The sequence below is a fragment of the Paenibacillus sp. CAU 1782 genome (assembly GCF_054551715.1).
This window is the reverse complement of sequence record NZ_JBTOLL010000001.1, coordinates 1685502-1800844: the sequence shown is the minus strand read 5'-3', so window position 1 is coordinate 1800844 and position 115343 is coordinate 1685502. Positions and strand designations below refer to the sequence as shown.

General features: G+C 50.7%; 89 protein-coding genes and 1 riboswitch (2 of these 90 cut by a window edge). Of the genes, 59 read left to right on the top strand and 30 right to left on the bottom strand.

Going from position 1 to position 115343, the window contains the following annotated elements; all coding sequences use genetic code 11:
• The 9 genes from ACX93W_RS08505 to ACX93W_RS08465 form a co-directional block, all read left to right on the top strand.
• Positions 1-1304 carry the 3' portion of an ABC transporter substrate-binding protein gene (locus ACX93W_RS08505; protein ID WP_459391861.1) on the top strand. It extends 37 nt beyond the left edge of the window, so the window shows 1304 of its 1341 coding nt (coding positions 38-1341); its start codon lies off the left edge, out of view; the stop codon is at positions 1302-1304.
• Positions 1305-1552: 248 nt separating this feature from the next.
• Positions 1553-2950, top strand: a complete 1398-nt coding sequence (locus ACX93W_RS08500; RefSeq protein WP_459391860.1) for a cytochrome ubiquinol oxidase subunit I — start codon at positions 1553-1555, stop codon at positions 2948-2950.
• A 133-nt stretch (positions 2951-3083) separates the two neighbouring features.
• Complete coding sequence (gene cydB, locus ACX93W_RS08495; RefSeq protein ID WP_459391859.1) at positions 3084-4094, top strand: cytochrome d ubiquinol oxidase subunit II; 1011 nt, start codon at positions 3084-3086, stop codon at positions 4092-4094.
• 46 nt (positions 4095-4140) lie between these two features.
• Entirely contained in the window at positions 4141-8121 is a 3981-nt protein-coding gene (cydD, locus tag ACX93W_RS08490; protein WP_459391858.1) for a thiol reductant ABC exporter subunit CydD, read from the top strand.
• A 116-nt stretch (positions 8122-8237) separates the two neighbouring features.
• The gene (locus tag ACX93W_RS08485; RefSeq protein WP_459391857.1) at positions 8238-8369 is read left to right on the top strand and encodes a hypothetical protein; all 132 of its coding nucleotides are present in this window, start codon (positions 8238-8240) and stop codon (positions 8367-8369) included.
• A 509-nt stretch (positions 8370-8878) separates the two neighbouring features.
• Positions 8879-10573, top strand: coding sequence for an ABC-F family ATP-binding cassette domain-containing protein (locus tag ACX93W_RS08480; protein ID WP_459391856.1), 1695 nt, complete (start codon positions 8879-8881; stop codon positions 10571-10573).
• 260 nt (positions 10574-10833) lie between these two features.
• Positions 10834-11745 (top strand): DUF6612 family protein, encoded by a 912-nt coding sequence (locus tag ACX93W_RS08475; RefSeq protein ID WP_459391855.1) that lies wholly within the window; start codon positions 10834-10836, stop codon positions 11743-11745.
• Positions 11746-12131: 386 nt separating this feature from the next.
• A complete protein-coding gene (locus ACX93W_RS08470) occupies positions 12132-13259 on the top strand; it encodes a glycoside hydrolase family 88 protein (protein ID WP_459391854.1) in 1128 nt (375 codons plus the stop codon).
• A 12-nt stretch (positions 13260-13271) separates the two neighbouring features.
• On the top strand, positions 13272-15167 hold the full coding sequence (locus ACX93W_RS08465; RefSeq protein ID WP_459391853.1) for a DUF2264 domain-containing protein: 1896 nt from the start codon (positions 13272-13274) through the stop codon (positions 15165-15167).
• 1433 nt (positions 15168-16600) lie between these two features.
• On the opposite strand, the gene ACX93W_RS08460 is transcribed toward ACX93W_RS08465, so the two are convergent.
• The 4 genes from ACX93W_RS08460 to ACX93W_RS08445 all read right to left on the bottom strand — a co-directional run bounded on the left by ACX93W_RS08460 (position 16601) and on the right by ACX93W_RS08445 (position 21060).
• Positions 16601-17674 (bottom strand): efflux RND transporter periplasmic adaptor subunit, encoded by a 1074-nt coding sequence (locus ACX93W_RS08460; RefSeq protein ID WP_459391852.1) that lies wholly within the window; start codon positions 17672-17674, stop codon positions 16601-16603.
• A 42-nt stretch (positions 17675-17716) separates the two neighbouring features.
• Entirely contained in the window at positions 17717-19081 is a 1365-nt protein-coding gene (locus ACX93W_RS08455; RefSeq protein WP_459391851.1) for an ABC transporter permease, read from the bottom strand.
• A 43-nt stretch (positions 19082-19124) separates the two neighbouring features.
• Complete coding sequence (locus ACX93W_RS08450; protein WP_459391850.1) at positions 19125-19787, bottom strand: ABC transporter ATP-binding protein; 663 nt, start codon at positions 19785-19787, stop codon at positions 19125-19127.
• Between the two features lie 265 nt (positions 19788-20052).
• On the bottom strand, positions 20053-21060 hold the full coding sequence (locus ACX93W_RS08445; RefSeq protein WP_459391849.1) for a LacI family DNA-binding transcriptional regulator: 1008 nt from the start codon (positions 21058-21060) through the stop codon (positions 20053-20055).
• A gap of 382 nt (positions 21061-21442) precedes the next feature.
• Between ACX93W_RS08445 and ACX93W_RS08440 the strand changes: the two genes are divergently transcribed.
• The 8 genes from ACX93W_RS08440 to ACX93W_RS08405 all read left to right on the top strand — a co-directional run bounded on the left by ACX93W_RS08440 (position 21443) and on the right by ACX93W_RS08405 (position 36812).
• Entirely contained in the window at positions 21443-22792 is a 1350-nt protein-coding gene (locus ACX93W_RS08440) for an ABC transporter substrate-binding protein (RefSeq protein WP_459391848.1), read from the top strand.
• A gap of 116 nt (positions 22793-22908) precedes the next feature.
• A complete protein-coding gene (locus ACX93W_RS08435) occupies positions 22909-23787 on the top strand; it encodes a carbohydrate ABC transporter permease (protein WP_459391847.1) in 879 nt (292 codons plus the stop codon).
• 3 nt (positions 23788-23790) lie between these two features.
• Positions 23791-24624 carry a carbohydrate ABC transporter permease gene (locus ACX93W_RS08430; RefSeq protein ID WP_459391846.1) on the top strand — a complete coding sequence of 278 codons (834 nt, stop codon included), beginning with the start codon at positions 23791-23793 and terminating at the stop codon, positions 24622-24624.
• Positions 24625-24653: 29 nt separating this feature from the next.
• Positions 24654-25676: a glycoside hydrolase family 130 protein gene (locus ACX93W_RS08425; protein WP_459391845.1), complete on the top strand. Its 1023-nt coding sequence runs from the start codon at positions 24654-24656 to the stop codon at positions 25674-25676.
• Positions 25677-25756: 80 nt separating this feature from the next.
• On the top strand, positions 25757-26716 hold the full coding sequence (locus ACX93W_RS08420) for an acetylxylan esterase (RefSeq protein ID WP_459391844.1): 960 nt from the start codon (positions 25757-25759) through the stop codon (positions 26714-26716).
• Positions 26717-26755: 39 nt separating this feature from the next.
• A complete protein-coding gene (locus ACX93W_RS08415; protein WP_459391843.1) occupies positions 26756-34015 on the top strand; it encodes a CBM35 domain-containing protein in 7260 nt (2419 codons plus the stop codon).
• Positions 34016-34207: 192 nt separating this feature from the next.
• Entirely contained in the window at positions 34208-35923 is a 1716-nt protein-coding gene (locus ACX93W_RS08410; protein ID WP_459392038.1) for a methyl-accepting chemotaxis protein, read from the top strand.
• 187 nt (positions 35924-36110) lie between these two features.
• Positions 36111-36812 (top strand): hypothetical protein, encoded by a 702-nt coding sequence (locus tag ACX93W_RS08405; protein WP_459391842.1) that lies wholly within the window; start codon positions 36111-36113, stop codon positions 36810-36812.
• 102 nt (positions 36813-36914) lie between these two features.
• Here the strand turns inward: ACX93W_RS08405 and ACX93W_RS08400 are convergent, their stop codons facing one another.
• From ACX93W_RS08400 to ACX93W_RS08390, 3 genes are read right to left on the bottom strand one after another with little or no spacing between them, the layout of a single operon-like run.
• Positions 36915-38087: a hypothetical protein gene (locus ACX93W_RS08400; protein WP_459391841.1), complete on the bottom strand. Its 1173-nt coding sequence runs from the start codon at positions 38085-38087 to the stop codon at positions 36915-36917.
• Positions 38084-39544 carry a sensor histidine kinase gene (locus tag ACX93W_RS08395; protein ID WP_459391840.1) on the bottom strand — a complete coding sequence of 487 codons (1461 nt, stop codon included), beginning with the start codon at positions 39542-39544 and terminating at the stop codon, positions 38084-38086. Before ACX93W_RS08395 ends, ACX93W_RS08400 begins: the two co-directional genes overlap by 4 nt.
• A complete protein-coding gene (locus ACX93W_RS08390) occupies positions 39541-40251 on the bottom strand; it encodes a response regulator transcription factor (protein WP_459392037.1) in 711 nt (236 codons plus the stop codon). The genes ACX93W_RS08395 and ACX93W_RS08390 overlap by 4 nt, the downstream gene beginning before the upstream one ends.
• 156 nt (positions 40252-40407) lie before the next feature.
• Here ACX93W_RS08390 and ACX93W_RS08385 point away from each other — a divergent pair, with 156 nt between their 5' ends.
• Entirely contained in the window at positions 40408-40890 is a 483-nt protein-coding gene (locus tag ACX93W_RS08385) for an RNA polymerase sigma factor (RefSeq protein WP_459391839.1), read from the top strand.
• A 17-nt stretch (positions 40891-40907) separates the two neighbouring features.
• Here ACX93W_RS08385 and ACX93W_RS08380 read toward each other — a convergent pair whose 3' ends face one another.
• Together ACX93W_RS08380 and ACX93W_RS08375 are read right to left on the bottom strand one after the other, a co-directional pair.
• Entirely contained in the window at positions 40908-41591 is a 684-nt protein-coding gene (locus ACX93W_RS08380) for an LrgB family protein (RefSeq protein WP_459391838.1), read from the bottom strand.
• Positions 41588-41959 (bottom strand): CidA/LrgA family holin-like protein, encoded by a 372-nt coding sequence (locus ACX93W_RS08375; RefSeq protein ID WP_459391837.1) that lies wholly within the window; start codon positions 41957-41959, stop codon positions 41588-41590. Before ACX93W_RS08375 ends, ACX93W_RS08380 begins: the two co-directional genes overlap by 4 nt.
• A gap of 115 nt (positions 41960-42074) precedes the next feature.
• Between ACX93W_RS08375 and ACX93W_RS08370 the strand changes: the two genes are divergently transcribed.
• On the top strand, positions 42075-42968 hold the full coding sequence (locus ACX93W_RS08370; protein WP_459392036.1) for a LysR family transcriptional regulator: 894 nt from the start codon (positions 42075-42077) through the stop codon (positions 42966-42968).
• 185 nt (positions 42969-43153) lie between these two features.
• Positions 43154-43302, top strand: a riboswitch (FMN riboswitch).
• A 125-nt stretch (positions 43303-43427) separates the two neighbouring features.
• Positions 43428-44420, top strand: coding sequence for a DMT family transporter (locus ACX93W_RS08365; RefSeq protein ID WP_459391836.1), 993 nt, complete (start codon positions 43428-43430; stop codon positions 44418-44420).
• A 119-nt stretch (positions 44421-44539) separates the two neighbouring features.
• Here ACX93W_RS08365 and ACX93W_RS08360 read toward each other — a convergent pair whose 3' ends face one another.
• From ACX93W_RS08360 to ACX93W_RS08345, 4 genes are all read right to left on the bottom strand, one after another.
• Positions 44540-45364, bottom strand: coding sequence for an ion transporter (locus ACX93W_RS08360; RefSeq protein WP_459391835.1), 825 nt, complete (start codon positions 45362-45364; stop codon positions 44540-44542).
• A gap of 253 nt (positions 45365-45617) precedes the next feature.
• Positions 45618-45941, bottom strand: a complete 324-nt coding sequence (locus ACX93W_RS08355; RefSeq protein WP_459391834.1) for a hypothetical protein — start codon at positions 45939-45941, stop codon at positions 45618-45620.
• A 200-nt stretch (positions 45942-46141) separates the two neighbouring features.
• Entirely contained in the window at positions 46142-46375 is a 234-nt protein-coding gene (locus tag ACX93W_RS08350; protein WP_459391833.1) for a DUF2249 domain-containing protein, read from the bottom strand.
• 101 nt (positions 46376-46476) lie between these two features.
• Positions 46477-47172 carry a Crp/Fnr family transcriptional regulator gene (locus tag ACX93W_RS08345; RefSeq protein WP_459391832.1) on the bottom strand — a complete coding sequence of 232 codons (696 nt, stop codon included), beginning with the start codon at positions 47170-47172 and terminating at the stop codon, positions 46477-46479.
• 242 nt (positions 47173-47414) lie between these two features.
• On the opposite strand from ACX93W_RS08345, the gene ACX93W_RS08340 reads away from it, so the two are divergent.
• The gene (locus ACX93W_RS08340) at positions 47415-48023 is read left to right on the top strand and encodes a DNA-3-methyladenine glycosylase family protein (RefSeq protein WP_459391831.1); all 609 of its coding nucleotides are present in this window, start codon (positions 47415-47417) and stop codon (positions 48021-48023) included.
• Between the two features lie 57 nt (positions 48024-48080).
• Here ACX93W_RS08340 and ACX93W_RS08335 read toward each other — a convergent pair whose 3' ends face one another.
• The 3 genes from ACX93W_RS08335 to ACX93W_RS08325 all read right to left on the bottom strand — a co-directional run bounded on the left by ACX93W_RS08335 (position 48081) and on the right by ACX93W_RS08325 (position 49980).
• Positions 48081-48611 carry a methylated-DNA--[protein]-cysteine S-methyltransferase gene (locus tag ACX93W_RS08335; protein ID WP_459391830.1) on the bottom strand — a complete coding sequence of 177 codons (531 nt, stop codon included), beginning with the start codon at positions 48609-48611 and terminating at the stop codon, positions 48081-48083.
• The gene (locus ACX93W_RS08330) at positions 48601-49203 is read right to left on the bottom strand and encodes a bifunctional transcriptional activator/DNA repair enzyme AdaA (RefSeq protein WP_459391829.1); all 603 of its coding nucleotides are present in this window, start codon (positions 49201-49203) and stop codon (positions 48601-48603) included. The genes ACX93W_RS08335 and ACX93W_RS08330 overlap by 11 nt, the downstream gene beginning before the upstream one ends.
• An 84-nt stretch (positions 49204-49287) precedes the next feature.
• Positions 49288-49980: an aminotransferase-like domain-containing protein gene (locus ACX93W_RS08325; RefSeq protein ID WP_459391828.1), complete on the bottom strand. Its 693-nt coding sequence runs from the start codon at positions 49978-49980 to the stop codon at positions 49288-49290.
• Positions 49981-50093: 113 nt separating this feature from the next.
• On the opposite strand from ACX93W_RS08325, the gene ACX93W_RS08320 reads away from it, so the two are divergent.
• The 9 genes from ACX93W_RS08320 to ACX93W_RS08280 all read left to right on the top strand — a co-directional run bounded on the left by ACX93W_RS08320 (position 50094) and on the right by ACX93W_RS08280 (position 59839).
• The gene (locus ACX93W_RS08320) at positions 50094-50660 is read left to right on the top strand and encodes a GNAT family N-acetyltransferase (RefSeq protein WP_459391827.1); all 567 of its coding nucleotides are present in this window, start codon (positions 50094-50096) and stop codon (positions 50658-50660) included.
• A 287-nt stretch (positions 50661-50947) separates the two neighbouring features.
• Positions 50948-51793, top strand: coding sequence for an STM4015 family protein (locus ACX93W_RS08315; protein ID WP_459391826.1), 846 nt, complete (start codon positions 50948-50950; stop codon positions 51791-51793).
• A 13-nt stretch (positions 51794-51806) separates the two neighbouring features.
• A complete protein-coding gene (locus ACX93W_RS08310) occupies positions 51807-53054 on the top strand; it encodes an STM4014 family protein (protein ID WP_459391825.1) in 1248 nt (415 codons plus the stop codon).
• A 176-nt stretch (positions 53055-53230) separates the two neighbouring features.
• Positions 53231-54016: an STM4013/SEN3800 family hydrolase gene (locus tag ACX93W_RS08305; protein WP_459391824.1), complete on the top strand. Its 786-nt coding sequence runs from the start codon at positions 53231-53233 to the stop codon at positions 54014-54016.
• A 14-nt stretch (positions 54017-54030) separates the two neighbouring features.
• Positions 54031-55368, top strand: a complete 1338-nt coding sequence (locus tag ACX93W_RS08300) for an STM4012 family radical SAM protein (RefSeq protein WP_459391823.1) — start codon at positions 54031-54033, stop codon at positions 55366-55368.
• The gene (locus ACX93W_RS08295) at positions 55365-56240 is read left to right on the top strand and encodes an STM4011 family radical SAM protein (RefSeq protein WP_459391822.1); all 876 of its coding nucleotides are present in this window, start codon (positions 55365-55367) and stop codon (positions 56238-56240) included. Before ACX93W_RS08300 ends, ACX93W_RS08295 begins: the two co-directional genes overlap by 4 nt.
• 99 nt (positions 56241-56339) lie before the next feature.
• Complete coding sequence (cysC, locus tag ACX93W_RS08290) at positions 56340-56933, top strand: adenylyl-sulfate kinase (RefSeq protein ID WP_459391821.1); 594 nt, start codon at positions 56340-56342, stop codon at positions 56931-56933.
• Between the two features lie 46 nt (positions 56934-56979).
• Positions 56980-59061, top strand: coding sequence for a class I SAM-dependent methyltransferase (locus tag ACX93W_RS08285; protein WP_459391820.1), 2082 nt, complete (start codon positions 56980-56982; stop codon positions 59059-59061).
• Between the two features lie 322 nt (positions 59062-59383).
• Complete coding sequence (locus ACX93W_RS08280) at positions 59384-59839, top strand: hypothetical protein (protein WP_459391819.1); 456 nt, start codon at positions 59384-59386, stop codon at positions 59837-59839.
• A gap of 289 nt (positions 59840-60128) precedes the next feature.
• Here the strand turns inward: ACX93W_RS08280 and ACX93W_RS08275 are convergent, their stop codons facing one another.
• Positions 60129-60623, bottom strand: coding sequence for a hypothetical protein (locus ACX93W_RS08275; protein WP_459391818.1), 495 nt, complete (start codon positions 60621-60623; stop codon positions 60129-60131).
• Positions 60624-60894: 271 nt separating this feature from the next.
• On the opposite strand from ACX93W_RS08275, the gene ACX93W_RS08270 reads away from it, so the two are divergent.
• From ACX93W_RS08270 to ACX93W_RS08260, 3 genes are all read left to right on the top strand, one after another.
• A complete protein-coding gene (locus ACX93W_RS08270; RefSeq protein WP_459391817.1) occupies positions 60895-61479 on the top strand; it encodes a TetR/AcrR family transcriptional regulator in 585 nt (194 codons plus the stop codon).
• A gap of 114 nt (positions 61480-61593) precedes the next feature.
• Complete coding sequence (locus tag ACX93W_RS08265; protein ID WP_459391816.1) at positions 61594-62385, top strand: CPBP family intramembrane glutamic endopeptidase; 792 nt, start codon at positions 61594-61596, stop codon at positions 62383-62385.
• Between the two features lie 65 nt (positions 62386-62450).
• Positions 62451-63200, top strand: coding sequence for a sugar phosphate isomerase/epimerase family protein (locus tag ACX93W_RS08260; RefSeq protein ID WP_459392035.1), 750 nt, complete (start codon positions 62451-62453; stop codon positions 63198-63200).
• 207 nt (positions 63201-63407) lie between these two features.
• On the opposite strand, the gene ACX93W_RS08255 is transcribed toward ACX93W_RS08260, so the two are convergent.
• Complete coding sequence (locus ACX93W_RS08255; protein ID WP_459391815.1) at positions 63408-65024, bottom strand: response regulator; 1617 nt, start codon at positions 65022-65024, stop codon at positions 63408-63410.
• A gap of 3 nt (positions 65025-65027) precedes the next feature.
• Positions 65028-66806, bottom strand: coding sequence for a sensor histidine kinase (locus ACX93W_RS08250; protein WP_459391814.1), 1779 nt, complete (start codon positions 66804-66806; stop codon positions 65028-65030).
• Between the two features lie 306 nt (positions 66807-67112).
• Between ACX93W_RS08250 and ACX93W_RS08245 the strand changes: the two genes are divergently transcribed.
• From ACX93W_RS08245 to ACX93W_RS08225, 5 genes are all read left to right on the top strand, one after another.
• A complete protein-coding gene (locus ACX93W_RS08245; RefSeq protein WP_459391813.1) occupies positions 67113-68447 on the top strand; it encodes an ABC transporter substrate-binding protein in 1335 nt (444 codons plus the stop codon).
• Positions 68448-68596: 149 nt separating this feature from the next.
• Positions 68597-69535, top strand: a complete 939-nt coding sequence (locus ACX93W_RS08240; protein ID WP_459391812.1) for a carbohydrate ABC transporter permease — start codon at positions 68597-68599, stop codon at positions 69533-69535.
• A gap of 13 nt (positions 69536-69548) precedes the next feature.
• Positions 69549-70388: a carbohydrate ABC transporter permease gene (locus ACX93W_RS08235; protein ID WP_459391811.1), complete on the top strand. Its 840-nt coding sequence runs from the start codon at positions 69549-69551 to the stop codon at positions 70386-70388.
• A gap of 159 nt (positions 70389-70547) precedes the next feature.
• Positions 70548-77081, top strand: a complete 6534-nt coding sequence (locus tag ACX93W_RS08230) for an S-layer homology domain-containing protein (protein WP_459391810.1) — start codon at positions 70548-70550, stop codon at positions 77079-77081.
• A 448-nt stretch (positions 77082-77529) separates the two neighbouring features.
• On the top strand, positions 77530-78084 hold the full coding sequence (locus tag ACX93W_RS08225; RefSeq protein ID WP_459391809.1) for a DoxX family membrane protein: 555 nt from the start codon (positions 77530-77532) through the stop codon (positions 78082-78084).
• 105 nt (positions 78085-78189) lie between these two features.
• Here the strand turns inward: ACX93W_RS08225 and ACX93W_RS08220 are convergent, their stop codons facing one another.
• Together ACX93W_RS08220 and ACX93W_RS08215 are read right to left on the bottom strand one after the other, a co-directional pair.
• Complete coding sequence (locus ACX93W_RS08220) at positions 78190-79125, bottom strand: DMT family transporter (protein ID WP_459391808.1); 936 nt, start codon at positions 79123-79125, stop codon at positions 78190-78192.
• A 29-nt stretch (positions 79126-79154) separates the two neighbouring features.
• Positions 79155-79976, bottom strand: a complete 822-nt coding sequence (locus tag ACX93W_RS08215) for an AraC family ligand binding domain-containing protein (RefSeq protein ID WP_459392034.1) — start codon at positions 79974-79976, stop codon at positions 79155-79157.
• Positions 79977-80275: 299 nt separating this feature from the next.
• On the opposite strand from ACX93W_RS08215, the gene ACX93W_RS08210 reads away from it, so the two are divergent.
• Positions 80276-81622 (top strand): amidase family protein, encoded by a 1347-nt coding sequence (locus tag ACX93W_RS08210; protein WP_459392033.1) that lies wholly within the window; start codon positions 80276-80278, stop codon positions 81620-81622.
• A 389-nt stretch (positions 81623-82011) separates the two neighbouring features.
• On the opposite strand, the gene ACX93W_RS08205 is transcribed toward ACX93W_RS08210, so the two are convergent.
• The gene (locus ACX93W_RS08205; RefSeq protein ID WP_459391807.1) at positions 82012-84297 is read right to left on the bottom strand and encodes a helix-turn-helix domain-containing protein; all 2286 of its coding nucleotides are present in this window, start codon (positions 84295-84297) and stop codon (positions 82012-82014) included.
• Between the two features lie 165 nt (positions 84298-84462).
• On the opposite strand from ACX93W_RS08205, the gene ACX93W_RS08200 reads away from it, so the two are divergent.
• The gene (locus ACX93W_RS08200) at positions 84463-85983 is read left to right on the top strand and encodes an extracellular solute-binding protein (protein WP_459391806.1); all 1521 of its coding nucleotides are present in this window, start codon (positions 84463-84465) and stop codon (positions 85981-85983) included.
• 240 nt (positions 85984-86223) lie between these two features.
• On the opposite strand, the gene ACX93W_RS08195 is transcribed toward ACX93W_RS08200, so the two are convergent.
• On the bottom strand, positions 86224-86709 hold the full coding sequence (locus ACX93W_RS08195) for a hypothetical protein (protein WP_459391805.1): 486 nt from the start codon (positions 86707-86709) through the stop codon (positions 86224-86226).
• 1047 nt (positions 86710-87756) lie between these two features.
• Between ACX93W_RS08195 and ACX93W_RS08190 the strand changes: the two genes are divergently transcribed.
• The 6 genes from ACX93W_RS08190 (at position 87757) to ACX93W_RS08165 (ending at position 95132) form a co-directional block, all read left to right on the top strand.
• Positions 87757-89319, top strand: a complete 1563-nt coding sequence (locus ACX93W_RS08190; protein ID WP_459391804.1) for an extracellular solute-binding protein — start codon at positions 87757-87759, stop codon at positions 89317-89319.
• A gap of 135 nt (positions 89320-89454) precedes the next feature.
• On the top strand, positions 89455-90405 hold the full coding sequence (locus ACX93W_RS08185; RefSeq protein WP_459391803.1) for an ABC transporter permease: 951 nt from the start codon (positions 89455-89457) through the stop codon (positions 90403-90405).
• Between the two features lie 25 nt (positions 90406-90430).
• Complete coding sequence (locus tag ACX93W_RS08180) at positions 90431-91306, top strand: carbohydrate ABC transporter permease (RefSeq protein WP_459391802.1); 876 nt, start codon at positions 90431-90433, stop codon at positions 91304-91306.
• Between the two features lie 24 nt (positions 91307-91330).
• Positions 91331-92425, top strand: coding sequence for a glycoside hydrolase family 88/105 protein (locus ACX93W_RS08175; RefSeq protein WP_459391801.1), 1095 nt, complete (start codon positions 91331-91333; stop codon positions 92423-92425).
• Positions 92426-92746: 321 nt separating this feature from the next.
• A complete protein-coding gene (locus ACX93W_RS08170; RefSeq protein ID WP_459391800.1) occupies positions 92747-93169 on the top strand; it encodes a cupin domain-containing protein in 423 nt (140 codons plus the stop codon).
• Positions 93147-95132: an AraC family transcriptional regulator gene (locus ACX93W_RS08165; RefSeq protein WP_459391799.1), complete on the top strand. Its 1986-nt coding sequence runs from the start codon at positions 93147-93149 to the stop codon at positions 95130-95132. The genes ACX93W_RS08170 and ACX93W_RS08165 overlap by 23 nt, the downstream gene beginning before the upstream one ends.
• Before the next feature lie 124 nt (positions 95133-95256).
• On the opposite strand, the gene ACX93W_RS08160 is transcribed toward ACX93W_RS08165, so the two are convergent.
• The 3 genes from ACX93W_RS08160 to ACX93W_RS08150 form a co-directional block, all read right to left on the bottom strand.
• The gene (locus tag ACX93W_RS08160; protein ID WP_459391798.1) at positions 95257-95862 is read right to left on the bottom strand and encodes a SurA N-terminal domain-containing protein; all 606 of its coding nucleotides are present in this window, start codon (positions 95860-95862) and stop codon (positions 95257-95259) included.
• A gap of 251 nt (positions 95863-96113) precedes the next feature.
• The gene (locus ACX93W_RS08155) at positions 96114-96644 is read right to left on the bottom strand and encodes a hypothetical protein (RefSeq protein ID WP_459391797.1); all 531 of its coding nucleotides are present in this window, start codon (positions 96642-96644) and stop codon (positions 96114-96116) included.
• 286 nt (positions 96645-96930) lie between these two features.
• Entirely contained in the window at positions 96931-99081 is a 2151-nt protein-coding gene (locus tag ACX93W_RS08150; RefSeq protein ID WP_459391796.1) for a glycoside hydrolase family 52 protein, read from the bottom strand.
• Positions 99082-99240: 159 nt separating this feature from the next.
• Here ACX93W_RS08150 and ACX93W_RS08145 point away from each other — a divergent pair, with 159 nt between their 5' ends.
• Complete coding sequence (locus tag ACX93W_RS08145) at positions 99241-100188, top strand: AraC family transcriptional regulator (RefSeq protein WP_459391795.1); 948 nt, start codon at positions 99241-99243, stop codon at positions 100186-100188.
• Positions 100189-100330: 142 nt separating this feature from the next.
• Here ACX93W_RS08145 and ACX93W_RS08140 read toward each other — a convergent pair whose 3' ends face one another.
• Positions 100331-100735: a helix-turn-helix domain-containing protein gene (locus tag ACX93W_RS08140; RefSeq protein WP_459391794.1), complete on the bottom strand. Its 405-nt coding sequence runs from the start codon at positions 100733-100735 to the stop codon at positions 100331-100333.
• Between the two features lie 153 nt (positions 100736-100888).
• On the opposite strand from ACX93W_RS08140, the gene ACX93W_RS08135 reads away from it, so the two are divergent.
• Together ACX93W_RS08135 and sda are read left to right on the top strand one after the other, a co-directional pair.
• A complete protein-coding gene (locus ACX93W_RS08135) occupies positions 100889-101125 on the top strand; it encodes an XRE family transcriptional regulator (RefSeq protein ID WP_459391793.1) in 237 nt (78 codons plus the stop codon).
• Entirely contained in the window at positions 101122-101304 is a 183-nt protein-coding gene (gene sda / locus ACX93W_RS08130) for a sporulation histidine kinase inhibitor Sda (RefSeq protein ID WP_459391792.1), read from the top strand. Before ACX93W_RS08135 ends, sda begins: the two co-directional genes overlap by 4 nt.
• Before the next feature lie 127 nt (positions 101305-101431).
• On the opposite strand, the gene ACX93W_RS08125 is transcribed toward sda, so the two are convergent.
• Entirely contained in the window at positions 101432-101569 is a 138-nt protein-coding gene (locus ACX93W_RS08125) for a hypothetical protein (RefSeq protein ID WP_459391791.1), read from the bottom strand.
• 151 nt (positions 101570-101720) lie between these two features.
• Between ACX93W_RS08125 and ACX93W_RS08120 the strand changes: the two genes are divergently transcribed.
• Both ACX93W_RS08120 and ACX93W_RS08115 read left to right on the top strand, forming a co-directional pair.
• Entirely contained in the window at positions 101721-102593 is an 873-nt protein-coding gene (locus ACX93W_RS08120; protein WP_459391790.1) for an SDR family NAD(P)-dependent oxidoreductase, read from the top strand.
• Complete coding sequence (locus ACX93W_RS08115) at positions 102580-104178, top strand: AMP-binding protein (protein WP_459391789.1); 1599 nt, start codon at positions 102580-102582, stop codon at positions 104176-104178. The genes ACX93W_RS08120 and ACX93W_RS08115 overlap by 14 nt, the downstream gene beginning before the upstream one ends.
• A 28-nt stretch (positions 104179-104206) precedes the next feature.
• Here ACX93W_RS08115 and ACX93W_RS08110 read toward each other — a convergent pair whose 3' ends face one another.
• Together ACX93W_RS08110 and ACX93W_RS08105 are read right to left on the bottom strand one after the other, a co-directional pair.
• A complete protein-coding gene (locus tag ACX93W_RS08110) occupies positions 104207-105526 on the bottom strand; it encodes an MFS transporter (RefSeq protein WP_459391788.1) in 1320 nt (439 codons plus the stop codon).
• Positions 105527-105594: 68 nt separating this feature from the next.
• Entirely contained in the window at positions 105595-106749 is a 1155-nt protein-coding gene (locus tag ACX93W_RS08105; protein ID WP_459391787.1) for a winged helix-turn-helix domain-containing protein, read from the bottom strand.
• A 185-nt stretch (positions 106750-106934) separates the two neighbouring features.
• On the opposite strand from ACX93W_RS08105, the gene ACX93W_RS08100 reads away from it, so the two are divergent.
• The 8 genes from ACX93W_RS08100 to tgt form a co-directional block, all read left to right on the top strand.
• Positions 106935-107621 carry a thioredoxin domain-containing protein gene (locus ACX93W_RS08100; RefSeq protein ID WP_459391786.1) on the top strand — a complete coding sequence of 229 codons (687 nt, stop codon included), beginning with the start codon at positions 106935-106937 and terminating at the stop codon, positions 107619-107621.
• Between the two features lie 70 nt (positions 107622-107691).
• Positions 107692-108483: a BofC C-terminal domain-containing protein gene (locus tag ACX93W_RS08095; RefSeq protein WP_459391785.1), complete on the top strand. Its 792-nt coding sequence runs from the start codon at positions 107692-107694 to the stop codon at positions 108481-108483.
• 366 nt (positions 108484-108849) lie between these two features.
• Positions 108850-109353 carry a crossover junction endodeoxyribonuclease RuvC gene (gene ruvC / locus ACX93W_RS08090; protein ID WP_459391784.1) on the top strand — a complete coding sequence of 168 codons (504 nt, stop codon included), beginning with the start codon at positions 108850-108852 and terminating at the stop codon, positions 109351-109353.
• On the top strand, positions 109350-109982 hold the full coding sequence (gene ruvA, locus ACX93W_RS08085; protein ID WP_459391783.1) for a Holliday junction branch migration protein RuvA: 633 nt from the start codon (positions 109350-109352) through the stop codon (positions 109980-109982). The genes ruvC and ruvA overlap by 4 nt, the downstream gene beginning before the upstream one ends.
• A 24-nt stretch (positions 109983-110006) precedes the next feature.
• Entirely contained in the window at positions 110007-111011 is a 1005-nt protein-coding gene (gene ruvB, locus ACX93W_RS08080; protein WP_459391782.1) for a Holliday junction branch migration DNA helicase RuvB, read from the top strand.
• A 32-nt stretch (positions 111012-111043) separates the two neighbouring features.
• Positions 111044-113161: a SpoIID/LytB domain-containing protein gene (locus ACX93W_RS08075; protein WP_459391781.1), complete on the top strand. Its 2118-nt coding sequence runs from the start codon at positions 111044-111046 to the stop codon at positions 113159-113161.
• 16 nt (positions 113162-113177) lie between these two features.
• Complete coding sequence (queA, locus tag ACX93W_RS08070; RefSeq protein ID WP_459391780.1) at positions 113178-114224, top strand: tRNA preQ1(34) S-adenosylmethionine ribosyltransferase-isomerase QueA; 1047 nt, start codon at positions 113178-113180, stop codon at positions 114222-114224.
• A 219-nt stretch (positions 114225-114443) separates the two neighbouring features.
• A protein-coding gene (gene tgt / locus ACX93W_RS08065) for a tRNA guanosine(34) transglycosylase Tgt (RefSeq protein ID WP_459391779.1) crosses the window boundary here: on the top strand, positions 114444-115343 show its 5' portion. It continues 234 nt past the right edge of the window; the window shows 900 of its 1134 coding nt (coding positions 1-900); it begins with the start codon at positions 114444-114446; the stop codon falls past the right edge of the window.

The following is a 115343-nucleotide window of genomic DNA, read 5'->3' as shown; positions in this document are numbered from 1 at the left end:
TTGCGCTAATCGTTTTTGCAAGCGGTTGCGGAAACAGCGGCGGCGGCGCGGAGAGCAGCAATGGCAACGGGGGAGCGGCTACGTCCACTGCGGAAGGAAGCGGCGGAGCTTCCGGCAAGACGATTACGCTGAAGTTTTGGGGCGGCGTGCCGGAAGAAGCGGGCCCGCTGGATATGGTCAAGGCATGGAATGACGCCAACGAAGATGTCAAAGTAGAGTATGTCCGTTTCGTCAATGACGACAGCGGCAATCTGAAGCTGGATACGGCGCTTGTCGCCGGCGAAAATATCGATTTGTATATCAGCTACGCCAAATTTATGGTAGAGAAGCGGGTTCAGGCGGGAAGCGCGTTAAACCTGAGCGAACTGGAAGGTTATGATATCGAAGGCAAATTGGGCGAGGCCGTCAAAGCCTGGAAATTCGAAGACGGCTATTACGGCTTGCCGACTGTATCCTCGCAGAGCTTTATTTGGCTGAACAAGGATGCGTTGGACGCGGCGGGCTTGCCGCTGCCGGCGCTGGACTGGACGCAAAGCGATTTGGCGGAATACGCCAAGCGGCTTAGCCAGGATACAACATACGGCTATGTTCAGGGCACCAATATGTTTTCCTTCAATATGGACGGCGAGCTGCAAAATGATTTTGTGAAGGACGGCGTGTCCAATCTGGATACCCCGGTAACGCGGGCTTCGCTGGAGACATGGCATCGGATGATGCATGAGGACAAAAGCATGCCAACTTACGGCGAGCAGGTTGCGACCAAAATGCCGGTTGACGCCTCCTTCCTGAAAGGCGAAGCGGCGATGTTTGGCGCAGGCAACTGGATTTTCCGCAACGCCAACAATTTGACCGATTATCCGCGCGAGTTCAAAATCGCGTTTGCAGCCGTTCCTCGTCCGGACGGCGCGCGCAGCGATTTCCGTATGGAAGGCGGTCTCAGCGACGTTGTTTCCATCAATCCCAAATCCGCTTATAAGGAGGAAGCGTGGAAGTTTCTGCAATGGTATGCCGACGAAGGCGTCACGTACCTCAGCAAGGGCGGAAGAATTCCGGCATCCGGCCAAGTCGACGACAGCGTAACGATGGCAAAGCTGGTGGAAGGAAATGAACAGCTGTATGATCTGGATTCGCTCAAAAACGTCCTGTTCGGAAACCAGGAAACCTATATCAACACGGTTCCGGTTCAATTAAACGATCTGCGCGCCGAGGAAATGGAAAACTATTTCCTTAACTCCCGCAGCCTGGATCAAACGATGGAAAACATCGTGAAGCGCCATAACGACCTGATCAAGCGTAACGGATAGGCGCTGAACGCAGGGAACTAAGTTCTTTTCATCTCGTTTGCAAGCCATGAGCCCAATTAATCATTAAGCCGCAAGCGCATCCGTCGCTTGCGGCTTTTTTTTGCGTTGGGAGCTTGATGCGGCAGTGACGATTGCCCGGGCCCAAAATGGCGTTAATAATTTACATAAATTGCATTATTGTGTGCAGAATGTCACTTAAAATGGCGCGTTTGCTTCCTATAATGAAAGCATTGAAAGGAGATGTTGGGATGGAAGCAGTTGAACTAGCCAGGCTGCAGTTCGGCGTAACGACCATTTATCACTTTTTGTTCGTGCCGCTCTCGATCGGACTGGCGTATTTGATCGCGTTTATGCAGACGATGTATGTCATCCGGGACGACGAGAAGTACAAGCAAATGGCGAAATTTTGGGGCAAAATCTTTTTGCTCAACTTTGCCGTAGGGGTTGTAACCGGCATTATGCAGGAATTCCAGTTCGGGATGAACTGGGCGGATTATTCCCGTTTTGTCGGCGCTGTGTTTGGAGGACCGCTTGCGGTAGAAGCGCTCGTTTCCTTTTTTCTGGAGTCGACCTTCCTCGGCATCTGGATTTTTGGCTGGGACCGCTTGTCCAAGAAGGTCCATTTGGCGTGTATTTGGCTTGTCGCCATAGCGGCCACGCTGTCAGCGCTTTGGATTCTAAGCGCCAACTCCTTTATGCAGGAGCCGGTCGGCTATCAGATTGTCAACGGCCGGGCGGAGATGACGGATTTCTTCGCGCTGCTGGGCAACAAGCAGCTATGGGTGGAGTTCCCGCATGTTATATTTGGCGCATTTGCGACGGGGGCTTTTTTTGTGACGGGAATCAGCGCGTACAAAATAGCGCGCAAGCAGCAGCTGGACATTTTTCGCCCTTCATTCAATATCGCGATTGTCGTGGCGCTGGTATCAAGCTTGCTGACGGCGTTTGCGGGACATGATCAGGCACAGCATCTGATGACGTCGCAGCCGATGAAAATGGCGGCTTCGGAGGGCTTGTGGCATACAAGCGGGGAAAGCGCTCCATGGACGGTTTTTGCCGCTATCGACCCCGTGAAGCAGGAAAATGCCTTTCAGGTTGAAATTCCCTACCTGCTCAGCGTATTGTCCTACAACAAGCTGACCGGAAGCGTGCCGGGCATGCTGGAGCTGCAAGATCAATACGTGCAGCAATACGGAGGAGGAAATTACATTCCGCCCGTGCGTACAACCTTCTGGAGCTTCCGCATTATGGTGGGAGCCGGCATGCTGATGATCCTGCTTGGCCTGCTGGGCACTTACAAGGCAATCCGTGGACGTGTGGAAGGCTCGGCCCGTTATTTGAAGTGGATGCTTCCGGCTATCGCTCTGCCCTTTATTGCCAATACATCGGGCTGGATTATGACCGAGGTTGGCAGACAGCCATGGATCGTGTTTGGACTGCAGCGAACAAACGAAGGCGTTTCGCCGCTTGTATCCAGCGGCATGGTCGCCACGACGCTGATTGGTTTTACCGTTGTTTACGGCTTGGTCGCCGCCGCCTTCATCTATCTGGTTGTACATACGGTTCGCCAAGGCGCCGACGTTGAAGCCAAGCATCATGCCGGACACGATGTGACAAACCGTACGCCTCCATCCGCGATGTTGTAGCGGCTGCTATATCTGTTGAACAACCGCTAACCTCTATCATTCAGGGGGATTTGGTTGTTCGGCTTTTATAGCTTGGCTTGAACGGAGCGGCGCTTAAGGCTGCTCATTAATAATGAAAGCGGGGCGATAAGGGATGCTGGAAACCGTTTGGTTTATTTTGATAACCGTATTGTTTATCGGATTTTTTTTCCTGGAGGGCTTTGACTTCGGGGTTGGCATGTTGACGCCTGTTCTGGGCAAAAGCGATACCGAACGCCGGGTGCTGATCAATACGATCGGCCCTTTCTGGGATGGCAATGAGGTATGGCTGATCACGGCGGGCGGCGCCATGTTTGCGGCGTTTCCGAACTGGTACGCTACCTTGTTCAGCGGCTTTTACATGGCGCTGTTTCTAATGCTGCTTGCGCTGATCGGGCGGGGAGTCGCCTTTGAATTCCGCAGCAAGCTGGAAAATCCGAGATGGCGCTCCATGTGGGACTGGATTATTTGCATCGGAAGCTTTCTCCCGGCGCTGCTGTGGGGCGTAGCGCTGGCCAATCTGATGCGGGGCGTGCCTATTGATGAAAACATGAATTATGTAGGCTCATTCTGGGATTTGTTATCTCCTTACTCCATTGTGGGCGGAGCCAGCATGGTTATGCTGTTCCTTCTGCACGGGGCCTTGTTTCTTTCGCTCAAAACAGAGGGGGAAATACGTCTGAAAGCGCGCGGATTCGCGCAAAAAATCGGCGCATGGACAAGCGCTGTTTTGCTGTTGTTTGTGATATTGAGCTATTTTGAGACGGATATGTTTGCATCCAGGGGCATTAGTCCCGGCATGGTTCCGGTATTGGCGGGGATGGCTCTGCTGTCCGTTCATTTCTTTATTAAGGCGAATCGCGACGGCTGGGCGTTCATTATGACGGGAGCTACTATCGTTCTGTCGACGATTACCGTATTTTCGCTGCTGTTCCCGAATGTGATGATCTCCACGCTGAACCCGGAATGGTCGCTGACAATCTACAACGCGGCTTCCAACGCGTATACGCTGAAGGTGATGACCATCGTGGCCGTTTCGACGATTCCGCTGGTGCTGGCCTACCAGATTTGGACGTATTGGGTGTTCCGCAAAAGGGTAAGCGCAAACGACCACCTGGATTACTAATTCCCGGCGCTGATTTTTGACAACGCATAATTAAGGGGTAGTTCATATGTTCAAGGGATTGTTCAAGCGGATACAAGGGACGCGGGAGCTGTTTGCGGCTAGCGTGCTGCTTGGCGCGGCGGGCGGCCTGCTGCTGATCGCGCAAGCGGTCTTCATGTCCCGGGCGGTCGACGGAGCTTTTCTTGGCGGGCTTGATCTTGCGGCGCTGCTGCCGGTGCTGTATGTGCTGCTTGGCGTCATTGCGCTTCGCTCGCTCCTGCATTCCGCGGCAGACTACACATCCGCCCGGATGGCTCAACGGATTAAGGGCGAGCTCAGGCTGCGCTTGATTGCCAAGCTTGCGGAGCTTGGCCCGGAATACGCCAAAGGCGAACGAAGCGGCGAATTGATCGGCACCGCCTATGAAGGCGTGGAACATCTGGAGAACTATTTGGCCAAATATTTGCCTCAAGTGGCGATTTCCGCTTTTATTCCCGTCGCCGTGCTGGTTGTGACGGCGGGCACGGACTTGTTGTCTGCGGCAGTGTTCGGAGTGACGATGCCGCTGCTCGTATTGTTCATGATTCTGATCGGCAAAGCGGCCAAGGCCAAAACAGACAAGCAATTCCAATTGCTCGGCCGGCTCGGCGGCCATTTTCACGAGGTATTGCGCGGCTTGCCGACGCTGGCCATATTTAACCGAAGCAAGGCGCAGATCGGCATTATCGCGCGAATCGGGGAGGAGCACCGCCGTTCAACAATGGCGACGCTGCGGCTGGCCTTTTTGTCGGCGTTTGTGATGGAGCTGTTCGCTTCGCTCAGCACGGCCGTTGTCGCTGTTTTCCTGGGCTTGCGGCTGGTTGAAGGCGACATCGGCTTTCAGCATGCCTTTTTGGTGCTGCTGCTGGCGCCTGAGTTTTATACGCCAATTCGGACCCTTGGCTCCCAGTTTCATTCCGGTCAAAACGGGATGAGCGCCATCTCCCGTATTTTTGATATTTTGGAGGCCGATCCGCCCGGGTGGATAGAGCGGGAGGGAGCGGTGAAACCCGCGGCTTCCGTCAACGGCTTCCACATCGTTTTTGACAACGTGACGGTGCAAAGGCAAGGGGAGGAACATCCCGCGCTTGACGGCGTATCGTTTGAACTGGAGCCCGGCAAGCGGCTGGCGTTGGCGGGGCCAAGCGGAGCGGGCAAAAGTACGATTATTGGATTGCTTCAGGGATTTATCAAACCTGGCTCAGGCCGGATTTTGATCGATGGGACCGATATGGCGGAGCTGTCCATGGAGAGCTGGCGGAGCCGGCTTTCGGTGCTGCCTCAAAGGCCGCATCTGTTTCATGGCACGGTGAGAGACAATATTCGGCTCGGCAAACCCGGCGCTAGCGACAAGGAAGTCCGGGCGGCGGCAATGGCGGCGGAAGCGGATGGCTTTATTGGGGCTTTGCCATGGGGTTACGATACCGTACTGGATGAAAGCGCCCGTCTGTCGGGCGGGCAAATTCAGCGAATCGCGCTTGCCCGCGCGCTACTGCGGGATGCGCCGCTTGTGCTGCTCGACGAGCCGACTGCTGCGATTGATGCCGGCAACGAAGCGGCATTGATGCAGAGCTTGAAGGAAAAGCTCCGGGGACGCACCTCAGTCACAGCAGCCCATCGGCTTCACACCATCCATGACGCGGATCGAATTTTGGTCATTGCGGGAGGAAGGGTGGTAGAGGACGGCACGCCGGAAGCCTTGCTGGAGGCGGGAGGGCTATATGCCAGCATGTGCAGGGCTTCCGGCGGCATAAGCGAAACCTCGGAGCTGGAGGAAAGCCGTTATTCCGATGCGACGCATGACGGTAGTGTGCAGACCGAGGCAAACAATGGCGCTTGGATGGACCAAAGCGTCTCTCTAAAGCAAGGTGTCTCCGTAAAGCAGAGCGCAGCTGCCGAACATAGCGCACCTGCTGAACATAGCGCACCTGCCGAACAGCGGGTTCCTGTTGGGCAGAGCGTCTCCCCCGAAGGGAGTATCTCTGTCGATCAAGACGTACCTGCCGAGCAGACCGCATTCGTCGAGCAAAGCGGCCCAAATGAGCCAGGCCCGGTGGAGAATACTGTCCATTCGCTGCCTCAAGCAGCTGTGCGACAAGATCGCTCTGGCAATCATTTTGCCGTATTGTGCAGGCTGCTCCGATTTGTCGCTCCTTACAAATGGAGAATGCTGGTTGCCGTGTTGATCGGATTTGCTACGGTGGCGGCTAATGCCGGCTTAATGGGCGTTTCGGGATATTTGATTGCCAAGGCGGCCCTGCGGCCGGAAAATATATTGCTGCTTTACGTGCCAATCGTGGGCGTCCGCTTTTTCGGCATTGCCCGCGGCATTTTTCGCTATTTGGAGCGGCTTGTGGCTCATGACCTCACCTTTCGGATACTTAAGCAATTGCGAACCTGGCTCTACGAAAAGCTGGAGCCGCAAGGCGTAAGGCTTCTGGAACGCAAACGCAGCGGCGATTTGCTGAGTTCGGTCATCAGCGACGTGGAGCACATGCAAAATCTGTATTTGCGCATCATTGCGCCTCCGTTCGTGGCGCTGCTTGCCGCTGTGCTGGGCGGCTTCATTATGGCGCGCGAGCATGCTTCGTTGGCTTTGGCGCTGGTGGGCATGCTGGTTCTGTCGGGGTTTGCTGTACCGTGGCTCGGCCATATTTTTGGCAAAAGAGGGGCGAGTTGCTTCGTGCAAGACCGCTCCGCATTGTATGACGAAACCTCCGATTTGCTGGGCGGGCTGGAGGCGTTGTCCTTATATGGCAGAACGGGGGAGCGGCAGAAGCGCATCAGAGAGCTTCAAGGGAAGCTTGACCGCTATCAAAAGGTGCAAAACGTGATAACGGCGTTAACAGGCGGCATGATGTCCGGACTCGCCAACCTGACGATGTGGCTGCTGCTCCTGATTCTGATTCCATTGACGGGCTCCGGCCAAATACAAGGCTACATGATACCCGCGCTGATGCTGGCGGGATTTGCATGCTTCGAATCGCTACTGCCCCTGCCGCAAGCGTTCCAGCATTATTCGCAAACGATGGCTGCGGGGAGCAGACTGCTGAGGCTGGCTGATGAGTCAGACCAATGGCAGCAGGATAAGGAGGCAATGAGGCAGAAGGAGACGAAGGCCTCGCAGCGATCGGACCATGAGCTTGGCAACCCGGTTCAACCAATCGCTGAAAGCTGCGTTCCCCGGTTCGCGGTACAGCATTGCGAAGCTGCGGCGACTTCTGAAGCGGAAGCGGCGGCTCATAAAGCGGAGCAGGGCTGGGGAATGGAAATCAGTCATCTATCCTTCCGGTACTCGTCCGCCCGGCCTTATGCTCTGGACAATCTATCTCTGGTGCTGGAAAAAGGGAAAAAGGTGGCGATTGTCGGAGAAAGCGGAGCGGGGAAAAGCACACTGCTGCAGCTTCTGCTCAAGCTGAGGCCCTTCGAGCAGGGAACCATACAAATCAATGAGACATCGCTGCGGGAAATGACGGCAGCGGAAGCCCGCTCGCAATTTGCGGTTGTATCGCAAAACGTGCAATTGTTTAATGCTTCGGTCGCCGACAACCTGCGGCTGGGCCGCGCCGAAGCCACGGATGCGGAGCTGATGGAAGCGGCACGCAGCGCGCTGATTGACGGAATGATCGACAAGCTGCCGCAAGGCTACAATACGGCAATTGGCGAGTGGGGAGCCAAGTTGTCCGGCGGCGAACGTCAGCGGCTTGCCTTGGCCCGCGCATTGGTCTGCAATGCGCCGGCATTGCTGTTCGACGAACCCGGGACGGGGCTGGACGCTTTAACGGAGCAGGCGTTTGGCAACCAGATGAAGGAGCTTTTAGCCGATAAGGCTCTTTTATGGATCACGCATAAGCTGGCGGGATTAGAGGAAATGGACGAAATTTTGGTGCTGCATGAAGGCAGGGTTTGCGAGCGGGGAACCCATGAGCGGCTGCTAAGCCGGAGAGGCTGGTATTGGCGCATGTGGAACCTGCAGCAGCAGGAGACTTGGGAGCGTCATTTGGCGTAATCCAAGCGCATTCGACTACGAAGCCTTCATATTTCGATGATAACCCGAAAACACAGAAATGGCATGATGTTCAGTGTCAAATTTAATCGGCGTATCATGCTGGAAGGGGTTATGATGTGTCTCGAAAGATATATGTTAGTGCTGCTCTGGCGGTATCCATTCTTTGCAGTCCATTAAGCGGGGTGCTGAACTCCAAACTTGATGGCGAGCGGGCTTTTGCTGCTGGCCCGAACGAGCAAGGCAGCTAAATGTTTTTGTTCAACTTATATAGAGCCGACATTTGTTGCAAAAACAGGGCAAGGAAGCTAAAATAATAGAGCGCGACTGTAAATAAGAATTGATGAAAGGTGGTATCCCAATCGACATGGAGCATTTGCTTGCAATCTAATCCCTATATGAATAGGAATATGGAATGCAGACGCTGCCTCATAAGCAGCGGCAACGGGAGGAGTCTGTCCGTCCCGGTTGTGAAGCAAGCTCATGTTGGAAGATCGTCGGGATACCGCCATTTTTATAAAAGCAAGCAACGGGTTGAGAATATAATAACCAATTTGTTATGTCATTAGATGACAGGTCTGGTTGCCGCAATGCGGCATTTCTCACAGCAATTCATCCCCGTTTGCCTGTCATGGCCTATATCCGATTTTTCGCTGCGAGTGCGTCTGCATTCGCAGCTTTTTTGCGCATTACGAAAGTTGGAATTGCCTCATATAGGGATGCCGCAACCGACGTTCAGTTCAACGAAGGAGGTAACCTAATGACCATGATATCATTTCAGCAAATTATAAAAATTTATGGCGATCATATCGTTTTAAATCAGGCGTCCTTTGAGCTGCCGAAAGGCAAAAAAGCAGCTTTGGCAGGCGCAAACGGATCGGGGAAATCGACGATCTTAAAGCTTGTAATGGGTTTGGAGGAAGCGGATCACGGTGATATCGCGCTTGCAAGCGATATAACGATCGGTTATTTGCCGCAAACCTTATCCGTGGAGAGGCCTGTCACGATTGCCCAATACATTGCCGACTCTCAGCATGAACTGGTAGAGCTGCAGCGGAATCTGGAAGAGCTTTCGGCCAGGCTTGCGACAGCGGAGGGCAGGGAGCTGGATGCAGCCATGGCTGCATACGGCACAGCGGAGAGCCGATTTCAGCAGTGCGGCGGGTATGATTTGGACTATCGAACGAGGCTTGTTATGGAAGGGCTTGGCCTCGGCCAGTTGGATGAGGAGCGTCGTCTAGCCACATTATCCGGCGGCCAGCAAACCCGGGTCGGCCTCGCGGCGCTACTGATCGAAACGCCGGATCTGCTGCTTCTGGATGAACCCACCAATCATTTGGACGAAGGAGCATTGTCCTGGCTGGAGTCTTATTTGTCCGCCTATCCCGGCACTGTGCTGATGTCTTCCCATGACCGGCATTTTATGAATCGCTGCGCCAATGTCATTATCGAAGTAGACGACTATACGTCAACCTGCAGAACGTATCCCGGAGATTATGACCATTACAAACAGTGCAAGGCGAAGGAGCTTATCCGGTGGGAGGAGAGCTATCGGCAGCAGGAGGAGGAGATGGAACGGCTACAGGAGCGAATGAGCAAGTCGGGACGTCAAGTTGGCCATAACCGTCCTGCCAGGGACAAGGACAAATTTATTCCCCATTATTTTAAGGGACGCGTGCAAAATGCCATTTCCAGAAATGTGCGGAATGCCGAGGTCAAGCTGGAGCAGCTACTTGCCCGTAAAATCGAGAAACCGCCGCAGCCGTTGTCGTTCCAGCTTGATTTTCGGCCGGAAGAGCAGGAGGTTGGGGTTGCCTTGTCGGTCATTGGCGCCTGCAAGGGTTATCCGGGACAGCGGGAACTTCTTCAGGAAGTCGAATTGACGGTAAAAGCGGGGACAAGAATCCTCATCACAGGTCCAAACGGATCGGGCAAAACGACTTTGCTTGATCTTTTGGGAGGTGCGGCAAAACCGGATAGCGGCTCAGTGTTCATTGGAGAAGGCATCAATATCGGTTATTTGGAGCAAGGAGCGGAGGCTGCCTTTTTACAAGGAACAAATGAGATAGATGCCCGGAGCCTGTCTCTGATGGATGCCTACCGTTTGGACCGGATCGGCTATGAGGAGGATTTTCGTTCGGAACTGTTGGCGACAAGACTGTTCCACCCCCGCGAGCTGGAGAAAAAGCTGACGCAGCTTAGCCCGGGTCAGCTTCGCAAGCTTCAACTTGCCAGGTTGATTGTTTCCCGCGCCAATCTTCTGCTGCTCGATGAGCCGACTAATCATCTTAGTCCCGACTTGATGGAGCAATTGGAAGAGGCGTTATCCGCATTTCCCGGAACCGTTATCGCCGTATCGCATGACCGAAAATTCAGGTCGGCGTTACGTGGCGAGGTTTACCAATTGAAGCATGGAAAGCTGGAACGGGCCAAAAACTTTTGTGACAATCGATAACCTAAAATGAGACTTTTTTCCTAAAATAACTCCTTTTCATGAATTTCGGAAAAATTGTTGAAGCATCGCTGTAATAGAGCGGTCTCAGGAAGTTTTGGGAGTAATCACAAAAGTAATTATTTATAATGCTTTATTCCTATGTTACGAGGGAATATATGGGATATTATTGAATTGATTAGGACATACGGTGCTGGAACATTACGGAAATATATGATATATTCTTCTCTGTTGTTTTGAAACAAAAGAGGAGTGTGGATATTTTGATCAGCAAGAAGCTTCAGCAATCAGGGGTATTTACAATGATGATGTTGCTTGCCTTGGCCATTGTATTGGCGGCATGCGGCGGAGGTACAAAAGAGCAGACGCCTAGCGCAGCTCCAGCTACAGAGGTTACCGGGGGCGAAGCAAGCCCCGAGAGTGAACCGGCAGAAACGGAAGAACCGAAAGAGGAAGCAGAAGGCAATGTTTCGGAAGCCGACAAGGAATTGTTCAAAAAGGTATTGGGTAGCGCCTCCAGCCTGGACAGCTTTGCCGCAACGATTGTTGCCGATCAGAAAATGGATATGGGCGGACAAGCTGTTAATACGGTAACCTCTATGACGATGGATGTTGTCATGAAGCCGGAAATTGCTTTTTATCAGCTGACGGAAGTTGCAATGGATGGCCAGAAACAAAGCTTTGAGTCTTATATGACGCCCGAGGGCTACTTCATGCAAGACCCGACAAGCGGCAGCTGGTTTAAATTCCCGCTGGAATTGGCAGGCGAATTGATGCAAGGCATGAGCAGCGAATCTATGGATCCTTCCCATCAATTGGAGCAGCTTGCGGACTATCTCGACAAGTTGGTCATTGATGAAAAGGACGACAAATATGTCATTCAATTCAAAGCAAGCGGCGATGGTCTTAACGATTTGATCACGGATAATCTGGACGCGGCGGGAATGTCCGGTGCCGATATTCAAATCAATGATATGGAATATTATTTTGAAATCGATAAGGCTAACTACTACCCGACCGTTGTTAAGGTTTATACCGATATGGTGATCGGAGCCGGCGACCAAAAAACGGCATTGATTCAGGATATGACTACTACCTATTCCAAGCATAATGAAATCAGCAAAATCGAAGTGCCGGAAGAGGCGCTTAATGCGCCTTCCATGGACGGTCTGTAATACGCAATGCCGGCATTACGGCAAGGGGCTGTCAAAGCAGCCCCGAACTAAAATTCAGCTAATGTTGCTAACCCCAAGCAGCTGGATTATGGCAACGAATAGTTGGAGCGAAACGTTACTGTTTCCGCTCCATTTTTTTCGTTTTTTGCACCCTTTTTTGTACCTGCGCATTCCTTTTTGGCGTATTGCCGGGAGCGCTTAATATGACAGCTTTTTCGTAGAATAGTACAGGTTTCGGGCAAGGCTCCTTCTAAAAAGTAATAGAATGTATAAAAAGAAGAGAGAAAAAGCATTCCGTTCTTCCCCGGGATGACGTATCATATTAGCAAAGGCCCATAGACATAATTGTAATCGGTTTCATTGAAATCAATCTGATGGATGAAGGGATGACAGAGATGACGGAATGGAAACAGGAGGCATGGGACGCCATTGTGCGCAAAGTGTCTCGTACGAGCAAAGAAATTGGAAACCGCTTTCCTCACGCCAGCGTAAACGGCCAATACGTGCTTGAAGCGCCCCACTGGTGGACGGCGGGATTCTGGCCGGGATTGTTATGGCTGGTTTACCGGGATACAAGCGACGAATCCTTGAAAAATATAGCAGAAAGCTGCGAAAGCCAGCTGGATCAGGTATTGGCTGAATTTGACCGCCTGGACCATGATTTGGGCTTTATGTGGCAATTGACCAGCGTTGCGCGATACAAGCTGACCGGCGATACGGCATCGCGTAGACGCGCTTTGCTTGCCGCAAGCGTATTGGCGGGCCGTTTTAACGTCCAGGGGCGCTACATACGGGCCTGGAACCCGTGGAGACCGGGCGAAACCAATGCAGGATGGGCGATCATCGATTGCATGATGAATCTTCCATTGTTGTATTGGGCGTCCCGTGAAACGGGCGACCCTAGATTCCGCCATTTAGCGGCGCAGCATGCGGACACGGTGCTTCAGCACTTTATTGATCCCGACGGCTCGGTTCGCCATATCGTCATTTTTGATCCCGAAAGCGGCGAAAAGATTGGAGTCAACGGCGGACAAGGCTATTCGGAGCATTCGGCTTGGTCCAGGGGCGCGTCCTGGGCGATTTACGGGATGGCGCTAAGTTACCGCTATACCGGCGACATACGTTTCCTGCACGCGGCGCAACAGACCGCTAATTATTTTATTGCCAATCTGCCTGCGGATAAACTGCCGGTTTGGGATTTCCGCTTGCCAACCGGCGTTCCGCGCCATCTCGACACTTCTGCAGGCGCTTGCGCTGCTTGCGGACTGTTATTGCTGTCGGAGCTGGTATCGGAAGAGCAAAGCGCGCTATACCGCGAAGCCGGCGAAGGGATATTGCATAGCCTGTACACCATCTGCGGCGCGTGGGATGACGAAAACGAGCAGGGCTTGATTCTGCACGGGACAAGCCACTTCCCCGAGGGCAGAAACATCGATGTGCCGCTTATTTACGGCGATTACTTTTTTGCGGAGGGCATTTCGCGGCTGCAGGGCCATGGCGAATTGTTCTGGTAAGGAGTGGGTTTTATGGAGACAGCTTTTAAACAACACCCTATTAGCTATAACCCGCTTAAAACAAAGCAGGACTTGCGGCTTGCTCTGGAACAGCTGTGCCAGCCGCTTGTCGGATTTTACAGCGAAGGCAAAGCAAGGCTTCAGCTTGGCGTGACCGGAACGGGATATTCCAGCGCCAAAGCTGGCGTAGAAGGTTTCTCCCGCGTGCTTTGGGGGTTGATCCCCCTGACGGCAGGCGGCGGAGACAGCTCCCATTGGGAGATTGTGCGGGAAGGCGTCATTAACGGGACAAATCCCGATCATCCCGAATATTGGGGCGAAGTCGGCAACTATGATCAGCTGCTGGTGGAAATGGCGGCGTTTGGCCTGGGGCTTGCCCTGGTGCCGGAGAAGCTATGGGAGCCATTAAACGAGACTCAACAGGACAGACTGTATAATTGGCTGAACCAAATCGGCAGCCGCGAGCTTCACGATTGCAATTGGCTGTTTTTCCATGTGCTTGTATGCCTGGGCTTCCGCAATATCGGCAGGCCTTACGACAAGGAACGGATGGAGAAGCAGTTGATTCGGATCGAGGAGTTTTATTTGGGCAACGGCTGGTATGCGGACGGCATTCAGGCTCATTGCGATTATTACGGACCTTTTGCGATTCACTACTACGGCCTGTTGTATGCAAAGCTCATGGAGAATGAGGACCCCCGGCGTGCCGCGTTGTTCAGGGAGCGAGCTTCGTTATTCGCCAAATCCTTTATTTATTGGTTTGCCGAAGAGGGAGATGCCTTGCCGTATGGACGAAGCCTCGCTTACCGGTTTTCGCAGGCGGCGTTCTGGGGCGCTTTGGTTTATTCCGGCGTAGAGACGTTTGCGCCAGGCGTCATTAAAGGCATTATGCTCCGCCATTTGCGGTGGTGGTTCAAGCAGCCGATCTTTTTGTCCGACGGTACGCTGAGCATCGGTTACGGCTATCCCAATCTGATCATGAGCGAAAACTACAATTCGCCAGGTTCGCCGTATTGGGCGTTGAAATCGTTTCTGCCGCTTGCTTTTGGCGACGACCATCCTTTCTGGACAGCGGAAGAATTGCCGCTGCCGGCGCTGGGGCGCAGCCATGTTCAGGCTGAGCCAAGAATGATCATAACGCGGCAGCCGGAACGGACTCATCTATTGGCGTTTAACGCCGGATGCACAACAACGAATTTTCATACGCATACATCGGCCAAATATGAAAAGTTTGTTTATTCCAACCGCTTTGGCTTTAGCGTGCCGCGCGCCGAATGGGGGCTGGCGCAATCCGCCCCGGACTCCATGCTGGCGCTGAGCGAAGGGGACAATCTGTACCGCGTTAAACGAACAATCGAGGAATACAGCATTAACGGAAATATCATAGTTATGAAATGGAAGCCGTGGCATGATGTTGAGGTTTCCACCTGGCTGATTGCGGGCGCTCCTTGGCATGTCCGTATCCATCGCATCGAGACGGCTCGCCGGCTGGACGCTGCGGATGGCGGATTTGCGCTTGGCATCGGCGATGCGCCGGTACAGGAACATCGTGGAGATAAGGAAACGGTGGTAAGCTCGGCATATGGAACGGTTGGCGCAAAAGCATTGCACGGGTGGGCGGCAAGCGAAGCGAATTTTGCCAATGCCAATACAAACGTCCTGCATCCGCGCACGGTTATTCCAACCTTGACGGAGAGCATTCAGCCTGGCGTTACCTGGCTGGCCGCAGCCTTTTACGGCCAACCGGCGGCAGCAAGCGATGAGGGCGCCGATTCTCTTTCCGGGAAGCTACTGGAGGTATGGGACGGAGTACCTGTTGCTTCAGTAGACGGCGACGGTAATTCAATGACAATCTTTATGCCTGGCAGTCCCGATAAAACGGGCCTGGAGATCAGGCTGCGCGATTAGCATACGCCGGAGCGTAAAGCCGGTAGCCCGCCAGGGGCAGAGAGCTTGTTGGCCCAAGGCAGTTGCCGTGCTGACTGAACAGGCGAGAAGAGTATTGGCGGAAGGTCAGAACAGCTGAAAGCTGAGCCGGCCGAGTACCGTAATTCGGGAAGGTCGTAACGCCTGACAGCTGAGCTGGCCAAGTACCGTAATGGCGGATGGTCATAACAGCTGAAAGCTGAGCCGGCCGAGTACCTAATTCCGGAAGGACATAACAGCTGAAAGCTTAGCTTGCTGAGTACCGTAATTCTGGAAGGTCATAACAGCTGAAGCTGAGCTGGCCGAGTACCGTAATTCGGGAAGCTCATAACAGCTGAAGCTGAGCTGGCCGAGTACCGTAATTCGGGAAGGTCATAAAAGCTGAAGCTGAGCTGGCCGAGTACCGAAATGGCGGATGGTCATAAAAGCTGAAGCTGAGCTGGCCGAGTATTGTAATGGCGGATGGTCATAAAAGCTGAAGCTGAGCCGGCCGAGTATTGTAATGGCGGATGGTCATAAAAGCTGAAGCTGAGCCGGCCGAGTACCGAAATGGCGGATGGTCATAACAGCTGAAAGCTTTACTGCTAGAGTGAGTATATGTGTGATTCGATTTGTCTCAATATCCCACTGTCTACACGCCCAACTGCCAGAAGGTCATACTGACCAAAGTGCTTACTGGCAGAGATACCGACTCTTAGAGGTACCGACTCGTGGAGAGATGGAACTGGCAGAAATACCGTACTGGGAGAGATGTCGAACTGGCAGAAATACCGAATTCGAAGCGAGGTCGTACACAAAGTTGGTTCGTTTGTAGTAGCATTTTTGAACGATCAAACACGCTAACGGTCAAATATGACCATTAGAAGCCATTTTTACGATTATTCCTGTTGTAACGGTCAAATATGTCCGTTACAGCAAAAAAACAACGAATATTTCGCATTTTTGGGTTCTAATGGACAAAAATGACCGTTAGAAATGAAAAAAATGCAATTTATGCGTTTAATGGACATCTATGTCCATTAAAGATTAACGACTAAGCGGATATCTTCTGTTGGAACAAACGTATGCTGCGTGAAAAGATGGACCGTACAGAAACAGACACAAACATAAAAAAAGTTGGTAGGGAAACGAGATTCGTTCGTTTCCCCACCAACTTTTTTAGTTCGCAGATTACTTATTTGACGGCTTCATCTTATACAGATCAGAATAGTGTCTGATGTCTGATGTCTGATGTCTGATGTCTGATGTCTGATGTCTGATGTCTGATGTCTGATGTCTGATGTCTGATGTCTGATGTCTGATGTCTGATGTCTGATGTCTGATGTCTGATGTCTGATGTTGATGTCTGATGTCTAATTCCGTCTCTCTTACTCGATACTGCCACTACTTTTCAACCTGTTACTCTCAGAATCCTGCTATTCCAGAACAACCATATCCCCGGGTTTTAGCCCTTCCAAAACTTCCGTTTTGTCGTCTACTTCCATTCCTGTTTTTAAATCCTGGCGTGCAGTTTCGCCGTTGCCTTTATCCAGGGTTACATAAGCGGTATCGCCTTCGCGCATAATGGCGAGCGTTGGAACAACGGTTGCGTTTTCTTTGCGCTGCGTTTCGATCTGGCCTTCCAGCGTTAATCCGCCGATCAGCAGCTGGTCGGCCTGCAGGCTGACAACAATGTCGAATTGGGAAGGCTGTGAGGCATCGCCGCCGGAATTAGCGCTAGGGAAGCGCGAGACGCCTTTGATTTCGCCTGTAAATTTCTGCTCCTTATTGCTTTGCAGTTGAACCTGGACGGGCATGCCGGGCTTGACCTGGTTAATATATTGCTCGGAAATGGTGCTTTTGAATTGAATCAGCTCGGTGTTGATGATTTTGCCTACCAGCTGTCCTTCCGACAGCATTTGGGTTTTGGATTCCGGATCCGCGTATACAAACACGCCGGAAGCCGGTGCTGCAACTGTAGCAGATGCCAGGGCTGTTTTTTTCTGGGCTAATTCCGACTCCTTAATAGACAAGGATTCCTGGCTTAGCTCATACGCCAAACGTTTGTTTTCCCTGTCCAACGCCGCTGTTTTTCGTGCATCCTCTGTATCACCGACCGTTTCGCCATTTGACTGCGATTGTGCCAATTCCTGCTGCTTGATTTCCAGCCTGGATTTGCGGATATCGGCTTCCATGTTTTTAATTTCGGATTGAAGGGACTTTGTTTCCAGGGATAGCAGCAAATCTCCCTTTTTGACTAAATCGCCGCTTTTTTTGTTCCAGCTGGATACTTTGCCGCCTACCGGCGCATAAATTTCTGTTTCTTCGGCATAGGCCGATTTGCCTTTCACCTGAATGCTTTGGCTTATCGTCTCCTGCGTCACCTCGAAGGTGATGGGAGGTTGAGCCTCTAACACCGGAGCAGGCTCGGGCTTGAATTGGGTGTATGCCCAGTAGCCGCCGCCTGCCAGCAGCAGAAGTGCAATTATGATTTTGATCCATTTTGCCATATGTAGTTGCCCCTTTGTTTGTCTATCTGTAAAAAACGCGCCTTAGCCGTTTTTAATAACCTCAAGCGCATTTGTCCGTGAAGCGCTGATTGCGGGATAGATGCCTGACACAATCCCTGTAATCAAGGCGAAAATAACTCCGGCCAGCAGCGCCAGCGGCGGTATTTCAATACTTTGCGGCCCAATATTCAGCAGGCCTTTTGCTATCGCGTTGTTGGCTCCCCACAGTATGAGAGTGGAGACAAGAAGCCCCGTTGCGCCGCCCATCAAGCCAAGCACGGCTGCCTCCGTCATGAACAACTGTCTGATCTGCCACAGATTGGCCCCCAATATTTTCATCACGCCGATTTGTCTGCGTCGTTGGTGGGTGGACATCGTCATGGCGACAAAAATGGAGAGGGATGCCAGCATCAGAATAAAGGTGCCGATGCCAAGCGCGATTTTTCTGTATTGAGCAAACTTTTGTTGAATCATTTCCTCTTGATACAAATTGCTTTGCGTTGTTAAAAACAGCTTTTTTACTTGCTCCTCCACTTGCGGCGTGTATTTTTTATCTTCGACGCGCACCGTGACGGAATCATATTTGACAAGAGATTCGGATTGGCCAAGCCCAAGCTGGCTGCGCAGCATGCTCGCCGTTTCCATCGAAACGTAGATTGTTTTTTCATAGATCGAATATTCCTGACTGGCGCCGTCTTTTACCTGCAGTTGGCCGCTGATGCGCAGCGGCGTGCTAACCTTGTAAGTCGAGGAATTTGCCCCCGTAGCGACATTTCCTGTACGGAAGTTAACTTGTCTTTGAAACAATTCGGCAGGCTCCCTGCTCAGCTCATCGAATTGCAGGTAGATTTCGTCGTTATAGGGATCTTGATTCAGTTTTTCATATAGATCCTTCATGACCTGAGCGTCAACCATGCCAAATGAAGCCCCGTAGTTGGCGATGCCTGTTCCTAGCAGAGCGGATGCGCCGCCTTGGGCGTATTTAAAACCAAACTCCGACAAGGCGGAGAGGTCGGTGCCGATTACCTCTACATTGGACACTTTTCCGTCCGTGCCGATCATCTCCACATTGCCAAGACGCATCGTTGGAAATACGGCTTTTACGTGGGCAAGCCGTTTAATGACATCCAGCTTTTGCAGCGTAAGCGCGCCCCGGTCAAAGCTTTTGCCGGTTTGCGATGGATTTTGGCCGCCGCCTCCAATTGAATTGGGCTGAACCGTGATTTCATCCATTTTGTATTCGCTGTTTAACTGCTGTTGGCTGAAATTCTGCGCCGAAGTCGAGATGCTGATTGCCATGATAATGGCGGCGCAGCCAACCGACAAACCGATCATGCACAGCAGCGTTACAATTTTTCTCCTGATGATTTGGCCCCAGGACATTTTTAACAAATCAAAAATTCTCAAGCTGAAGCCTCCCCGTTTTTACTGGCCGACTTTGATTTCCCTATCAAACCAAAACCCCGTCTCTCAGCGTAATGATTCTTCCCATCTGCTCCGCAACCTCAGCCTCATGCGTCACAATAACAAAGGTTGTATCCAGCTCGGCGTTCAGACGCTGGAGGATGGACAAAATTTCCTCTTCCGTCCGGGTATCCAGATTGCCGGTGGGTTCGTCCGCAAAAATGACGTAAGGCTCCGAAATAAGCGAACGCGCGATACTGACCCGCTGCTGTTGTCCGCCGGAGAGCTGGGACGGGAACAAATCGGTTTTGTCGGAAAGACCGACCTGATCCAGCAGGCTTAGCGCCTTTTTCTTGCGTTGCGAAGGAGAAATCGTATGAAAGACGAGCGGAAGTTCTACATTCTCCCGCACCGTCAAGCTTGGAATAAGCTCGTAGGATTGAAAAATAAAGCCGATATGTTTGCGGCGATATTCCGCAAGACGATTTTCGTTAAGCAGGACGATGTCCTTGTCTCCAATAAAAATACGCCCCGAGCTTGGTTTCATGAAACCGGCCATTAAGTTAAGCAGCGTTGATTTGCCCGAGCCCGAGCTGCCAAGCAGCGCCACCATCTCGCCTTTTTCGATGGATAAGTTAATGTCATGCAGCACCTTGACGCTTTCGTTGGCGCTGTGAAACGAATGGGATAATTCCTCGACCCGAAGCATAAGATACGGTTCCCCTTTCCTGAATTGATCAACTATTGCCATTGTACGGAATACTTGTATACACACTAACCACACTTGTATCCAATTTGTAACAAGTTGAAAAAGAGGAAGGGGTTATCGAGGTGGAAGGAAGCAAAACCGGCCCCAGTCCAAGAAAGCAGGACGGAGGCCGGTTTTGGTCGATTGAAGCTATTGAGTCGATGAAAGGTATTGAACCCAAGAGGATACCTTTCAATAATCATTTGCGCGGAATTCCGGTAAATGATTAATTAATGGTTCGCACGGAATCCCGGTATACGATTTTTCCCTGAACGAGAACACGTCCGTTCCGGTGATTCGGATTTTTTACTTTATCCAGGATTGACTTTACTGCGCTGCGGGCCATTTCCCCGATATCAACCTCAACGGTCGTTAACCCGGGATTAGAGAGCGTTGCATAAATGTCGTTGTCAAAACCTACGATCGAATAGTCTTGCGGGATATTGTGTCCCAGATCGGTTAGTTTCTCGCAAAAATTGTAGGCGACTTGATCGCAGTTGCATACAAATGCGGTTGGCATTTTATCCGGCAGCTGAAAATCGATATAGGTACCCTGTTCATCGCGGTCGTTCAGCAGGAAACGCTCATCGTATGTAAGTCCGTGCTCAAGCAAAGATTTGTAGTAGCCGAGAAAGCGGTCCTGTATGCTGCTGGTGGAGTGTATATTGCCAACAAATCCAATCTCGCGATGGCCGCATTTTATTAAGTAATTCGTAATTTCATAAGCCCCGTAAAAATTGTCCGTAACGATAGAATCAATTTCGGCATGTTCGTCATAAAAATCCAGGAATAACTTCGGAAGCTCCATGCTTTGAACCGTTTGGATGTACTTTTTGCTGACTTGACCAAGCACGATAATGCCATCCACTTTATTTTCGCTGTAAACACGAGGGAAGTTAAGCTGTTCCTCGTCCTCACAGCTCAAAATATTCAAAATGCCAAAATATCCGTAATGATCCAGATGAATGGCTATTTCCTGATAGACGCGAAGATAAAAGGATTCATTGATGCCCGTAAACCGATGGGGGATCATGACGCCGATGTTATAAGAAAGTCCTTCCTTAATCGATTTTGCGGCAGAATTGACGCGATAGCCCATTTCGCTGGCCATATTTTTTATCTTTATTTTTAGGTTATCGCTAACCCCCTCTTTATCATTAAGCGCTTTAGATACCGTCACGCTGCTTACGCCTAGCTTTTTGGCGATATCTTTCATTCGAATGTTATTCGACATTAACTCTATTCACCATCCTAATTTACAATGTGATGCAGTCTATTTAAAGGAATCCCATGTTCTAAGTATAGCGGTTTACTCCCCAAATAAAAAGAAAAACTGACATTAAATTTAACCTTTGATGCATAAAAAAGGTAAATAATTATCCCTGAATCCTATCAAAGCGGAAATAGGAATAAAGGTACTAGTTTTGTTGATCCGGATTTTTCTTCGAAAACAAAGTTATCTTAGTTTATTTTTGTTTTGCGAAAAAGTAAATAGATTGATTAAAATTAACTAATTTATAGAGTTTATATAAAAGTTTTATTGACTTGAAAACGCACTCAATGTAGAATTTAAATGTAGCTAATCGATTACTTAATTTTTTGAGAGGGGTTAACAAATGAAAAGAAACAAAGCTTTTATGGGGGTTATGGCGTTAATCGTCGTTGCTATGGTATCGGGCTGTTCTTCAAGCGGTAATGCAGGTACCAATACAGGGACCAATACGGGGACTGGCAATGAAGGGCAAACAACGGAGCAAGGCGAAGGCAAGCTCTCCGGCGAAATTACGGTCCTTACGCAAAGAACGGATATTGTAGACACGGTATTTAAAGAATATGCCGCTGAATTCAATAAAGTTTATCCGGATGTAAAGGTGAAATTCCAAGCGTTGTCCGACTATGAAGGACAAATTACCGTTCGCATGAACTCCAATGATTATGGCGATGTGCTGCTTTTCCCATCCAGCATTCCTCAGAAGGATGCAGCCGACTTTTTCGAGCCGCTGGGTGATTACTCCGAGATGAGCAAAGAATATATGGCTCTTGAGGAAAAAACAGTGGACGGCAAAGTATATGGCATTCCAACAGCTGTTAACTTCTCCGGTATTCTGTACAACAAAAAAGTATTTGAGGATGCAGGAATTGCTAGCGCTCCCAAAACGCCGGATGAGTTCTTGAATGCGTTGAAAGCGATTAAAGCGAAGGACGACAGCATTGTTCCGTTGTACACCAATTATGCCGACTCCTGGCCTTTGACCCAATGGGAGGCAGCGCTTACGACGGTTGCCGGCAATGTGGATTATGTAAATGTCGAGCAGCCGAATTCGGATGAAAACTTTGTAGCGGGCAAACCGCATTATGATCTTTACAAAGTGATGTATGACGTAGCAAAAGAAGGACTGATTGAAGCAGATCCAACAACAACAAACTGGGAAGCTTCCAAGTCCGACCTGGCTAACGGAAAAATCGGCGCGATGGTGCTTGGCTCTTGGGCAATTGTCCAATTCCAGCAGTTGGCTCCTAATGCCGATGACATTGCCTACATGCCATTCCCTACAAATACATCCGAAGTGATTATGCCGCTGGGCGGCGACTACAATCTGTCGATCAGCAAACACAGCAAAAACAAAGAAGCGGCAAGAGCATGGATCGATTGGTTTATTAAAGAATCCGGTTACCCGACTGTACAAGCCGGCGGCATGAGCCCGGTTATCGGCGCAGAGCTTCCAGCGGCTCTGAAGCAATTTGAAGGCACTGACATTAAGTTTTCCTTGCCGACTGCTGCCAAGGAAGGACAAGAAGGCCTTGTAGACAAGATTGACAAAGAAGGCGAAATCGGTCTTAACCAGCCTGAGTTCAAAAAGCGCATTATTGAAGCGGCCATCGGCAATACCAAGGAATCCTATGATGATATTATGAAGGATTTGAATGATGCTTGGGTTAAAGCTCGTGCAAAAGTAGTTCAATAATGCTAGACAATCGATAAATGGAAAGGGGCTGTCCGAAAAGTCACGTCTTTTCGGACAACCCTTGCCATGATTCAGAGGTTCCCGAGACAGATGTTTAACCGGTTCAATTGGAGGTAGTGGAGTTGAAAAATATAAGTTACAAGACACAGCGGAAATTGATTATTTTAGCCTTTTCCTTGATTCCGGTCGTTTTATTGTTTACGTTTGCTTATCTGCCTGTTTTTAATATGTTCAAGTACAGCTTTACGAATTGGAACGGCTACAGCAAAAGCTTTGATTATGTCGGCTTTGACAACTATACGACCATATTTACAGATTCCAAATACTTTTCCGTGTTTAAAGTCAGCTTATACTATTTCGCGGCAACATTTGTGCAAATGGCAATCGCCCTTTATTTTGCAAGCATACTCAGCTTCAATACGCGGTTTAAAAACTTCTTTAAAGGCGTTTTGTTTTTCCCCTACCTGTTAAACGGTGTGGCGATCGGCTTTATCTTCCTGTTTTTTTTCAGACCGGACGGCACGCTTGACACGATCTTGCAGGCAATTGGATTAAGCGAATTTGTCCAAGGCTGGCTGCTGAATCCCAAAATCATTAACATATCCCTGGCGGGCGCAGCAGTATGGAGATATATGGGCTTTAACTTCATTATCTTTCTTGGCGCCATCTCCTCTATCGGCAAGGATATTTATGAAGCGGCGGAAATCGATGGGGCCAATCGCTGGCATCAGTTCTGGCACATTATACTGCCAAGCATCAAACAAATTGTTCAATTAAACCTGATTCTTGCCATAAGCGGCGCAATTAGCGCGTTTGATATTCCATATATTATGACAGGCGGTTCTAACGGCAGTAATACGTTTGTTATCCAGACGGTAACAACGGCATTCAAATATAACAAACTAGGCTTGGCTTCCGCGATGGCGGTTGTGCTCCTCTTTATCGTTATTGTCGTCACCCTGGTACAACGGATGTTGATCAAGGAGGATAAATAAGTTATGCACAAACTAAAATATGCATCCGGCGGCGTTGTTAAATATGTATCCCTTTTGATTGGGGCGTTTGCGGCCCTTGTGCCAATCGTGGTTGTCTTTTTTGCTTCCTTTAAAACAAATGCGGAATATGGCAGCACAAGCCCGTTGACTCCGCCTGAAAATTGGACCAACTTCGCTAACTATACAAAAGCATTCGTCAATGGCAAAATGCTGCTGGGATTCGGAAATACGATAATTATCGTCGTTATTTCCATTGTGGGCGCTACGCTTCTTGGTTCAATGGTTGCTTATGTGCTGAACCGTTTTAAATTTCGCGGCAGCAAGCTTTTGATGGGAGCTTTTATGCTTGCGACGCTTATTCCAAGCGTAACTACGCAAGTAGCTACGTTCCGCATCATTAATTTCTTTGATTTGGTCGATACCCGATTTGCGCCCATTTTGCTTTACCTGGGCACGGATATCATCGCTGTTTATATTTTTCTTCAGTTTCTAGACTCCATTTCGGAGTCGCTGGATGAATCGGCCATGCTTGATGGAGCGTCATACTTCACCATTTTCTGGAGAATCATTCTTCCTTTGCTGGCCCCGGCGATTGTAACGGTCATTATCATCAAAGGCGTTAACGTCTACAACGACTTCTATACGCCATTCCTGTATATGCCGAGTGAGGAATTGCATGTTATTTCCACGGCATTGTTCAAGTTTAAAGGTCCTTACGGCTCGCAATGGGAAGTGATTTGCGCCGGCATTATGATTACCATCGTTCCGATTTTAATCGCATTCCTTTCGCTGCAAAAATACATTTATAACGGATTTGCACAAGGCTCAGTCAAATAAAATCAACTTATTCGGGAGGCGAATTATTTATGGCTTCAATCAAAATCATTGGTGAAAATTTGAGCAACATCCCTTGGCAGGACAAACCGGAAGGCGCTGTCGGACCCGTATGGAGACATAGCGAAAACCCCGTCGTCAAACGAAATCCGGCAAAAGGGATTGCACGGATATTCAACAGTGCGGTAGCCGCTTACGAAGACGCATATATTGGCGTTTTTCGTGCCGAAACGATCAATGGCCGTCCCCATTTGCACCTGGGAAAAAGCGAAGACGGATACAACTGGGTAATTGAAGAGGAGCGTATCCCGTTTATTGATGAAGAAGGCAAGCCATTCCAGCCCAAATATGCGTATGATCCAAGGCTGCTAAAGGTTGAAGATACGTACTATGTCATTTGGTGTACCGATTTTTATGGCGCGGCCATCGGAATGGCCAAAACAACGGATTTCAAAACGTTTGTCCGGTTGGAAAATCCGTTTCTTCCATTTAACCGAAATGGCGTTTTGTTTCCGAAAAAAATCAATGGCAACTTTGTCATGTTGTCCCGTCCAAGCGATAGCGGGCATACGCCGTTTGGCGATGTGTTCCTGAGCGAAAGCCCTGATCTTGTATATTGGGGCAAGCATCGGCATGTAATGACAAAAGGCGGGCAAGGCTGGTGGCAATCCGTTAAAATCGGCGGAGGGCCGGCGCCAATTGAAACATCCGAAGGCTGGCTGATGTTTTATCACGGCGTAACGGGTACATGCAACGGGCTTGTGTACAGTATGGGCGCCGTTATTCTGGATCGCGACGAGCCATCCAAAGTGAAATACCGTTCAAGCACCTATGTGCTTACACCGGAGGAATGGTATGAAGAGCGCGGTTTTGTGCCAAACGTCATCTTTCCTTGCGCTACTTTGCAGGATGCCGAAAGCGGCAAAATCGCCATTTATTATGGAGCCGCCGATACGTATGTTGGCGTAGCCTACACCACCGTAGAAGAAATTGTGGAGTATGTAAAAGCAACTCATGAAGATGTTGCCGATGATGCCGAGATTGGAAATATGTAAGCATGAATTGACTAGGTTGGAGAACGAATCAGATCCATTGCGATGTGATTCGTTCCCATCATTGCAGGAGGCAATACGAGATGGGATATGACATGACGCTGGAGCAGCTGCTCCGCTATAACGGAAAAAGCCCCAAACCGGAAAGGTTTAAGGAATATTGGGCCAGAGCCCTCAAGGAGCTGGACGAGCTTCCGCTTCAGTATGAATTGGTTCCGGCAGAGTTCCAAAGCCCTCATGCAGAGTGCTACCATATGTATTTTACCGGAGTTGGCGGGTCCAGATTGCATGCCAAATATGTGAAGCCAAAGGACTTGAAGGGCAAGGGAGCCGGGATGGCTTATTTCCATGGTTATTCATGCGACAGCGGCGACTGGATGGACAAGGTGAATTATGCGGCCCATGGCATTACGGTGCTTGCGCTGGATTGCAGGGGGCAAGGGGGGTGGTCGGAGGATCTTGCAGCCGTAAAAGGTACAACGATTCGGGGCCATATCATTCGCGGCATCGACGATCCCGACGAGGACAAGCTGTATTACCGCAATGTCTTTCTGGATACCGTGCTAACGGCCAGAATGCTGATGTCTTTGGATCATATCGATCCCGAGCGGGTTGGCGTACATGGCTTGTCCCAAGGCGGGGCGTTGGCTATTGCTTGCGCGGGCCTTGAACCAAGGGTGAAGCTGGCGGTGCCCGTCTATCCGTTTCTGAGCGATTTCAAGCGCGCATGGGAGCTGGATGCCAAATCGTCGGCGTATGAGGAACTGGTTTATTATTTTCGTTTTTTTGACCCGCATCATCAACGGGAAGATGCCATCTTTAACAAACTGGGCTACATCGATGTCCAAAATCTTGCGGATGCCATCACCGCAAAGGTTGTTTTTGTAACGGGGCTGAGCGATACGATTTGCCCGCCTTCAACGCAGTTTGCCGTATACAACAAAATAACCTCGGAAAAAGAGCTTGTTGTGTATCACGAATACGGACATGAATATTTGCCTTATTTAAGCGACAAAACGCTGCAGGCGTTTATGAAGCTTTAGTCATTGAGGAGCAGCCAAACTGAATTGTGGAGGGGTAAAATGAAATCGGCAAAAAGAGGTCTTATTTTAACATTAATTTCGTTTATGATGTTATCAACCATCCTTCAGGGCAACGTTAGCGCCAATGCCTTGAAGAGTTCGGCGTCATCGGCAGTCCATGAGGCTTCTCAAGCAAAGCATTGGGCTCAGTCCAGTATCGATAAGTGGACAGGCCTTGGTGTGGTTAAAGGGTATGAGGACGGTTCATTCCGTCCGGATAAGGAAGTTACAAGAGCGGAAATTGCGGCGATGATTAATCGGATTTTTGGGTTCAGCCAAACCTCCGAGCAGCCATTTGCCGATGTACCTCAGGATGCCTGGTACAGCAATACGCTCTCCATAGCCAGAGAAGCGGGGTATTACAATGGATTTCCTGGCAATTTGGCCAAGGGCAATACCCCTGTGTCGAGACAGGATGCAGTCACGTTAATTGTGAAAGCGTTTTATTTGAAGTCGCAGGGAGAACAAGCTTCAGCGGTTTATTCCGATGATGATGCCATTCGCCCTTATGCGCGGGAAGCGATTGCCGCATTAAGTCCTGTTCTGAGGGGATATCCGGACGGGTCCTTTAAGCCGGAAAAAACCATTTCGAGAGCTGAGGTGGTTAAGGTGCTTGATTCGCTCGTTTCCGAGCTGTACAATACCGCAGGTACTTTTAGTAGCGGAGACATAGCTAACCATGCTGTCATTAATGCAGACGGCGTAACGTTGAAGAATGCAACGATTTCCGGCAACTTGTATGTGGCCGCGGGAATTGGAAGCGGCGATGCGTCATTGGACAATTCGCATATTAAAGGCACCGTCTATGTATCCGGCGGCGGCGAAAATTCGATCCATATTAAAGGGAGCACCGTAACAGATCTTGTGGTTCAACGTCCACATGGCAAGGTGCGGATTGTCTTTTCGGAGAAATCGAACATTGAAAACGCCACGGTGAATACGCCGGCGATTCTGGTGTTTGATGATGATACCCAATTAAGTCATTTAACAATCGGCAATAGCGGCGCCGGAACGACGATCCAAGGTAATGGCTCCATCACTGAAGTAACCGTGCTTGCTGAGGGTGTAACGTTTAACGGACAACTGCTCCAGCCCAATAAGGTTTATACAGTAAATCAAGGAAAAGTGGAAGAGAGCGTTGTCTCTGGAAATCCAAACGGAACGACGGGGAATGGAAGCGGGGGGTCTGGCAATCCTTCGACTCCAACTAACCCAACTAATCCGACAGATCCCGAGGATAACGGCATTGATCTGGTGGATGTCAACGCTACAGCGGCGACGAAATCATTGTTTCAATATTTGAATGGCATTCGCGGATCGAAAGTCATATTCGGACAAGAGCATGCGACAACAGCGGGCCTCTCCATAACGGCAAAGGATGGCACTCAATCGGATGTGATGAATGCGGTTGGCGAGCTTCCGGGCGTATTTGGCTGGGATACTCTAAGTCTGGAGGGAAAAGAACCGCCGGGCACATTATCAAACAGCACTCAGCAAAACATTGATAATCTGATCGTCGTTATGAAAAAGGCGTATGAGGAAGGCGGCGTCCTTACTTTAGGCACCCATTTGCCCAATTTTGTAACGGGAGGCAACTTTAATGATACCAAAGGCAAAGTGGTAGCAGCCATTCTTCCAGGCGGGGAAAAACATGAGGAATATAATGATTACCTGGACATGATTGCTGATTTTGCCAATAATCTGAAGACTGATGATAACACGCCGATTCCGGTCATCTTCCGGCCGTTCCATGAGCAGAACGGCGGCTGGTTCTGGTGGGGATCGCCTTACCGGACCAAAGAGCAATACATTGAGCTGTATCGCTATACCGTAGAATATCTGCGCGATGTCAAAAACGTTCACAACTTCCTGTATGCCTATTCGCCTAACAGCTCTTTCAACGATTCGGAATCCGTGTATTTGGAAACGTATCCAGGCGACGAATTTGTTGATATTTTGGGCTTTGACACGTACTACAATGGAAGCTCCGCAGGCTGGTTCCAAGGTGCCGTACAGGATGCCAAGCTGGTTGCCAAATTGGCTGACGCCAAAGATAAGGTTGCGGCTATTACAGAGTTTGGCTATTCCAATCTCCGGCCAACCGGAACAAACGACGTGCACTTTTTCACTAAATTGTTGAATGCTTTGAAAGCGGACCCTGATGCCAAACGGGTCGCTTACATGATGACCTGGGCCAATACTGGACAAACAAGCTTTTATGTCCCTTATAAGAACGGTCTGAACGGGCTTGGAGATCATGAGCTTTTACCGGACTTTATATCATATTATGATGATCCGTTTACCTCTTTTATCAATGGGATAAAGTCGGATGAAATCTATAGCCAGGAAGTGGCGGTTTCCGCCAAGAAGCCTTACCTGCATATCGTAACGCCAACCCATAATGAGACGGTTCTTACAGAGGGCGTTTCGCTCATTCGGGCTCGCGTCCTGCATCAAAATACGGAAAAAGTAACGTATGCCATCGGCAATGATTCCACTGAGCATCCCATGACGCTTGACTCTGGCGGCTTCTACTACACGGCTTCCTGGACGCCGGGCTCAACGCTTTCAGGTGAAAGCACCACCATTACAGTCAAGTCGTATGCAGTGGACGGCAGCGTCAGCACACAAAGCATTGTCGTATATGTCAACGATACGCTGCCTGGCGCCAATTCCTTGATTGTGGATACGTTTGAGGAATACAGCGGCAATAATGAGCTGCTTGACAATGCATACAGTCCAGGCGGGGATACAAGCGTCATTACTCTTGATGCCGATAATAAAAATAGCGGTCAATACGGCATGAAATATGTTTATGACGTTGGGGTTCAAGGCTACACCGGACAAACCAAAAATTTGGAAAATGCGGACTGGAGCGAAGCGAATCAGCTTAAGTTCTGGTACAAGCCGGATGGCAGCAACCAAAAGATGGTTATCCAAATCAAGATGAGCGGCATTTCCTTCGAGGCTTACCCGTCCTTGGCTGGCAATACGGCAGAAGAAATCGTCATTCCATTCAGCGAATTTAAGCCTGCTCCATGGGATACGTCCAATGCCAACCAGGTCGTGACAAAGAAATATTTGAAGGATGTTCAGACGTTTTCCATTTATGTGAACAAAAATCCGCAAGTAGAAGGGACATCGGGTATTTTGTACTTTGATGACATCCAGGCGTTTAATGACGGCACGGGTGGCGTGCCGGAAGGAGGCAATGCTGCCGGACCGCAGCTTCTATACGGGTTTGAGAGTGATACCGAAGGATGGGAAATTGAGTCCAGCTCATTGGGTACGGGCGCACTAGCTGTAACCGACGCAACCTCAACAGAAGGCTTGCAGTCGCTTACCGTTCCGTTCTCTCTTGCCGGTAGCGAGTTTGAATTAATGAGGAGCGTATCGCTGGATTTGAGCGGCGTTGATACGTTAAGCGCAAAGGTTAAGCTTTCGGGCGGTGCAGCGAAGGCTCGGTTATACATCAAGGCAGGCTCCAATTGGACCTGGACCGACAGCGGGTTGTCCGATGTGGATTCCGCAGGGTTTACGACATTGACTCTGCCGCTTGCCGGAATTGCCGATAGAGGTCAAGTGAAGGTGATTGGGGTCAAATTCGAGAGCTTCAGCGGATTAGGCAATGCTTCGGCATATCTGGACGAGGTGCGAATCGATAGTGACGGGATCTCTCCGGAGAACCCTAATTCAATCAAATTTGAAGCCGAAAGCGGCACCTTAAATGGTGGAGTTGTCGTATCGACAGAAAGTGGAGGTTTTTCTGGTACGGGCTATGTGACTGGTTTTAAAACATCCGCCGATACCTTGCAAATTCCGGTTAATGTGGAGCAGGCCGGGACCTATATGCTTTCGATTCGTTACAAAACGATAGGCGGAAACAAAGTGAATACGGTCAGCCTGAACGGCACAGCTCTGGCCAATTTCGACTTTGCGGAAGCGGGCGTCTGGAAGGATGCCATTGTGGGCCAATACGATTTTAGAGCGGGAACCAATACGATCAATATTGCAACGGCGTGGGGCTGGATGGATATTGACTATATCCAACTGACAGGCGGCGGCGGTCCAGTGACCTCTGTTCAGTTGAAGTCAGCCGGAGGAAATTCTGGCGTAGCGGATATTCCGGCAACGCTTGAGGCGTTTGCAGACAATGCTGCGGAATACCGCTTCCTTTCAAGGAAGTCGGGCGGCGAATGGGAGTATGAAAGCAATTATAGCAAGGCGCATTCCTTTGTATGGCAAGCGCCGGAGCCGGGCGAATATGAACTGAAGGTTTATGTGCGCCAAATTAGCTCCACGTCGGAGTTTGATGCTGAAAGCGCAATTCTGAAATACACGGTATTGCCTGAATACAACGGTAAACCGCTGCTTAATCCCATGTTCAGCAGCCATATGATTTTGCAGCGCGATCAAGAAACGGCGCTTTGGGGTTGGGCAGCGCCCGGCACCTCGATTAGCGTCACACTCGATGAAGCGTCGTTTTCGGGAACCGCCGATCAAAACGGGAAATGGAAGATACCGCTAGGCATTCATCAGGCAGGCGATCCTCATACCATTACGGTATCGGGCGGGACTGAGACGATTACATTGACCGACGTGCTTTTTGGCGATGTATATCTGGCATCCGGACAATCCAACATGGCCTTTCAGGTATCCCAGGTGACAAATGCGGCAGCGGAAATCAGCAATGCGAATAATTCCAATATCCGCTTCTTTACCGTCCCGCAGTTGACCAGTCGCTATCCGGTTCCACTGGTGGCTAGCCAGAAGCAATGGCAGGTCGTTTCCCCGACTACGGTGCCTGAGCTTACGGCAGTGGGATATTTCTTCGCGAAAAAACTGACGGAGGAGACTGGCGTTCCGGTCGGCATCATTTTCTCATCGGTTGGCGGTACAAAAATCGAGAACTGGACAAGCTACGAAACGCTTGAATCCGTACCGGCCGTTGCCCAGGCTGCCCTGGATATCAAAACCGGAGCGGCAAACGTTGAGACAGCAACATCGCCAACGGCGCTGTACAACGGTATGATTGCTCCAATCGCACCTTACAAGCTAAAAGGAGTGCTCTGGTACCAAGGCGAAAACAACTGGGGCGAGCTTCGTTATTACAATGCTTTGCCTACGTTTATTAAAGATTGGCGCAAAACCTTTGAAAATGACCAATTGCCATTTACGCTTGTCCAAATTTCGGCATATGGCACGCTTCAGAGCGAAGCCAACCCGGTCCAAGCCGATGGCTCTCCCGGTCTGCCGTTCATTCGGGACGCGCAGCTGCAAACCGTATTAAACGATGATCTGACGAGTCTGGTCGTTACGACAGATGTAGGCAACCCTGATGATATTCATCCCACCAATAAGCAGGATGTTGGCTATCGTGCCGCGCTTAGCGCGTTGGGCAAATTTTATGGAAAACCAATTGAATACTCCGGCCCTGTCTACCGGTCGGCAGAAAAGTCCGGAAACACGTTGATTCTTTCCTTCGATCATATCGGATCGGGATTAATGGCGGGGAGCAAATCCGGCTTGGAGCCGGTAACGGAAGCTTCAACCGGGCTGAAAGGTTTTGCAATTGCAGGCGGGGACGGCGTCTATCATTGGGCAACAGCAGCAATTGCAGGCAATACTGTTGTTGTTTCTTCCCAGCAGGTAAACGATCCGGTTTCGGTCAAATACAACTGGAACGATTCGCCGATTGGCAATCTGTATAACAAAGAAGGGCTGCCTGCTTCGCCTTTCCGAACGGACAGCGTAACTTATCTTTCCGTGCTCGGCGGCACCGGTTCCGGCTTCCACGTTCCGGGCGAAGCTATCACCATTAAGGCGTCCGCCAAGGCGGGCAAAACATTCGATCGATGGATCGGAGATATTGGCAGCATTGCCGATCCTCTTTCTGCTCAAGCAACACTGGTCATGCCTGAGGTCTATTTTACGGAAGTTGTCGCACAGTATGTTGATGGCGCGGAGCAAAGTCAAAGCATAACAGCCTATGCCAAAAATGCAGCCTTGGAAGGTGAAGGCGCCAGCTTCCGTGAAACTTCCATCAACACAGACGAATATAGTGGAGATGGTTATGTCTGGTTCGGCGAACAGGACGGATCGGCTCATTTCACGCTGAATATTCCAAGCAGCGGACAATATGAATTAAGCTTTGGTTATTATCTTCCTTTTGGGTCAAAACACGGGTTGGTAAGTATAAATGGAGGTGCGGCTTCGGATGTGACGATACCGGACGGTCAGGGGACTATCAATGAATATTCTTTGGGCGAGCAGCAGCTGGAGGCTGGCGCTAATGTAGTCAGCTTTTCCAAAGGCTGGGGTTATTACGGTATTGAATATGTAAAGGCGGTTCCCGTTACCGACTCTGCTCCAAACCTTATTGAGGCCGAAAACGGAAGCTTTACCGGTACCGTAGCGGTTGCCAGCTCAATTGGCGGCTATTCCGGAGAAGGCTACGCAGCTTTTACAACCGACGGCTCCATTACATTTGCCTATGAGGCGGAAGCCGCAGGCAATTATGATTTGGTGATCGGCTATAGCTCCCAATACGGCGACAAAAGAACAGAATTGGTCATCAACGGCGGAGAAGCGATGACTGTCAATTTGCCCTCTTCTGCATCATTTACGGAGACAGAAGGAGTTGCCGTCAGTCTCAATCAAGGGACCAATACCATTGTTATCAATAGTGACTGGGGCTGGTACAACATCGATTACATCAGGTTGACGCCTTCAGTTACCGATGTGCCGTTTTCGTCCTTGATCTATGGATTTGAGAATCAGACGCTTCAGGGCTTCGCTATTAACCGAGATGGCGATAATCTCTATAATACAGCTCTTGCGGCGGATCTTGCCGTTACGGATGAAGCCGCTGCAGCTGGGTATTATTCTATTAAGTCGGAGTTTAGTTTGGTCAATGACGGAGGACAGTTCCAAATTCGCCGCTTGGAGGCTATGAATTTAACCGGCGCTTCCTCCATTATCGCTAAAGTAAAAGTGGTTCCGGTTGATGGAGATGCATCGCTGGAAGGAGTAAGTATCTATCTATACACGCAAAGCGGCGAAGCTTGGCAGGACTGGACAACATCGAACGCTGTCAGCGCTTCAGCTCCCGTTGATGCAAACGGGTTTATGACCATAACACTGGATATTGTCAATCTCTCATCCAAAAATCTGCTGCAATCATTTGGAATTTTGGTTACGACACCAGCCGGTTCAACCGGCCAAGCGACCATTTATGTAGACGAAGTCACGATACAGTAAGTTCAGTAGCACACAGCCCTCGGGGAAATCCGGGGGTTTGTTTTTGGTTCCCATCCTTCTTATGTGAAAAAACAGTGAACAGCATATAAATTTCATGAGCTTATATGTCGATATTTGATATGTCACTAATAGTTCAGACATAAGCTGAGGAGATGGAGTATGAAGAGCATGTGGGGGGAAATAAGAGGAAAAATGAAGTTGACTATTCGCACCAAATTGTTGTTGGGCTTTCTTGCGGTTGTCGTGTTGCTGGGGATTGTCAGCATTTACGCTCTGAACCAGATTCGAGAAATGTCTTCGAAATCGGAAGAAATTAATTCTGCATGGATGCCTTCCGTAACGCTGCTTGGTATGATGAATGGAGATGTATCGGATGTGGAACGCCTGGCTTTAGCCATTATTGTGGAGGAGAATAGTACAGAATTAGAAAAAATGAAGGGCGCTCTCGATCAACTGCTTGCCAAAATCGAGACAGAGCGTGAGCAACTAAAGATTCTGGTTAATACGAGCAATGAGGAAGGAAGCGAAATATCCTTATTATTTGAAGAATTCAATACCAATTATAATCAATATTTGGCCCAAATGCCTGAATTCGTGCAACAAGGCATTAATAACAATTATGCTGAAGCCAGCAGGCTGCATAGCGTGGCTTATCCGTTGTGGTATACAGCAAACGACAATATTGCCAAAATGATCATTATTTCCAATGAGGGAGCCGGTTTGGCCAGCAGCAGCTCTCTGGATTTGGCCAAGCAATCTTTTACCATTATTCTGGCACTAACGATTATCGCGGCAGCCATTGCGCTATTCATTGCCTTTGTCATAGCAATTATGATCTCCAGGCCGATTCAAAAGATCAATCAGGCGGCCATTCGGATTGCAGGAGGCGATCTGACTGGAGAACCAATCACGCTGAGAAACAAGGATGAATTGAATACGCTGGCGATCTCCTTCAATACGATGACATCAAATCTTCGCGGAATGATTGAATCGGTTGGAACAACTTCCGAGCTTGTGGCAGCTTCTTCAGAAGAATTGCAGGCGAGCGCGGAACAAAATACAAAGGCGTCCGAGCAAATTTCCATGACGGTGGAAGAGCTGGAGTCAGGAACCACTGAGCAGGTGAACATTGTGAGCCGTTCTTCTCAGGCGATGAGCGAAATGGCACTTGGCACGGAACAGATTGCGGAGCTGGCACAGAGTGTATCGGTAACGGCTATTGATGTAGTTAATCAATCCGCTGACGGAAACAAAATTATTCAGGGAGCGGTAGAGCAGATGAACTCTGTTCAGCAGTCGATCACTTCGTTGTCAGAGCTGATGACCGGTTTGGGACAACGTTCTTCCGAGATCGGTACGATTACGGAGGTCATCAATAATATCGCCCAGCAAACGAATCTGCTGGCTTTAAACGCAGCAATAGAGGCAGCCCGGGCTGGGGAGAATGGCAGGGGGTTTGCCGTCGTTGCCGGCGAAGTTCGCAAGCTCGCGGAGGAGTCTTCCGCATCAGCCCAGCAAATTTCTCGCCTGGTGCAGTTGATTCAGAAGGATACCCGGCATGCAGTGGAGGCAGTCAAAGTGAATAGCGATGAGACGCAAAGCGGCATGGAAATCGTCACGGAAGCCGGCCGGGCTTTTGAGCAAATCTCGAATGCGATCAACAAGGTAGCAGGCGAAATTCAGGAAGTGTCTGCAGGCGCTGAACAAATGGCGGCAAGTACGGATGAGGTTGTTAAGTTTATGGGGGAGATCTCGGGCATAGCAGAAAAAGCATCAGGCGGTGTCCAGAATGTATCTGCCGCTACCGAGCAGCAGCTTGCTTCAATGGAAGAGATTGCAGCATCTGCCGGCTCCCTCTCCCAGATGGCTGAGCAGTTGCAGGAGCAGGTTAATAAGTTTAAGGTGTAAAACGGAGGATTTTTTCGTCATCATATGTGTAAATAAGGAGCTGTCCAAAAAGTCAGGTGAAACTGATTACTGGGCAACTCCTTTATTTTTGTTTTTATAATTCCAAAAAATGTGTATGATGAGATGAGATATGGCAGTGCCGAATGGATTAATTTAGTTGCACATGACGGTAAAGAGGGCAGGGTGTATGAAGATGCGGATGTTTCGTTTTGTAATGCCATTGATCCTGGTCATAATAGCTATAACTGCTTTTGCCGCTTATTATGGAACACCGTGGGCAAAGAAGGAATTTGAAAATAGTGTGAATTCATATTTGCTGGAAAATTATGATATAAAAATGAATCTTGTATCTAAACCCAGCTACAGTCTTGAACTGGGTACCTATTCTGTACTTGGCAGTCCTCAGGGGATGGAAGATATCACGTTTGCCATTTATCAAAACCAAAGCGATAAGCATGAGATAGACGATCGCTTCCTTCTTGAATATTGGACGTATCAAGCAAATGAGGACATAAACGAAATTATTGACTCAATGGATCTAAAGGAAGAAGCTGTCGGGAAATTTATAATTACGGGAGGTGATAAAGATACCACTTTTAAAACTAGGGGTGTGCCTCCTTCATTCGAAGAGGTAAAATATAAGCTAAAAAAAGGAACAAGTATTTACATTAGTTTTACAACACCTTTTGATGATAAGGAAATAAAAAGTATAGTTGATGACTTGTACAATCTTTTACTTAAGGTAAGAGGAAGAGAGTACTATTTTGAAAATCTCAATGTCACTTATGAACTAGAGGAAAAGGGAGAAAGGATTTGGTTGCAGTTTAATTATGATAAATTCTATCAATCTTTGACTTGGCAACATTTGTTTGAGGAAATTTCTCAATAACTTTTTGAGATTCCACATTGAATTTGATGGGGGCGGTAGGGCCGCCCGGAAAGCCAATGAAAATTGACTTCCGGGCAGCCCCAACAGTACTCGTGCCTCGCATTACCAAGCATTAAGCGTAAAGCGGTACAACTCGCCTTTTTCGAAGTCCCCGCCGATTAGGAACAAATCGTTGCCATGCCAGCGCATCAGCTGCAAGTTATCGATGTTGCGATAGATTACGGTATCCGACAACAGGGCTCCATTTTCCAAATAAGCGACATGAAGCTCGTTGTTCTGATTATCCTGGGCGGAGAAATAGCCCAACCTCGTCAAATCATCATCCAAAGCCATATTCCAGATTGGACCTTCAGCCAATAGGGTAAAGCTACTTGTTGATCGATCATAAATGTAGATACCGGTTTTTCCGTCTACGGTGCCTTGGATAATAAACTTGCCGTCGCCAAGCTCGAAAAATTGCTGGATATCTTCCGCAGTAGCAATTTCAGTAACATCTTCGCTGGTATCCAGCCCAAAACGGTAAATTCCATAACCATCTTTAATCTGGGACAGGAAAAACACGCCTTGTTTATCCAGACTGACCTGATAAATGCTGAAAAAGATAACATCGCTGCTTTGCTGGGCTCCGCTTGCCCCAGCAATCAGCTCGGTCATTTCGTCATAACCATACAAGGTTTGTTGCGTTCCGTTGCGGGAAATAACCAGATTCAAATGATTGCTGTCCAGCCCGACAAAAGTGTTGTTATCAATAAATGATATCACAAAGAGATTTTTGCTGTTAAAAGTAGTTTGCTCTCCCGAATCCAATTGGTAGATATTCATGGTCATATCGCTCCAATTTTTTCCGAATTTTCCGTAAATCAATTCGCGTTTATCCGGGGATAGCGTAAAATCAAACTCTACATTGGATGCGATGTCCTTTACCTCTTTTTCGTCTATGGCGAGCAGCGACAGCTTGATGCCGCTAAACGAATTGGGATCGTCGGGACGATTAATCACGACCTTGTTACGGTCAACGGCTTGGATATTATAAATGGGAAAGTCAAAGGATTGACGGAAAACCGACTCGATTTTGAAGGTCGTTCCCGGTATTTCGGCAAGGGTATTTGGGTTTTGTGCGGCTGGCAGCGTAACCGTACGGTAATCGGAGGTTCTGCCAAGCTCATACAATGCGCTAATGCCATAAATTCCCCCTACAAACAGCAGCAGTAAACCCGCAAGCAGCACATAACTAACCCAAGCGGCCTGCTTCGGGCTTTTCATCGGTTTATTCATAGGGTTTCCTCCAGCTTCGGCAGTCTGATCGCCACTTCTGTGCCTTCATGGAGCTTGCTGCTCATTTCGATGCTGCCTCCATGGTCCTCCAGTATGGTTTTGACAATGGACAATCCCAAGCCGGCACTGCCTTTTTCACGACTGAGGGAACCCCCTACGCGGTAAAAGGGTTCAAATACCTGCTGCAAGGCCTCTTCCGACAAGCCTTCCCCACGGTCTCTAATGGTAATGAGAACAGAGGGCTGCCAATGTTTTGCGATTATACTGATGATGGAGTTAACATGTCCGTATTTGACCGAGTTGTCGATAACATTCAGGAAAACCTCTTTCAGTTTCTCGCGATCGCCGCGAACAAGCAGATGTTCCTCCAGCTCGCAGTGGATCGTAATATTGTATTTCTCGGCTTTAATTCTCATATCCTCGCATGACTCGGTGATAAGAGAGGCGAGATCCACTGTGGCAAACCGATAAGCATAATTGGATGCCGAAGCAACGGAATAGTCCAGTATATCAACAACCATCCGGTTAAGGCGTCCGCTTTCGTTAATGATATAATCCAGTCCCTTGTCAAAATAGGCCTTATCCGTAAAGCCGTTGTCCTTCAATAGCTGCGCATAGCCTACAATGGTTGTCAACGGAGTTTTAAGCTCATGGGTAACATTGTCAAAAAAGGTCTTGCTTCTCGCCTGCACCTGCTTGACCTCGTCCCGCTCCTGCTGAATCACGTCGATTTGCTCTCGTATCCGGTTAACCATGACGTTAAAGCTGGCTGCCAGCTCGCCGATTTCATCCCTGGTCGTAATTTCAATGCGGGTGTCCAGCTTGCCCTGCGCAACCTCTGCGGATCGGCGTGTCAGCTGCCGGACGGGATTGGTTATTTTGCGGGAAATGAGCACGGACGCGATAAAAATAAACACAAAAATCGCAATTGCAAACAGCTTGAGCGTCTCCTGAAGCTGAAGATTGCGCTGGTAAAGCTCGCTGTAATCTCGTTGATAACGCAAAATGCCGATGGTTGCTTCGTTTGATTTCAACGGAAACGCCAAACTGGCGATCGCTGTTTTATTGTTTAAATGGGTGGTGTAGGCAATTTCCTGGCGGGCCGCGGCCAATAGATCCGGCGCGTTGGCGTTTTGTTGCGTTTCGTCCCCAACCGTAAAAGGCTTTGCGTCAGGTCTATAGATGGTTACGCTGCCGCCGATCGAGGAGCCGATTTCTTTGGCAAGGCCAAGGCGTTCCGAGACGAGCGAAACACTGTTGATCCGCTTTTGCCGCAAAAGAAAATATTGATTAACCGCGATATCCAGATTGGTTTTGACGTCTATCATATCATCATGAATAATCCGGTACATATTTTGCTCCGTTACGCGGTAGGAGATGACCAGCATGGCCGAAAAACCGACAAACGTAATAAGGGCAAACAACACGACCATTTTGAGCTGGATGGTCCATTTCATGACGACACCTGGGCATCCAGCTTGTAGCCTACGCCAAATACGGTTTCGATGACGGAGGCCCCTTGTGCGGTATCCAGCTTTTTGCGAATACGCTGCACATGAATGTCGACGGTACGGGTATCGCCGGCAAAATCAAACCCCCATACCTTGTCCAGCAGCTCCGTGCGCGTAAAAACCCGGCGATGATGGCTGGCAAGAAACAGCAGCAGATCGTATTCCTTGTTCGTAAGGCCGGCTCGTTCCCCGTTCCTTAATACTTCGCGTTCCGGTTTGCGGATTTCGATGCGGCCGTCCAGGGTGATCACGTCGAAGGATTGGTTTTCCAGGCTTTCGCTAATTTGTTCGATTCTGCGGAAGATAGCCCGGACGCGGGCTACGACCTCGCGGATATCAAACGGCTTCGTAATATAATCGTCGGCGCCAAGCTCCATGCCCAGCACCTTGTCCATCATATCCGATTTTGCCGTAATCATAATAACGGGGATTTTGAGGTTTGCCGACAGCTTGCGGCATAGATCAAATCCGCTCATATCGGGAAGCATCAGGTCAAGGAGCACAAGCTCAGGTTTGCTTCGTTCCAATTCGGTCAGACCCTCTTGTCCCGTGCCTGCTTCCGCCACGGCAAACCCTTCCTTGCGCAGAGCATAGGACAAAATATCCCGTATGGCTCCTTCGTCCTCGATAATCAAAATCTTCTTTTGTTTCACCATCTATTGATTCTCCCCGTGATGTTAACTCTATCATATGTTACAAATCCGATACAAAATTGACGTGCCCTGAAACATTCATGACTTAAACTGACTCTAATAAGGAATTCGACACTTAACCTCCCCGGTCGAGACAGAAAGGAGCCTTTATGTACAATGATGAACGAATGCCAGTTTCAACAAGCTTATCTTAACTATAAAGCAGATATTACGAGATATCTAGAGCGATTAATGGGTAATCGCGAGGATGCAGAGGATTTGACGCAGGAATGCTTTATCAGGCTTTTGAATGTGCAGGTGGAGATATCTTGGGACAAGCTGGGCTTTTACTTGCGCAAGACGGCCCGCAATCTGGCCATCGATACCTTTCGCAAACGCGGCCGGTCAACGAAACGGAATTGGCGGGCAGAATTGGCCTGCAATCATTATGATACGTCGGAGATGGAAATGCAGGAGAATATTGAAGAAATCGTTTCGCCGGTCAAAAACGGCGAGCATCGCAAAATATTGGAGCTTCGCCTTCTCCACGGCTATACCACAAGAGAGACAGCAGAGCTTGTTAATAAAAGCGAAGGCATGATCCGCAGCTCGCTGTTCCATGCCGTAAAGCGGATTCGACGAACACAGGTCATTTCTTGAGACTGCAAAAAAGCCGACTACCCCAACAGCGCAAGGGTAATCAGCCAAGGAGCAAGACATAGGGTGATAAAGGCAGTCAGCAGCATCGCAATGCCGGATGTGGTTCCCGAAATTTGACCAAACTCAAAGGCTTTGGCGGTCCCGGCGGCATGTGCCCCGGTCCCGAACAATATGCCTCGGGCAATATCGTTTTCGATGCGGCACCATTTGATGACGAGTGGACCGATCAGCATGCCCAGCAATCCCGTGACCAGGACAAAAACAGCTGTCAAATTGGGAATTCCGCCAATAAAGCCGGAAATCGCCATGGCAATCGGCGTTGTCGTGGAGCGGGGCAGCAAGCTTTCCGTCACAACCGGGCTTAGATGTACGATTTTGGCCAGCAGGGCGGAGGAGACGACAGCAATCGCCGCTCCGGCCGCCGTGCTCGTTATAATAATGGCAGCATTGCGCTTAAGCATTTCCCAATGTCTGTACAACGGTACGGCAAGCGCGACGGTTGCAGGGCCAATCATGGAGCTAATCCATTCCGCACCTGCGTTATACTGATCATAAGGAACCCGAAACAGCAGCAGCAGGAGAATAAGACAAATCGGCGCGACCAACAAAGGGGCCGTATAAATCGCCGGCTTGCGCCGATGCAGCCATTTGGAAGCCAGATAAACCGCCAGTGTACCGGATAAACATAAAAATGGAATCACAAGCTGGCACTCTCCTTGCCTCTCGCCAAACGCTGGGCGATTCTGCCCGCGCCAGCCATAACCAGCACGGTACTGCATACAATGACCAATAAAATACGCAAGCCTTCATTCGCCATTAATGCCCCATAGGACAATATGCCAACGGCTGACGGCACAAAAAACAACAGCATCTCGGCGATCAGCCAGGAAGCTCCGGCATCGATCCATTTGAGCTTAATGACGCCTGTTTTCAACAGCGTGAATATAACGGCAATGCCCAGGATTCCGCCGGGAATCGGCAGTGAAAGCCATGCGGCCAGTGCATTCATGGACGTTGATACAAGGGTGAACAGCAAAACCTGCAAAGCGACTTTAACCCAGAGGGGCATATCCTACACACTCCTTCTTCTGGACTCAAGTTTACAGCAGTTATTTTCATAGGTAAAATGAATTGTAGGCATAAAAATTATGCCATTTGTCTATGAGAGAGGGCCAATTGGAAAAATGGATATTCGCCAGCTTCAATATTTGCTGCAAATTGTACGCTCCCAGAGCTTTACCAAAGCTGCGGAGCGTCTTCATATTACCCAGCCAACGATCAGCAAAGCTGTGAAAAATTTGGAGGATGAGCTTGGCGTGCAGCTTTTTATCCGGTCGGGCCGGGAAATTGCGCTTACAGATGCAGGGAAAGTGATCGCCCAAGGCGCGGGCAAAATAGTGGACCAGTTGGAGGAGATCGAAAACGGGTTGGCGGAGCTTGTCAGCTTGCAGAAGGGAAGCATTAGCCTGGGTTTGCCTCCTATGGTGGGGGCATACTTTTTTCCATCCGTTATTCGGCGGTTTCGCGAACACCATCCCGGCATTTCTCTAAGTATACTAGAGGATGGAAGCAAAAGGATTCAATCCGCCGTTGCCGAGGGCGAGCTGGATATGGGAGTGGTGCTGCTCTCGGCTCCAGAAGATCAGTTTCATTCTTTTCCTGTAGTAGAAGAAAAACTTCAGGTTGTATTGCCTGCAGGCCATGCCTTGGCGGGTAGAGGCGAAATCAAGCTATCCGAGCTGGCGGCGGAGCCGTTTATTATGTTCCGGCAGGATTTCACTCTGCATGACCGAATGCTGGAAGCATGCCGGGAAGCAGGTTTCCAGCCGGATATCGTTTGCGAAAGCTCGCAGTGGGATTTTATCGGCGGAATGGTGGCGGCGGGATTGGGCATCGCGATGCTGCCGGAAACGATCTGCAAGCAGCTTGCCCCTGGCGCGGTCAGCGTCGTCAAACTGACCGAACCGCTTATTCCATGGCGGCTGGTCATGATATGGCGGAAGGAAGGATATCTATCTTTTGCCGCCCGAAAATGGCTGTCCTTTGCAAGGGAACAACTCTTTAACCCGACAAAATAGGTAAGAATAAAAGGAATTTATTAAAAGCCCTTGACAAGGAGCCTCGCTCCACTTATGATATGAAAATAACATCGCTACTTACTTTTCTAATGTGGGTGTGATAATCATCATAGTCTCAGGACTTGATGAAGCATATAGTTGTCTTAAGTCATTAAGAATTTACTAATTAATCAACTGATTAGCATACTGATCTTCGGGGCAGGTGAAATTCCTGACCGGCGGTGAAGCTGCGAAGCGAAGCCCGCGACTCCCTAAGCCAAGCCAACATTGGCAAAGGGACTGACTTGGTGAGAATCCAAGGCCGACGGTAAAGTCCGGATGGGAGAAGATCGCCATTTTGAATATGCCTTTGGCATGTTTATTTGGCTAGCCCCGTTTCGCATTTTCGATGCGATGCGGGGTTTTTCTTGGAATACGACAACCCCTGAAGGTTGGATGCACGAAAAGGAGCATTCAACCATGAGCAACATGATGTCTTTACCCATCTTCAAAAATCAGGCCGTCAAACCCGCATTTTGGTTTGTTGTGCTAGGCTCCGCGCTGTGGGGCGTCGATCCGTTGTTCCGCATGCTTCTGCTGGACCATCTTACATCGACTCAAATCGCTCTTCTGGAGCATGTTATTCTGGTGTTGTTTATGGCTCCCGTCTTGTGGAAGCACCGGCAACAGCTGAGCAAGCTCCGGCTGCGTCATGTCGGCGCGCTGCTCTTTATTTCCTGGGGAGGTTCGGCGCTGGCGACGGTGATGTTCACAAAAGGTCTTGAATCCGGCGATTTGAATTCGGTCCTCCTGCTGCAAAAGCTTCAGCCCTTGTTCGCCATTCTCATGGCCAGATGGCTGCTTAAAGAAAAACTGCCCAAGTCCTTCGGCATGTTATTCATTGTTGCGATTGCGGGCACCTATTTGCTAACCTTCGGCTTTAAGCTGCCTTTCTCCAATATGAGCGAGATGCTTCAAGCCGGCAGCCTGATGTCCATTGGCGCGGCTGTATTGTGGGGTGGTTCGACCGTAATGGGCCGATATCTGCTGGGCGTGTTGAATTATGAAGCGGTGACGTCGCTGCGATTTATCCTTGCGCTGCCGTTGCTGTTGGCTCTTGTTTTGGGGGAACGCCAAATATGGGCGCTTCCGGGCGAAGCGGGCGGAATGGCGCTGATTGGGCTTAACCTGCTGCTGCAGGCGCTGCTACCTGGCTTGCTTAGCCTGCTGCTGTACTATAAAGGCTTAAGCGCCATCAAAGCTTCCTATGCAACGCTGGCAGAATTAAGCTTCCCAATGGTTGGCGTTTTGATCAACTTTGCTGTATTCCAGCAGGTTATTACCGTAACGCAAATTGTAGGATTTGTTCTCATTTGGGCAACGCTGCTTATTATCTCTCGGCAGAAGGAAGGAATTCTCCAACCGGAGCGGGAGCATAAGCCGGAACGAAGCGCTACAGCGGCGGCGATATAAACCCTGTCTGTGACATCTCGGCTATCCGGTTCTATCATAAATGCGAACCGATTCACATTCTTTATTGAAGCAATCCGGCTGAAGCTGAGCCACGAGCACCTGCTGCTCTGGCCAATGCTTCAGCCTGTTTTTTTGGACAACTGGGTTACAAGCTCTTTCAACTCCGCAATATCGGCTCTCAGTGCAGCCAGCTCAACCTGGTCCTTGGAGGTTTCGGATTGTTGTGCAGACGGAGCTTCGTTGGCGATAACGTTATCTGGCTCATCCGCCGCATTGGCTTTGTCCAGATTGGTCACAATAACGCCAACGATTAAATTCATAACGATAAAGGTGCCAAACAATACAAACGAAACAAAATAGACCCAAGCCCAAGGGTAAATCTCCATAAGCGGCCTCATCATGCCGCTTGACCAGGAATCCAGCGTAATAATCTGGAACAGAGTCAGCAAGGAGGCGTGAAGAGAACCGAACAGATGCGGCATTGCATGTCCAAACATCATCGTTCCGGCAACGGCAAAAATGTAGAGAAGAATAGACAATAGCAATGAAATGTTCCACAACGAAGGCAATGTCATCAGCAGCGCGTTAACCAATCTCCGCAGGGACGGCATAACGGATATGCTTCTAAGCAGCCGCAGCACCCTCAATATTCGCAGAACCGTTACGAAAGATCCTCCGGCAAACAGATGTCCGCTCAGCACGATAGCAAAATCGAACACATTCCAGCCATCCTTGAAGTAGGACGCCCTGTTTACGGCTATCCTCAGCACGATTTCCAACGTAAACGCCCATAGCAGCAGCCGGTCCATCCAATAAATCCATGGGAAATAGGCTTCGTATACGGCGGGATAGGTTTCAAGGCCAACCAGGATCGCATTAATAAAAATAAGAAAAAGCACGCAACTTCTAAACGGGGAAGAATCAATAAACTTGCCGAGGTTCAAGCAAAACCCTCCGTTTCTGGGATAGTGGACTGATGGAATACCACTATTTTACTCTACCAGATCAAAATGCCGGATTCTAGTGAAATTGGGGGCTGTCCGAAAAGTCGTGTGGAATGAATAACTATTCAGCAGGGAGGAAACGGACGGGAAAGGGTGTCTTGGGGGCGGGTTTTTTTGTCCCGTAAAAAATGCCCCATCCATCGCACTGTAATCAGTGAAATGGAACGGGGCTTTTTTGATTGCCTACTCTGTATTAACCCTGAATTTGTTTAGCTTCGTTATACAATCCCGCCATTCCGCCGTATAGCGCATAAAAAAAGGAATCCGGCGCATCCAGGGAAAACGAGGTGTATTGTTTAGGGTCCGTTTCCAGCATGCCTTCGAATAATCTGGCGCTGTCATAGGCATAAAAGCAGAAATGGACGAATTGAAATTCAGGCATTTTTTCATAGATGGTCACGATTTCGTCGGCATAATCGACTACGCTGCGAGACGCTTCCTGTACCATCGTAATTGCATCTTCTACGCCAACCTTGATTCGGATCGTTCGCGGGTCGATAATCGTAACATTTGCCATGGTCTTCGCCCCAATCATAAAATACGTGTTCAAAAAGTTCGGTTTTCAGTGCCGAGAAGATGGCTTGAAGCTAGAAATCGAGGAGCGGAGCTTAGTGAAAGCTAAGTGAGCACCGGAGATTTCGGCTGAATGCCATATTCGACGCTGACCATGACACGAGTAATGCTTCGTAATGGAAAGCGGACTTTTTGAACAACCTTTTAAAGCTTGCCGATGTTGACGCGGAACCATTCAGGACCTTGCTCAATGTATTCCCATGTAAACTTCTCAGGATGCATGGATTGGAATTGGAAACGAAGCGGCACAGGATCATGGTCATTGACCAGAAGCATAGCTTCACCTGGCTCGAGATTGTTGAAGGTTTCGAAAATCACTTTATGCTTGAGCTGTGGCGGATATTCAGTCGCATTAACGGTAGCAGCGAATTGGCTCATTGTTAATTCCTCCCGGTGTTAGGTTTGGTTTGCTCCCTCATTATAAGACAGGAGCAGGGTGGGCTTTGTGAGCCGTGTCACATATTTTCCAATTAGGCGGGTTAGCTGGAACCGATCTGAGATTTCAATCCGCGAAGGTCAAAAATAATAATTTGATTGCGGCTAACCTCCAGCAGTTCCTCTTTATTCAACTGGCTTAACAGGCGGTTTACCGTTTCGCGGGTTGTGCCGACGGAATTGGCGAACTCCTGGTGGGTCATGGGCAAATCGATGACGCAAATGTTGTCCTTGAACTTGCCGAGTTGATCTGCCAGTTGCAGCAGCAGCGTGATGACGCGGTGTTTGACATCCTGCCCCGTCAAACCCTGGATTTTTTCCTGAAGCTCCCGGATTTTATCGCCCAGCACGGTCATCATTTTAATGCCGATAGATAGATTGTTCAGCATAAGCGTTTCGAATTGAGCCACCGGAATGGCGAGCAGTCGCGAATCTACAATGGCTTCCGCGGTTGCAGGATAGGGATGGGGATGGAAAAAGCCGATATGCGGGAACATGTCGCCTGTCGACAAGAAGGAGACAATTTGATCATGGCCGTTTTCGTCCGTTTTGAACGTTTTGACCAGCCCTTTTTGAATAAAATATACGCATTCCTTCTCGCTGCCTTCCGTAAAGATGATGGAACGCCTTGGTATGCGCCGAGAGATGGCGATTTCCGCAACCCGCTCCAATTCCTGCTCGCTGAGATCGTGAAACAGGTTTGTTTTGCGAAGAAACGGAATGATGAACTCAAGATTCATTTTGTTGCTCCTTTCCAGTCTGGCATGGTTCTGTAATGCTATTATACTGGAAAAAAAGCTCCATTGCGGTTGCAGTCGCAACCTGCCGGGACAAATCACAGGCGAAGTTTCACATTCTTGCCCTTTCATTCCGAAAATTCTTTCGGGCGTAATGATTGGCGTATACTATTAGAGAGATAAATGATTAGAGAGATAACAGCAATCGATTGGCAAAAAACTCGCCGAGGGAGTCGGGATGGATTATGCAGCATAAAAAAATGTTTCATTACGGCATGACGGAAATCCAGCATTTGAAGGCAAATGACCCCAAGCTTGGAGCGGCTATCGAGGAGCTTGGCAGCATAGAGAGAATCGTCATGCCTGATCCTTACCAAGCGTTGGTTTATGCGATAGTCGGCCAGCTCATATCCGTGAAGGCGGCAGATGCGATCTGGAATCGGATGGCGGAAGAGTTGGGCGACATCACATCAGCCAATCTGGCTAGCTATGAGGTCTTGACCATTAAGGGCTGCGGATTAACGATGAAAAAAGCAGAAACGATTTATACGATTTCTACCCAAATTGAAAGCGGAGATTTTTCGATGGAGGAGCTGCAACGTTTACCGGACGAGGAAATTTTGAAACGTTTGACGGGTATCAAGGGAGTTGGACGATGGACAGCGGAAATGGTGCTTATTCATGGACTGGGGCGTCAAGACGTGGTCAGCTTTGGCGATGCCGCCATCCGGCGAGGGATGATGAGACTGTACGGCTTGTCCGAGCTGGACGAAGAGGCTTTTCGGCGCTATTTGGCCAACTATTCGCCTTACGGCACAGTTGCTTCCCTTTACCTGTGGGCGCTGTCGCTTTGACAGCCCCGTATGACTGGCACGGACCGGGAGGCAGCTCGCAGCTATAATCGCAATCAGCTATAATCGGCGGGTTCCCCGTTCAAGCTCCAGCAGCTTTGTTTTCATCTCCATTCCGCCACGGTATCCCGTTAACGCACCGTTTTTACCGATAACGCGATGGCAGGGAACAACGATCAGCAGCGGGTTGGCGCCAATTGCCGTTCCGACTGCGCGCACCGCTTTTGGTTTGCCGATGGTTTCCGCAATGTCGGAGTAGGAGCGGGTATGACCGTAAGGAATGTCGCAAAGCGCCTGCCAAACCGCTTCCTGAAACGGCGTTCCCTTTAGATGCAGCTTTAATTCAGGCTGTAAGATGCTGCCGTCCAAATAGGAAATAAGGGCATTGGCATGGGACTCCAGCGTGTTGTCATTTTGCTCCAGGTTCCGCCCGGGATAGCGGGAAACCAACCATTGCTGAAGTTCCTCTAATGGGGCGTCTTGCGAACCGATGAAACACAATCCCGCTTCGTTTGCGGCTAGATGTAGATTCCAGTCTCCGTGCCGCAGCAGCGACCACTGGATGGCCGGCATGTTTAGGTTAGCATTCATCAGAATCAACCTCCTGTCTTTTGTTGTGGTTCATGCGATAGGCTTCAGGGGTCAGCCCCGTCAGCCTTTTGAATACGGTTATAAAATAAGGCGCATTGGGCCAGCCGATTTCTTTGCCGATTCCAGCGACCGGATTGTCAGTCGTTAAGAGCAGATGTTTTGCGCGGGAAAGGCGAAGGGCTTGCATATAGGCCAAGGGCGTTACTCCTTTGATTTTTTTGAAGGTGCGGTGAAAATGGTAAGGCGTCCCATGACAAACGGCGGCTAACTCCTCCAGTGTCAAAGGTTCATCATAATGACGGTCTATATAATCCGCCGCGATGGCGATCCATTCTTCGTCCGGCAAAGCCGTTCCGGTTGGCTTGCACCGTTTGCAGGGGCGAAATCCGGCGGCTGAGGCTTGGGAAGCATCATCGAATCGCATTACATTTTCGCGTTTCGGCACTCTCGATTTGCAGGAAGGCCGGCAAAAAATGCCGGTTGTTTTGACAGCGTAGAGAAATGAACCGTCATAGCTTTTGTCATTGGCCGCAACCGCCTGCCATTGCTCGTCCGAAAGTCTTTTCTCCAATCCATCATTGCAGCTCTCCATCGTTGTCGCCTCCTCCCATCCAGTATAACCTCCGAGTTGACGTTCGTGTTTATTTTCAAATGGAATAGCAAGATCGCAAAACGTTTATAGCAAAAGGGGAAGGAGTATCTGGGCCAACGCTGAGGCGCCCGTTTCGATATGTTCTTCCGGGATTCCGCCAAAGCCAATAAGCAGCTCGCGCTTGAAGCCGTCTTCCCGATGGCGATGGCCGGTTGTATAGGGAGAAGCCGGAGCAATTCGAATGCCTGCCTGTTTGGCAGCTTCCGTCAATGTCTCCTCCGAGCAGCGTGACGTTACGGTCATAACGAGATGAAGGCCAGTTACGGCAATATCGACATCGCCTTTTCCGCCAAAAGAGCGGCTGAGCGCTTCCTTTAGCAAATTCATCTTTCGCCGGTAAACATTTCTCATCCGCCGGATATGGCGTTCAAAATGGCCGTCGCGAATAAAATGCTCCATCGCGCGCTGATAGATTCGCGGGGAAGAGGGCTCAAACATCGATTGTTGGCCCAGACTGCGAAAGGCGGGCAGCATTGCTTTTGGCAGCACCATATAATGAATGCACAATTCCGGCGCCAACGCTTGGGGCATTCCGCCAAGATAGACGACATTGGCATCCGCCTCCAGTTGGAGATGCCCTTCAGGAGAAATGAGGGGAATTGCAACCCCGGTTCCCGCACCTGTAATGTCGAGTGGAACAACGGTATAACCTGCCGACCGAAAAGCTTGAGGGATGAGCGGGTAACAGGGATTTTCCGCGGCTAATATACGGGGCATATCCTTCAGCATCAGTGTCAAGAAGTGCAGCAGCAAACTGTATATTTATTAGTGGTCAGTTTCGTGATAGCTTTAAGTATACGCAAAAATGAAACAAGAAGGTAGGAACAACTATGAAAAAACCGATACGATTTTTGGAAGGGACATCCGTCTATTTGCGGCCCGTTGAGGCAGAGGATGTCGATTGGTATTTACAAGCGCTGCATGATCCGGAAACGAGAAGGCTTACGGGTACGCAAAAGTATTTTACGAGAGAGCAAATCGTTTCTTATCTTGAAGGAAAGCGGGAGGATTCCTCGACGGTATTGCTCCTGATTGCCCGAAGAGAAGATGATGCGCTCATAGGGGATATCGTTCTTCAGGATATCGATCCCAGAAACCGCAACGCCAATATCCGAATCGCGATTTTTAGTAATGGCAACCAGGGAAAAGGGTATGGAAGCGAAGCGATGGATCTGCTCCTGAATTATGGCTTCGGCGTCTTGAACCTGCATCGGATCGAGCTGAATGTGTTTGATTACAATAAACGGGCGGCTCATGTTTACGCAAAACTTGGTTTTAGAGAAGAAGGCATCCAGCGTGAAGCGTTGTACTACAATCATGCCTACCACGATTCCATTCTGATGAGCATTCTGGAGGATGAATATCGGGAGAGCAGAAAAATAGGGCGGAAAGCCTAGTTGCAAAACGAACAAAGCGGGCGGCAAGCGGAATTGAGCTGAAAGTGGTCTGAAAGAGGCTTGAAAAAGACTTGAAAAAGGCTTAGGAGAGCTTTGAAAGAGATGCACGCAACACAATAAAATGAGACTGTTATCGGATTGCCAATTTAGGCGTTTTCTGCTAATGCATATTAGCGGTGCTGAAAGCGTCTTTTGGCATTTGGCAGGTTGGCGGGGGCGATTTGACTCTGTCTTGACTCAGGTGATAGGGTAGATTGTGGAAGTATATTTTTTCGGGAGGGAAAGTCATGACGGAATTGAAGCTTTCGGTAGATTATGAGGAATTTGAAGATGGAAAACGAGTTGAAGATGAAATCGAACAACTGGCGGGTTCCCCTGAAGGCGCTGCATTGACCAGCCTTATTATCGGCGAGTGGGGCCATTCCTTCGAGAATAGCTCGAAGGAAACAGTAGAAGCACTGGTTAAGCACAGTGCAAGTTTTCCTTCGCTTCGCAAACTGTTTATCGGAGATATGAGCTCCGAGGAATGCGAGATTTCCTGGATTATTCAATCCGATTTGTCTCCGCTGCTCTCCGCTTTTCCCGAGCTTCAATCACTAACGGCGCAAGGCGGCAACGAATTGGAATTCAGTTCACTTGAGCACGACAAATTAGAGGAACTCATTATTATATCGGGCGGCTTGCCCAAAAAAGTGCTAAAAAGCATAGCCGGCGCCACTCTGCCGAATCTGCGCAAGCTGGAGCTGTATCTCGGCGTTGAAGATTATGGCTTTGACGGAGGTTTGGAGGATGTGTTGTCCGTTATTCCTCCGGGCAAATTCCCCAAGCTGACTTATTTGGGCTTGAAAAATAGCGAGCTGCAGGACGAGATTGCAATTGCGTTGAGCCAGCATGAAGTTTTGGGCCAATTGGAGACATTGGATCTGTCTCTTGGCACGCTTAGCGACAAAGGCGGCGAAGCGCTTCTGTCCAGCTCTGGCATCAAAGGTTTGAAAAAGCTTGATTTGAACTACCATTATATGACGGATGATATGGTGAACCGTTTCCAGGCTAGCGGTCTTCCGGTTGATGTCAGCGATCAGCAGGATATCGACGAGGAGGAGGACTGGCGTTATCCTTCCATCACGGAATAACGAGATTATCGGAATGAGCAAAAATTCGGAAGGCGGTTTGTCTTCCGTACAAGTCAGGCCTCTAATCGTTATCGGGCAGCCGGGGGATAGGCGTACGGAGGGGATACAGTCCGCGCTGGATAAGCTATCCCTTCCGCCCGCCGTCATTGTTCCCTTTGCCGATGCGCTAGGGGGAGAAGGCGTACTGGAAAAAGCCGCGCGCGGGCTGAGCGGAGCGCCGTTATTGCGAATGGAATCGCCAGGCGGCAGCTTCGAGATCGAAAAAGCGCTAATTGCGCTGGGAGCGCCGGATGCTGCGCGGGAGGTAGACGATGCGCTGCATCCTCTTCCCGATCATCCCCATTTGTCTCCGCTGAGCGCCGCGTCCGCGCTGCGGCTGCCCGAGCTTCCGGGCGTGCTGCATCATCCCGGCCAATGGTTCCGCGGATATTGCAGGCTGCTGGCAAGTTTGCGGCGCGAAGTCAAGACGGCGCTTCCGGAAGCGCGATGGCTGAATGATCCGCAGGACATCGCCCTGATGACGGACAAACGCCGAACGCAGGAGGCGCTTGCCCGAGCCGGCGTTGCTGTGCCTCGAACCATCGGCGGAGAAACGCCTCCCGATAATTATGAATTGTTGCGGGAGGCGATGGCAGCGGAAGGGGTCCATCGCGTTTTTGTGAAGCTGGCTTCCGGTTCCGCGGCTTCCGGCGTTATTGCCTACCAGGTTAATCCCGTTACCGGCGCGGAGATCGCCATGACGACCATTGGCGTAGAGAGCTATGTGACGCGCCCTCCTGTTTACTACAACAGCGGCAAGCTGAAGCGTTATACGGACAGCGGGGAAATCGCAGCTATTGTGAATTGGCTGTACCGCCATGGCGCTCACGCGGAACAATGGATAGCCAAACGCCGCGTGGGAGGACAAGCCTGCGATATTCGCCAGCTTGTAGCGGGAGGAGAAGCCGGTCATGCCGTTGTCCGTGCCAGTAAAACGCCGGTCACTAATCTGCATTTGCGAAGCCAGCGTTTGAATCCTGCCGAGGCGGGGTTGTCCCCCGAGGTTCAGGAAAGAGTGCAGTGTATCGCCCGGCAGACAGCAGCGGTTTTCCCGGCTTCTTTTTCAATGGGCGTTGACGTGCTTGTATCGGAAGGCGCGCAGCGCTGTTATGTGGCGGATGTTAATCCCTTTGGCGATTTGCTCTATGGCGTGCGGCATGAGGGGCTGACCCCCTATGAATGGGAAATGTCATTATTGTTCGGGCGAAGCGGCGGCGTATGAAGTCGCCGTCTTTTCTCCGCACAGGAATCGTCATGTTTTCGGGTTGGCTGAAAATCAATTCCATACCGGCGAAAAAAAGTTCCGCAACATGCGGTCGCCATTCTGATATGGCCTCGACAGAGGTTTTTTATGATTCCTGTTTTTTTGCATCATTACACAAAAGGTGGACTTAAAACATGACGGATATGAACGCCGTTGTAGGCACACATGACATTTTAATGATTACGCTGGATACGCTTCGGTATGACGCCGCCGTGCTGGAGGAGGCCAATTGTCCCAATCTGTGCGGCAGCGGCCCCTGGGAGAAGCGCCATACGCCGGGCAGCTTTACCTATGCGGCGCATCATGCTTTTTTTGGCGGGTTTTTGCCAACGCCAGCAACAACGGACAAATCGCGGCATATCCGGCTGTTTCATTCCAGCCGTACGGGTTTGAAAACGCATCCCCATACCTGGTTGTTCGATACCCCGGACGTTGTTTCAGGCTTGGCTGCCGAGGGGTATAAGACAGTATGTATCGGCGGCGTTATTTTTTTTAGCAAAAAAGTGCCGCTTGCGAAGGTGCTCCCGGGTTATTTTCAGCATAGCTACTGGCGAATGAACTTTGGCGTATCCAATGCCCGTTCCACGGAAAATCAGGTCAATCACGCTATTAAGCTGCTCCAAGCGACGCCACTCGACCAGCGGCTTTTTATGTTTATAAATGTATCCGCCATTCATGGCCCCAGCCATCTCTATGTTGAAGGAGCGCACAAGGATTCCGTGGAAACCCAGCGTGCGGCGCTGCGATATGCGGACGGCGAATTGGGGCGGCTGTTCCAAGCTTTTCGGGAGCGGGGAAATCGAGTATTTTGCCTTGCTTTTTCGGATCATGGAGAAGCCTTTGGCGAAGATGGTTATCATGGACACCGGTTGGCCCATGAAACGGTTTGGGACGTTCCCTACCGCGAATTTTTTCTATAGAGAGGAGGAGGGCCATGACGACAAGTACACATTCCGAGCTAAGGGACTATATCACGGCTAACCCTTACCGCTCTTATTTATATTCCTATCCTCACAAAACGTCATATCAGAGCATCGACCCGCCGTTGTCTCTTGGAGAGCTGTGGAGGGATGAGCCGGCTGAATCTTATTTTCTGTATATGCATATCCCTTTTTGCGGAGCGCGCTGCGGCTTTTGCAATCTGTTTACGCTGCCTGACAAGCGCGATGATGTCCATGTCCGTTATGTGGATGCGCTGGAGCGGCAGGCCGAGCAATGGGCAAAATTGATTGCCGGCAAGCCCTATGCCCGTTTCGCCATTGGCGGCGGAACTCCGACGCTGCTCTCTGCGGAGCTTTTGGAACGGCTGTTCCGCATTGCGGTTGATAGAATGGGAGTTGATCTTCAGACGGTGTCCATTTCCGTTGAAGTGTCCCCGGAAACGATAAACGAGGAAAAGCTGGATGTACTGAAGAGGAACGGAACCGACCGGGTCAGCATGGGCATCCAGAGTTTTGTTGCGGCAGAATCCGAAGCGATCTACAGACCGCAAAAGCCGGAAATTGTCTACAAAGCGCTGGAGCTGCTGCGACAGTACAATCTTCCCATTCTGAATCTGGATCTGATCTACGGCCTGCCTGGGCAAAGCATCGAGAGCTGGCTTTATTCTCTTGGCGAGGCGCTGCGTTATGAGCCGGAGGAAATCTTCTTATATCCGCTGTATACGCGGGAGCATACCATCGTTAAGCCGGGAGAAATCGCCAAACATTCCGATATCCGGCTGGCTTGTTATACGGCGGCAAGAGAGCTTCTGCTTCGGAGCGGCTACCGTCAATATTCCATGCGCCGTTTTGCCAAAATATCCGCGCCGGGCAGCGGAAAACGTCTTCTGGACTACAGCTGCCAGGAGGAAGGGATGGTAGGTCTTGGCTGCGGAGCACGCTCCTATACGCGGGGCGTGCATTACTCCTCCCGCTATGGCGTCAGCCGCAAAGCGACGGAAAGCATTATTGCCGATTACGTGGCGGCGAAGTCTTACGAACATGCCGATTACGGTATCGTACTGGAGCTGCAGGAGCAGAAACGGCGGTTTATTTTAAAAGCGATCCTGCATGCCGAAGGCCTTGCATTAAATCATTACGAAAGCCGCTTTGGATCGTTGCCGATGGATGATTTTCCAGAGCTTCGTCTGCTTGCGGAGTCAGGGCTGGCAGGGGTGGAAGACGGAGCGCTGCTTCTGACGGCTGAAGGGATGAGTTATTCCGACTCCATCGGCGACTGGTTTATTTCCGGGGAAATTAGAAATCGAATGGAAGGATTTGTGCTGCCATGAATGCGGTGGTGTATTACCGTGGGTCGCTTTCCTCCTGCAATTATGATTGTCCCTATTGTCCCTTCGGCAAAACGCGAGACAGCGCGGAAACGTTGGCAAAAGACAAGAAGCAGCTTGAGACATTCGTGGGCTGGGCGCGAGAGCAGGGAAGCAATGGCCATTCCCTTTCCATTTTCTTCAACCCGTACGGGGAAGGTTTGGTTCACCGCTGGTACCGCGATGCGATGGCGGAGCTGTCCCATATGGAGCATGTGGATAAAGTGGCGATCCAAACCAATCTATCGGCGAATCTGGCTTTTCTGGAAAAGCTGGATGCCAACAAAACGGCATTATGGGCTACCTACCATCCCGGGCAGGTGAGCGAAGAGAAGTTTTTGGCCCAATGCCTTAGAGTATATGAGGCTGGCGTGCCGTTTAGCGTAGGCAGTGTTGGGCTTAACAGCGCTTATCCCGCTATTGCATCCCTTCGCGAAAAGCTGCCCGGCGATGTGTATCTCTGGGTAAATGCGTACAAGGACAAGCCCAATTATTACAGCGACGAGGATTTGGCGTCTTTCCGCTCCATCGATCCATTATTCAGTCTGAACGTAGTGGACTACGACAGCTACGGCAAATCATGTCATGCAGGCCGGAGCGTTTTTTACGTACAAGGAGCGGGGCTGGTCAAACGCTGCTACAAAGACAGACGGGTCATCGGCAACTTGTATCGGGACGGACTGGAGGGTTTATCTGCCGACAGACCCTGCGGGATGAAAGCATGCGATTGCTATATCGGCTACATTCATATGCCGGAGCTGCAGCTTAAGCAGGTGTACGGCTCAGGTTTGCTGGAGCGGAATCCGGCAGCAAATGCCGGCACAGTCAGGGGTTAGTTACTCGTTTTGTACCAGTTTGGTGCAGGTTTCTTTTGCATTTTCACAACGTGGCAAGTGTTAATTATGGTGTCGAGCTGAAAAAAGGGGCCTTAAAAAATGAAGCATGAAAGTGGCACGAGTATCGATTTTATCTCTGTTGCAGAAAGTCGTGGTCAATCTGGTGTGGAAAACCTGGGCCGCGGTCAAACCATTTGGCTCACCGGACTGTCCGGAGCGGGGAAAAGCACGATTGCTTCCGCATTGGCAGAAACGCTCCGAAGCAAGGGGGTAGCCGTGGAGTGGCTGGATGGCGATGAGCTGAGGAAGAGGTTAGGCTCCGAATTGGGCTTTAGCCGGGCTGATCGCTTTGAAAATATCGCCCGAGCCGTCTATCTCGCGGATATGCTGAATCGGCATGGAGTGACGGTTATTGTATCGCTTATCAGCCCATACCGGGAAATGAGGCAATATGCAAGGCAAGCGCTGCCGAATTTCAGCGAGATATATGTAGATTGTCCGCTGGAAGAGTGCGAGAGGCGCGACGTCAAAGGTTTGTATGCCAAAGCGCGCCGCGGGGAAATTACCGCATTCACCGGCATATCGGATCCTTACGAGCCGCCGGAGCATCCCGAACTGGTGCTCCAAACGGCAAAGCAGACGGTATCGGAATGCGTTAATGCGTTGCTGCGTCTTGCGCATGATCCAAGCTAGGCTGAACGGCAAGCACTGCGAACCCATGATCAGGGAGGCATAATAGATGCTAGAATCATTAGAAGCTATTCAAAGATACCGCATCAACGGCTTATCTTCGGGCGATGAAGCCAACTATCCGTGGCTGCGGTATTTGATTAGCGCGGAGGAACGAATCGTCAATGTAGAGCGGATTCAGTCGCTGCGCGAGCTTGCCGAAGGCAATCATGTGCTGGACTACGTGGAGCGGACTTTGGCCCTTCTTAACCAGCTTCCCCTTTCCTTCTGGATCAAGGAACTGCTGGAGGAGGTGCTGATCTGGTGCGAGACGTCCAAAGGCGGAACGTTGCGCGAGCGTATCCTTTGGCAGCAAGAGGGAATCAATTGCCGCGTCCATAATATTGGTTCCGCTCAGCTGTACCGGAAGATCAACGGAGCTGGATCGCCCCGTGCAAAAATCGTTGCTGCGCTCATCGAAGGTCATGGCCTGGTGGGCCAGCAAATCCGCGGAGAAGTGCCGGCTTCGGAAGGACTTCTGCTGTCCAGGCTAGCGCAAACCGGCATGCTGACACCGGGAGAGCTTGCCCACGTGCTGGATAACCTGGCTTATTGCGTCATCGGAGCCGTTTCCGCCGAGCTGTGGGAACAAACGAAACCGGAGGCGCACGCCATCATCGCTACCATCGCCCGCCATGGCTGCGGGGTGCCGGATGATCTGCGGGACCGCTTTAAGCGAATGCGTCTTGCAACGATTAGCAAGGGCGAAAATTTCGATGCGCTCTTCGACAAGCTGGAGCTTGAGGAGGGGCTGGGGCGCAAGCTTGCTCCGCTGGAGAATAAAACGTTCTGGTATGCCGAACCCGCGCTTCAGCATTTTTCATTGGGTCATTTTTTGAAAATCATGACCTTGATCGCGGCGGAGCCGGGACTGGCGAATATCCGGCATATCAGCCTGGAGCAGACGATGGCCTCCATGTATTATGACTATCGCGGAGTCAAAAAAATTAATGTCTACAAGCTGAGAATGATCGAGCACTACTTAAACGGTGAAGACGCCAAAATCAGCGGATCGGTGTCTGCCCCTCAGCTTGAAGCGGAAGGTCGGCATCTAGACCTCAAGCTGGAGCGGCAGGACGGCGCGCCGGATACGTTATTTATCAGGTTTGTTTTTTCGCCGGCTGCGGAAAAATTGATCGAGTTTTGCATGGAGGCTGAAAAGTCGCCTCTTTACGAGCAGGCGGTATTGATGTTGTTTGACTTGTTTGGTTTGCGCAGGGATGCCTATGACCGTTTTCATAATGAAGAAACGTATTTGTCCGATATGAATAGCTCGGTGGATTACAAACGGGTGCTTCTGAATTATGTGACGGGACGCAAGGTTGTGGATATCGGTCCCGGCGGCGGCGTGTTGCTTGATTTGCTTGAGGACGAGCTGCCGCATGTCGAACCTCTTGGCATTGATATTGCCGCCAATGTCGTGGAAGCGCTGGCCCGAAAAAAACAGCTTGAGGGCAGATGCTGGGAAGTGCGGCAAGGCGACGCGCTTAAACTGGACGAGCTGCTGGGAGAAGGCGGTGCGGATACAGTTATCTTTTCATCCATTCTGCATGAGCTGTATTCCTACATTCCTTATGAGGGGTCAAAATTCAACCTTCGCACAGTGGAAGCCGCATTGCAAAGCGCATTCCGGACATTGGCTCCCGGCGGGCGCATTCTGATCCGAGACGGCGTCATGAGCGAGCCGGACAGTGTCAGGAAAATTGTTTTTTTGCATGAAGACGGCATGTCTTGGCTGGAGCGATATAGCCGGGACTTTAAGGGGAGAGCTATTCAGTACAGCAAAATAGCCCCGAACGAAGCTGTTATGCCGGTCAACGACGCAATGGAATTTCTGTACACCTATACATGGGGGGAAGAAGCCTACGTCCATGAGGTGCAGGAGCAATTCGGCTATTTGACTTTGAGCCAATATAAGGCGCTGGTTCATGATCTGTTTGGCGGAGAAGCCGTCATTTTGGAAAGCCGGGCCTATTTGCAGGAGGGATACACCGAGGCGCTGCAAGACAAGGTTCGTTTGTACGACGGTGATGGGAACGAAACGCCGCTGCCGCATAGCACGTGCCTTCTGATTATTGAAAAACGGCAATGAGGCTTAAGCTTTATGGAGTAACGGTTAAAAGGCCGTTCATCTCTCTGGTAACGGGTTAATCCGTCTGGAAGGATGAACGGTCTCTTTTGTCATGTTTGCCAAATGAAAACACATGCAATATCGTTTAATAGGAATGTTAATCATATCCGAATGAAGTCCGTAAAAAGGGTTTTCAAACCCTGATATCGGATGGTATATGTAAATATATCTCATTAAATTTGTAACATAATGTAAAATGGTTCCCAAGTCCTATTCATTGAAATTGAAATTATGACGATTAATGTAACAGGAATTGAAAAATGACAACTAAGGAGCTATTAAGGTGAAACACGAAATGATGCTGGACGAGCATACAAAGCTCTCCTTAGCCAATGGATTTGGCGGCAAGGTAAAAGTATTTATCAACGGAATTCTGCAGCCGTATTCCAAACAAGGCTACCAGGTGCAAGTCAACAACCAACCCAGACATTTGACTATTACAAGAGGGGCGTTCAGCGGTATTCCAAAAGCTATGCTGGATGGACACGACCTGCAAATCGCCAGACCGCTCAAGGCTTACGAATGGGTATTATCCGTTCTTCCGTTGGCTATTATTTTCCTGGGCGGATTTCTTGGCGCTTTGTTCGGCGCTCTTGCGATGGTTCTGAACATACAACTTTTCCAGTCCAAACTTCCCGTTGCGGCCAAAATCGTATTGTCGCTCCTTGTTGGCGCGGCTGCATGTGTTGCCTATATCTTTTTTGCAAGCGTAATTCTCATCATGCTTGGCCAGGTATAAATGAGACTTTAGACCTGCAAAAGAATAGAACGACTAATGGAAAAAGGGGCTGTCCGAAAAGTCAAGCGGAAGTAATAATTATTCAGCAGAGAGGACCGGAGGAGAAAGGGTGTCTTGAGGGCGAGTTTTTTTGTCCGCTTTTATCCACTAAAAATGGGATCGAAATAAAGCGGACAAAAATGTTTGAGCTTCCAAGACACCCTTTTCCGGAAGGGACCGATTTTGCTGAATAATTATTGTCCATAACAGACTTTTCGGACAGCCCCTTTTTTTTGCCTGATCCGATAAGTTACAATTCGCTCCAGGTTATAGTCAATTCAATTATCTTGTCATCCGATGATGCCAGCTTGCCTCCAATGATTGACCATGAGTGTCCCTTAGCGGAATCCTCGCCTTGAATAATGATATTTCGATCGTCGATTGTTTGAACGCCATCGTTCAGCGGCAGGCTATCAAAATAATCCTTATACATCTTTACGATGCCATCCATATCCTGTTCGGATTTCAAAATCAGCATTGCGCCTTTTTTGCCGTCTTCCTGAAAGGATTGAGATGTGTCGATTACGGCATCAGTCGGAATCGGAAAGTCCGAGGGGAGATGCTCGGGAAGCTTGACGTTTTCGTTGCCCGTCTCCTGTACGGGTTCAGTCGAAACAGCTGACGGCTGGGATGTTGGTTCCGAGGTGGAGGCGGGTGTCGCAGAGTCCCCTGCGTTGCCGCTGCAAGCGCTCAGCATCACAGCTAGCGCCGCCGTGCTCATCATATATAAAATCGGTTTTTTCACAATAATCACTCCTAATTTGTGTGGTTGACAGCCTCCCCGGAGGAAAGTTCTCTACATGTTCTTAACCCTATCATGCCTCCAGTAAACGCCTCAAGGTGCTTTTTTCATAAATGAATCCAGTCTATAAAAACCGTTGCTTCAGTACTATATGCGCCATCAATCATAATTTGCATTTTAGGGTTGACAGACAGGAAAAAATACCCTATATTAAATTACATGAGTTACATAACAAGCGTTATTTAAAGGATATATAGAAGGAGAGGTGTTGCCCGTGCCGCCGGCGATCAAAATTACAAAAGCAGCAATCGCGGAATCGGCCTTTCAATTAACGCGAGAGAGCGGCATCCAAGCCGTCAATGCACGTGATTTGGCGAAACGGCTTGGCTGCTCGACTCAACCGATATTCCGCGTCTATGAAAATATGGAGCAGCTTAAACTGGAGTTATACAAGCGAGCGGAAGCCGCTTACGAGAAACATCTGAACGAAGGCATGAACCATCCCAATCCTTTTCTTGGAATCGGATTAGCCTACATTGATTTTGCGCAAAAGGAAAAAAACTTGTTCAAGCTGCTTTTTATGTCCGAGCAATACGAGGTGAAAAGCGTGTTCGACATGATTCAAGGCGATGACAACGACGCCGTAGTTGGCATGATTGCGGCGCAAAGCGGACTTGAGATGGAATCCGCCCGGAAGCTTTTTGTGAATACATGGCTCATCACACACGGCATTGCTTCTTTGACGGCCACCAATAAGTTTGATCTGGACAAAGATGAAACGGAAGGCATTCTGAAAGACACGTTTTTAAGTCTGAACATGTACCTGAAAAGCAAGCAGTCTCCAAAACCAGATGGATAAAAACAGATTTCCGGATTCGCTTTTAAACCTGGAAAAATAGAAATTCCACTTCATTATGAAGCGGCTTTGATACGATGAGCGCCACACCACATTAAACAACGAGGAGCACTAAAAATGACAACCAATACAACAACCACTCAAACAAACGCACAAATGACAACGCCTAACGGGAAAAAGAGACGTGTTTTGCCGACTTCAATCTTTTACGCCCTGCTGATTCTGATCTTTCCTGTAGCCGCCGGTGTTATCGTCACCATCATGGAAATGGATTCGATTTCGACTCCAGCTATTCTGATACAGGCGGGCTTTACCTTCCTGTCCGCAGCGGTCGGTATCGCTCTGATGGCCAAGTCGTCCTATTCGTTGAAAGAATACGGTTTTACGGGAATGACCAAGCAGGCAAAGACTAACGCGGCCTGGTTCCTTCCGCTGTTGGCAGTAGAGGCGTTTAGTTTCCTGCCGGGTTTCCGCGAAAATCTGTCCATGGGTTATGTTCTTGCCGTTGTTCTGTTTACCTTGATGGTTGGTATTAATGAAGAAGTTTATTTCCGGGGACTGATTCTTAAGCGTCTTAGCGAAAAAGGCATCCGTTACGCCGCTATCGTTTCTTCCGTGCTGTTTAGTGTAGTCCATCTTGTCAATGTAGTCAGCGGGGCGGATTTGACCTATACGGGCCTTCAGATCGTGTTTGCCGCACTGTTTGGTTTTGTATGCGCCGAGCTGGTGATTTTGACCAAAAGCTTGATTCCCGTTATTCTTTGGCACTTCATTCATGATTGCATTGGATATGTTACGGTTGGAGAAATCACAATGCCTGCTCTTATCTCCGTGATTATTCAGATTGTGCTGATGTTGGCTTACAGCGTATACTTATGGAAAAAAATCAAGAAGGTGACTGTTGCATGAGGCTTTCCGTCTTTTTTCATCACATTGAGGTTGCAGCAAAGCAAAGGGAACTATCGTTGCCGGAAATGTTAAAAGAGGTTCGCAGCTACGGCATTGAAGCGGTTGAGCTTGATTATGCCACAGCATCTCAGGACATAGCAGGTTTGAAAAGATTGTTGGACGAAGCGGGGATAGGCGTTGCCTGTGTATACGGCTTCTTCCGGTTTGGCGAGGAGCGGGATTCCGCTCCCGGCTTGGCTTTTCTGGATACGGCCGCTGCACTGGGCGCCGGCAAGGTGCTTGTGATTCCGGGCTTTATCGAATCGGACGTTAAGCCGGAGGAGAGAAAGGCATCGCTGAAAGGCATGGCTGATGCGCTGAATGACATGTGTCTGCATGGCGCAAAGCTGGGAGTTTCCGTGACGATGGAGGACTTCGACGATGTGCGCGCTCCGTTCTCCAATAGCGATGAGCTGTTATGGATTCTGGATGCCGTTCCGGGACTGCGCCTAACTTTTGATACGGGCAATTTTATTTATCGCGGGGAGGATGCCCTTGAAGCGTATGGCAAGCTTCGGAATCATGTCGTGCATGTGCATTGCAAGGACCGTTCATTGGACGAAGGGAATGGAGGAACGCCTAAGCTTTGCGTAGACGGTACGAAGCTGTACCCGTCACCGGTTGGCGAGGGATGCCTCCCGCTGGCGGATATCGTGGACAGGCTCAACAACAGCGGATATACAGGCATTTATGCAATCGAACACTTCGATTCCGTAGACCAATCCCGCTATATGAAGCAATCCGCGGATTGGTTGAGACAAAAGCTGGGTATGTAGGCAGCAAAACAATGGAACAGTCCAAGAAGCAGTGTTCCAAAAAACCACCCTGCAAGAAACAAAGGGGCTATTCATTCAGCAGGGAGGACCGGAGGGGAAAGGGTGTCTTGAGGACGAGTTTTCTGTCCGCTTTTTTCCGCTAAAGACACCCATATCCGGGAGGGGCCGGTTTTTCTGAATAATGATTAATCACATCAGACTTTTCGGTCAACCCCTTTTTAGCCCCATAAACTCCCTGGGGGACACGCCCTCCACCTTTTTGAACACCTTGCTAAAATAAAATGAGCTTTCGTACCCCAGCTTCTGCGAGATTTCGTAGACTCGCCCTTCACCCCGCAGCATCATGTCCTTGGCCGCCGCAATTTTGATCTCCGTAATGTATTCAACGTAATTGACCTTAGCGATTTTGGAAAACAGATGGCTCAAATAATTGGGGCTGAAGTTGAAAACATCCGCCACCTGATTCAGGGAAAGCTTGTGGTCCAGGTTTCGTTTAATGTAGTCCTGAACATTTTTGACCACCTGCTCCTTATACGTATTCCGGCGGCTTGACAGCAGATGGCAGCAGCCGTCCCTGAATTGCGCCAGCCAGTCAACAATGCCTTCGATGGAGCCTTTGCGGTACAGCTCCCGATACCCTTCCGCTTCCTTCTCAAAAATCTGCTCCACCAGATTTTCGCCGTCGGCTAGGAGAGAGGTGGCCATGTACAACATATTGCAGGCGGCATCCGTTGCCTGAACAAAAAGCTCGGGACGCCCTTGAAACGTTTGGATCAGGCTGGTAATTACAGCATGCAAGGTGCTTGTGTCCATCTCCTCAAAAGCTCTGCGAAGGTCGTTTTTGTAAGCCGAAAAATCAAAAAGGGCGGGCGTTTGAACGTACCCTTCGGTTTCTTCCCCGTGGCCGCAAAAAACAAAGCTATTCCTTTCGATCGCAGCGGGTAACGTCTTGCGAGCAGCCAGGTAGCTGTCCCGCAGATGGTAAGGGTCTTCCACCGCATAACCAACCGCGCCAATGACTGTAACATTAAAATAACGATGCAGCGTTGCCGCCATATCCTCCAGCAGCTTGCGGGTTTCCGGAATCCACAAGCGTGGATCATTGCCGGGAAGAGGCAGCGTAATGGCAAAATTGCGCAGATCAAGTCCTGTAACATGGCAGGGACCGGCCGCCAGCAAGGTGTCCTTCGCTAGCTGAATGGTGCTGGAGCAGAGAGTGACGAGCTTGTCGCCGCGCGGAGGGATGCTGTCGGGTCCCATAATCCGGCACGTGCAGACGGCGTAAGCGGGCTCGGAGAATGTGATTTCCAGATCCTCTTTTTGCAGCTGATAATGGCTTTTGCTCTCGAACAAATGATTGTACAGCCGGATAAAAAACTTGTCGCGCTGCTCCTGAAGATTGCTTCGGTAAGTCAGCACCGGCTGCTCTTCCATAACTTTGTATTCATGAATGTCGTCAATGGCTTTCCTGATGGAACGTTCCAGAGATTGAGGCGTCAAGTCAAGCTTGACCAGATAGTCAGTGGCTTGAAGCTTGATGGCCGCTCTTGCGTATTGGAACTCCTCATAGCTGGTCAGGATAATGAACAACGGCAGGCGGCCTTGTTTCTTGCGGACGGATTCCGCCACCTCCAGACCGGTTTTGATCGGCATTTTGATATCCGTGATGACGATGTCCGGCTGCAATTGATCTATCATTTCCTCTTCCTGCGCGCCATTATGAGCAATCCCGACGATTTCAATATTGAATTGCTCCCATTTCAACATGGATTGAAGCCCGATGCAGACCAATGCTTCATCGTCGGCAATCAGCAACTTGATCATGGTTCATCCCCCTTGTTCATCCTTGAATTGAAACGGCAGCACCAGCGTCATGACGGTATAACCCCCCAGCTCGCTTTCTATCCGCAAGCCGTATTTATCGCCAAAAGCAAGCCGCAGCCGTTCGTGTACGCTGGCCAATCCGATGTTGCTTAGCAAGCCTGAAGACGGGGCCGCCGGCCCGGACAAAATGGCTCCGATTTGCTCCTGTGTCATTCCTACGCCGTCGTCTTTTATAGCAACCTCGATATCTCCGTCATCACGCCTCGCAACCGATACCGTAATTACCCCTTTGCCCTTTGGCTCAATGCCGTGAAAAATCGCGTTTTCCACCAGGGGCTGAAGCGAGAAGCGGGGAATGGGACATTCCAGCAAGGCTTCATTCCGGATGTGGTGCTCCATTTGTATTTTGTTGCCGTACCGGTATTTCTGTATCAGCACGTAATCCTCCAGCAAAGCCAGCTCATCCCGGAGTTGGACCACCTTGCGAATATCCTTGGAAATGCTGCGAAGCAGCCTGGACAGCGCCGTTGTCATCTCAGCAATGCCGGTCGCATTTTGGATCGTGGCCATCCATTTGATCGAGTTTAGCGTATTGTACAGAAAATGAGGGCTGATCTGGAACTGCAGCATCCGGTATTCCAGCTCCTGCTTCTGCTTGGCGTCGGCCAGCCGGTTTTCCATCAGGGCAAGCACATCGCGCGATAGCTTGTTAATGCCGCGGCCGACATCGCCAAGCTCGCTGTTCCATTCAATCCCTCTATCGACGGAAAAATAACCTTGGGCAATTTTGTCCATCCTTTTTTTGAGCTTTTCGACGGGCAAGCTGATGGTTCGGGTCAAATAAAGCGTTATGATCGCACTCAGCAAAAGCACCAGCAGACAGACGCAGATAACGATCAAAATCCAGAAATCGTACATTTTCGCCAGCTGCTTGCCGGATAAAACCTGTTTTAAATCCACGCCTTCGCGGACGGGGTAAGAGACGGCAATACGTTCCTCTCCGCCGCTGTTTACAAGGCTCAGTCCTGTTTTTGCCCCGGTAGGGGTATCCTTCACGTATTGTCTTTCGTTATAATCGGTGGTGACGTGAAGGATCCGGTTGTCCACAATCTGATAATTACGATCATTCATTAATAGCAGCAACTGGCCGTCGGAAGGCAAGGCGTAGCCCTTCAGTTTATCGGTGACAACCGATGTATTGACCAGCAGATAAACAGTGCCGATACGGGATGCGCCGTCACCGTAGATTGGCCAAATGATAGGGATGCCGTCCGAATTGGAAAAAGGGTCGCGAACGACCTGCGCCCACGCCTCCATGGCGTCCTCCGTCAGCCCCGGCAATTGGTTGATATTGTGCGTATTGATCGGCAACGATGCGCCCCCCGCATTGTCGACCTGCAGAAACTTTCCGTTATGGTCCGTGACGATCAAGCGCCGGATATAGGCGTTGGACGGATTGACCCGATAGGCTTCCTGCATGGAAGCAAATACATTAATGGCGTCCTTTGGGCTGGCTTCAGGCGATTGAAAATAGTTTGCGATCAGCGAGTTCGTCACGGAATTCGTGCTGCAGAGCATGGCCAAGCCATAAATGCTAGTCAAATCCTGATCGATAATATGGGAGACAAGCTGCAAATTAAACTCGGTCGCCTGGATGGTCGTTTTTCGCTGAAAGAAAGAGATCATTTCATAGCTGAAATAGGAAAGCATCGCCGCAATCAGCATCGCCAACAAGGTCATGATCAGAATAATCCGGCTTTTGATCGTTGATTTTCGGAACATTGCTTCACCTCGGTTACTTGAACAATCCATATAAGTACGAGTTCAAAAAGTAGCGAACCTTTATAAAGCGTTTACATTGGTATAATAGCATATCCTGATCGCTTTTGGGCAGATTGGGGCAGGCGGCGCGGGGAACAACAAACGATAGTGCATGTTTAACGTAGAATTTTACAGGTTGCAGGGGGCGAAGGGGGTAAAATACGTTTGAAAATACAGATTGAGCGTTGGAAATTGCATCCCAAATCCAGAAAAAAAGAATTAGAATTTTCAATGAAGAGCGAATTTAGCGAAAAGGGGAGTTAAAACATGAAATTAAAACGTTTGACGGGTCTTACACTGGCGGCAGCGCTGTCGGTGGGCACACTGGCGGCATGCTCCGGCAACAATGGCGCTACACCTTCGACCGCACCTACATCGCAAACTACTGCAAGCGCTTCCGAAAGTCCAAGCGATGCCCCGGTTACATTAAAATGGGCGCTGTGGGACTGGGAAGCAACGGCCTACTACCAACCGCTGATTGACGCTTACAAGGCCATCAAGCCCAACGTAAGCATTGAATATGTGGATCTTGGCTCAACGGACTACATGACGATGCTGAGCACTCAGCTCTCCGGCGGCGCGGATCTGGATGTGCTGACCATCAAGGACATTCCGGGTTATGCCAACCTCGTCAAGCAGAATCATCTGGAACCGCTGAACGGCTTCATCGGAGAGCAAGGCGTGGATAAAGCCGCTTACGGCGGAACGGTTGAGCAGATCGAAGTGAACGATGAAGTGTATGCGCTTCCTTTCCGCAGCGACTTCTGGCTGATTTACTACAATAAAGATCTGTTCGACAATGCGGGCGTACCTTATCCCACCAATGACATGACATTGGACCAATACGATGAACTGGCACGGCAACTCACCTCCGGCAGCGGCGTTGAAAAAGTGTACGGAGCGCATTATCATACATGGCGCAGCGCGGTGCAATTGTTCGGCATTCTGGATGGCAAAAACACCGTTGTCGACGGCGACTACGATTTCCTGAAGCCAACCTATGAGCGCATTCTGAAGCAGCAGGAAGACGGCATCGTTATGGATTACGCTACGCTCAAAACATCCAGCACGCATTATTCCGGCGTATTCTACAACAATTCCATCGCCATGCTGAATATGGGCAGCTGGTTTATCGCGACCCAAATCGAAAAAGTAAAAAGCGGAGAGTCGCAAGCCGTAAACTGGGGCATCGTGAAATATCCGCATCCTGACGGCGTTCCTGCCGGTACAACGCTTGGCACGATCACGTCCCTTGCCGTCAACAAAAAATCCGAAAACAAGGAAGCGGCTCTGGATTTCATGAAGTTTGTAACAGGCGAAGAAGGCGCGGCCGTCATTGCCGCCACCGGCACGATTCCTGCGATCAAGAGCGACGAGGTCGTGAGCTCCATCGCGTCGATCGAAGGTTTCCCGAGTGACGAAAACAGCAGGGAAGCGCTGGGAACGACCAAAACGTATCTGGAAATGCCTATGCATGAAAAAAGCGCGGATATTGAAGTGATCCTGAACGAAGCACACGATAACATCATGACCAAAAATACAAGCATCGACCAAGGCTTGGCGGATATGAAATCTCGCGTTCAGCTGGTTTTAGAAAACTAGAGCTTTGGATAGAACCTAAAAAAAGACCACGATAGGAGGGGCGGGCTCAAAGGTGTGTATGCAAAATCCGAGAGGATAGGGTTTGCATGCACGCCCCGGCTCGCCTTTCTTCGGAATCCCTTTTTACAGGAAGGTGCGGAGGGAATATCATGCGGAATGAACGCACAGCGGAAACCCGGAAATTGAATAAAGACATGCTGCCAAAAAGCGTCAGGGAGCACCTGGTCGCATACAGCTTTATCGCGCCTAACTTTATCGGCTTTGCCATATTTACGCTGGTGCCCATGGCCTTTGCGTTTGTGCTGGCATTCGTCAAGTGGGACGGAGCCAATCCGATGAATTACATCGGGCTGGACAATTTTCTTAGACTGGTCAAGGATACGACATTCCACAAGGCGCTTTGGAATACGGTCGTTTATACCGTCGGCGTTGTGCCGGTTACGATGGCATGCGCGCTTGCGCTGGCGATTCTGCTTAATCAGAAGCTGCTGGCCCGGAACTTTATGCGTACGGTTTTTTTCTTCCCGTATGTAGCATCGCTGGTTGCCGTTGCAGCGGTGTGGAACTTTATTTTTAGCCCGACGATGGGGCCGCTCAACAATATTCTGCATGCCATTACCGGCGTGCCTATCGAGGATTTGCCCCGGTGGGCGGCGGACAAGGATTGGGCAATGTTTACGGTTGTCCTGTTTACGGTATGGAAAAACATGGGGTATTACATGGTCATCTATTTGGCCGGGCTTCAGGGGATCAACCCCGAGCTGTACGAAGCGGCGGAGCTTGACGGCGCAAACGCCTGGGGCAGATTCCGCAATGTAACGGTGCCGCAGCTGGCGCCAACGACCTTTTTCGTACTCATGATTCTGGTTATTAATTCATTCAAGGTGTACGACATCTTTATCAACCTGTTTGCGGGAGCGGACAATCAGCTGAATGACGCAACGAGAGTAATGGTGTACCAGATTTACAATACGGCCTTCCGGTCACTGGATTACGGATATGCCAGCGCTATGGCCATCGTATTGTTCCTGCTTGTTCTCGGCATCACCATACTCCAGTTCAAGGGAGAACAGAAGTACGGACAATAGGAGGCATAAAGATATGACAGGCTCAAAGAAAAAAATGAAAGTCGCAACAATGGTGCTGGTATATATGACTTTGGCTGTGATCGTATTGGTCATGCTGGTTCCGTATATCTGGATGCTGTCGGCGTCGCTCAAGCTGAACAAGGATGTTTTTTCGTTCCCGATCCAATGGATACCGGATTTGCCGCGCTGGATGAACTACGTGGATATCTGGAACCGGATTCCGTTGGGGCTGTTTATCTACAATACAGCCAAGCTGTCTATTATCGTAACGGTCCTGCAATTGCTCACGTCAAGCTTTGCGGCGTACGCCTTTTCGAAGCTGCGCTTTAGAGGAAGGCACGCGCTGTTCCTGGGCTACATCGCCACTATCGCCATTCCGTGGCAGGCCTACATGGTGCCTCAATTTATTTTGATGCGTTCCATGGGGCTGAACAATACGCATCTGGCGATTATTTTTCTGCAAGCCTTCTCGGCATTTGGCGTTTTTCTCATGCGCCAGTTTTATCAGAGCATTCCCGACGAGCTGTGTGAAGCAGCGCGCATTGACGGACTTAGCGAATACGGCATTTGGGCGCGCATCATGCTTCCGCTGTCCAAGCCGGCTCTGTCGACGCTGACGATCTTTACGTTCGTATCGACCTGGAACGACTTCCTGGGGCCAATGATTTATTTGACCAAAACGCCGCTCAAAACGATACAGATCGGTTTGCGAATGTTTATCTCGCAATATTCTGCGGAATACGGCCTAATCATGGCGGCCAGCGTCGTCTCCATCATTCCGGTGCTGATCGTGTTCCTCGGCTTGCAGAAATATTTTGTGCAGGGCGTTGCGTCGTCCGGCATAAAGGGGTGACGGCGGCCTGACACCAAGAGAATTGCAGAGAAGGGATCGGAGCGGCAACCGCAATGATTCCTTCTCTTTTTTCCACCAAAACGAAAGGTGATGAAGCAAGCAATCCTCAAATAAATTACTTGAAATGCTTGGCCCATTCCATCGCAAAGGAGATTGTTTATGAAGAAAAAACAGCGCCATGGCACAAGAATTATTTCATGTTTGCTGGCTGTATTGCTGATCGCGGGATTGATTCCCGCAGGGGTTGCGGGAACAGCATCGGCTGCTTCGGCTGGCACTGTGCATGCGGCAGCCTATATGGGCGCGGAATCGGCGGAGGGGACGACGCTTCCCGCAAGTGTGGAGATTGACGGACAATCCAAGCCGGTGGACTGGCATATCGCAGTCGACAGCTTTGCCATTCCTTATGACACCGTGGCCATATCCGGCACGGCCGAAGGCGGCATTCCCGTAGCGGCTCAAGTGCTGATCGTGCCTCCCGCCAATCATCCCCTGGTTTATTTTGTGGATAGCGGGCGCGGCGGAGATTCCGTGGGCAACGGCCCATCAAACTCTCCCTTTTACAATGAATTGAAAGCGCTTGCCGAAGGTTCGCTGCTTAATGATGCACCGGATCAAAGATTTGCGCAAGGCGTTACGGAGTGGGGGTTTGACGACTCCGTGCACAAGGTTAAAAACTCCAAGGACGGGGGACATACCGACCCCGCAACCGATCCTTCCATCTGGACGGTCGGGCTGCGCGTCGATCCCTCAAGCAACCATATCGTATACCGGCTGAAGGCGCTCCAGCCAGGAACGTATACGCTGAGCAGCGGCTTCCATGATTGGTACGGCACCCGCTCCCGCTCGATGCAGCCGGTACTCCAATACAAGGATACGGAGGGGAGTACTGTCAGTCTTGCGCTGGATTCCTTCAACACCAATGTCACCAAAATGATATCCAGCGAATTCACCGTACCGGAAAGCATCGACGAAAGCGCCGGCATGACGCTGACCTACACGTATTTGTCAGGTGAAAAGCCAATCCTCAGCTGGTTCGGCATCGCGGAAGGCGGCATTAAATCGTTGATCGAAGATGCAAAGCAAGCGGCGGCAGCTACCGTTCGCGTCGTGCTGGACGGCAACGATATTCCTGCCGACAACATCAACGGACTGACGTTTAAAGGGTTTGGCGTATTAAGCGCCAACAGCACCAGCGCGCTGCTGCTGGACTACAAATCGCAGCATCCCGAAGCTTACGTGGAGCTTTTGAAGATATTGTTTGGCGGGGAACGTCCCATTATGACCCACGTCAAAATCGAAATGGGCAACGACCGCAACAATTCCACGGGGCCGGACCCGGCGACAAAACGCACGGCCGACGAACCGGCCAACGTAACCCGTCATCCCGGCTTCCAATTGGCCGCAGATGCCAAAGCCGTAAACCCCGATCTAAAAGTGAGCATTCTTCGCTGGAATGCTCCGGCTTGGGCGAACAATAGCAACGACAGAATCTATGACTGGTACAAGGAAACGATTTTGACAGCCTACCGGCAATACGGGTATATGGTGGATTACGTCAATCCGCATATTAACGAGCATGCGCCGGATTTGAACTGGACCAAGCAATATGCCAATCGGGTCAAAATCGACAGCAGCGGCTTTGCCAGCGCCGAAGAGAAAAACCTCTACAACAGCATAAAAGCCGTTATTTCCGACGAAGTGGGCATCGGTAGTTTTGGCGGAAGCATGGTTAGCGACGCTTCCTTGCGCGAAGCCGTTCCAATCGCGGGGTACCACTACAACACCGACGATGACAGCACAGGAAACTTCAAGCGTCTTGCGGAGGAATACGGCATTGAAATCTGGAACAGCGAAGCCCAGGCCACCTTCAGCAATTCGGCTTTCCGTCCCAACAACAACACGAAGGACCCCTCGGTCGAAGGGACGGGGATTGGCGGCGTCGGAAGCGCGCTGGAAATGGGCAACACCATCATTAAAGGGTTCGTCAATTCCAGACGCACGCATTTTATTTACCAGCCGGCAATCGGCTCCTTCTACGAAGGCGGCCAATATTCGTTCAAGGAGCTGGTGAGCGCGCGCGATCCGTGGTCGGGCTGGATTCATTACGACGCAGGCCTTTCCATTCTGCAGCACTTTAGCTGGTTTGCCAATATCGGCTGGGAACCCGAGAGCAACGACGCCGGCATTTGGCGGGCAGTGCCGAAGGCCAGCTACACCGGAGCTACGGGAACCAATCCTGTCAACGGACGCAACGGCACGCCTAGCTATATGACGATGGCTGCGCCGGACAGGAGCGGATTTTCTACCGTTATCGTTAACGACAGCGAATACGAACGCATCTATAAGCTGCAGGCCGTTCATATGGACTATGCAGGCGCTCCTTCCCTGGAGCAATGGGAAACTCGGGCCGCTGGTCATGGAGAAGCGTTTAATCGCAACTACATGCAATATCTCGGCAAAGTGAACGCCGACGGAGCCGGCGTCTATACGGTGCGGGTAAAGCCGTTTTCGATTAAAACCGTTACGACACTGGAAAATAGCGGCCAGGACGTTTATCAGCAGCAGCTTCCCGTTGAAGGCGAGAGGACGGTGCTGGATACCGACCTTACCGGGGAAGTCCAGAACACGGGGGACCGGATTCTGTATGGAGACGATTTTGACTACACCGGCAAAACCGTTCCCGTAATCGGCGCAGGCGGCGAAATTACAGGCTCGCAAAGCTTTATCGAGTCGCGTGGCGGCTCCGGTGGCGCAATTCCCCGATATACCCATGATCGCAACGGGGCGTTTGAAGCTTACCTTGACGAAAGTAGCGGAAACTATGTGCTCCGTCAACAGCTCGACCGCGAAGCAATGGGACTTGGCGGCACCTGGAACAACGGGGAGCCGGTAACCGCAATCGGCGATTACCGCTGGACCAACTATAAGGCGAGCGTGGATGTTTCATTCGAGCGAAACAGCACCTACGGCGGCGCCAATTACGCGGCTATCGGAGCCAGATACCAGGGCGGCGGCAGCTCGCATAGCATTAGCGGAACGCCTTATGTTCTGAAGTTTTGGTTCGACGGCGGCTGGCAGCTGCTCGTGAATAATGTTCAGGTCGCCGGAGGCAATGTCGCAAGCGGCACGGGCGGCGTCAAAATCGAAGGCTTCGATACTTCGCATGATGCGTGGCACAAACTCTCCATTGAAGTAGCGGGTAATCTCATTACCGCATCTATCGACGGAGAGGAAGTCGCCTCCCATGTTGATGCTAGCCCCAAGCTATCGGGAAGGGTTGATTTGGCCAGCGGTTATTATTTTGTGCGCTTCGATAACTTGCTTGTAGAGACAATCGATGGATATGCGCCTTATTATTCCGAAGCGCTGGACGATTTGGAGAAACATGATTTGGGCAACGTTCCTTCGCCCAAGCTTCAGTACCGAGGCCAGTGGGATCAACGAAACGGGCAAGGCATGTACCACTATCAGCGCTCGCTTTCGACCAGCAAAAGCGCGGGCGCAGAGCTGGAATATACGTTTACGGGAACGGGCCTTGATATTCTCGGCCCCAATGACGGCTCCGCAAAGCTGGAGGTGATCGTGGATGGTGAAATAGTCGCCTTGGCGGCGGGAACAATGGCTTCGAGGGAGCTGTATCAAACGTATTCGCTCAGGGGCCTTTCCTACGGACAACATACCGTATCGATAAAGGTCGTGAGCGGAACGCTCACCATCGATGCCGTCGCGGTCGTGTCCGGCGAAGTGAAAGGATTGCCGGATGTCACTTTACTGCTATCCGCGCATCAAAAAGCGCTGGACATCGCCAGACAGCCGGAGTTCCGGGAGAGCGACTGGCTTCTGTTCCAGCGTGTCAGGGATGCTGCCGAAGAGGCATTGGATAATCCGACATCGTACCGGCTGGATCAGGAGGGCGCGGATCAGCTGACATCGCGTCTCGCCTTTGCCGAAAGCCAGCTTTATACGGGAGATATCCGGACGTTGTCTTCGCCTCATTATTCCGCCGTTTACGTTGGAGGAGTTCCTGCGCTGCCGGCGCAGGTGGAAGCGACGCGCGAGGACGGAAATAAAACAATGGTGCCTATAACCTGGCAGCTTGACGGGGCCAGCTTCAACAACGCCTACGATACCGTCAGAATTGTCGGCAAATACGGCAGCTTGGAAAGTGTTGCGTACGTTGAAGTCGTTCCGGAGGATTTGCTCTATTTTGTCGACGTAAACGCAACAGCGGTTGGGGTGACGGCCGGACATTCCGCGGGCAGCACCTTGGGTTATGATTCGCCCGCGTACAAAGCTATTGCGGAGCTGGCGTCTTCATCCGGCACGCCGCTGCTTAATGGCGCACCGGATCAGGTTTTTGGGCCAGGAAAGTTCTGGGGACACGGAGCGGCTAATGCCTCGGGATCGCTGCCGGTATCCTACAAGGGCATTGTGGCCGGACCGTATAGCAAGCAATCAACGACGGGAATTTATACGTCCAATCAAATCGGCGCTGCATTGACGTATACGTTCGACGACGTGCCGGCTGGCGAATACGAAGTGACGATTGGTTCGTACAGCTGGTGGGCGGCTTATTCCCGAACCGCCCAGGTTCAATTCCAATACGGCACGGTCAGCGAAACGGCCGGTTACATTACGCTCAACAATGCTTCGTTCGACGCGGTGAGAACGTATCCGTTATCGAAGACGGACGGCAATCCGCTGACCGTCAAGCTGGCCGCGATCACCGTCAACGAATCGCCTATGCTGTCTTTTATCGGATTGGCGCGTGTAAAAGCCGTTCAGCCGGAGGATACCGTCAAACCGGTTATTACGCTGTTAGGAGAAGTCGAAGTGACTTTGCCATTCGGAGGCCATTATTCGGACGCCGGGGCCACTGCGGGTGATGATCGCGATGGCGACATCAGCGGCAAGATTGCCGTCGTCATCAAGTTTAACGGGAATCCCGTGGATGCTTTAAACCCGACCGTGGCGGGTACGTATACGTTCCACTATAAGGTCAGCGATACCGCCGGCAACGAAGCCGACGAGGTCATACGCACCGTCATCGTTGAGGAGGCAATAACACCGACGCCAACGCCAACGCCGGGCCCAACGGAGTCGCCGGGAGTGACGCCGGGTCCAACGGAGTCGCCGGGAGTGACGCCGGGCCCAACGGAGTCGCCGGGAGTGACGCCGGGCCCAACGGAGTCGCCGGGAGTGACGCCGGCTCCAACGGAGTCGCCGGGAGTGACGCCGGCTCCAACGGAGTCGCCGGGAGTGACGCCGGGTCCAACGGAGTCGCCGGGAGTGACGCCGGGCCCAACGGAGTCGCCGGGAGTGACGCCGGGTCCAACGGAGTCGCCGGGAGTGACGCCGTCTCCAACGGAGTCGCCGGGAGTGACGCCGTCTCCAACGGAGTCGCCGGGAGTGACGCCGGCTCCAACCATCGTGCCCGGCCCAATCTGGACGCCAACTTCCACTCCGGCGCCTACTCCAGCCGCCACTGCCAAGCCGTCTCAACTAATTGCAGGAAGCGGCAATTTGACGGATGAAGGCGAAGGGGTCAAGGGAATCAAGCTGTCGGCAATCGAAAAGTCGGTACTGCTTCAGCTTGCTTTTACAAAATCAATTACAGGCGAACAATTACGCATTGCAAACGATCAGGGCTCTGTAGAGCTGTCTCATTCGTTGTTGAATGAGCTTCTCAAGGCAATGGAAACGGCAGGAGCCGAAGGGGTTGTCTTGCAGTGGTTTGCGGAGCAATCGCGGCATGATTTTACGAGACTGGCTAATCAAACGCTGAATGACGACACACTCTCCTTGACGGCGGCAAGCGATCTTTTCCGATTTGCAATCAACGAAGCCATCCATGATGTCATGAACAGGGTTGCGTTGCAAGAGCCGGTGACATTGGCGTTTAAAGTAGACGATAATGCCAATCCCGATTTGCTTGGCGTATACCTGATCGGTGAGGACGGAACGCTGCACTATGCCGGAGGCGCCTATAGAGACGGGTATATGATTGTGGAAGTGGCGGAATACGGTTCCTATGGCGTGCTGGAATATAACAAATCATTCCTGGATGTTGGCCAAACGATGTGGGCATTCAACGTCATTCAGATGCTGGCGGCTAAACACATCGTTCAAGGAGGCTCGGATTCAAAATTCCAGCCTCAAGCAGAAGTGACGCGAGCAGAATTTGCAGCAATGCTGGTTCGGGCTTTGGGACTACGGGGAGATGGCGAGCCCGGCTTTGCGGACGTGGATCGCAATAAGTGGTATGCGGAAGCCATTACGGCTGCAGTTGGAGCGGGAATCGTCAATGGCCGAAGCAGCAGCTCTTTTGCACCGGAAGATACCGTCAGCAGGGAAGAGATGGTTGTTATGCTCATCCGTGCTTTCGAATATGCTGGCGGAAAAGCAACGGGAGCAAATGGCGGCGAGGATGAACTAGGTGCCACGGGCAATGAAGGGAACGTCAGCGAAAAAGATTTGAACCTTAGCGACAATAACTTGAAGTCACAAATCCTTGCAGCTTTTGATGATGCGTCGCTTATTAGCGAATGGGCGATGGAATCGACGAGCCAGGCGCTGGAGTTTGGTCTGATCAAGGGGAGGGGCAACGACCGTTTTGAGCCGCTTGAGACCTTGACCCGGGCAGAAGCCGCGCAAGTCATAGTTAACCTTTTGAAGCTAATAGCGAAATGACGATTGGATTGTTCCTGTTCTTGAATGAATGTGTTCTGAGGTTATGCCAATTGACAGAGGCATGATTGGTGGCTGGAGTTCGAAAAGGTAGTTGCTTGGGCTAGCGGACATTTTCTTCCGCTAGCCTGCAATTACGGCCATTTGTGGCCGTCAGTGAGTCGAGCATCCGTTCATGAACGCATTTATGCATCAATGAGCGAGCAATGAACGACTAAGCGCATAGTCCTCTCTGGGAGAGCCGGCTTGCGCTTTGTATCTATTTCGACCTGAAAGGCAAATATATCAGCCTGAGAGATAAGTATATCCGCTTGAGATACAACTGTTAATGACTACCTGGGACTTTAGTCGGAGAACTGCCCAGTCGCTTATCTTTTTGTATATGTTTGCCGAATTATTAGGTATGATTAGGAAGGAAAAAGGATGACAATTGGAAAAGGAGATGATGTTTGTGAGCATCAAAGAGGAATTAAGAGGGAAAAATATCGTCATTCCCGAAAATCCGGTGTCCAACTTCCTGTTCAACAACACCAGATCCGGCCTTATTTGGCTTGTTGTTCGGTTGTATCTCGGATATGCGTGGGTGACGGCAGGATGGGGGAAAGTGACGAACCCCAAGTGGGTAGGAGCAGAAGCTGGAGCAGGATTGACCGGGTTTGTGAACGGAGCAATCGGCAAGGCCGCTGACGGGAAGGATGTAGCCGGCTGGTATGCTTCTTTCCTGGAAAACATGGTACTGCCCAACGCCAAAGTTTTTTCGTATATGGTTGCTTTCGGCGAGCTTTTGGTTGGTCTGGGTCTGATTCTGGGCCTGCTGACTGGCGTAGCCGCGTTTTTTGGCGCGTTCATGAACGCCAGCTTCCTGTTTGCGGGAACGCTCAGCACAAACCCGCTGTTGTTTATTTTGGCAACTTGGCTCGTGTTGGGCTGGAAGGTTGCGGGCTGGTACGGACTGGACCGCTGGGCGCTTCCGCTGCTCGGTACGCCGTGGACCCGAAAACGATAAGAGTAAGCTGAAACGCTGCATTCCTTATAACGAATGCATAACATGCAAAAGCGCCGCGGCCTGCTTCATCTGAAGCGGGCCACAGCGCTTTTTGCGTTCCCTTCGTCATACGCCGGGCTCCGGTTTTGCCTCGACATTTCTATTGTTTGCCGCCGCCCGGCGCCACTTCACCTGCGAAACAAGCAATCCTCCAATCGCTAAAGCAGCTCCAATCGCGCTCATTAACGTTATTTTTTCGCCCAAAATCATCAATGCCGTTATAATCGCGATGACGGGTACCGTGTAGATGTAGGCGCTCGTTCTTACGACGCCAAGCAGTTGGACGGCCTTGCCCCATGTGACAAAACATAAAGCGGAAGCGCCTAATCCCAGAAAAAACAGATTGCCTAGAGGAATCGGCTGAAGCAAGCTGCCGCCATCCCAATGAAAGCCGGACCAAAGCAGGATAGGTGTCATAAGGAGCAGACCGTACATAAATATCCGGCGGGTGGATTGAATGGCATGATAGCCAAAACCGTTGATTTTTTTGACCAAAACAGAATAGATCGACCACACAAGCGCCGCCAGCACCGCCAATAAATCTCCAATGGGATGAATGCGCAATTCCGTGCTGCCGCTAAAGCTGATCAGAAAAACTCCGATGATCGCAATGGCGAAGCCGATAAAAAAACGCCTCCCCGGCTTTTCGCCGTCCCCGATCCAAAAAGAGAGAAGCGCGGTTGTAAATGGCGATGTGGAAAGAATGACGCTAATATTGGAGGTGAAGGAGTAGGTCAGCGCGATATTTTCCAATAAAAAATACAACGTTACTCCGCATAATCCCGCCGCCGCAAAATAAAGCTCCTTCTTTGGCTCCCCGACCTTCAACCTGCGGGGGAACACAAGATATAGAGCCAGCCAGCCCAACGCAAACCGCGCAACCAGTATTTCTACCGGTCCTAAATACGCCAGCAGCACCTTGGTTGATACAAACGTGGTCCCCCAAATCAGAATGGTAATAATGGCTGCGGCATGCCCCGCAACCGTTGCTTTGTTGTTCATAGCTGTCCTTTCTCAGCGTCGCCTGGCCGCTACCGGTGGTCGTTAAAGATGTTCATATATTGCTTGGGCGTAAGCCCGATAAACTTTTTGAAAAAGTTGGAGAAATGGCTTTGATCGGAAAAACCGGTCCCCATAGCGGCTTCCATCGGACTTACGCCTTGCTCCAGCAGCTTTTTGGCCTTGTCCACACGAATGGTTTCCAGATAGCTGTAAGGTGAAATCCCCTTTTGCTTGGAAAATTGGCGAATTAAATAATATTTGCTAAGCCCCGTCAACGCGCTCAAATCATCCAGCGCAATCGTTTCGGTATAATGCGATTCCAAATAGCTGCATACCATTTCGATTTCTGCGCTGCATGGGGCAGACGGCATTGCCTCGCGAGGCTCCGAATACTCCTGTATCAACTGTTCCAGCAGCAGCAAATACAGCTCTTCCTTCCGAAAATCCTGCTCGCCCGCCATAATGATTCGGTGCAGGTCCTTCAAAATTGGAACCAGTTCGTTGTGGAATACCACCTGTGGTTTAAAAACCGGCAAATAGGATTGGCCGGTAATTTCCCGAACCGCTTCTGTCATAGCTTCCGGCTGAATGTTCAGGCTACGGTAATCCAGCGGGGAACCGTCGATTTGTTCGCAGGCATGATTATCGCGCGGATTAAACAGCATCAGATCTCCCGGATGGATCGTATAATCCCGGTTCAGACAAGTTAAATACCGGCTTCCGCTTTCAACAAAGCCAATAACATAATAGTCATGAAAGTGATTAGGGAATTTCTGCATAATGCCTTGAAAATGATAGGCTTCAACTTTAATATCTGCGTCGTAAACAACGGTTCTTGATTCATTTGCCATCTGGTGCTTCTTCATTCCCTTCCGTTCTGCTGATTTCAAGTGTACCCTATACCGGGCAACAATTCTTGTATCATATTGCTCACCGGGGCAGATGGATGGATAGTGGCCACGGCTTGATTATTCTGAATGTGGTCAAGCAAAAGGTTTGCCAGTTTATCACGGCCATGATATGGTAAATAAGTAATGTCACATATTCTAACACGATCTTTCGCGTTTGTTATTTGGCTTGCCCGGAACGAATCCGCTATGAGCCTATTGTTATGAAAACAACATCTTTATATAGAAGGGATTGTATCGAAATGGGGCAGGGGAACCCGTATATTGATCAAACCATAAAACTGGGTCCGACAGGAAAAGGCAGTCTGGACGGACTTACATTCGCCGTCAAGGACGTATTCGATATTGCCGGGCATGCCGCTTCCGCCGGTAATCCGGATTGGCTGAAAACGCACAAACCTGCCGAATCAACCGCAAGCGCGATTGCAAAGCTGCTGTCAAACGGCGCTGCCATGCAAGGCGTCACGATAACTGATGAGTTGATGTACAGCATCAATGGCGAAAATGCTCATTATGGAACGCCTGCCAATCCTGCGGCTCCCGGACGCATACCGGGCGGCTCCTCCAGCGGATCGGCATCCGCCGTGGCATCCGGCTTGGCCGATTTTGCGCTAGGCACGGACACCGGAGGTTCGGTACGCGTGCCCTCCGCTCTATGCGGCTTGTACGGCATCCGGCCAACTCACGGCGTGGTTGACGTAACGGGGCTTATTCCGCTTGCTCCCAGCTTTGATACGATTGGCTGGATGGCGAGGGATATGGCGACTCTTCGCAAGGTAGGCAAAGCGCTGCTTAGGGAGGAGGATGTTCGTTGGCATGAAGCAATCAATACTATGGATGTTCGCAGGCATGAAGCATTCAATACAATGGATGTTCGCAGGCATGAAGCAATCAATACTATGGATGTTCGCAGGCATGAAGCAATCAATACTACGGATGTTCGCAGGCATGATGCATTCAATACAATGGATGTTGGCAAGCCTGAGACATTCAAGACCATGTTGCTCGGCGCTGATCTTTGGGGATTGTGCGACCGTGAGACGCAGCAAGCGTTAAGGGCATTTTTGGATAATTGGCGTATTGGAACCAAGATGGCGGGAGAGAGAGAAGAAATTATTTTGGCGGAGGAAGGTCTCCCGGCCTGGGTAGAGGTTTTCCGTCATATTCAAGCCATCGAAATTTGGGAGCAGCATGGCGAGTGGATATCCCAAACAAATCCGTCTTTTGGGCCGGGTATCGCGGAGCGTTTCAAATGGGCATCGACTCTATCCAGAGAGCAATGCTCCGAAGCTTTTGTAAAACAAAAAGAAATTGCGGCGCGCATGGATCATTTGCTGGCTGACGATACCGTACTGGTCGTTCCGACTGTACCTGGCGTTGCCCCGCTTTGTGGTCTGGGAGGGGAAGCTGTGGAGCAAAATCGGGCGCGTACACTTCAGATGAGCTGCCCCGCCGGCCTTGCGGGGTTGCCTCAAGTGACGGTTCCGGTTGCCTCCGGGCGCAATGGACTTCCGGTTGGATTGTCGTTTATTGCGGGGCGCGGTCAGGATCACCGGCTGCTGGATTGGCTGGCTGCCACGAAGGTTTAGTTTCTAGTTGCGTCTAATGGACGGAATTGACCGTTAGAACGTGTTTAAGCCATGCAGGCGACTTCTGACGGTCATATCTGTCCATTACAGCAAAAATGAAGTGGAAAACACGTCTTTTTTTGCTTCTGACGGACAAAAATGTCCGTTAAAAGCTTGATTTTATAAAAAAACGGCTCTAAAGGACAAAGATGACCGTTAGGCTAATGATGGCATGAGTTGATGTGGAATTAGTTGGTAAGTTACCGTGCCGCTAAGCCTAAACGTAGTAGCGGCCCAACTTTTGAAGGCCACAACAAAGCCTGGCAAGCCCACAGCAGGATCACAACAGGCCTCAATAAGGCCTAGTAACCCTCAGCAAGTCCGCCAGTAAGCCCCCGACAAATCTTACCTTACCCCGTCCGTCTTTTTTCGCGGTATTGGCCAGGCGTAATGCCTTCCTGCTTGCGGAAAGAGCGGATGAAATTTTGCGGGTTGGTGTAGCACAGCTTGGCTGCGATGTCTTTGATCGGGATTTCACTGGTCTCCAGCCATTTGCGGGCCATCTGGAAGCGGTACATCGTCAAATACTCGCTAAAGGAATGGCCCGTTTCCTTGCGGAAAACGCTGCTTAAATAATTGGCGTTGTAATGCAGTCGCTGGGCGCATTCTTCCAGTGTCAAATCGGTATCGTAGCAGCGCTGGATCAAATCGATGATTTGCTCGGACAAATTGTGGTATTGCTCCGTCTGACGGTCCTTGAATATCCGGACCAGCGGATAAACCGCCATTGTCCAGAACCAATCTTCGATTTCCGCCGCTGTGCGGATGTCCAGCAATTCCTCCAGCAGCGACACCCCTGAGGGATGCAGCTGTGTTTGGCTGATGCCGGATTCCTGCATAACGATTAACAGGTTATTGAGCAGCCGCGCAAGCGGAATTTGATATTCATGCGGAGCCAGTTCCGCGGCAAATACCGCTTGCATAAAGGTCCTCACTAGCTCTTTGGCTTTTTCCTTGTCGGCTAGACGGATTGCATCCAGCAGCTCGTTTTCAATATGGAGCGGATAACCAGGGCTCAGATAAGGTTTGCCCGCGTTGATGTTGGCATACGAAATAATAATGCCGCCGCCAAGCTTGATGCGGTGTTTCAATGCCTCGCAGGCTTCGCGGTAGGAGCCTGCCAGCAACGACATCGACGAAAACGGCAGGCTGATGCCGATGCTCACCTCAACGCCAAGGAAGCTGTCGATTTGCTGCTGCATGCGTTCGGTCAAATCGTAGGTCATCGTGCCGAACGGTTCATCCTCCTGCTCGTCGCTGCCAATGACGACCACGATCATTTGATCCATAATGACGGGATGAAGGCGGAGATGGATCGGGATCAGCTCCTCCAGCATATTGTGGACGGCAAACAGAAGCAGCTCTTGGTCCTCCCTTGAATACCTGCTATCCTCGGAGTAGTCGATCTGGAGAGCGACGGTCGCCATCGACCGCCATTCGCCAAGCTGCGGGCCATAACCGAATTGCTCCAGTTTTTCTTCAATTTCATGAGGTTTGATGCTGCCTTGGCAAGCGCGAATCAGAAAAAAGGCGCGTACCTGCGGCACATGCTGGCGAAGCTCCGATTCCAGCGCCGTTTGCGATTGAAACAAATGAGAGACGCGGTCCGCAATGGCCTGGAACTCGTTGGTTTGGGGTGCGTTCAGTTCTCCGCCTCGCTCTCCCAACTGAAGCAGCAGCCTTCGGATCGGGGAATACATGCGCCGCGAACCTGCCCAGGCAAATAGCAGGGAGAGAAGCAGCAGGATCAGGCAGACGTAAAGAGCGTAGCTGCCGATAGAATCGGCTTGTTTCGTCATGCCGGCAACCGATGTGGTTGACAGATAAATCCAGCCGTTCAATCCGGAACGGTAATATGAAATCGAATAATCCTCCTTGTCGATCATGGAGGTGAATTGCCCCTCCGCACCGTCCAGGCTGGACGGATGAATGCCGGCTTCCGAGGCCGGTTTGCCGATCAGCGACTGATCGGAATGAAGCAAAATCCGGTATTGCTCATCCATGATCATCATGCCGGAGCCGGCTTCCGCATCCTGCGCGATCAGTTCCAGCAGACTGCAGGCGGGAATGTTGGCAAGCGCAAGGCCGTATTGATCCGTTCCTGTGGCGGGCAGCTTTTTGACCAGGCTGATATTATAGGCGCAGCCCGCTGTTCCCGCAGCTTCTTCGCTGTAAAACCATTCGGCGGGAGTTAGCATCCAGCCGCTTGCATCCTTGTCCTCCGCAAGACGGCCCAGCTCATTTCGGTAGGCGTATTGATCAAAAGCGTACAGACCCGAATTTTTGACCAGCCAGTTATGCCGCTGATTTATCAGCACGACGTCGGAAAGTCTCGTCTCAAAGGTTTGCATGTAGCGGATTTCGCTGCGCAGATTGTCGTAAACTACAAAATCAGATGGCATTAGCGGCTGTCCTAAAGCGGTTTTCATAACGGTGGAATGGATCACCTGATTCAAGGTATGGTTGACAGTTGTCAGTTTCTGCTCTACATTGGAGTTGATTTGCATGAGCAACTGCATTTTTCCTGCACTTACATTTTTATGGATTTCGCTAGTTGTGGTAAAGTAGGCGTAAGCGCCAATAAAGAGCACCGGAATCGTCGCCAGCAAAAATCCAAAAATGGTAAGCTTGCTCAAAAAACTCAATCGCCTCATTATCATCACCGCGCCTTTCCGAAAACCGTATCATTCCGCTATAATCATTTTAGTAAACGCATACATTTTGATCAACAATCATCTGGCCGCCGGATAATCATTTTATCGGATTATCGCTTTGAGCGCCATATACAAGGGGGATTATGAATGGTCAAACACCTGTACGACGGAGGCTTGCGGGGATTGTTTATGCTGGTATCCCTTATGATGTCGGCGGTAATGCTTGCCGCCTGTACATCAGAAGCAAGCGGCGAGGGTTCCCGATCCTCCCATCAAGTTCCAGTTGTTTCTATCATGGCGCCGTTGCATTTTCCCCATGCTCCCAGCAGCGAAGTTATAGACAAGCTGGAAAATCTTACTGGCGTTTCTCTGGATATTACGTGGGTGCCGGACGGGATCTACACCGACAAAATGTATACCGCGTTATCCACCGGCTCTCTCAAAAAAGTGACGTTTATTAAGCATACCGATTACATGATGGTCAAAAATAGCATTCGCGGCGAAGCCTTTTGGGAAATCGGGCCTTATCTGGAGCGGTTTCCGAATCTGAAGCATCTGGACGACCGAATTTTGAACCAAGCTGCTGTCGACGGAAAAATATACGGCCTTTACACGGAACGGCCATCCTCGAGGCAGGGGATAATCATACGCGAAGACTGGCTGGATAATCTGGGCTTGCCCAAGCCTTCAACGCTAGAGGAGCTGTATGAAACGCTTCGGCAATTTACGACGATGGATCCTGACGGCAACGGACGCGACGACACCGTCGGCTTGACGGACCGAAATGATCTGATTTACGGCGCATTTAAGACGTTGAGCTCTTATTTTGGCACGCCAAACAATTGGGGCATCGGGGAGAGCGGCATTTATCCCGAATTCGATACCGAGGCGTACCGGGATACGATGGATTTTATGAAACGGCTATATGACGAAGGACTGATCAATGCGGATTTTGCCGTAGCCAGCAAGGAGATTCAGCGTTATCGGATCATCCGGGGAACGGCAGGTGTTTATATCGGGAGCATGACGGACGTGCAGCGCATTCAGGATGAAGCCAAGGAGCTAAATCCCGCCGCCCGGTTTACGCTGATAAACCGGATTGCCGGTCCGGACGGTTTCCGCGTCTGGTCGATTCCGAATTACAACGGGCTATACCTGTTTTCCAAAAAAGCGATTCGCACAGAGGAGGAGCTGCTGCAGCATCTGGCGTTTTTTGACCGGACAATGGATAAGGATGTAGCCAATCTGCTTCGTTTTGGCATTGAAGACGTCCATTACAAGCAGCAAAACGGCTTGGTTTCGCTATCGGAGGAAACGACCCAGCTGCGTGTGAGCGAGGTCAATGCGCTTTATGCGCTGATGATTGCGGATTTGAGCAACCCCAACGTTCTGAAGGTGGAGCAGCAGGAATACTTGCTGGAATTGGCGGAGCGGCTTAGCGCGGATAATGAAAAATTCATTGTGAACGATCCTGCGCTTGGACTGGACTCCAAAACGTATGACGAAAAAAGTCCGGAGTTATACAAAATCATCCGGGATGCAACTTACAAATATATTTTGGGGCAGCTTAGTCCCGAAGGCTTCGATGCAGAAGTGGCCCGCTGGAAGCGCAGCGGCGGCGATGACATGAGCAGGGAATATACGGAAGCTTATTTTGGCCAAGAGTAATCGGATGCTAATGGGATAATGACAGCATAGAGGTTCTCTCGCCCTCTCATCCATAACGGAAACGTGAAGTGGAACAAAATGAAATGAAGCGCTCCCCCTTACGGTAGTAGGTTTGAGAAGTGTTGACCGTACAGGGGAGTTTATTCATTTTTTTATGGCTTGAGGTTTGATTTTTCTAGAAGCCAGACTTTAAAAGCTAAAAGCCAGTTACTTCATTGTGGTTGTTCAATATCGCATTTCTCAGCTTTCTCTTAGCGGAATAATGTTGGAAACGGTCCAGCCTCCGTCCTTGTATGCCACAGTTATTTTTGCGGTTATAGCCCCTTGGTTGCCCCGATATTTGGTTGCCTCTAATACAAGTAACGGATTGTCCGAATTATCCTCTGTCAGCTCTTGTTTCTCCGCGCGCAGCAAAATCCCATTCAGATTGGAGGAATCGGCTTCGGCTAGGCCTTGTTGAATTAATTCCTCATGGCTGTGGGATAGAACCTCTACCTCATGCTTGTTGCCAAGTTGTTCCGCAATGCTTTTCCTGTCTGATTCCGATAGGTCCAGTTCTTGAGGAAGGTCCAGCGAGATATACATCATGTTGCTATTAAGGGCCGTATCTGTTGCGATCAGCTCTTCCAGCGCTACGCGGTAAGCCTCGCCTAGCTCTTTTGTTGGGTCCGGCCCGGATTTGGCGCAAGCGGATAGGAGCAGAACGGTTAATATGCCAATGATCAAAAGCAATCCACGATTTTTAATGGGAAATCCCTCCTAATTGTCCAATACCAAAACTAACGACAAAGCAAGCATAAAGGTTGCAAGGCATTGTGCCGGAATAAGCGGGTGGTGGGTATAGTCCAAGGGGGGAGCAGGTTTTAGTTACAAGGCGTCGAGCCGGAAAAATCAGGTGGTTAATAGGGTGCAAGCAGGTTAGTCGGTTTTTGCTGTGTTGTGACAAAAAGCAGGTTGTGTAGTATGGTGTTACGGTCATTTGTGTCCGTTAGAATCCAATTTGGAGCAAATTCAATTTGTAACGGTCATCCATTTCCGTTAGACCTCGTATTTACGCCGAATATGGGCTTTTTTGGTCTGTAACGGACACAGGTGACCGCCAAAAAGCCTAGAAGGGGGTTTTTCGAGTTGTAACGGACATCTATGTCCTTTACATTTGGTCCCGAAAGCTATCAACAGATTTGGACAGGATGGGTCAGTTTTTGAAGGGCTGGACCAATCCAGGCAGGTTTCGGCAGGTAGACGATTCTGGTCATGTCTCGGGAACCGATAATGTCAGAAGCAAGCCAGTTGTTGTCTGGATAACCTAGAGCGGCGGTGAGCTAGTGAATCCTGCTGCTGCATGAATCTGCTGTCGCTCTAGGTTAGCCGCGTCTCTTAACTCGTCGCCTACCCGCCGTGCTCCCGTTGCCTACCCACCAGCCACCTGAAGTTGCTTTTCGCCGTCATCCCCCGCCTTCCGTCGTCATCACTCTGCATCCTCCGTTATTCTCCGCCTTCCGTCGTCATCACTCTGCATCCCCCGTTATTCTCCGCCTTCCGTCGTCATCACTCTGCATCCCCCGTTATTCTCCGTCTCAAACGCCATCCAACTGCCATCCCGCTGCCAACATGCGAGTGTCTCTGCAAGCTGAGATAATCATTACCTCAGATGCTGCGCCCGAGGAGGGGAGAAAGCGTTTTTTTGCCAAAATGATTGTTTCGGAACTTCATTAACCGATGGTAGCCTGATGGAGCAGCAACCACAACGTTTAAATGGAGGGGTCACGGTTTATGAAGACAAAATCCTTTTACATGATGGTCAGCATTGTACTTGCGTTTACTCTTGTGCTGACGGCTTGCTCAAGCGGGAATTCAGGCAAAGGCAACAACGGCACGGGCAATGAAGGAACAAACACGGCATCCCCGTCAGCATCTGCCGAACAAGGAGAGAATCAACCGGAGAAACCGACAGAAATTACGATCATGCTTCCGCTTAATATCGCGGAAACGCCGCCTGACACGATCAAAAACGAAGTGGAAAAGCTTACGAACACCAAACTGACGTATCAATTTTTCCCTGCAGACACCTATGAAGAGAAGCTGAATACGTCCTTTGCGACAGGCTCTTTGCCTCAGGTAACGTACCTGAAAAACCAGGCAACCTTTGTTCAGATGAAGGAAGCAATCCGGGAAGGGCAGTTCTGGGAAATCGGACCTTTCCTTAGCGAATTCCCGAATCTGAGCAAGCTGAAGGAAGAGATTTTGAACAACACCAAGGTTGACGGCAAGCTGTATTCGCTGTATATCGGCAGACCGCTGGCTCGTCAAGGGATGATCTACCGGAAGGACTGGGCCGATAATCTTGGATTGCAAGCTCCAGCCAACGTCGATGAGCTTTACACCATGCTGGAGAAATTCACAAACGGCGATCCAGACGGCAACAATCAGCAGGATACGATCGGTCTCTCGGACCGCAATGATCTAGTGTACGGCGCTTTCAAGACGGTATCCGCCTGGTTTGGAACGCCAAACAACTGGGGCGAGCTGGACGGCAAGCTGCAGCCGGAATTCCTATTCCCGCAATATGTCGAGACAATGGATTTTATGAAAAAAGTACGTGATAACAAACTGATGAACGTCGATTTTGCGGCAACAAGCAAAACGGATCAAGTCAGCTTGTTTACCAGCGGAAAAGCGGGCGTCTATATCGGTTCCATGCAGGACGTCAACTCCTTGGTCAAGGACCTGGTCAAAAACGTGCCGGATGCGGTCGTCGACGTGCACAGCATGGTAGCTGGTCCGGATGGAAACTTTGCTTCATGGGCGATTCCGGGCTATAACAATGTAGCGCTTTTCCCGAAATCCGCAGTGAAGGACGAAGCCGAGCTTAAAAGCATTTTGGCCTTCTTCGATAAGATGATGACCCCTGAGGTAGCCAATATGATGTATTGGGGACAAGATGGCGTGCATTACACTGTTCAGGATAACAAAGCGAAGGCAACCGACAACCAAGAGCTTACGGAACGCGAGGTTAAAGGCTACAAGGACAGCGTAATCGGCGAGCCCGAAACAAATGGAATGTATGAGGGATATCATGATCTTCCATCCCGAATTCATGCCGAGCAGCTGATTATCGAAAATGAAAAAATCGCGGTTCACGACCCAACCTCGGCGCTTGATTCCGCAACATTCACCCAGAAGGGTACGGAGCTTCAGGAGCTGATCAAGGACGCTACCTACAAATATATTTACGGCTCCATCGACAAAGCCGGCTTTGACAAAGCGGTGAGCGATTGGCAGAAGCGCGGCGGCGACGCCATCATAGAGGAATTCAACGCAGCCTACACCAAGTAACACGTCAAGCAAGCGGACATTCCCAAAAGTAATTGGTTTTAACCCCAAGGATAAATATAGTCGCTGCAGCAGGTTCCGTCCGTTCCAGCCGGACGGACGGGGCCGGGCAGCCTTCCGCAGAAAGGAAGATTCAGCATGGATGATACCGTCATTCGGAGTGCGAAAGTCCCCGGGCCCCGAAGCAGCGAACTCAAAAAACGGCTATGGCGCAACAAATATTTGTACCTCATGGTATTGCCCGGCATTTTTTACTTTATTATTTTCAAATACATCCCTATGGGCGGCTTGGTCATTGCCCTGCAAGACTACCGCCCGTTCAAAGGCATATCCGGCAGCGACTGGGTAGGGTTCAAACATTTCGAGCGATTGTTCACCGAGCCGGATTTCCTGAACATTCTCACCAATACGCTGCTGCTGTTCGGGATGAATCTGGTGTTTTATTTTCCGATTCCCATCATATTGGCATTAATGTTGAACGAGGTTCGGCTTACCTTTTTTAAACGGACGTTTCAGACGCTGGTTTATTTGCCGCATTTTATGTCGTGGGTCATTATCGTATCCATCAGCTTTGTGATGCTGACCTCTGACGGCGGCATCATTAATGAACTTCTGGTTTATTTCGGCTTTGAAAAAATCAATTTCCTGCTAAGCACGGAATGGTTCAGGCCCACTTATATCCTTCAGGTCATCTGGAGGGAAGCGGGATGGGGTACGATCATTTATCTGGCGGCCATCGCTTCCGTTGATCCGCAGCTGTATGAAGCGGCGCGTATGGACGGTGCCGGACGATTGCGCCAGGTTTGGCATATTACGCTTCCGGCGATTCGCAGCGTCATTATCATCCTGCTTATTCTGAAAATTGGCGATGTGCTGGAGCTTGGTTTCGAGCATGTGTATCTGCTGCTCAACTCGATGAACCGCGAAGTGGCGGAAATCATCGATACGTACGTGTATACCGCCGGTCTCCGGCAAGGGCAGTTCAGTTACAGCACGGCGATTGGTTTCTTCAAATCGTTTGTTGGTTTGGTCCTGGTTATGCTGGCAAATAAGCTGGCGAAAAAAATGGGAGAAGAGGGCGTTTATTAAGCCCCGGCCGTTCAGGAGGTAAATCATGGTAGAGGATAAGTCATTTGGCGGTCGTTTGTTTTCCATTGTTAACTTTTCACTCTTGACCATCATTGCGTTGATTACGATTTTGCCGTTTCTGCATGTTGTGGCGGGTTCCTTTACGACAAGCGCCGAGATGGCGGTAAAAAAGTTTATATTGATTCCCACTATTTGGAGCTTTGACGCGTACAAGTTTATTTTTTCGACGGATACGATATTCCGGGCTATGGGCGTGTCGGCAGGAACAACGATTGCGGGTACTTTATTCAGTATGCTGATGTCGTGTCTGATGGCTTACGGCTTGTCGCGCCGCGATTTGGATGGACGCCGGGTCATTATGTTTCTGGTTGTGTTCACCATGCTGTTCAGCGGCGGTTTGATTCCGACGTTTCTGGTCGTAAAGGAGCTTGGGCTGATCGATTCCTATGCGGCCTTGATTATTCCATCGGCGATTAGCGCCTTTAATCTCATCATTCTCAAAAATTTCTTTCAAAATATTCCCGAAGGGCTGGAGGAATCTGCTAAAATTGACGGGTGCAACGACTTCGGCATCTTGTTCCGTATCGTACTTCCATTATCCATGCCTGCGATTGCGACCATATCGTTGTTTTATGCGGTGACGTATTGGAACACCTATTTAAGCGCGATCCTTTATTTGAACGATAACGCGAAATGGCCGATTCAGGTGCTGCTGAGGCAAATTGTTGTCCTGGCGAGCGGATTGGATTACAGCTCCGATCTCGACACGGCGGTTCCGCCTCCGGACCAGACGATTAAAATGGCGGTTATCGTTGTTGCTACAATGCCGATTTTGCTTGTTTACCCGTTTCTGCAGAAGCATTTTGCCAAAGGGGCTTTGATCGGCTCCATTAAGGGCTGATGAGACAGAAAGGAAGTGTAGGAGATGACGGAGAAGGCTAATTATACACCGATGGAGTGGGCAGCCGCTGCTTGCAATTCGCTGATGGCGAGTTATTTGCCCGAGGAATTGCCGCCTGCTGGCCGTTGGCATTATCATCAGGGCGTCTTCCTGTGCGGGATGGAGCAGTTATGGCTCGTTAATCGCGATGAGCGGTACGATGTTTATATCAAAAGATATGTCGATAAGCTAATTGATGAAAATGGGAACTTTGCATTTGCTCGCGACGAGCTGGATGCGATCCAACCGGGGCTGCTGCTGTTCCGGCTTGACGAGCGTTACGGCGAGCGGAAATACAGGATCGCTTTGGACAAGCTGCGGTCTCTGTTCCATACGCTGAATCGAACCTCCGAAGGCGGTTACTGGCATAAGGACAAATATGCTTACAATATGTGGCTGGACGGCTTGTACATGGGCGGGGTGTTTGCGCTAAAATACGCAAATGCGTACGGTGACGACGGCTTGCGAGCGACTGCGCTGCATCAAGAAGCGCTCATGCGGCATGCGATGAAGGATAGCGAAACGGGATTGTTGTACCACGCATGGGACGAAAGCCGCCGCATGCCTTGGGCTAATAAAAAAACAGGCCGGTCGCCGGAATTTTGGGGACGCTCGATCGGCTGGTACGGGCTGGCGATTGCCCAGTTTCTCGACGAGCTGGAGGATGGCTCAGAAGGAAAGGCCGAGCTGGAAGCGGAGCTGGCTTCTCTTGCCAAAGCGCTTGTCCGATACCAGGATGAAGCGACCGGATTATGGTATCAGGTGGTGGATAAGGGGCACTTGCATGATAACTGGCTTGAAACCTCCTGTACTGCGTTGTTTGTTTATACCTTGGCGAAAGCTTGCCGTTTGGGGCTGGCGGGAGAGGAAGAGCTTGCGGCTGCAAGGCGCGGCTATCAGGGCTTGGTTGACGTCTTGGTCGTTGATGGGAGAGGGCGTGTCGAGCTGCCGGATATCTGTATAGGCACCTCCGCCGGAGACTATGAAAACTATGTCACCCGTCCAACAAGCAGCAACGACCTGCACGGCGTCGGCGCCTTTGTGCTGGCCTGCATGGAGATAGAGAAGCTAGGTCACTAGTGCCCTGCACTGAACGAAAAAAGTTTCATAGCATGTTTGAAGATCAAAGGAACCTCTGTTTTGGCTGCATTTTTGCAGCTGCGGCAGAGGTTTTCTATATGAATATGTAGTAACAATTAAGGTTATTGATTTTAACTTGGACAAAATAACGGATTCATGCCAAAAATCGCAACAATTGATCCGGAATATCCATTGCTAGCCCCTCCTTTCATTCTGTATACTTAGTTACAAATGAGAATTGTTATCATGTGGGGGTTGCAGAATGCAAGTTGGGTTCATGAGAAAAAGGGTGTCCGCAAAAATTGGAAGGGGAACATCCCATTGGCCGAGATGTTGAAACTGCCGATTGAACATTGGCTCTATAGCCTAAAGGACATCCAATTGGTCACTTGCGAGCCTGGCAGTGGAGAGATTCAGCAATTTCCGGCCCGCCATACGCTGATTGCCGTCATGAGCGGAAGCGGCACCGGCCAATTGGACGGAAAATATTATCGTCTCCGTAAGGGAGGTTGTTTTCTTCTTCCGTCTTATATTTTTGTCGTTAACGAAGGCGAAGGCATCCGTCAGGTTATGGGAAAAGAGATCTGGAGAAGCCTTACTGCCGTTGCTTGCAAACGGGTGTTTGAGCTGAGCCACGAACAGATTTCCTATTTTGATCCAATTTCAATCGAAGGACAGCTGGACTTGCTGGGAGAGCTGCTTCAGGAAGCCGGGGGTTGGAATGAGACTAAACAATCAAATTAAAGTATGGAACCATGCATTCATTAAAATAATGGATGTCAGGATGATTACGATGCAGCGCGGGGAAAGATTGCCGGATTACCGGTTTCCGTGCAGCGTCTTTCTGTATACGATTAAAGGTCAGGCAACGCTCAGCATGGACGAGAAGCGTTATTTGGCAGGCGATTACCGGCTGTTTCACGGAGGAAAAGGGGCAAAGCTGAGGGTACATGCCATGGAGGAGCTTCAACTGTACATGGTGCTGTACAAAGCCGTATTGTCTCCGCCTTGTCCACCGGCAATCGCCGAACTGGCGGAGGCTGACAATCCGTTTCAATCCCATTATGAATTTGGACCGCGGTATCCTGTTAAGCTCTATGAACGGCTTAAAGACATGCATACCCAATGGAACAGCGCATCAGAGCTTGGTTCGCTTCAGGCCAAAGCCACCTTTCAGCAGTTTATTCACGAGCTGCTGTGGCAGCTTCGGCTGCAGGAGGTAGAGCCGGAGCCGCCGGACAGGGTTAGTCAAGCGGTTCGCTACATACATGAGCATTATCGCGAGCCGGTGTCGCTAACCGTCATTTCCTCCTTGCTGGATTGCAGCGAAGGCCATCTTTCCCGCCTGTTCAAAACCCAGCTGGGTCTTAGCCCCATCCAGTATTTGAATAAGCTCAGAATTCAAACAGCCAGGCACCTGCTGCTGAGCAGTGTGATGACGCTTCAGGAAATCGCAGAGCAGGTAGGGTTTCCAGACGCCCACTCCTTTAGCCGCAGCTTCAGGAAACATACTGCCAGCTCGCCTCTGGCCTTTCGCAACAATGGAGCAAGAAACGAGGCTGATCAGAAATTGCCCTTGCCCATATCAGAAAATGCCCTTTTGATGGAACAACACTCCCTATATAATGATATTGAAAATCATTTTCATCATCTTAAGGGGAGAGAAATGTATATGCAAAAGAGAAATAAGAACTTGGCCATTGTTATGATGTTAGCCTGGAGCTTGATTTTGACCGCTTGTTCCGGTGCGGGAGGAGGCAGCTCCGTAACGGAAGCTCCGTCGTCAAGCCCGTCCCCTGCGGCATCGGCGGCCGAGTCGTCACAAGCAAGCTCCGCAGCAGAGGAATCGGCTGCCAGAACTATCTCTACGCCGCGCGGCGATGTTGAGGTGCCGGCCAATCCGCAGCGCGTCGCATCGGATCAATATATGGGACATTTGCTGAAGCTGGGCATTAAACCGGTTGGCGTCAAAAGCATGATGCTGGACGAAGGCTGGTTCGAAAAAGCGGGAATCACGGAGGAAGCGTTGTCTGGCATAGCGGATCTCGGCGGCGTTCCCATGGATCTGGAGAAGTTGACCGCGCTGGATCCCGACCTGATTCTGGTATCGATAGACAAAGAGCTTGAACAATATGAAAAAATCGGAACAACCGTATTTTTGCCCTACTGGGAAGGAGAATCCACAGCCGGTCCGCTCGACAAATTCAGAAGGATCAGCGATGTATTCGGCAAAAGGGATATAGCGGAAGAGTGGATCGCGGAATACGAGAAAAAAGCCGAAGCCGCCCGGGAAAAAATAAAGGGCGTTATCAAAGAAGGAGAAACGGTATCCGTTATCCAGTTCAGCGAAAAAGTCACTTATGTGTTTGGCGCCAAGGGCGGCAATTACGGCGCGCCAACGATTTACGAAACCTTGCAGCTGCAGCCCACGCAAAGCGCTCTGGATATGAAGGAAGGCTTTGAATCCGTTTCGCTGGAAGTGCTGCCTTCTTATCTGGGGGACCATATTTTTGTGTACAACGGAGAAAAGGAAGCGATCAAAGCGGCGATGGAAAGCCCGATATGGAAGCTGGTTCCTGCCGTTCAAAACAACAAGGTATATATGTACGGCGACGCTTATCATGATGAATTCCTGATGGAGGATCCTTATTCGTTGGAGCAGCAGCTGGACACGTTTACTTCCTTGTTGCTGGAAAATAATAAATAATGGCCATCTGTTAAATAAACGGCTCCTTGCCCAATCGGGAAGGAGCCGTTTAATAGTGGTCCATCTATTTCAAAAGAGTACCGGGGGTACTTAAGGAGAATGATTGCTTAACCGTACAGACAGTCTAATAGTTGATAATCAGCTTGTCTTTATGCTTTTCCAGCAGCTCCTGCTGAAAGGCCTCCATATCGAAGGAAGCATCGTCCTCAATCGCATCCTCAGCCAATTTTTGGTTCAATTTGCTAATCAAAATAGCTGTTTCATAACGGCTTCTTGTTTCGCCGCTGCGCCAGAAATCCTCCTCGGTTAAACCGGTTGCGGCAATGGTTTTTTCCATTAACGCTTTGATGGGATCACCCGTTTCGGCTTCCGATAACAAATCTTTTTGAACCTGAACCATCACGTCAATTTCAGATGAGGAAACCGATAAGCCTTCATTCCTAGCAAAGTTTGCTGTCAGCTCCACTGCGATGAGCCGGTTGATTATATCTTCGTCGCTCTGCATAGCGTTCAACTGTTGGTTCATCGAGGCAGCTATTTCGGCGTTTGTTTTGTAGGCGTAAAAGCGCTCCGTTGGAATTTGAATGCCTTCCCCGGTTACCAAAATATCATCCGATAATTTGGCATTGTTCTCCGCGCCAGTATTGAAATGATACGCTGTGAAAGCTACGGAAAACAGAAATACGGCAATTGCTATGGATAATAATTTGGTTTTTGTGCTTTTTCTCAAAACAATCTCCCCCCTGTTGGGCTAGGCCCAATAACGTAACCTGACCTCCGTTATCGCAATTTGCAGCGACTTCATAGTGTATTCACATTTTCTAAATATACGAAACCAATTCTGAAAAAGTTGCATTTTTTTACTTTATACCCAATATTCAAGCGAAGTTATGTCAGGAGGTTAAAGGGGAGAGGCGAAAGTTTTCTCCTTGCCATCAGCCTTAATAATAAGTGCAGAAAGCACAAGGCTAAGCCCCAGCATCATAAATACGCCGCCGATGATGACCCGTTGATGCCCCCAATTCTACCCATTGCTTCTACGGGAATGGTATTTTGGTAGAAGGTAGCAAAGCCCGTATTGGCAAACGATACGAAAAAGGCCAGAACAAAAAATCCGATTCCCGCCGCTGCAAAGGAGCCTGAAAAGGCGTAAATAATATAGCCAGCGACATTTCCGATGGCGCCAATACTGATCAGGGTCGACAGGCGGAAACGTTTGACGATCGATGCATTAAAGACGGCTCCGTCAAAATGCCCGCGCCTGCAACGCTGACGAGCAGGCCGTATTGTCCTTCGGACAGTCCCAATACAAGCGTCGCAAATGCCGCTTCCAGCGTATCGACGGCCGACGCCATTACGATAATACCTCGCCACCATTGCAACATCGCTTTTGATAACGGCTATTGATAGTTTCGATGACCTGTTTGATTCATGTATTTTTCCGCTTTCGAGATTGGGCATTAAAAAGGTGATAAACCCCGAAATAAACAAAACGGCGGTATGAAATCCCATTGTCATCCCTCCGTAACGATCAATGTGCAAAAATTTCTGGACAAGCGACAGGTCGCCTGAAAATAAAAAAATCACCCCCGGGAATGTAATCCCGGGGGCGATTGTTCGCGGTGCCACCCCGTATTTTATCAATATGTCGCCATATTGACCTTAGCGAGTAAACGTTACTCAAACAGGTTAGCATATGGCGCTCAAGGTGTAAATATTTCATTGAAGCAAGAAAAGCGGGAATGCACCACGTTCAAGCTGCTGACAATCAAGATCGCGATTAAGCTCACGTCTAAATTTACTGCGCCTGCTTTTCGTCCAGCCACAGAATGGAGGTGACGCCGCGCGGATAATACTTGCTGCCAACCGCCGTACCGGACAGAATTTGATCGCTCCAGCTCCAGAAGGCGTTTTGCGGGGCAAGCAGCCAGGCAACATGCGCCTCGTCTGCTTGACGCCCTTTTTCGTCCCAGGCCAAACCGAGAATGTGGCGCGCGACAAACTGGCAAAGATAGATTTTGCTGAGCCACGAGTTATTGCTGGTGGAGGAAAGCTTCCACGCGCCGTTCGGGAACAAGCAAACGTCTTTCGTCAGTACAGTATCCAGATGCTTGCTCAATGCCTGGATGTAGTCGCCATAACGGCCGCCCGGCTCCAATGCCTCCGGACAACCAAACGCATGCGGGAATACAAGCCCTTCGATGGAAGGGATAATGCGGGAATCGTTGTTTTCGCCAACGACACCCGGGATATAGCCGCCTTCTGTCATGTAGGAGGCGATGGAAGCGGCGCAAAGCTCGCTTTGTCGGCCTGCCGTTGCCGCAAGATCCTTACGTCCGTTGTCACCGAGCAGTTTTTCCAGGGCGATGTAGGCAGCCCAGCATTTGCCGGCCAGGTAGCTGTTGTTGCGAGCTTGACCGAGCGACTGGTCAAGGCTGTCGTAAGTGGTGATTTCCGCGCCGCCTTTGCAGCGAGAGCTGTCCAGTCCCATTATGCCGTTGCGCTTTGCCGGATCGGGATGGTCGCGGTTGATCATGCTGACCAAACATTCCTCCAGCAGCGGGAGTCTTTTGGCCAACCAGTCGTTGTCGCCGGTATGATGCACATAGACGGCGGCGCATAACACCCAGTTGACTAGCTGCTCGTGCGTCATATATGAGAAGCAGCCGTCAAGACCGGCTTGCTCGTAGCAGGAATAGCCCGGCCGGGAAAAATCGTTGCCGACGCCCATGTCGTGCGTAAAGCTGATCCCTCCGGGATGTAGCGTTTCGTCGCCGGGAAAACGGACTTCATCGCGGTAGCTGTAACGTTCGGCATATAGCTCCAGCTCATTTTTGACCGTCCACGGGTTGGTTCGGATTTCGTAGAAGAGCTGATCCACGGTCAGATCAAAGGTATTGATCATCCGGTATTCGCCTTCGTTGACGTTCCAGAGCGGCTGGCCTCTCCAATCAAGAAACTGCGTGCAGCCATAGTAGCTGCGAATGGCATGGGCCATCATAAAGCGCTGATCGTCGGACAAATCCGCTTTGTCCAGCAGCTCGTCTGCCCTTTGGCTCGTTGCTTTTATCGTGTCGAAATGGTTTAATGCGTAAGCTCCAACCTCTTCAATGCTGCCAAAATAACGCGTATACCAATAAGAAGCGTCGATTCCGGTTGTTACGATGCCGTCGCGGAAGAAGCAAAGGGCAAACCGATAGGTTCGTTTTTCCCCTGGCGGCGTTTCCATCAAGAGCGCTCCAACCTTGCCGAGCCCGAACTGGTAGTTTTCTTCGTGTTCGTTTTCAATGAGCTTGTCGATGGAAAAATGCTGTGCCGCCACGATGCCGTGATCCTGCGAGACGATGGCCGAAAACCGTCCTTGGCCAACGCCGATCATATCGCCATTGGTGGAATTAATACGTCTCATAACGCTGTAGGGATCGGAGCCGCCGTAGCCAAACCAGGCTTTGCGGGCTTTTTTGCCAGCCGTATTATCCACCGTAAGTTCAGCCAGAACGGCCGGCACAAGCGCTAATTGAAGCGCTTTCTCGTCGGCAGAAGAAGGATCCGGAACCGGACAAACCTGTGAATACAGCGTAAAACTCAGGTCGCCTGCACTCCATGTATCGCTGCCCGGCCCCAAATAACGGGATATTTCGGATTCGCGGAGCGAGCGGAGTTTGCCGGTGGAGTGGGCTGAGCCGTCGTCATGCTCCTGCTCCGATTCATAACGCTTGCTTTCGTCCTCGGCCGCCTCGTAAAACGGAAACGCGGCATATCTTCCGCCGCCTTCCTCCTCCAGCGCGACATAGATATTTTCCTTTGGAGGCTGGGCCCTTTCGATATCGAATCCGCCGCTAGCGCCCGGAAAACCAACCGTAAAGCTGGAAAAAGCCCCGATAGGGGAATGATGCGCGTTAAAAAACGGTGTTTTGTGGTGTTTTCTTGTGTTATTCCATTTATCCATGTTCAGTCTCCTTTGCAGTCTTTGCTTCCATCTTACAAAGGAGCGCAGGGGACAGGGATGGGCAAAGCGATCCACTTTTTGGACAAAGCGTACCCAGACGGGCCGTAACCCATTATAATGAAAGTAAGCGTGTGCAAATGATTAAAGGTGGGAATGTTCATGTCGCAAAATAAGCCGGGTTCCAAACATCCGGTTCTATCGGAATTTATACAGCCTGATCTGCGTTTATCGCTTCAGCTATTTGCTCCTCATGTCCGCAGGGTGCTGCCGGGATGGTCGTACGAGCGCCATCAGCATCCCCTGTTTGAGTTAAACATGGTTACGGAGGGGCAACAGCTATGCGTGACCGACAAGGAGTCTTTTGTCATGGAGCCAGGGGAGCTGATTCTGCTCAAGCCCGATGAGTTTCATGCCTGCAGCGCCGTTGGATCAACGGCCATGCAATATTGCTGTATTCACTTCGAGGTGGACGAGCCGTCGCTGCGCCAAGCATTGTGCAGCATTGCCTCGACCAGACACAGGGAAGGCAGCCCGCTGGCAGAGTCGTTATCGCCGGTGATGCGGAAAGCGGCGGGAAGAAGCGAGGCGGGGATGGAACTGGCTTCACGCAGCAGCGGACCGGATAAAGCACGGGATGCCGTTGACGATAGCGGGGCATCCAAATGGAGCGTGCTGGCGCTTGCTTTTGAGCTGATGGCTTCTCTTGGGGCTATTATGGAGAATCCTCCCGCGGGCTTGCTTTCGGACTCTGCCGGAGGCAACGGTTTGGCCTCGAGGATCGCGGACCGGCTTGCCAAATTGGTAGAGGAGCGGCAGTCCGCAGGACAAGTCGACGAGGCGCATGGGGGAATTGCGGATATATCCAGAGAGCTGGGCTACAGTGTGGCTTATTGCAACCGGGTATTCAAAGGGGTGTTCGGCATGTCGCCACGCCAATATTTATCCACGCTTCTATTGAGGGAGGCCAAGCTGATGCTGCTGAATCGCCAATTAACCATCGACGTCATTTCGGAGCGTCTGGGTTACCGTGACGTTTCGCAATTCAGCAAGCAATTCAAGCGATGGACCAACGTATCGCCCAGCCAGTTCCGGCAGATGCTTGGCTAGATAGCGTCTGGACAAAGCCAAGGTGACGCTCAGGCTGCCATACATCAAAAAAAGACTTCACATGCAGCAAGTTGAACTGTGTGATGTCCTTTGATGTACATGTGATGGCGTAAAGACGTCACTCGCTCGCGAAGCCTGTCTATCAAGGCGCGTCAGACTGAGTCGTGTCCGAGTCGTGTTGTTTAAGGCCGCCGGACTGCTGTCTCCGATAAGTGCTGAATGCCAGATATTCCGTTATGAAAATTCGCTCGCGCTCCGGCAGATCTTCCAGACGGCAATTCAATTGCCCTTTTTTGTCAAAAAAATAATCCGCTTCCTGTTCGCGAACATTGCCGAAATCCCTGCGTTCCTTGCCTGTCATCAGCCAATCCAGGCTGACATTGAAATAGCCCGCAATTTCGATAAGTTTTCTGGCGGAAGGCGCGGAAATATTGCGTTTCCAATCTCCGAAATTTCCCGTAGAAATTTTTAATTCTTCGCAAAACGCTTTTTTGGTCATTTTTTTCTGTTTAATGAGCGCCTCGATTCGTTCGTAAATCGTCTGCATCCTCAAAGCTCCCTCCAAAGTGTTTGAAATATACTAATTTAAGTATTTTATGGTTGTAAAATTACTTATTTAAGTTATAATAAAGTCATGGCAACGCAGTTGCCTTAGCAAATTATAACACATCCTGGAGGCAGTGATTAAGGGGGAGGCGCGATGAACCGCAAAAAGGGAATAACCTCCTTGGGCTGGGCGATCAAAAAAAAGCTGACGGAGCTGGAGATGGACCAGAAGGAATTTTGCCGGCTGTACGGCATTCCGGAATACCGGTTATCCAACCTGATTAACGGTACGCGGAAAGCGGAGAAATATCGCAAAGCCGTTGTGGCGATTTTGAAGATTCAAGACACGGAGGAAAACTCTAGTGAGGCAAAAGGCGGAAATTGGGGATGAAGAGACTTCCCGATGAAGACTTGATCGAAGCCCATAAAAAGGCGATTGAGCTGAAGCTGGAGAGTCAATTTGTGGCTATGCTGCAGGCAGAGCTGGAGCTCAGGCGTCTTGCGCCTCCCGTCAGGCAAGCTGTGACATGCAACGGATTGTGCGGACGCTCGGAGAGTGAAGCTACATAAGATTGCATTGGTGTTTTTTTCGCAAATGCCGGGTTGGAAAAAGCCGGCGCAGTGCCGGGAATTTGCCGGGGGGCGCAGCCACTCTGTATGAAAAAGCCCCCCGATCCCGCGTCTTCCGCATTTCAGACTAGGTATGTTCGCCTTTAATTTGCTTCATGGTATGGTCTTGAATATGGTCGTCATCACGCAGCAAACCTTTTCCCGCAACAGGGACAAATGCGAAACCGATAATGAGCAGTACTGTCATTATGATGATATAAGTCACAAAACAGACCTCCTTTCAATTGCTTCTTTAACCAGTTTAACTTTTATTGCCCCTTTGGGAACGTTTTAATTGGTACAAATTTGTGCCAATCGTCATTCCCGGCCCTGGAGAAGTTATATTTAAAGCAGTCTGAATCGGAAGGAGCTGGCGTATGGAGCGCTTCAATAGGTTGAACAAGATGCTGAACAGGCTTTTGTTCGGGCGCGAATCCTTGAATACTGCAAAGCTGGATCATGCGGTGCGGGGCAAATGCATTGTCATTACCGGAGCCAGCTCGGGCATCGGGGAAAAAACGGCGCTGCTGCTTGGCGATTACGAGATTTATCTTGTTCTTATCGCAAGGAGGGCGGATAGGCTGCTGGCCATCAAGGAAACTATCGAAGCCCGGGGCAAGGCAACCGTAACGATTTTGTCCGGAGATTTGCGGGTGGAAGACGACATGGAGAGGGTGCTTGGCCACATACGGGAGCTTCCTTATGGCGTAGACATCGTGGTCAGCAATGCGGGTTTGTCCATCCGGCGGGGAATCGCAGAATCGCTGGACAGATACCATGATTTCACGAGGACAATGGCAATTAATTATTTTGCGCCTGTCCGCCTTTTGCTGGATTTCATTCCGGGGCTGGAGGAAAAGGGAGGCCAAATCATCAATATATCGACGGTGAATGCCCGACTTGTCCCTATTCCGTTATGGGCCGCTTACCAATCCTCCAAGTCGGCATTTGACGTCTGGCTTCGATCGGTTTCGCCGGAGCTGCTGCTAATGGGAATTGCAGTAACAACGCTATATTTGCCCCTTGTCAAAACGCCAATGATTGCGCCGACGGAAGCTTACGATTCAATGCCGGCTATGAAGCCGGAACATGTCGCATCGCTAATCGCCAAATCCATGTATACCCGCAAGCCTGTCTGGCGGCCATGGTGGCTTGGTCCAGGCGAGCTTTTGTCTCTCCTTTTTGGAAGAGTGGCGGGAAAATGGTTTACCGTCAAACGTAAAGGAGCCAAACGCAATGGGAATGGTTAAATTGCTTATTGTTTTGCGACAAACCGGCCTTTTGTCGCCGCCAGGCTTGACCAGGGTTATTACAGCCGTTACCCGATACGGCAGCAATCTGATGGCGCTTTTGTCCATTTCCGCCAAGACCCATAGCGATCATCCCGCATTGGGGGATGAAAATGAAACCTTGAGCTACCGGGAATTGCTCGGGCAATCGGAAGTGCTTTCGCATGAGCTGATAAGCCGCTTCGGAATTACGCGCGGCAGCAAGGTCGGATTTCTATGTAAAAATCATGGGGCGCTGGTCAAGTCGCTTTTTGCCGTGTCACGGGCGGGAGCGGACATTTTTTTGCTGAATGCCGAGATGGGGCAGGAGCAAATGGAGCAGACCATCAGAGAGGGCTCCTTTGATCTGTTGATCCATGATCCTCTATGGGAAAAGCTGCTTGACCATATCGATTGCAAATTAGCTCTCCTGCCTACATATGCCAAGCTTGCGGAAGGGGAAGCAAGCCCTTGTGTTGATCAGCTTTGCCGCGGATTTGCTTCGCCTGATCTCCATAAGGGAAAGCGCCATGTCATAAAGCGGGCTTCGGGAGGACGCTTGATGCTGCTGACGGGTGGAACGACGGGCAAAGCAAAAACCGCGCCGCACAAGCCTTCCCTATTTTCCTATCTGAATCCGATGTCGACCTTGCTGGACAAGCTTCGCCTGATGGAATACGGTACGGGCTATATCGCTACGCCCATCTACCATGGGTATGGCATCGCAATGCTGCTGTTATTTGTTGCGCTTGGCAAAAAAATCGTCATAACGCCCGGCTTTAACGCGTCCCATGCCTGCGACTTAATCAAGCAGCAACGAATCGAGTTTATATCGGTTGTGCCGCTTATGCTCAAAAAAATGCTGGCTCAAAACCCCGATTCTATGCGCTCCCTGCGGTGTATAGCCTCTGGCGGCGCTGAGCTTCCGGTTACTTTGGCGGAGCAGACAAGGCGCGAGCTTGGGAAAGTGCTGTTTAACCTTTACGGCACGTCGGAGGCCGGACTTGCCACTGTGGCAACACCGGATGATCTCCGGCGTTATCCCGGGACGATTGGCCAAAGAATTAGCGGAGTTCCGCTGGTCGTTCGTCATGCTTCAGGGGAATTTGCGGGTGAGGACGGGCTATGGCCCGATAGGCCAGGGGTATTGGCGCTTCGGAAAAGCGGCGCCGCATTCCGGGGAATTCGTGGTTTTATTGGCACAGGAGATTTGGGATACCGCAATAGGGAGGGCTACTTTTTCCTATGCGGGAGAGAGGACGACATGATTGTGTCCGGCGGCGAAAATGTATATCCGGTAGAACTGGAGAGGGTGCTGCTTCGTCATCCTCTCATTGCGGACGCCGTCGCCAGAGGAGTGACCGACGATGATTTTGGCCAAAGACTGGTTGCCTGCGTTCAGCTCCAGCCCGGTGCGGTGCTTTCGGAAGCGGAGATTGCCGATTGGCTGCGGGGAAAGGCGGCGCGTTACCAGATGCCAAGAGACATCCGGTTGGTTGACGAGTTGCCTTACACCCCGCTTGGAAAAGTAGACAGAAAACGGGTGGCCGAAAGAGACGGAACCTAGTGCGTGTCTGGAAAATCGCTTAAGGGCATTAAGCGTCGCTGGCAGCAACTGCTGCCCGTCTGGAGGGCCATAGCCGCCTGCCAAGAACCAGCGCGGATAAACCGGTAACAGCAACAACAACGCCGATCCACAGGAAGACGCTGCTTGATCCCGCGAACTCCGCCCAAATCCCGCCGAGAGGCGGAGCGCCGATCATGACGGCATTCAGAATCGTGTTTTGAATGCCGAAGACCCTTCCGGTCATTTCCGGGCTGCTCTCTGCTTGCAAGCAATAGTTAAAGGTAATCATCAGCGCGCCGTTTCCAACCCCCAGCAACACGCCGAGCGGAAGCACCTGCATGAGAGTTGCGCCCGCCTGCAATACGCCTAACCCAACAAGCGAGCACCCAACCAGCAGGTAACCGCCTCCCATTTTCCACCCGTAACCGCCGCCTTTATTGTATTTGACCATAAAAAGCATAAGCAGCACTGCGCCAGCTCCGGCCGCCGCTACAAACCAGCCCAGCATAGACTCTTGCTTGGGTGCCAGGTAACGGAACAGGCTAGTGAATTGAAAATCGATCGTTTGAATCGCTAGAGTAGCTATAAAACCTAATAACATTGTATTCCGCAATGCCGTATTTCCCGCAATATAAACCCATCCCTCACGCCACAACGCGCCAAAGGAAGGTTTCTCTTGTCCGGGTTTTTCGGGTGATTGTTCAGAGTCAGCCGATTCGGCAATCCCGTTGCTGCCGACGTCCTCATTCCGATTGGCCGTTCTGTCGGAAGGCAGCTTTATTCCCACCAACAGCAACAAGGAACAAATCCGGAAAAAAGCGTTGATCAAGATACACCATTGCGGCGCCAGCACCAAAAGCGCCATGCCGCCAAGCAGCGGGCCTGCTATTTTTGACCCTTGATTGGCGATGCTGTTCAACGAGGTGGCTTGCAGCAGTTGATCTTCGCTGACGACCGATCGCGTTAGCGTTTGTTGGGCCGGCGCTTTGATGGTGCCGACGGATGCCCGCAGCATGAGCAGCGGAAGCAGCCAGAGCATGTTGGGAGCAAAAAAGATGGCAATCGTAAAACCGACGGTTAACAAATCGCAAAGCCGCATCATCCTTAGCTTGCTCCAACGATCCACCGCAGCGCCTGCAACAGATCCCAATATAATGCCCGGCAGCGCCATCGCGATGGGGATAAGCGCCAGCATGATGGGACTAGCATGCCAGCGGTACCCGACCAATACCTGGATAGCCAGCATATCAAACCAATCGCCAAGCGAGGATGTTGTAAACGAGCCATACAACTTCATAAAAAGCCGGTTCTTCAGCAATCCGGCCTTGCCACTTGCTTCTTCTGACATGTGAACGACCTCCGTTTGTGTTTAATCATGCGATAAACACATTGTAACGAAGGTTTGTCAGAGGAATATCAGACAGAATGCAGCGCGGAGCGGATAACGGATTCAAGTCGCGGGCCAAGTGCAGGCAGGCCGCAGGCCGAAAGCTCCTCTGACAGCAGCTCGCTATACTTCTTATACATGTGTGGGGAGAATACGTCTTCTCTTGGAAAATGAACGATAATATTGAGCGCGCTCAGCTTAATCGGCACAAACCCCGATGTCTCCAGCACATGCAAGCCTTCGTCCATAAGGTCTTCTCCCGCCGCCATTTTTCCTTGGCAAAGCAGTCTCAAGCCATTAACAACCAGATAGGTGCCTTTTTCCCGATAAAAGGGTTTTTCAGCAAGCAGCCGTTCGATTTCCCCCGACAGCTGGTCCAACTCTTCCTCCCTCGCCTTGATGACCATGCAGGCAAGCAGCTCGGATGTATATACAGCCAGCTTGAAATTATCCATTTCCGGCTCTTCCAGCGCCTTGCGGGTTTCTTTGAGGCGGGCAAAGGTTTTATCCGTTTGGCCCGAATACGTATAGACATTTAATATATTAAGCAATCTCAACTCGCGGTGCTGAGGCGGATTCAGCAGTTTTTTGTCCAGCACTTCTTCACATATAGAAACCTTATCTGCGGAGAATCCCGCCATCGCGTAAAGAAGCAGCAGCCAATACAGGCGGTCCGGTAGAGGGGCCGTGGTTTCATCCAAGAGACGTTCCAGGTCGCCTTGCAAAAAATAAATATATAGATGATAAAAGCCGTTTAGCTCATAGCCCAGCACATCCTGCTGCCTTGCCAGCGCCAGCATCGATTTCCCTTGGCCATAGCGATGATAACGGGCAAATACGCCTTGCATCGTATCCTGCAACTGCTTGTCGGTTGCGCTGGGTGGCGTATGGAAACCGCCGCCGCTTTCGTCGACGCTTAGCTTGTAACCGATGCCGCGCACTGTCTCGAGCTTCAGTTCCCGCAAGGGAATCAGCTTTTTGCGCAGCCTGTATATATGGTCGTCCACGGTGCGCTCCGTAGGATACTCCAGCGGCCACACCTTGTCCAGCAATTGCTCCCGGCTGAATGACTGTCCCCGGTTCCGGTATAGAAACGTCAGGAGCGCATATTCCTTGGCGAGCAGCCTGATAACGATCCCCTGCGCGGCAATTTCATATTGATTAGCATTCCACTCCAGAAACATGAACAGGGCCTTCCTTCTTGTATGATAAATAAAATTGTAAAGGTTTGGTTCGTGAAATCAAGCCCAAGTGCCAATCCAAACACTTTTTTTGGAAAAAGTGACCTTCATCATATCATTTTTCCCTTTATTGACTGTAATCTTATGGGATAATGACCGAAATTGGATGAAAAGGAGAAACTGTACCAATGAAAAAGTGGCTCCCGTTGGTTGCGGTTATCGGAACCGTTATTATCTGCTTTATTCTTATTGCAATCCTGGACAAAAACAGCCCGGCCTCTGAGCTTGAGAAGCTTCCGGCTTTAATGGACGCCAAAGGCAAGGTCGAGGTCGAGGTAGGACAATTCATGCTGGAGAAACAGCCTTATCTGGGCAGTCCGGACGCGCCTGTCAAAATGATTGAATTTATCGATTACAAATGTCCTTCCTGCGCGGATTGGGAAAACGCCATATTCCCTACCATCAAAGAAAAGTATATCGATACGGGAATGGTTCAGTTTTATACCATAAACTTCCCGTTCCTGGGCCCCGACTCCATCCTTGCGGCGTCCGCGAGCGAAGCCATTTACCGCCAATCCCCTGAAGCGTTTTGGCAATTCAAGGAACAATTACTGCTGAATCAGGGCAAGGAAGCACGGATTTGGGCGACGGAATCCTTTTTGCTAAAATTCGTCAAAAACAACGTAACCGGACTGGATCCGGATTTGTTCAAAAAGGACCTTCAGGAACATACATATCTGTTCGACGTCAAAGAGGACTTCAAAATCTCGGCGGCAAACGGCATTTACGGAACGCCTTCATTTATTGTTAACGGCGAAAAAGCGGGATCTTCGCTAGAGGAACTGGAAGCGGCAATCCAGAAATCTGCAAAGTGACATCCAGACCTGCATAATTCTCCAAAACAGGCGCACACTATGTCAAAAAGCAATAGAGGGGGCTTTCCCCATGATGACCTTCCATCCATGGAGGCAATTGAAAAAAAGACTTAGGCGAGGCCGAAGACCGCTATGGAGTCTTGGCGGATTGGCCGCCAGGGTTTCACCGGCGAACATGTGGATAATTGCTGCGGCGTCTGCCGCGTGGCTGACGGCGCTGCCGCTTGCGGGCGGCGTCGTTTTTGCTGCGCCTGAGGGGAGTGCACACGCTATATCGGCGAACGGTATCTCCGCATCCGTTCCAGCGGACAATACCGGCGCTGCATTAGCCGAAGGCGGCGTCACCGCAACTGCGCCAGCGGAGCATCCTCCTTATTCCGTCAGCGGCAAGCTCCATGAGTTGAAGCAGAAGGGCGATCAAGCCGAGGTTGTGCTTCATGTCATTTACGTTTGCGGCGAAGAGACGGAATCGCTAGGTTCGCTTCATCCCGATGAGGTTGTATCGCTGCTGTCCCTTCATCCGGGTTGGACCGCCAGCATGGAGCCGGATGGCGCCAGGGTCAGGTTGGAAAAGCGCGTCAATGATCTATCGCCGCATTGCAAAAGCCACGCTTATTTCGGCATCGACCGGAATGGGCATTTTTCGCTTTATGACGGCGAGCCAAAGGACGACAAAGTGATGCGAACCTTTTTCCAGCTGGATATTCAATACCTGGAGAGCAGCTTGCCCGCCGGGCAGTTTGAACAACTGTCGCGAGGCATTCGGGTGTGCGATATAGAAGAGTACAATAGCGTATTGTCCACATTTAGCGACTACGCTATTGATGAAGGCGACAACGATGAGAGGCGCCAATCCTACTAGGGCGTGTCTGGAAACTCGCTCAAGGGCATCAATCACCGCCTTTTCGCCCCCAGCTGCGTTATTTTTCCGTGCCTATTTGAAATTGAGTCAGTTGAAAATACCGCTGCATCAAGTGCCGATACGCCGCCTCAATGTGGCCGCCCGCGCTGAATTGCTCCCTGATTGTTGGCCGCAAGGCGGCACTGGAGAGCAGTCCCGGCCGGGCGGTTTTTTGCTGCGCCATAAATCAGGACAAACGTTCGTTCTCATTTGGGGCAATTTTTGCTATAATGGAGGATAGGCATTAAAGCCGAAGGCTTCCGGGGAGGCGGCATTGTTGGCAAAAAGCCGCCGGACAAGCCCGAAGCCAAGACGGGAGTTGGAATTGTGCGCGTTTTGGGTATCGATCCCGGTATTGCGATTGCGGGTTTTGGATTTATTGACAAGGCAGGACACAAATTAACGCCGGTTCAATACGGCGCTATTCAAACCGAGGCGAAGACGCCGCCGGAGCAGCGGCTTCAGCAGATATACGAATCCGCCTGCGCGCTTATGGACCGCTACAAACCGGATTCCGTGGCGGTTGAGAAACTATTTTTCAACCGTAACGTAACGACCGCGTTTGCCGTGGGACAAGCCAGAGGCGTCATTATTTTGGCGGCGGCCCAACGGGGGCTTCACGTGGCGGAATATACTCCGCTGCAGGTCAAGCAAGCTGTTGTGGGGTACGGCAAGGCGGAGAAGCGGCAGGTGCAGGAAATGGTCAAAATGTTTCTCAAGCTGTCGGCGATCCCGAAGCCGGACGACGTTGCTGATGCGCTTGCGGTGGCGATTTGTCATGCCCATTCCGCCGGTTTGACCAATAAAATCAATGAGGTGACCCGCATATGATCGATTTTCTTACCGGGCCGGTTGTACATATCGAAGGAGAATATTTGGTGTTGAACGTTCGGGATGTCGGCTATCGGGTGTTTATGCCCAGCCCCTACGCCTTCGCGGGCAAGGAGGGACCGGTCACTATCTACATTCACCACCATGTGAGAGAGGATGCCATCCTGCTTTTCGGATTTGAGTCGAGGGAGCAGCAGACGTTGTTCCGCAAGCTGCTGGATGTATCGGGAATTGGTCCACGCGTAGCGCTCGGGATATTGTCAGCAGGCAAGCCGGAGGCGATTGCGGCTGCTATCCAGACGGAAAACCTGGCGTTTTTGACCAAGCTGCCCGGCATCGGCAAAAAAACGGCGCAGCGTATGGTGCTTGATTTGAAGGATAAGCTGGGGCTTGCCGCGGATGCGTTCGGCTTAACCGCCGCATCGCTGACCGATGCTGCCGGAGCGGGAGAAGCAGGCGGAGAAGGAGCGGGCACGGCATGGGAGGAAGCGCGCGAGGCGCTTGCCTCGCTTGGCTATACTGCAGCGGAGCTTGATAAAGCATGGAGCGGCCTTAAGGAAAGCGCCACGCCTGATGAAACGGTAGACAGTCTGATGAAGCGCGCACTGCAGCAATTGTTTAAAGGGTAATGACGGAAGGGAGGGTGGCCTTTAATGGATGAGCGAATCATTTCCGCCAACCTGATGATGGAAGAACAAGCGGTGGAGCTTAGTCTCCGGCCGCGCTACCTGGCGGAATATATCGGCCAGAGCAAAGCAAAGGAAAATCTCAAAATCTATATCGAAGCGGCCAAGCAGCGCAAAGAAGCGCTGGATCACGTATTGCTGTACGGGCCGCCGGGTCTGGGCAAAACAACATTGTCCAATATCATTGCTAATGAGCTAGGCGTTAATCTTCGTACGACCTCGGGGCCGGCGATCGAGAGACCTGGCGATTTGGCGGCGCTTCTGACCAATTTGCAGCAAGGCGACGTCTTGTTTATCGATGAAATTCATCGTCTCCACCGCTCCGTGGAGGAGGTCCTTTATCCCGCCATGGAGGACTTTGCGCTGGATATTATGATCGGCAAAGGTCCTAGCGCCCGTTCGGTCCGCCTGGATTTGCCTCCGTTCACCTTGATCGGGGCAACGACGAGAGCAGGCTTGCTGTCGGCTCCGCTTCGGGACCGTTTCGGGGTTGTAAGCCGGCTGGAGTTTTACAACATTGACGAATTAGCTTTTATTGTAAGCAGAGCAGCGGAAATTTTTAATGTTGAAATTGCGGGCGAAGCGTCCGTGGAGATTGCCATGCGTTCCAGAGGCACGCCGCGAATCGCCAACAGACTGCTTAAACGGGTTCGCGATTTTGCCCAGGTTCGAGGGGATGGCATTATCACCCATTCCATTGCGCGTTCAGCGCTGGAGCTGCTGCAGGTTGATCCAATGGGACTGGACCACATCGACGTCAAAATGCTGCAAGCGATGATGACCACCTTTGCGGGGCGTCCTGTCGGACTGGATACAATCGCGGCTTCCATCGGCGAGGAGAGCCAGACGATCGAGGATGTCTACGAGCCGTATCTGATGCAAATCGGCTTTCTTCAACGGACGCCGAGAGGACGCATCCCGACGGATAATGCCTATCGCCATTTGGGTTATCCCATACCCGGACGGGGGTAAAACAGAATTCGGCATACGAAAGGAGTACAATAGTGACCCGAACTTATACGGTAAAAAGACTGCTTCTGGCAAGCGCCATCCTGCTGCTTTTTACGACCGTTATGGCAGCGGCTCCCGCAAGGGCGGCGGTTCCGACTTATGATAATATCCGTGTAGCGATGTTTTTGCAGCTGCCGGGAAAATACGATTCCACAACGCCGGAGGCGACTTTTTCTTCTGCTGGCGGCATGACAATTGGAGCAGCAGCCGAAAAAGGCGCTTCCGTCCCTTGGCTGACGGTGTCGGCATCCGCTAACGCCAGCCTGGCGCTGGATGACTTCAAGGTCAAAGTCTTGGAAACCAATAATTTTTCAAACGCGTTGTCCCTCTACAAGTATTTGATGTCGGCAAGCCGAACGGCTTATCTGACCTCCCTGTCCAAAGGGGGAGCAACCCAATACCAGGTGCTGGAGGGCGCGTACAAAACGGCTGCCGAGGCCCAGGCGGGGTTGGCTCGCTGGAGCGCGGACGCCAGACTGGCTCCGCTGACGGGTGGTTATAAGGGAGAACTGTCAGGCCCATTTCATCTCGAAACGCCGGCTTTCGCCAATAAGGCCGCCGCGCAATCCGCAGCAGCCGGCTTTGGTTCTGCCGGGCTGGATGCCTGGGTAGCGGTGCGGGAAAGCAATGGCGGAGCATCATATTCCGTCATGGTAGGCGCGGCGGTGTCCGCTGATGCGTTGAAAACGATACAAACGGCAGCGGCAAAAGCGCCGGGCGGCGCGGCCTTAAAGGCAGTTGCGGCGAATTCATCGCATTTGCTGCTCCGTAGCGACCATTCCGCAAGCCAAACGGCGGCTGGCGTTCATGAGCTGTATCTGTTCCCTTCCGGAGATATGAAGGTATGGATTGCGCCGGCCGGATCGCAGCCGATCAAGCTTGCGGAGCGAAGCGCCCGCACGTATCGCGGCGCCTTTGAGCTAAGCGCCGTAAACGGCAAGTTAGCCGTCGTTAACGAACTGCCCTTCGAGCAATATCTGTATTCCGTTGTTGCAGTCGAGATGTACCCGTCCTGGCCAGCCGAAGCGCTGAAGGCGCAGGCGGTGGCAGCGCGTTCCTACGCGCTGAACAAAGGTTTGGGCTTTCAGATTGCGCATGTAGTAGACACTACATTAAGCCAAGCTTATTACGGAACGTCCGTAGAGCAGCCGTCCTCAACGGCTGCGGTGGACGCTACAACAGGCGAAGTCGCTCTGTACAACGGCAAAGTGATCGAAGCCATCTATTCCTCCAGCGGCGGAGGAATGACGGCGGACGCAACCGAAGCCTGGAACAATTCAGTGCCTTATTTGCAGCCGGCGAGCAGTCCCGATCAACTATCCGAAGCTGCCTTGCTCAATTGGCATCGTGTTGTGCTGGAGAATGGCGCAATCGGATATATTCGCGGGGACCTGGTGAAGGATACGGGGCGGAAAAACGAGGCTGGAGCCCGCATCCTGGAGACAACATCCGACGGAATTAATGTGCGGAGGCATCCCATCATTCAGGAAGCTGTTCCCGTCGTTGCCCAGATTGGAAAAGGCCAAAATGTGGTGGAGGTTGATGTGGTTATTGAATCCAATCCGATGAATTGGGAGCGAGGCCCCTTTACCGGAGAAGAAATGGCCACGGCCATCAATGCACGGGTCAGCGACAAGGTTAATTCGCCCGTCACGTCTATTATCGTGAGCAAGCGCGGTCCTTCAGGAAGAGCGACGGAAATTACCGTAAACGGCAAACCCGTTGCCGTGAGCTCGCCGGACGGACTTCGTTCCGTGCTTGGAGTGGGCGGTTCTCTGCCTAGCACCAAGTTCGAAGTGGAGGAAACCGGCAAAATGACTGTTTTGGGAGCGGGGGGACAAACCTCAACGCGCACAGGCGGCGCGCCGCTTTATGTAATGGGAAGCGATGGCAGGGCAACGGCCTATAACGGAGAATATGTTTATGCCGGTGACGGCAAAGGCAATGTCCGCGCCGCAACAACGGCTCCCGGTTTTGCTTTTTCCGGACAGGGCTTCGGCCACGGCGTAGGCATGTCGCAGTTCGGGGCTTACGGCCTCGCTCAGCAAGGGTATGACTATCAATATATTTTGCAATACTACTATAAAGGCATAACGATTGCTAAGGAATAAGGAATGATACTCTACGATGAATGTGGATTGGTTTGATTTTGAATTGCCGGAGGAGCTGATTGCTCAGACGCCTCTTGCCGACCGTACTTCCTCCCGCTTGTTGTCTCTAAATCGGACAACGGGGGAAATCGCGCATGGCGGTTTTCTGGATTTGGCGGAGCAGCTGCATGCGGGTGACGTGCTGGTGCTGAACAATACGAGAGTAATTCCGGCTCGTTTGTTAGGCGTAAAGGGCGATACCGGCGCAAAAGTGGAGCTTCTGCTCCTTAAAAGGCTCCAAGGCGACCGATGGGAAGCGCTGGCCAAACCGGCGAAGCGGCTGAAAACGGGAACGGTTATTCATTTTGGAGATGACGGAAGCGGCAAACCGCTGATGAAAGCCGAAATCGTGGCGGAAGGCGATATGGGCAGCCGGGAAATTGAATTCCGGTACGAGGGCATTTTCCAGGAGCTTCTGGACAGATTGGGCGAAATGCCCCTGCCTCCCTATATTAAAGAAACGTTGGCGGAGCGGGAGCGTTATCAGACGGTTTATTCTCGCCATGAAGGCTCGGCGGCGGCGCCAACAGCCGGACTTCATTTTACGGAGCAATTTCTGGAGGGGCTGCAAAACCGCGGGATTCAATTGGCTTACGTGACGCTACATGTGGGATTGGGAACATTCCGTCCGATGTCCGCCGAAACGGTGGAGGAGCATGAGATGCATGCGGAATATTATGAGCTGGACGAAGAAAACGCCGCTATTCTTGAGTCGGCAAGACGGGAAGGACGGAGGATCGTTGCTGTAGGGACCACTTCTGCTCGTACGTTGGAGACAGTTGCCTCCAAATTTCCGGACACGCCTCTTGCGGCCTGCAGCGGCTGGACTTCTATCTTTATATATCCGGGTTATACCTTTAAGCTGGTAAACGCGCTGGTAACCAATTTTCATTTGCCGAAGTCGACGCTGGTTATGCTGGTCAGCGCCTTGGCTGGTCGGGATGCCGTCATGAAGGCCTATAACGAAGCGATCCAAAGGCAATACCGTTTCTTCAGCTTCGGCGACGCGATGTTTATTTATTAACGGCCATTGTTGACCATTAGAGCCCTAAATGGCCACATTCGCATTGGCTAACGGTCACGACTGACCTTTAGACGGTTAAAAATCGCGTTTTGGGATTGATCTTAAGCTGTTACGGTCATACATGACCTTTAAAAATGGTCATTTCATCGAAATATCGCTCTAATGGTCATGGATGACCGTAAGCACCTATAAAAAATTCAGGAATAGGAAGCGTGAAAAGTGGCAGTTAAATATGAACTGATCAAGCAATGCAAGCAGTCGGGAGCGCGCCTGGGACGCGTGCATACGCCTCATGGCGTTATCGAGACGCCCGCCTTTATGCCGGTGGGCACTCAGGCAACGGTTAAAACAATGAGCCCGGAAGAGCTTAAGGCGATGGATGCCCATATTATTTTGAGCAATACGTATCATCTGTTCCTTCGTCCCGGTCACGAAATTGTCAAAAAAGCAGGCGGCCTGCATTCCTTTATGAACTGGGATCGACCGATTCTGACGGACAGCGGCGGCTTTCAGGTGTTCAGCCTGAGCGAAATGCGCAAAATTACAGAAGAAGGCGTCCATTTCCGCTCCCATCTCAATGGCGACAAGCTCTTTCTTTCGCCGGAGGTGGCAATGGAAATTCAGAACGCTCTGGGCTCCGATATTATGATGGCCTTTGACGAATGTCCGCCTTATCCTGCGGAGTATCAATACGTCAAACAATCGACGGAACGCACCAGCCGATGGGCTGAACGCTGCCTTAAAGCACACGGCAGACCCCATGATCAAGCGCTTTTTGCAATTGTTCAAGGGGGCATGCATCGCGACCTGCGCATTCAGAGCGCAAAGGATTTGACTTCCATGGATTTCCCGGGGTATGCTATTGGTGGACTGAGCGTAGGAGAGCCCAAGCATCTTATGTACGAGGTGCTGGATTATACGCTGCCGGAGCTTCCGACAACCAAACCGCGTTACCTGATGGGCGTTGGTTCGCCGGATGCGCTGGTTGAAGGCGCAATTCGCGGCGTCGACATGTTTGACTGTGTTCTGCCAACAAGGATTGCGCGGAATGGGACAACCATGACGAGCCAAGGCCGGCTTGTTATTCGCAACGCGAAGTTTGCGGAAGACTTTGGGCCG

Bases quoted from the DNA above. Each gene is read 5' to 3' on its own strand.
- ACX93W_RS08425 (WP_459391845.1), top strand. From the start codon at position 24,654: ATGGCTTCAATCAAAATCATTGGTGAAAATTTGAGCAACATCCCTTGG.
- queA (WP_459391780.1), top strand. From the start codon at position 113,178: ATGAATGTGGATTGGTTTGATTTTGAATTGCCGGAGGAGCTGATTGCT.
- ACX93W_RS08105 (WP_459391787.1), bottom strand. From the start codon at position 106,749: ATGTTTCTGGAGTGGAATGCTAATCAATATGAAATTGCCGCGCAGGGG.
- ACX93W_RS08465 (WP_459391853.1), top strand. From the start codon at position 13,272: ATGGAGACAGCTTTTAAACAACACCCTATTAGCTATAACCCGCTTAAA.
- ACX93W_RS08395 (WP_459391840.1), bottom strand. From the start codon at position 39,544: ATGAAATGGACCATCCAGCTCAAAATGGTCGTGTTGTTTGCCCTTATT.
- ACX93W_RS08445 (WP_459391849.1), bottom strand. From the start codon at position 21,060: ATGTCGAATAACATTCGAATGAAAGATATCGCCAAAAAGCTAGGCGTA.
- ACX93W_RS08180 (WP_459391802.1), top strand. From the start codon at position 90,431: ATGGTAGAGGATAAGTCATTTGGCGGTCGTTTGTTTTCCATTGTTAAC.
- ACX93W_RS08405 (WP_459391842.1), top strand. From the start codon at position 36,111: ATGAAGATGCGGATGTTTCGTTTTGTAATGCCATTGATCCTGGTCATA.
- ACX93W_RS08150 (WP_459391796.1), bottom strand. From the start codon at position 99,081: ATGGATAAATGGAATAACACAAGAAAACACCACAAAACACCGTTTTTT.
- ACX93W_RS08185 (WP_459391803.1), top strand. From the start codon at position 89,455: ATGGATGATACCGTCATTCGGAGTGCGAAAGTCCCCGGGCCCCGAAGC.
- ACX93W_RS08175 (WP_459391801.1), top strand. From the start codon at position 91,331: ATGACGGAGAAGGCTAATTATACACCGATGGAGTGGGCAGCCGCTGCT.
- ACX93W_RS08440 (WP_459391848.1), top strand. From the start codon at position 21,443: ATGAAAAGAAACAAAGCTTTTATGGGGGTTATGGCGTTAATCGTCGTT.
- ACX93W_RS08190 (WP_459391804.1), top strand. From the start codon at position 87,757: ATGAAGACAAAATCCTTTTACATGATGGTCAGCATTGTACTTGCGTTT.
- ACX93W_RS08365 (WP_459391836.1), top strand. From the start codon at position 43,428: ATGAGCAACATGATGTCTTTACCCATCTTCAAAAATCAGGCCGTCAAA.
- ACX93W_RS08330 (WP_459391829.1), bottom strand. From the start codon at position 49,203: ATGGAGAGCTGCAATGATGGATTGGAGAAAAGACTTTCGGACGAGCAA.
- ACX93W_RS08110 (WP_459391788.1), bottom strand. From the start codon at position 105,526: ATGTCAGAAGAAGCAAGTGGCAAGGCCGGATTGCTGAAGAACCGGCTT.
- cydB (WP_459391859.1), top strand. From the start codon at position 3,084: ATGCTGGAAACCGTTTGGTTTATTTTGATAACCGTATTGTTTATCGGA.
- ACX93W_RS08220 (WP_459391808.1), bottom strand. From the start codon at position 79,125: ATGAACAACAAAGCAACGGTTGCGGGGCATGCCGCAGCCATTATTACC.
- ACX93W_RS08415 (WP_459391843.1), top strand. From the start codon at position 26,756: ATGAAATCGGCAAAAAGAGGTCTTATTTTAACATTAATTTCGTTTATG.
- ACX93W_RS08480 (WP_459391856.1), top strand. From the start codon at position 8,879: ATGACCATGATATCATTTCAGCAAATTATAAAAATTTATGGCGATCAT.
- ruvA (WP_459391783.1), top strand. From the start codon at position 109,350: ATGATCGATTTTCTTACCGGGCCGGTTGTACATATCGAAGGAGAATAT.
- ACX93W_RS08305 (WP_459391824.1), top strand. From the start codon at position 53,231: ATGACGGATATGAACGCCGTTGTAGGCACACATGACATTTTAATGATT.
- ACX93W_RS08400 (WP_459391841.1), bottom strand. From the start codon at position 38,087: ATGAATAAACCGATGAAAAGCCCGAAGCAGGCCGCTTGGGTTAGTTAT.
- ACX93W_RS08310 (WP_459391825.1), top strand. From the start codon at position 51,807: ATGAGCAAAAATTCGGAAGGCGGTTTGTCTTCCGTACAAGTCAGGCCT.
- ACX93W_RS08315 (WP_459391826.1), top strand. From the start codon at position 50,948: ATGACGGAATTGAAGCTTTCGGTAGATTATGAGGAATTTGAAGATGGA.
- ACX93W_RS08240 (WP_459391812.1), top strand. From the start codon at position 68,597: ATGCGGAATGAACGCACAGCGGAAACCCGGAAATTGAATAAAGACATG.
- ACX93W_RS08140 (WP_459391794.1), bottom strand. From the start codon at position 100,735: ATGCAGACGATTTACGAACGAATCGAGGCGCTCATTAAACAGAAAAAA.
- ACX93W_RS08165 (WP_459391799.1), top strand. From the start codon at position 93,147: ATGAGACTAAACAATCAAATTAAAGTATGGAACCATGCATTCATTAAA.
- ACX93W_RS08340 (WP_459391831.1), top strand. From the start codon at position 47,415: ATGCAGCATAAAAAAATGTTTCATTACGGCATGACGGAAATCCAGCAT.
- ACX93W_RS08430 (WP_459391846.1), top strand. From the start codon at position 23,791: ATGCACAAACTAAAATATGCATCCGGCGGCGTTGTTAAATATGTATCC.
- ACX93W_RS08420 (WP_459391844.1), top strand. From the start codon at position 25,757: ATGGGATATGACATGACGCTGGAGCAGCTGCTCCGCTATAACGGAAAA.
- ACX93W_RS08120 (WP_459391790.1), top strand. From the start codon at position 101,721: ATGGAGCGCTTCAATAGGTTGAACAAGATGCTGAACAGGCTTTTGTTC.
- ACX93W_RS08285 (WP_459391820.1), top strand. From the start codon at position 56,980: ATGCTAGAATCATTAGAAGCTATTCAAAGATACCGCATCAACGGCTTA.
- ACX93W_RS08100 (WP_459391786.1), top strand. From the start codon at position 106,935: ATGAAAAAGTGGCTCCCGTTGGTTGCGGTTATCGGAACCGTTATTATC.
- ACX93W_RS08345 (WP_459391832.1), bottom strand. From the start codon at position 47,172: ATGAATCTTGAGTTCATCATTCCGTTTCTTCGCAAAACAAACCTGTTT.
- ACX93W_RS08235 (WP_459391811.1), top strand. From the start codon at position 69,549: ATGACAGGCTCAAAGAAAAAAATGAAAGTCGCAACAATGGTGCTGGTA.
- ACX93W_RS08255 (WP_459391815.1), bottom strand. From the start codon at position 65,024: ATGATCAAGTTGCTGATTGCCGACGATGAAGCATTGGTCTGCATCGGG.
- ACX93W_RS08200 (WP_459391806.1), top strand. From the start codon at position 84,463: ATGGTCAAACACCTGTACGACGGAGGCTTGCGGGGATTGTTTATGCTG.
- ACX93W_RS08230 (WP_459391810.1), top strand. From the start codon at position 70,548: ATGAAGAAAAAACAGCGCCATGGCACAAGAATTATTTCATGTTTGCTG.
- ACX93W_RS08095 (WP_459391785.1), top strand. From the start codon at position 107,692: ATGATGACCTTCCATCCATGGAGGCAATTGAAAAAAAGACTTAGGCGA.
- cydD (WP_459391858.1), top strand. From the start codon at position 4,141: ATGTTCAAGGGATTGTTCAAGCGGATACAAGGGACGCGGGAGCTGTTT.
- ACX93W_RS08375 (WP_459391837.1), bottom strand. From the start codon at position 41,959: ATGCCCCTCTGGGTTAAAGTCGCTTTGCAGGTTTTGCTGTTCACCCTT.
- ACX93W_RS08325 (WP_459391828.1), bottom strand. From the start codon at position 49,980: ATGCCCCGTATATTAGCCGCGGAAAATCCCTGTTACCCGCTCATCCCT.
- ACX93W_RS08135 (WP_459391793.1), top strand. From the start codon at position 100,889: ATGAACCGCAAAAAGGGAATAACCTCCTTGGGCTGGGCGATCAAAAAA.
- ACX93W_RS08295 (WP_459391822.1), top strand. From the start codon at position 55,365: ATGAATGCGGTGGTGTATTACCGTGGGTCGCTTTCCTCCTGCAATTAT.
- ACX93W_RS08500 (WP_459391860.1), top strand. From the start codon at position 1,553: ATGGAAGCAGTTGAACTAGCCAGGCTGCAGTTCGGCGTAACGACCATT.
- ACX93W_RS08115 (WP_459391789.1), top strand. From the start codon at position 102,580: ATGGGAATGGTTAAATTGCTTATTGTTTTGCGACAAACCGGCCTTTTG.
- ACX93W_RS08265 (WP_459391816.1), top strand. From the start codon at position 61,594: ATGACAACCAATACAACAACCACTCAAACAAACGCACAAATGACAACG.
- ACX93W_RS08320 (WP_459391827.1), top strand. From the start codon at position 50,094: ATGAAAAAACCGATACGATTTTTGGAAGGGACATCCGTCTATTTGCGG.
- ACX93W_RS08210 (WP_459392033.1), top strand. From the start codon at position 80,276: ATGGGGCAGGGGAACCCGTATATTGATCAAACCATAAAACTGGGTCCG.
- ACX93W_RS08355 (WP_459391834.1), bottom strand. From the start codon at position 45,941: ATGGCAAATGTTACGATTATCGACCCGCGAACGATCCGAATCAAGGTT.
- sda (WP_459391792.1), top strand. From the start codon at position 101,122: ATGAAGAGACTTCCCGATGAAGACTTGATCGAAGCCCATAAAAAGGCG.
- cysC (WP_459391821.1), top strand. From the start codon at position 56,340: ATGAAGCATGAAAGTGGCACGAGTATCGATTTTATCTCTGTTGCAGAA.
- ACX93W_RS08385 (WP_459391839.1), top strand. From the start codon at position 40,408: ATGATGAACGAATGCCAGTTTCAACAAGCTTATCTTAACTATAAAGCA.
- ACX93W_RS08350 (WP_459391833.1), bottom strand. From the start codon at position 46,375: ATGAGCCAATTCGCTGCTACCGTTAATGCGACTGAATATCCGCCACAG.
- ACX93W_RS08250 (WP_459391814.1), bottom strand. From the start codon at position 66,806: ATGTTCCGAAAATCAACGATCAAAAGCCGGATTATTCTGATCATGACC.
- ACX93W_RS08260 (WP_459392035.1), top strand. From the start codon at position 62,451: ATGTTAAAAGAGGTTCGCAGCTACGGCATTGAAGCGGTTGAGCTTGAT.
- ACX93W_RS08370 (WP_459392036.1), top strand. From the start codon at position 42,075: ATGGATATTCGCCAGCTTCAATATTTGCTGCAAATTGTACGCTCCCAG.
- ACX93W_RS08335 (WP_459391830.1), bottom strand. From the start codon at position 48,611: ATGAATGCTAACCTAAACATGCCGGCCATCCAGTGGTCGCTGCTGCGG.
- ACX93W_RS08145 (WP_459391795.1), top strand. From the start codon at position 99,241: ATGTCGCAAAATAAGCCGGGTTCCAAACATCCGGTTCTATCGGAATTT.
- ACX93W_RS08245 (WP_459391813.1), top strand. From the start codon at position 67,113: ATGAAATTAAAACGTTTGACGGGTCTTACACTGGCGGCAGCGCTGTCG.
- ACX93W_RS08460 (WP_459391852.1), bottom strand. From the start codon at position 17,674: ATGGCAAAATGGATCAAAATCATAATTGCACTTCTGCTGCTGGCAGGC.
- ACX93W_RS08215 (WP_459392034.1), bottom strand. From the start codon at position 79,976: ATGGCAAATGAATCAAGAACCGTTGTTTACGACGCAGATATTAAAGTT.
- ACX93W_RS08450 (WP_459391850.1), bottom strand. From the start codon at position 19,787: ATGCTTCGGGTCGAGGAATTATCCCATTCGTTTCACAGCGCCAACGAA.
- ACX93W_RS08155 (WP_459391797.1), bottom strand. From the start codon at position 96,644: ATGGGATTTCATACCGCCGTTTTGTTTATTTCGGGGTTTATCACCTTT.
- ACX93W_RS08470 (WP_459391854.1), top strand. From the start codon at position 12,132: ATGACAGAGATGACGGAATGGAAACAGGAGGCATGGGACGCCATTGTG.
- ruvB (WP_459391782.1), top strand. From the start codon at position 110,007: ATGGATGAGCGAATCATTTCCGCCAACCTGATGATGGAAGAACAAGCG.
- ACX93W_RS08300 (WP_459391823.1), top strand. From the start codon at position 54,031: ATGACGACAAGTACACATTCCGAGCTAAGGGACTATATCACGGCTAAC.
- ACX93W_RS08410 (WP_459392038.1), top strand. From the start codon at position 34,208: ATGAAGTTGACTATTCGCACCAAATTGTTGTTGGGCTTTCTTGCGGTT.